This window comes from Nocardioides hankookensis (assembly GCF_042658885.1).
Classification (GTDB): Bacteria; Actinomycetota; Actinomycetes; order Propionibacteriales; family Nocardioidaceae; genus Nocardioides; species Nocardioides hankookensis.
Map to the genome: position 1 here is coordinate 110,748 of NZ_JBHSRJ010000005.1, position 110,944 is coordinate 221,691.

General features: G+C 72.2%; 111 protein-coding genes, 1 tRNA gene and 1 riboswitch (2 of these 113 only partly in view). Of the genes, 70 read left to right on the plus strand and 42 right to left on the minus strand.

The window, feature by feature from the left end; translation table 11 throughout:
• Positions 1-616, plus strand: partial view of a protealysin inhibitor emfourin gene (locus tag ACFPYL_RS15010; protein ID WP_379155782.1) — the end only. The gene continues 674 nt to the left of window position 1, outside the view; only the last 616 of its 1,290 coding nucleotides appear in the window; its start codon lies beyond the left edge, outside the window; the stop codon is at positions 614-616.
• Between the two features lie 63 nt (positions 617-679).
• On the opposite strand, the gene ACFPYL_RS15015 is transcribed toward ACFPYL_RS15010, so the two are convergent.
• Both ACFPYL_RS15015 and ACFPYL_RS15020 read right to left on the minus strand, forming a co-directional pair.
• Complete coding sequence (locus ACFPYL_RS15015) at positions 680-1,369, minus strand: aspartate/glutamate racemase family protein (protein WP_379155783.1); 690 nt, start codon at positions 1,367-1,369, stop codon at positions 680-682.
• Positions 1,370-1,490: 121 nt separating this feature from the next.
• Entirely contained in the window at positions 1,491-2,237 is a 747-nt protein-coding gene (locus tag ACFPYL_RS15020) for an SDR family NAD(P)-dependent oxidoreductase (RefSeq protein WP_379155786.1), read from the minus strand.
• A gap of 65 nt (positions 2,238-2,302) precedes the next feature.
• Here ACFPYL_RS15020 and ACFPYL_RS15025 point away from each other — a divergent pair, with 65 nt between their 5' ends.
• The 3 genes from ACFPYL_RS15025 to ACFPYL_RS15035 all read left to right on the plus strand — a co-directional run bounded on the left by ACFPYL_RS15025 (position 2,303) and on the right by ACFPYL_RS15035 (position 4,482).
• Positions 2,303-2,632 (plus strand): hypothetical protein, encoded by a 330-nt coding sequence (locus ACFPYL_RS15025; protein WP_379155788.1) that lies wholly within the window; start codon positions 2,303-2,305, stop codon positions 2,630-2,632.
• Between the two features lie 99 nt (positions 2,633-2,731).
• Positions 2,732-3,967, plus strand: coding sequence for a D-inositol-3-phosphate glycosyltransferase (gene mshA, locus ACFPYL_RS15030; protein WP_449289719.1), 1,236 nt, complete (start codon positions 2,732-2,734; stop codon positions 3,965-3,967).
• Positions 3,964-4,482, plus strand: a complete 519-nt coding sequence (locus tag ACFPYL_RS15035; protein ID WP_379155790.1) for a type III secretion system chaperone family protein — start codon at positions 3,964-3,966, stop codon at positions 4,480-4,482. Before mshA ends, ACFPYL_RS15035 begins: the two co-directional genes overlap by 4 nt.
• On the opposite strand, the gene ACFPYL_RS15040 is transcribed toward ACFPYL_RS15035, so the two are convergent.
• From ACFPYL_RS15040 to ACFPYL_RS15055, 4 genes are all read right to left on the minus strand, one after another.
• On the minus strand, positions 4,447-4,800 hold the full coding sequence (locus ACFPYL_RS15040; protein WP_379155793.1) for a DUF1304 domain-containing protein: 354 nt from the start codon (positions 4,798-4,800) through the stop codon (positions 4,447-4,449). The two genes, ACFPYL_RS15035 and ACFPYL_RS15040, sit on opposite strands and share 36 nt — an antisense overlap.
• Before the next feature lie 18 nt (positions 4,801-4,818).
• A complete protein-coding gene (locus tag ACFPYL_RS15045) occupies positions 4,819-5,760 on the minus strand; it encodes a DMT family transporter (protein WP_379155795.1) in 942 nt (313 codons plus the stop codon).
• Between the two features lie 89 nt (positions 5,761-5,849).
• Complete coding sequence (locus ACFPYL_RS15050) at positions 5,850-6,527, minus strand: response regulator transcription factor (RefSeq protein WP_056151442.1); 678 nt, start codon at positions 6,525-6,527, stop codon at positions 5,850-5,852.
• Positions 6,524-7,672: a sensor histidine kinase gene (locus ACFPYL_RS15055; protein WP_379155799.1), complete on the minus strand. Its 1,149-nt coding sequence runs from the start codon at positions 7,670-7,672 to the stop codon at positions 6,524-6,526. The genes ACFPYL_RS15050 and ACFPYL_RS15055 overlap by 4 nt, the downstream gene beginning before the upstream one ends.
• Before the next feature lie 121 nt (positions 7,673-7,793).
• Here ACFPYL_RS15055 and phoU point away from each other — a divergent pair, with 121 nt between their 5' ends.
• Positions 7,794-8,450: a phosphate signaling complex protein PhoU gene (gene phoU, locus ACFPYL_RS15060; RefSeq protein WP_379155802.1), complete on the plus strand. Its 657-nt coding sequence runs from the start codon at positions 7,794-7,796 to the stop codon at positions 8,448-8,450.
• Positions 8,451-8,544: 94 nt separating this feature from the next.
• On the opposite strand, the gene ACFPYL_RS15065 is transcribed toward phoU, so the two are convergent.
• The 3 genes from ACFPYL_RS15065 to ACFPYL_RS15075 all read right to left on the minus strand — a co-directional run bounded on the left by ACFPYL_RS15065 (position 8,545) and on the right by ACFPYL_RS15075 (position 10,797).
• Complete coding sequence (locus tag ACFPYL_RS15065) at positions 8,545-9,288, minus strand: phosphoglyceromutase (protein WP_379155805.1); 744 nt, start codon at positions 9,286-9,288, stop codon at positions 8,545-8,547.
• Complete coding sequence (locus ACFPYL_RS15070) at positions 9,288-9,830, minus strand: hypothetical protein (protein WP_379155808.1); 543 nt, start codon at positions 9,828-9,830, stop codon at positions 9,288-9,290. The genes ACFPYL_RS15065 and ACFPYL_RS15070 overlap by 1 nt, the downstream gene beginning before the upstream one ends.
• 76 nt (positions 9,831-9,906) lie before the next feature.
• Positions 9,907-10,797, minus strand: a complete 891-nt coding sequence (locus ACFPYL_RS15075; RefSeq protein ID WP_379155810.1) for a UbiA family prenyltransferase — start codon at positions 10,795-10,797, stop codon at positions 9,907-9,909.
• Between the two features lie 223 nt (positions 10,798-11,020).
• On the opposite strand from ACFPYL_RS15075, the gene ACFPYL_RS15080 reads away from it, so the two are divergent.
• Positions 11,021-11,506 (plus strand): CarD family transcriptional regulator, encoded by a 486-nt coding sequence (locus tag ACFPYL_RS15080; protein WP_056151458.1) that lies wholly within the window; start codon positions 11,021-11,023, stop codon positions 11,504-11,506.
• A 62-nt stretch (positions 11,507-11,568) separates the two neighbouring features.
• Positions 11,569-12,120, plus strand: a complete 552-nt coding sequence (locus tag ACFPYL_RS15085) for a 2-C-methyl-D-erythritol 4-phosphate cytidylyltransferase (protein WP_379155813.1) — start codon at positions 11,569-11,571, stop codon at positions 12,118-12,120.
• Here the strand turns inward: ACFPYL_RS15085 and ACFPYL_RS15090 are convergent.
• Complete coding sequence (locus ACFPYL_RS15090; protein WP_379155816.1) at positions 12,107-12,778, minus strand: IspD/TarI family cytidylyltransferase; 672 nt, start codon at positions 12,776-12,778, stop codon at positions 12,107-12,109. The genes ACFPYL_RS15085 and ACFPYL_RS15090 overlap by 14 nt on opposite strands.
• A gap of 145 nt (positions 12,779-12,923) precedes the next feature.
• Between ACFPYL_RS15090 and nirD the strand changes: the two genes are divergently transcribed.
• Positions 12,924-13,289, plus strand: a complete 366-nt coding sequence (gene nirD / locus ACFPYL_RS15095) for a nitrite reductase small subunit NirD (protein ID WP_379155820.1) — start codon at positions 12,924-12,926, stop codon at positions 13,287-13,289.
• Here the strand turns inward: nirD and ispF are convergent, their stop codons facing one another.
• On the minus strand, positions 13,290-13,763 hold the full coding sequence (gene ispF, locus ACFPYL_RS15100) for a 2-C-methyl-D-erythritol 2,4-cyclodiphosphate synthase (RefSeq protein ID WP_379155824.1): 474 nt from the start codon (positions 13,761-13,763) through the stop codon (positions 13,290-13,292).
• 32 nt (positions 13,764-13,795) lie between these two features.
• Between ispF and ACFPYL_RS15105 the strand changes: the two genes are divergently transcribed.
• The 12 genes from ACFPYL_RS15105 to ACFPYL_RS15160 all read left to right on the plus strand — a co-directional run bounded on the left by ACFPYL_RS15105 (position 13,796) and on the right by ACFPYL_RS15160 (position 28,899).
• Positions 13,796-15,367, plus strand: a complete 1,572-nt coding sequence (locus ACFPYL_RS15105; RefSeq protein WP_379155827.1) for a molybdopterin-dependent oxidoreductase — start codon at positions 13,796-13,798, stop codon at positions 15,365-15,367.
• Positions 15,360-16,091, plus strand: a complete 732-nt coding sequence (locus ACFPYL_RS15110; RefSeq protein ID WP_379155830.1) for an SDR family oxidoreductase — start codon at positions 15,360-15,362, stop codon at positions 16,089-16,091. Before ACFPYL_RS15105 ends, ACFPYL_RS15110 begins: the two co-directional genes overlap by 8 nt.
• Before the next feature lie 40 nt (positions 16,092-16,131).
• On the plus strand, positions 16,132-17,523 hold the full coding sequence (cysS, locus tag ACFPYL_RS15115) for a cysteine--tRNA ligase (protein WP_379155833.1): 1,392 nt from the start codon (positions 16,132-16,134) through the stop codon (positions 17,521-17,523).
• A gap of 63 nt (positions 17,524-17,586) precedes the next feature.
• Positions 17,587-18,534, plus strand: a complete 948-nt coding sequence (gene rlmB, locus ACFPYL_RS15120) for a 23S rRNA (guanosine(2251)-2'-O)-methyltransferase RlmB (RefSeq protein WP_379155836.1) — start codon at positions 17,587-17,589, stop codon at positions 18,532-18,534.
• Between the two features lie 71 nt (positions 18,535-18,605).
• Positions 18,606-20,036, plus strand: coding sequence for a metallophosphoesterase (locus ACFPYL_RS15125; protein WP_379155839.1), 1,431 nt, complete (start codon positions 18,606-18,608; stop codon positions 20,034-20,036).
• 42 nt (positions 20,037-20,078) lie between these two features.
• The gene (locus ACFPYL_RS15130) at positions 20,079-21,548 is read left to right on the plus strand and encodes an ABC transporter substrate-binding protein (RefSeq protein WP_379155842.1); all 1,470 of its coding nucleotides are present in this window, start codon (positions 20,079-20,081) and stop codon (positions 21,546-21,548) included.
• Positions 21,549-21,641: 93 nt separating this feature from the next.
• On the plus strand, positions 21,642-23,126 hold the full coding sequence (locus ACFPYL_RS15135) for an ABC transporter substrate-binding protein (protein ID WP_379155845.1): 1,485 nt from the start codon (positions 21,642-21,644) through the stop codon (positions 23,124-23,126).
• 1 nt (position 23,127) lies between these two features.
• On the plus strand, positions 23,128-25,113 hold the full coding sequence (locus ACFPYL_RS15140; RefSeq protein WP_379155848.1) for an ABC transporter permease: 1,986 nt from the start codon (positions 23,128-23,130) through the stop codon (positions 25,111-25,113).
• Positions 25,094-25,867 (plus strand): ABC transporter ATP-binding protein, encoded by a 774-nt coding sequence (locus ACFPYL_RS15145; RefSeq protein ID WP_379155851.1) that lies wholly within the window; start codon positions 25,094-25,096, stop codon positions 25,865-25,867. Before ACFPYL_RS15140 ends, ACFPYL_RS15145 begins: the two co-directional genes overlap by 20 nt.
• A gap of 76 nt (positions 25,868-25,943) precedes the next feature.
• Positions 25,944-26,651 (plus strand): ABC transporter ATP-binding protein, encoded by a 708-nt coding sequence (locus ACFPYL_RS15150; protein ID WP_056151491.1) that lies wholly within the window; start codon positions 25,944-25,946, stop codon positions 26,649-26,651.
• A complete protein-coding gene (locus ACFPYL_RS15155; RefSeq protein WP_379155854.1) occupies positions 26,648-28,330 on the plus strand; it encodes a choice-of-anchor P family protein in 1,683 nt (560 codons plus the stop codon). Before ACFPYL_RS15150 ends, ACFPYL_RS15155 begins: the two co-directional genes overlap by 4 nt.
• Positions 28,330-28,899: a hypothetical protein gene (locus ACFPYL_RS15160; protein WP_379155857.1), complete on the plus strand. Its 570-nt coding sequence runs from the start codon at positions 28,330-28,332 to the stop codon at positions 28,897-28,899. Before ACFPYL_RS15155 ends, ACFPYL_RS15160 begins: the two co-directional genes overlap by 1 nt.
• Positions 28,900-28,961: 62 nt before the next feature.
• On the opposite strand, the gene ACFPYL_RS15165 is transcribed toward ACFPYL_RS15160, so the two are convergent.
• From ACFPYL_RS15165 to ACFPYL_RS15180, 4 genes are read right to left on the minus strand one after another with little or no spacing between them, the layout of a single operon-like run.
• A complete protein-coding gene (locus ACFPYL_RS15165) occupies positions 28,962-30,170 on the minus strand; it encodes a DUF4032 domain-containing protein (protein WP_379155860.1) in 1,209 nt (402 codons plus the stop codon).
• Positions 30,171-30,179: 9 nt separating this feature from the next.
• Positions 30,180-32,027 (minus strand): glycoside hydrolase family 13 protein, encoded by a 1,848-nt coding sequence (locus ACFPYL_RS15170; RefSeq protein WP_379155863.1) that lies wholly within the window; start codon positions 32,025-32,027, stop codon positions 30,180-30,182.
• Entirely contained in the window at positions 32,024-32,473 is a 450-nt protein-coding gene (soxR, locus tag ACFPYL_RS15175; protein ID WP_379155866.1) for a redox-sensitive transcriptional activator SoxR, read from the minus strand. The genes ACFPYL_RS15170 and soxR overlap by 4 nt, the downstream gene beginning before the upstream one ends.
• 38 nt (positions 32,474-32,511) lie before the next feature.
• Positions 32,512-33,099: a hypothetical protein gene (locus ACFPYL_RS15180; RefSeq protein ID WP_379155869.1), complete on the minus strand. Its 588-nt coding sequence runs from the start codon at positions 33,097-33,099 to the stop codon at positions 32,512-32,514.
• A 124-nt stretch (positions 33,100-33,223) separates the two neighbouring features.
• Here ACFPYL_RS15180 and ACFPYL_RS15185 point away from each other — a divergent pair, with 124 nt between their 5' ends.
• The 3 genes from ACFPYL_RS15185 (at position 33,224) to ACFPYL_RS15195 (ending at position 35,524) form a co-directional block, all read left to right on the plus strand.
• The gene (locus ACFPYL_RS15185; protein WP_379155871.1) at positions 33,224-34,609 is read left to right on the plus strand and encodes a helix-turn-helix transcriptional regulator; all 1,386 of its coding nucleotides are present in this window, start codon (positions 33,224-33,226) and stop codon (positions 34,607-34,609) included.
• Between the two features lie 33 nt (positions 34,610-34,642).
• Positions 34,643-35,368 (plus strand): SDR family NAD(P)-dependent oxidoreductase, encoded by a 726-nt coding sequence (locus ACFPYL_RS15190; protein WP_379155874.1) that lies wholly within the window; start codon positions 34,643-34,645, stop codon positions 35,366-35,368.
• 83 nt (positions 35,369-35,451) lie between these two features.
• Positions 35,452-35,524 (plus strand) — tRNA-Thr (locus ACFPYL_RS15195).
• Position 35,525: 1 nt separating this feature from the next.
• Here ACFPYL_RS15195 and pdxY read toward each other — a convergent pair.
• The gene (gene pdxY, locus ACFPYL_RS15200) at positions 35,526-36,377 is read right to left on the minus strand and encodes a pyridoxal kinase PdxY (protein ID WP_379155876.1); all 852 of its coding nucleotides are present in this window, start codon (positions 36,375-36,377) and stop codon (positions 35,526-35,528) included.
• Between the two features lie 99 nt (positions 36,378-36,476).
• Here pdxY and ACFPYL_RS15205 point away from each other — a divergent pair, with 99 nt between their 5' ends.
• From ACFPYL_RS15205 to ACFPYL_RS15215, 3 genes are all read left to right on the plus strand, one after another.
• Positions 36,477-38,105 (plus strand): GMC family oxidoreductase, encoded by a 1,629-nt coding sequence (locus ACFPYL_RS15205; RefSeq protein WP_379155879.1) that lies wholly within the window; start codon positions 36,477-36,479, stop codon positions 38,103-38,105.
• A gap of 14 nt (positions 38,106-38,119) precedes the next feature.
• Positions 38,120-39,679, plus strand: coding sequence for a succinic semialdehyde dehydrogenase (locus ACFPYL_RS15210; protein ID WP_379155882.1), 1,560 nt, complete (start codon positions 38,120-38,122; stop codon positions 39,677-39,679).
• 140 nt (positions 39,680-39,819) lie between these two features.
• The gene (locus ACFPYL_RS15215; RefSeq protein ID WP_379156851.1) at positions 39,820-40,773 is read left to right on the plus strand and encodes an aldo/keto reductase; all 954 of its coding nucleotides are present in this window, start codon (positions 39,820-39,822) and stop codon (positions 40,771-40,773) included.
• A gap of 65 nt (positions 40,774-40,838) precedes the next feature.
• Here the strand turns inward: ACFPYL_RS15215 and ACFPYL_RS15220 are convergent, their stop codons facing one another.
• Genes ACFPYL_RS15220 through ACFPYL_RS15235 form a run of 4 tightly spaced genes read right to left on the minus strand, consistent with a single transcriptional unit; the run spans position 40,839 to position 44,858 of the window.
• Positions 40,839-41,615 (minus strand): dioxygenase family protein, encoded by a 777-nt coding sequence (locus ACFPYL_RS15220; protein ID WP_379155885.1) that lies wholly within the window; start codon positions 41,613-41,615, stop codon positions 40,839-40,841.
• 9 nt (positions 41,616-41,624) lie between these two features.
• Positions 41,625-42,281, minus strand: a complete 657-nt coding sequence (locus ACFPYL_RS15225) for a uracil-DNA glycosylase (RefSeq protein WP_379156854.1) — start codon at positions 42,279-42,281, stop codon at positions 41,625-41,627.
• A 46-nt stretch (positions 42,282-42,327) separates the two neighbouring features.
• A complete protein-coding gene (locus ACFPYL_RS15230) occupies positions 42,328-43,365 on the minus strand; it encodes a hypothetical protein (RefSeq protein WP_379155888.1) in 1,038 nt (345 codons plus the stop codon).
• On the minus strand, positions 43,362-44,858 hold the full coding sequence (locus ACFPYL_RS15235; RefSeq protein ID WP_379155891.1) for a flavin monoamine oxidase family protein: 1,497 nt from the start codon (positions 44,856-44,858) through the stop codon (positions 43,362-43,364). The genes ACFPYL_RS15230 and ACFPYL_RS15235 overlap by 4 nt, the downstream gene beginning before the upstream one ends.
• Before the next feature lie 73 nt (positions 44,859-44,931).
• Between ACFPYL_RS15235 and ACFPYL_RS15240 the strand changes: the two genes are divergently transcribed.
• Positions 44,932-45,576, plus strand: coding sequence for a class II aldolase/adducin family protein (locus ACFPYL_RS15240; RefSeq protein WP_379155894.1), 645 nt, complete (start codon positions 44,932-44,934; stop codon positions 45,574-45,576).
• A 1-nt stretch (position 45,577) separates the two neighbouring features.
• Complete coding sequence (locus ACFPYL_RS15245) at positions 45,578-46,504, plus strand: carbohydrate kinase family protein (protein WP_379156857.1); 927 nt, start codon at positions 45,578-45,580, stop codon at positions 46,502-46,504.
• A 103-nt stretch (positions 46,505-46,607) separates the two neighbouring features.
• Here ACFPYL_RS15245 and ACFPYL_RS15250 read toward each other — a convergent pair whose 3' ends face one another.
• The 5 genes from ACFPYL_RS15250 to ACFPYL_RS15270 are packed head-to-tail and all read right to left on the minus strand — an operon-like array spanning position 46,608 to position 52,476.
• Positions 46,608-48,041, minus strand: a complete 1,434-nt coding sequence (locus tag ACFPYL_RS15250) for a pyridoxal phosphate-dependent decarboxylase family protein (RefSeq protein WP_379155896.1) — start codon at positions 48,039-48,041, stop codon at positions 46,608-46,610.
• Positions 48,038-49,381 (minus strand): MFS transporter, encoded by a 1,344-nt coding sequence (locus ACFPYL_RS15255; RefSeq protein WP_379155899.1) that lies wholly within the window; start codon positions 49,379-49,381, stop codon positions 48,038-48,040. Before ACFPYL_RS15255 ends, ACFPYL_RS15250 begins: the two co-directional genes overlap by 4 nt.
• 18 nt (positions 49,382-49,399) lie before the next feature.
• Positions 49,400-50,503: an alpha/beta fold hydrolase gene (locus ACFPYL_RS15260; RefSeq protein WP_379155902.1), complete on the minus strand. Its 1,104-nt coding sequence runs from the start codon at positions 50,501-50,503 to the stop codon at positions 49,400-49,402.
• 52 nt (positions 50,504-50,555) lie between these two features.
• A complete protein-coding gene (locus ACFPYL_RS15265; protein WP_379155905.1) occupies positions 50,556-52,001 on the minus strand; it encodes an alpha,alpha-trehalose-phosphate synthase (UDP-forming) in 1,446 nt (481 codons plus the stop codon).
• Positions 52,002-52,029: 28 nt separating this feature from the next.
• Complete coding sequence (locus ACFPYL_RS15270) at positions 52,030-52,476, minus strand: nuclear transport factor 2 family protein (protein ID WP_379155907.1); 447 nt, start codon at positions 52,474-52,476, stop codon at positions 52,030-52,032.
• Between the two features lie 22 nt (positions 52,477-52,498).
• On the opposite strand from ACFPYL_RS15270, the gene ACFPYL_RS15275 reads away from it, so the two are divergent.
• From ACFPYL_RS15275 to ACFPYL_RS15285, 3 genes are all read left to right on the plus strand, one after another.
• The gene (locus ACFPYL_RS15275; RefSeq protein ID WP_379155909.1) at positions 52,499-53,668 is read left to right on the plus strand and encodes a sulfotransferase family protein; all 1,170 of its coding nucleotides are present in this window, start codon (positions 52,499-52,501) and stop codon (positions 53,666-53,668) included.
• Between the two features lie 87 nt (positions 53,669-53,755).
• Entirely contained in the window at positions 53,756-54,937 is a 1,182-nt protein-coding gene (locus ACFPYL_RS15280) for a glycosyltransferase 87 family protein (protein WP_379155911.1), read from the plus strand.
• A gap of 28 nt (positions 54,938-54,965) precedes the next feature.
• On the plus strand, positions 54,966-55,778 hold the full coding sequence (locus tag ACFPYL_RS15285; RefSeq protein WP_379156860.1) for a pseudouridine synthase: 813 nt from the start codon (positions 54,966-54,968) through the stop codon (positions 55,776-55,778).
• On the opposite strand, the gene ACFPYL_RS15290 is transcribed toward ACFPYL_RS15285, so the two are convergent.
• A complete protein-coding gene (locus ACFPYL_RS15290; protein ID WP_379155912.1) occupies positions 55,775-56,335 on the minus strand; it encodes a TetR/AcrR family transcriptional regulator in 561 nt (186 codons plus the stop codon). The genes ACFPYL_RS15285 and ACFPYL_RS15290 overlap by 4 nt on opposite strands.
• 40 nt (positions 56,336-56,375) lie before the next feature.
• Here ACFPYL_RS15290 and ACFPYL_RS15295 point away from each other — a divergent pair, with 40 nt between their 5' ends.
• The 5 genes from ACFPYL_RS15295 to ACFPYL_RS15315 all read left to right on the plus strand — a co-directional run bounded on the left by ACFPYL_RS15295 (position 56,376) and on the right by ACFPYL_RS15315 (position 61,345).
• Positions 56,376-57,605, plus strand: coding sequence for a hypothetical protein (locus ACFPYL_RS15295; RefSeq protein WP_379155914.1), 1,230 nt, complete (start codon positions 56,376-56,378; stop codon positions 57,603-57,605).
• Positions 57,602-58,420, plus strand: a complete 819-nt coding sequence (locus ACFPYL_RS15300; protein ID WP_379155916.1) for an oxidoreductase — start codon at positions 57,602-57,604, stop codon at positions 58,418-58,420. Before ACFPYL_RS15295 ends, ACFPYL_RS15300 begins: the two co-directional genes overlap by 4 nt.
• The gene (locus ACFPYL_RS15305) at positions 58,417-59,310 is read left to right on the plus strand and encodes an oxidoreductase (RefSeq protein ID WP_379155918.1); all 894 of its coding nucleotides are present in this window, start codon (positions 58,417-58,419) and stop codon (positions 59,308-59,310) included. Before ACFPYL_RS15300 ends, ACFPYL_RS15305 begins: the two co-directional genes overlap by 4 nt.
• A gap of 78 nt (positions 59,311-59,388) precedes the next feature.
• The gene (locus tag ACFPYL_RS15310) at positions 59,389-60,690 is read left to right on the plus strand and encodes a sensor histidine kinase (protein ID WP_379155920.1); all 1,302 of its coding nucleotides are present in this window, start codon (positions 59,389-59,391) and stop codon (positions 60,688-60,690) included.
• A gap of 10 nt (positions 60,691-60,700) precedes the next feature.
• Positions 60,701-61,345 carry a LuxR C-terminal-related transcriptional regulator gene (locus ACFPYL_RS15315; RefSeq protein WP_379155923.1) on the plus strand — a complete coding sequence of 215 codons (645 nt, stop codon included), beginning with the start codon at positions 60,701-60,703 and terminating at the stop codon, positions 61,343-61,345.
• On the opposite strand, the gene ACFPYL_RS15320 is transcribed toward ACFPYL_RS15315, so the two are convergent.
• Positions 61,332-62,351: a Gfo/Idh/MocA family protein gene (locus tag ACFPYL_RS15320; RefSeq protein ID WP_379155926.1), complete on the minus strand. Its 1,020-nt coding sequence runs from the start codon at positions 62,349-62,351 to the stop codon at positions 61,332-61,334. The genes ACFPYL_RS15315 and ACFPYL_RS15320 overlap by 14 nt on opposite strands.
• A gap of 76 nt (positions 62,352-62,427) precedes the next feature.
• Between ACFPYL_RS15320 and ACFPYL_RS15325 the strand changes: the two genes are divergently transcribed.
• The 6 genes from ACFPYL_RS15325 (at position 62,428) to ACFPYL_RS15350 (ending at position 68,440) form a co-directional block, all read left to right on the plus strand.
• Positions 62,428-62,724 (plus strand): DUF3263 domain-containing protein, encoded by a 297-nt coding sequence (locus ACFPYL_RS15325; protein ID WP_379155928.1) that lies wholly within the window; start codon positions 62,428-62,430, stop codon positions 62,722-62,724.
• A 1-nt stretch (position 62,725) separates the two neighbouring features.
• On the plus strand, positions 62,726-63,226 hold the full coding sequence (locus tag ACFPYL_RS15330; RefSeq protein ID WP_379155931.1) for a LytR C-terminal domain-containing protein: 501 nt from the start codon (positions 62,726-62,728) through the stop codon (positions 63,224-63,226).
• Positions 63,227-63,300: 74 nt separating this feature from the next.
• On the plus strand, positions 63,301-64,143 hold the full coding sequence (gene otsB, locus ACFPYL_RS15335; RefSeq protein WP_379155934.1) for a trehalose-phosphatase: 843 nt from the start codon (positions 63,301-63,303) through the stop codon (positions 64,141-64,143).
• 171 nt (positions 64,144-64,314) lie between these two features.
• Complete coding sequence (gene lon, locus ACFPYL_RS15340) at positions 64,315-66,630, plus strand: endopeptidase La (RefSeq protein ID WP_379155936.1); 2,316 nt, start codon at positions 64,315-64,317, stop codon at positions 66,628-66,630.
• A gap of 93 nt (positions 66,631-66,723) precedes the next feature.
• A riboswitch (SAM riboswitch) is annotated at positions 66,724-66,869 on the plus strand.
• A gap of 10 nt (positions 66,870-66,879) precedes the next feature.
• Complete coding sequence (thrC, locus tag ACFPYL_RS15345; protein WP_379155939.1) at positions 66,880-68,145, plus strand: threonine synthase; 1,266 nt, start codon at positions 66,880-66,882, stop codon at positions 68,143-68,145.
• 19 nt (positions 68,146-68,164) lie between these two features.
• Positions 68,165-68,440: a MoaD/ThiS family protein gene (locus ACFPYL_RS15350; RefSeq protein WP_379155942.1), complete on the plus strand. Its 276-nt coding sequence runs from the start codon at positions 68,165-68,167 to the stop codon at positions 68,438-68,440.
• Positions 68,441-68,443: 3 nt separating this feature from the next.
• Here the strand turns inward: ACFPYL_RS15350 and ACFPYL_RS15355 are convergent, their stop codons facing one another.
• Genes ACFPYL_RS15355 through ACFPYL_RS15365 form a run of 3 tightly spaced genes read right to left on the minus strand, consistent with a single transcriptional unit; the run spans position 68,444 to position 70,349 of the window.
• Positions 68,444-69,595: an RNA polymerase sigma factor gene (locus tag ACFPYL_RS15355; RefSeq protein WP_379155945.1), complete on the minus strand. Its 1,152-nt coding sequence runs from the start codon at positions 69,593-69,595 to the stop codon at positions 68,444-68,446.
• A 38-nt stretch (positions 69,596-69,633) separates the two neighbouring features.
• The gene (locus tag ACFPYL_RS15360; protein ID WP_379155948.1) at positions 69,634-69,984 is read right to left on the minus strand and encodes a YciI family protein; all 351 of its coding nucleotides are present in this window, start codon (positions 69,982-69,984) and stop codon (positions 69,634-69,636) included.
• On the minus strand, positions 69,981-70,349 hold the full coding sequence (locus ACFPYL_RS15365) for a YciI family protein (RefSeq protein ID WP_379155951.1): 369 nt from the start codon (positions 70,347-70,349) through the stop codon (positions 69,981-69,983). Before ACFPYL_RS15365 ends, ACFPYL_RS15360 begins: the two co-directional genes overlap by 4 nt.
• A 316-nt stretch (positions 70,350-70,665) precedes the next feature.
• Between ACFPYL_RS15365 and ACFPYL_RS15370 the strand changes: the two genes are divergently transcribed.
• From ACFPYL_RS15370 to ACFPYL_RS15465, 20 genes are all read left to right on the plus strand, one after another.
• Positions 70,666-71,685 carry a LacI family DNA-binding transcriptional regulator gene (locus ACFPYL_RS15370; protein WP_379155952.1) on the plus strand — a complete coding sequence of 340 codons (1,020 nt, stop codon included), beginning with the start codon at positions 70,666-70,668 and terminating at the stop codon, positions 71,683-71,685.
• Positions 71,686-71,702: 17 nt separating this feature from the next.
• Positions 71,703-72,560 (plus strand): ATP-grasp domain-containing protein, encoded by an 858-nt coding sequence (locus ACFPYL_RS15375; RefSeq protein ID WP_379155955.1) that lies wholly within the window; start codon positions 71,703-71,705, stop codon positions 72,558-72,560.
• Positions 72,561-72,601: 41 nt separating this feature from the next.
• Entirely contained in the window at positions 72,602-73,105 is a 504-nt protein-coding gene (locus ACFPYL_RS15380) for a SigE family RNA polymerase sigma factor (RefSeq protein WP_379155958.1), read from the plus strand.
• Positions 73,102-74,265 carry a hypothetical protein gene (locus ACFPYL_RS15385; RefSeq protein WP_379155961.1) on the plus strand — a complete coding sequence of 388 codons (1,164 nt, stop codon included), beginning with the start codon at positions 73,102-73,104 and terminating at the stop codon, positions 74,263-74,265. Before ACFPYL_RS15380 ends, ACFPYL_RS15385 begins: the two co-directional genes overlap by 4 nt.
• A 195-nt stretch (positions 74,266-74,460) precedes the next feature.
• The gene (gene groL / locus ACFPYL_RS15390; protein ID WP_379155964.1) at positions 74,461-76,089 is read left to right on the plus strand and encodes a chaperonin GroEL; all 1,629 of its coding nucleotides are present in this window, start codon (positions 74,461-74,463) and stop codon (positions 76,087-76,089) included.
• Between the two features lie 209 nt (positions 76,090-76,298).
• A complete protein-coding gene (locus ACFPYL_RS15395; RefSeq protein ID WP_379155966.1) occupies positions 76,299-76,823 on the plus strand; it encodes an RNA polymerase sigma factor in 525 nt (174 codons plus the stop codon).
• Positions 76,820-77,458 carry a hypothetical protein gene (locus tag ACFPYL_RS15400; protein ID WP_379155969.1) on the plus strand — a complete coding sequence of 213 codons (639 nt, stop codon included), beginning with the start codon at positions 76,820-76,822 and terminating at the stop codon, positions 77,456-77,458. The genes ACFPYL_RS15395 and ACFPYL_RS15400 overlap by 4 nt, the downstream gene beginning before the upstream one ends.
• 13 nt (positions 77,459-77,471) lie before the next feature.
• Positions 77,472-78,023 (plus strand): nucleotidyltransferase family protein, encoded by a 552-nt coding sequence (locus tag ACFPYL_RS15405; RefSeq protein WP_379155972.1) that lies wholly within the window; start codon positions 77,472-77,474, stop codon positions 78,021-78,023.
• The gene (locus tag ACFPYL_RS15410) at positions 78,020-78,874 is read left to right on the plus strand and encodes an endonuclease/exonuclease/phosphatase family protein (RefSeq protein ID WP_379155975.1); all 855 of its coding nucleotides are present in this window, start codon (positions 78,020-78,022) and stop codon (positions 78,872-78,874) included. Before ACFPYL_RS15405 ends, ACFPYL_RS15410 begins: the two co-directional genes overlap by 4 nt.
• Before the next feature lie 9 nt (positions 78,875-78,883).
• Complete coding sequence (locus tag ACFPYL_RS15415) at positions 78,884-79,756, plus strand: AAA family ATPase (RefSeq protein ID WP_379155978.1); 873 nt, start codon at positions 78,884-78,886, stop codon at positions 79,754-79,756.
• A 3-nt stretch (positions 79,757-79,759) separates the two neighbouring features.
• Complete coding sequence (locus ACFPYL_RS15420) at positions 79,760-80,875, plus strand: vWA domain-containing protein (protein WP_379155981.1); 1,116 nt, start codon at positions 79,760-79,762, stop codon at positions 80,873-80,875.
• Positions 80,868-81,995: an XdhC family protein gene (locus ACFPYL_RS15425; RefSeq protein WP_379155984.1), complete on the plus strand. Its 1,128-nt coding sequence runs from the start codon at positions 80,868-80,870 to the stop codon at positions 81,993-81,995. Before ACFPYL_RS15420 ends, ACFPYL_RS15425 begins: the two co-directional genes overlap by 8 nt.
• Positions 81,996-81,998: 3 nt before the next feature.
• On the plus strand, positions 81,999-83,036 hold the full coding sequence (locus tag ACFPYL_RS15430) for an alpha/beta hydrolase family protein (protein ID WP_379155987.1): 1,038 nt from the start codon (positions 81,999-82,001) through the stop codon (positions 83,034-83,036).
• A gap of 34 nt (positions 83,037-83,070) precedes the next feature.
• Complete coding sequence (locus ACFPYL_RS15435; RefSeq protein WP_379155990.1) at positions 83,071-84,303, plus strand: transcriptional regulator; 1,233 nt, start codon at positions 83,071-83,073, stop codon at positions 84,301-84,303.
• A gap of 24 nt (positions 84,304-84,327) precedes the next feature.
• Positions 84,328-85,080, plus strand: a complete 753-nt coding sequence (locus ACFPYL_RS15440; protein ID WP_379155992.1) for a GNAT family N-acetyltransferase — start codon at positions 84,328-84,330, stop codon at positions 85,078-85,080.
• 37 nt (positions 85,081-85,117) lie between these two features.
• Positions 85,118-86,470, plus strand: coding sequence for an FAD/NAD(P)-binding protein (locus ACFPYL_RS15445; RefSeq protein ID WP_379155995.1), 1,353 nt, complete (start codon positions 85,118-85,120; stop codon positions 86,468-86,470).
• Positions 86,471-86,509: 39 nt separating this feature from the next.
• Positions 86,510-86,980: a (2Fe-2S)-binding protein gene (locus ACFPYL_RS15450; RefSeq protein ID WP_379155997.1), complete on the plus strand. Its 471-nt coding sequence runs from the start codon at positions 86,510-86,512 to the stop codon at positions 86,978-86,980.
• Positions 86,977-89,472 (plus strand): xanthine dehydrogenase family protein molybdopterin-binding subunit, encoded by a 2,496-nt coding sequence (locus ACFPYL_RS15455; RefSeq protein WP_379156000.1) that lies wholly within the window; start codon positions 86,977-86,979, stop codon positions 89,470-89,472. Before ACFPYL_RS15450 ends, ACFPYL_RS15455 begins: the two co-directional genes overlap by 4 nt.
• A complete protein-coding gene (locus ACFPYL_RS15460) occupies positions 89,469-90,323 on the plus strand; it encodes an FAD binding domain-containing protein (RefSeq protein WP_379156002.1) in 855 nt (284 codons plus the stop codon). The genes ACFPYL_RS15455 and ACFPYL_RS15460 overlap by 4 nt, the downstream gene beginning before the upstream one ends.
• Complete coding sequence (locus ACFPYL_RS15465; RefSeq protein ID WP_379156005.1) at positions 90,323-91,003, plus strand: SRPBCC family protein; 681 nt, start codon at positions 90,323-90,325, stop codon at positions 91,001-91,003. The genes ACFPYL_RS15460 and ACFPYL_RS15465 overlap by 1 nt, the downstream gene beginning before the upstream one ends.
• A gap of 280 nt (positions 91,004-91,283) precedes the next feature.
• Here the strand turns inward: ACFPYL_RS15465 and ACFPYL_RS15470 are convergent, their stop codons facing one another.
• The gene (locus tag ACFPYL_RS15470; protein ID WP_379156008.1) at positions 91,284-92,627 is read right to left on the minus strand and encodes an MFS transporter; all 1,344 of its coding nucleotides are present in this window, start codon (positions 92,625-92,627) and stop codon (positions 91,284-91,286) included.
• An 81-nt stretch (positions 92,628-92,708) separates the two neighbouring features.
• On the opposite strand from ACFPYL_RS15470, the gene ACFPYL_RS15475 reads away from it, so the two are divergent.
• Together ACFPYL_RS15475 and ACFPYL_RS15480 are read left to right on the plus strand one after the other, a co-directional pair.
• The gene (locus ACFPYL_RS15475) at positions 92,709-94,469 is read left to right on the plus strand and encodes a DUF2207 domain-containing protein (RefSeq protein ID WP_379156011.1); all 1,761 of its coding nucleotides are present in this window, start codon (positions 92,709-92,711) and stop codon (positions 94,467-94,469) included.
• Positions 94,470-94,523: 54 nt separating this feature from the next.
• Positions 94,524-95,087, plus strand: a complete 564-nt coding sequence (locus ACFPYL_RS15480) for a LemA family protein (RefSeq protein WP_379156014.1) — start codon at positions 94,524-94,526, stop codon at positions 95,085-95,087.
• A 126-nt stretch (positions 95,088-95,213) separates the two neighbouring features.
• Here ACFPYL_RS15480 and ACFPYL_RS15485 read toward each other — a convergent pair whose 3' ends face one another.
• A complete protein-coding gene (locus tag ACFPYL_RS15485; protein WP_379156017.1) occupies positions 95,214-96,077 on the minus strand; it encodes an aldo/keto reductase in 864 nt (287 codons plus the stop codon).
• 77 nt (positions 96,078-96,154) lie between these two features.
• Here ACFPYL_RS15485 and ACFPYL_RS15490 point away from each other — a divergent pair, with 77 nt between their 5' ends.
• Positions 96,155-97,360, plus strand: a complete 1,206-nt coding sequence (locus tag ACFPYL_RS15490; protein ID WP_379156019.1) for an MFS transporter — start codon at positions 96,155-96,157, stop codon at positions 97,358-97,360.
• Between the two features lie 9 nt (positions 97,361-97,369).
• On the opposite strand, the gene gndA is transcribed toward ACFPYL_RS15490, so the two are convergent.
• From gndA to ACFPYL_RS15510, 4 genes are all read right to left on the minus strand, one after another.
• Positions 97,370-98,806 carry an NADP-dependent phosphogluconate dehydrogenase gene (gndA, locus tag ACFPYL_RS15495; RefSeq protein ID WP_379156022.1) on the minus strand — a complete coding sequence of 479 codons (1,437 nt, stop codon included), beginning with the start codon at positions 98,804-98,806 and terminating at the stop codon, positions 97,370-97,372.
• 309 nt (positions 98,807-99,115) lie between these two features.
• Positions 99,116-99,730, minus strand: coding sequence for an alpha-ketoglutarate-dependent dioxygenase AlkB (locus tag ACFPYL_RS15500; RefSeq protein ID WP_379156025.1), 615 nt, complete (start codon positions 99,728-99,730; stop codon positions 99,116-99,118).
• Positions 99,731-99,769: 39 nt separating this feature from the next.
• Positions 99,770-102,310, minus strand: a complete 2,541-nt coding sequence (locus tag ACFPYL_RS15505) for an ABC transporter permease (RefSeq protein WP_379156028.1) — start codon at positions 102,308-102,310, stop codon at positions 99,770-99,772.
• A gap of 10 nt (positions 102,311-102,320) precedes the next feature.
• Positions 102,321-103,097 carry an ABC transporter ATP-binding protein gene (locus tag ACFPYL_RS15510; protein ID WP_379156031.1) on the minus strand — a complete coding sequence of 259 codons (777 nt, stop codon included), beginning with the start codon at positions 103,095-103,097 and terminating at the stop codon, positions 102,321-102,323.
• 216 nt (positions 103,098-103,313) lie between these two features.
• Between ACFPYL_RS15510 and ACFPYL_RS15515 the strand changes: the two genes are divergently transcribed.
• Entirely contained in the window at positions 103,314-103,973 is a 660-nt protein-coding gene (locus ACFPYL_RS15515; RefSeq protein ID WP_379156862.1) for a GntR family transcriptional regulator, read from the plus strand.
• 3 nt (positions 103,974-103,976) lie between these two features.
• Here ACFPYL_RS15515 and ACFPYL_RS15520 read toward each other — a convergent pair whose 3' ends face one another.
• Together ACFPYL_RS15520 and ACFPYL_RS15525 are read right to left on the minus strand one after the other, a co-directional pair.
• Positions 103,977-104,402: a hypothetical protein gene (locus tag ACFPYL_RS15520; protein ID WP_379156034.1), complete on the minus strand. Its 426-nt coding sequence runs from the start codon at positions 104,400-104,402 to the stop codon at positions 103,977-103,979.
• Between the two features lie 38 nt (positions 104,403-104,440).
• Positions 104,441-104,791: a hypothetical protein gene (locus tag ACFPYL_RS15525; protein ID WP_056151716.1), complete on the minus strand. Its 351-nt coding sequence runs from the start codon at positions 104,789-104,791 to the stop codon at positions 104,441-104,443.
• A 73-nt stretch (positions 104,792-104,864) separates the two neighbouring features.
• On the opposite strand from ACFPYL_RS15525, the gene ACFPYL_RS15530 reads away from it, so the two are divergent.
• Positions 104,865-105,572 (plus strand): copper homeostasis protein CutC, encoded by a 708-nt coding sequence (locus ACFPYL_RS15530; RefSeq protein ID WP_379156037.1) that lies wholly within the window; start codon positions 104,865-104,867, stop codon positions 105,570-105,572.
• Between the two features lie 10 nt (positions 105,573-105,582).
• Positions 105,583-105,843, plus strand: a complete 261-nt coding sequence (locus ACFPYL_RS15535; protein WP_379156040.1) for a DUF4031 domain-containing protein — start codon at positions 105,583-105,585, stop codon at positions 105,841-105,843.
• 46 nt (positions 105,844-105,889) lie between these two features.
• Here ACFPYL_RS15535 and ACFPYL_RS15540 read toward each other — a convergent pair whose 3' ends face one another.
• Both ACFPYL_RS15540 and ACFPYL_RS15545 read right to left on the minus strand, forming a co-directional pair.
• Positions 105,890-107,188: an 8-oxoguanine deaminase gene (locus ACFPYL_RS15540; RefSeq protein ID WP_379156043.1), complete on the minus strand. Its 1,299-nt coding sequence runs from the start codon at positions 107,186-107,188 to the stop codon at positions 105,890-105,892.
• Between the two features lie 36 nt (positions 107,189-107,224).
• Positions 107,225-107,824: an HD domain-containing protein gene (locus tag ACFPYL_RS15545; protein WP_379156046.1), complete on the minus strand. Its 600-nt coding sequence runs from the start codon at positions 107,822-107,824 to the stop codon at positions 107,225-107,227.
• Positions 107,825-107,906: 82 nt separating this feature from the next.
• On the opposite strand from ACFPYL_RS15545, the gene ACFPYL_RS15550 reads away from it, so the two are divergent.
• Positions 107,907-108,281 carry a nuclear transport factor 2 family protein gene (locus ACFPYL_RS15550; RefSeq protein WP_379156049.1) on the plus strand — a complete coding sequence of 125 codons (375 nt, stop codon included), beginning with the start codon at positions 107,907-107,909 and terminating at the stop codon, positions 108,279-108,281.
• Here ACFPYL_RS15550 and ACFPYL_RS15555 read toward each other — a convergent pair.
• Positions 108,274-109,527, minus strand: a complete 1,254-nt coding sequence (locus ACFPYL_RS15555; protein WP_379156051.1) for a carboxypeptidase regulatory-like domain-containing protein — start codon at positions 109,525-109,527, stop codon at positions 108,274-108,276. The two genes, ACFPYL_RS15550 and ACFPYL_RS15555, sit on opposite strands and share 8 nt — an antisense overlap.
• A 56-nt stretch (positions 109,528-109,583) precedes the next feature.
• Entirely contained in the window at positions 109,584-110,432 is an 849-nt protein-coding gene (locus tag ACFPYL_RS15560; RefSeq protein ID WP_379156054.1) for an oxygenase MpaB family protein, read from the minus strand.
• Between the two features lie 51 nt (positions 110,433-110,483).
• Here ACFPYL_RS15560 and ACFPYL_RS15565 point away from each other — a divergent pair, with 51 nt between their 5' ends.
• A protein-coding gene (locus ACFPYL_RS15565; protein ID WP_379156057.1) for an alpha/beta hydrolase crosses the window boundary here: on the plus strand, positions 110,484-110,944 show its 5' portion. It continues 1,138 nt past the right edge of the window; 461 of the gene's 1,599 nt are visible here — the first part of the coding sequence; the start codon lies at positions 110,484-110,486; the stop codon falls past the right edge of the window.

The following is a 110,944-nucleotide window of genomic DNA, read 5'->3' on the forward strand; positions in this document are numbered from 1 at the left end:
CCCGGCGCTGGGCCGTGACCCGCAGGTCGGGCACCTCGACGACTACGTGTCGACGTCCGAGGACAACGGTGGCGTGCACCTCAACTCCGGGATCCCCAACCGGGCCTTCCAGCTCGCCGCCGTCGCGATCGGCGGCTCGACGTGGGAGGGCGCGGGCCGAGTCTGGTACGCCGCGCTGACCGGCGGCGGCGTCGGTCCGCAGTCGGACTTCGCCGCGTTCGCGGGCGCCACGGTGGCCGCGGCCGGGGCACACGCGGACGCGGTCGGCACCGCCTGGGAGACGGTCGGGGTGACGCCGGGCGCCGTGACGCCTTCGGCACCCGTGCCGGCGAGTGCCGCTCGGCGGGTCACCGTGCGGCGTACCGGCGGCTTCGCCGGCCTGCGCGCCAGCGGCGAGCTCGACCTCGACGGCGACGACCCGCGCGCCCCGGAGGTCGCCTCCCTGGTCGACCGGGTCGACCTCGGCTCGCTCGCGGGCGGCACCCCGCAACCCGACCGGTTCGTCTACGACTTCGACCTCTGCGGCGACCGCGCCAGGCTCCCCGAGCAGCACCTCACCCCCGACCTGCGCCGCCTCGCCGACCTCGTCCTGGCCCCCGCGGAGGGTAGTCCCTGACGGAATGGTTCGCCGGGAGCGTTCCCGAGGGCAGAAACGTCGGGGACTACCCCGACGGGTCGGTCAGGCGAGGGCGCGATCCAGGGCCGCGGCGACGTGCAGGGTGGTGGCCGGGAGGACCGGGATGTCGGCGTCGGCCTGGTGGACCAGCAGCTCGAGCTCGGTGCAGCCGAGGATGACCCCGCCGGCGCCCGCGTCCCAGAGCTCGTCGATGAGGCCGACGACCGTACGCCGGGAGCCGTCCAGCACCTTGCCGTGCACGAGCTCGTCGTAGATGACGCGGTTGAGGGTCTCGTGGTGCGCGGAGTCGGGGACCACGACGTCCAAGCCGTGCGAGGCGATCCGGTCGGTGAAGAAGGAGCGGGACATCGCGAACGTCGTCCCGAGGAACCCGACCGACTCGAGGCCCTTCGCCTGGCACTCCGCGGCGACCACGTCGGCGAGGTGGAGCAGCGGGATGCCGACCGCGTCGGCGACCTGGTCGGCGACCCGGTGGAAGGTGGTCGTGCAGAGCAGGAGGAAGTCCGCCCCGCCCGCCTCGACCCCGCGGGCGGCGCCGGACAGGATCTCGGCGACCTCGTCCCACCGCTCCTGCTCCTGCAGCGCCGTCACCTCGGCGAAGTCGACCGAGCTCATCACGGTCCTGGCCGACGACAGCCCGCCGACGCGGGACTCGACGCCCCGGTTGAGCTCCTGGTAGTAGACCGCGCTGCTCTCCCAGCTGAGGCCCCCGACGAGTCCGATCGTCTGCATGGGCGTCAGTGTGTCAGAAGGTCGTGGGTCTGCTGGATGGGTCTCGACACGCCCGTCGCGAGCTCGCTGCGCTCGCTCGCGGGGCTCGCTCGACCTCCTCCGCGTCAGTCCTTCGCTGCGCTCAGGACTGGCGGTGGACCTTGTGCTGCGCCGCCTGCGCCCGCGGACGGATCACCAGCTCGTCGATGTTCACGTGCGCCGGGCGGGTCACCATCCAGGTGATCGCCTCGGCGATGTCGTCGGCGACCAGCGGCTCGGCTACGCCGGCGTACACGGCGTCCGCCTTGGCCTGGTCGCCCTCGAAGCGCACCAGGGCGAACTCGTCGGTCTTCACCATCCCGGGCGCGATCTCCATGACCCGCACCGGCTGGTCCCACAGCTCCAGGCGCAGCGTCTCGGTGACGACCTGGGTGCCGTGCTTGGCCGCGGTGTAGCCGCCCCCGCCCTCGTAGGCGATCCGACCCGCGGTCGAGCCGACGTTGAGGATCGCGCCGGCGCCGGTCGCGACCAGGGCCGGCAGCAGGGCCCGGGTGACCTGCATCAGCCCGATCACGTTCACCTCGTACATCTGGCGCCACTCGTCGCTGACGGCCGCCGACACCGGGGAGGCGCCGAACGCACCACCCGCGTTGTTGACCAGGACGTCGAGCCGCTCGCCGACCGCGGCGGCCAGGGCCGCGACGGACTCCTCGGAGGTGACGTCGCAGGCGACCGCCGTACCCCCGATCTCCTCGGCCAGGGCCTCGATCCGGTCGACCCGGCGAGCGGCGCAGAAGACGTGGTAGCCGGCCGCGGCGAGGTGGCGGGCGGTGGCTGCGCCGATGCCGCTGCTGGCGCCGGTCACGACGGCGGTGGGGGAGGAGGTCATGGATTCATTGTCGAGGATCGGGGTAGGGAACCTTGCTGGAGGTCCGCGGACGAAGAGGAGTGGGCATGCGTGCAGCGATGGCCGGGGCGGCTGTCCTGGGTGGACTGTGCTGGGTGGTCGCGCTCTGGGTCGGCCTGCTGTCCGCGGTCGGCGCCGTCCTCCTCGCCGTCGCCGCCGTCGGCGCCGGCGCGGGGCTGGTCAGCCGGGGCGCCACGTGGCTGCGGGTGCTGGTCGGGATCTGCTTCCTCGGCTTCGTCGGGTCCGTCCTCCAGGTGCTGCGCCAGGGCGCCGACGACCAGGCCGTGCTGGCCGTGGCCGGTGCGGCCGCGCTGGCGGCCGGGGTCGTCGTGCTGGTACGTCGCCCGGCTGTCTCGCGGGGCACCCACGCCGCGTGAGACGCGGGAATCAACTGCCGACCGTTCGTGTTCCCTCTGGTTGGACCAGTTCCCGAGCGAAGACCCGAGGTGCCTGTGGAGCAGATGCGGCGCGTGGCGATGGTGAGTCTCCACACCTCCCCGCTCGACCAGCCGGGCACCGGCGACGCCGGCGGCATGAACGTGTACGTCGTCGAGCTCGCCCGCCAGATGGCCGCCCAGGGCATCGAGGTCGACATCTTCACCCGCGCGACGAGCTCCACCCTGGAGCCGGTCGTGCCCGTCAGCGACGGCGTCCAGGTGCGCCACATCCACGCCGGCCCGTTCGAGGGCCTCGGCAAGGCCGAGCTGCCCGGCCAGCTCTGCGTGTTCGCCCGCGAGGTGCTCCGCGCCGAGGCCTCGCAGCCGCTCGGCCACTACGACGTCGTGCACTCCCACTACTGGCTCTCCGGCCAGGTCGGCGCGCTGGCCCGCGACCGCTGGGGCGTGCCGCTCGTGCACTCGATGCACACGATGGCGAAGGTCAAGAACGCCGCGCTCGCGGAGGGCGACACCCCCGAGCCGGCCGCCCGGATCATCGGCGAGGAGCAGGTGGTCGAGGCCGCCGACATGCTGATCGCCAACACCGACCTCGAGGCCCACCAGCTGGTCGACCTGTACGACGCCGACCCGGCCCGCGTCGAGGTGGTCCACCCGGGCGTCGACCTCGACGTGTTCCGCCCCTACGACCGGGCCGAGGTGCGCGCCGAGCTCGGCCTTCCGGCCGACGCGGCGGTGCTGGTCTTCGCAGGCCGGATCCAGCCGCTCAAGGCCCCGGACGTGCTGCTGCGCGCGGTCGCCGAGCTGCTGGTGCAGCAGCCGGACCTGCGCTCCCGCCTCGTCGTCCCGGTCGTCGGTGGCCCGTCCGGCAGCGGCCTCGAGCACCCCGAGTCGCTCGCCCAGCTCTCCTCCGAGCTCGGCCTCGACGACGTCGTCCGCTTCGTGCCGCCGGTCGCCCAGCGCGACCTCGCCCGCTGGTGCGCGGCCGCCACCCTGGTCGCCGTACCGTCCTACAACGAGTCGTTCGGCCTGGTCGCCGCCGAGGCGCAGGCGACCGGCACCCCCGTCGTCGCCGCGGCCGTCGGCGGCCTGACCACCGTCGTGCGCGACGGCCGCAGCGGGCTCCTCGTCGACGGCCACGAACCGCGGGACTGGGCCGCCGCCCTGCGCCGCGTCATCGAGGACGACGCGCTCCGGCTGCGCCTCGAGGGCGGCGCGCTCGAGCAGGCCCGGCGCTTCTCCTGGGAGCGCACCGCCGAGCGCACCCTCGACGTCTACCTCCGCGCGCGGGCCGAGATGGCACAGTCGTTGGCATGAGCTCCGACCCGAAGCAGGTCATCCGCGACCACCTCGACGCCGCCGAGGTCGAGTACGACGAGGCCGCCGACGGCGTCTTCTCGTTCTCCCTGCCCGGCGAGAAGAAGCTCCAGACCGCGGTCCGTCTCGACGTCGGCGCGCACGCCCTCGGCATCCACGCCTTCGTGTGCCGCAAGCCCGACGAGGAGCACGAGCGGGTCTACCGCTGGCTGCTCGAGCGCAACCTGCGGATGTACGGCGTCGCCTTCGCCCTCGACCGGCTCGGCGACATCTACCTCGACGGCCGACTGCCGCTCGAGGCGGTGACGCCCGACGAGCTCGACCGGCTGCTCGGCTCGGTGCTGACCTACGCCGACGAGTCGTTCAACACCATCCTGGAGCTCGGCTTCGAGAGCTCGATCCGCAAGGAGTGGGAGTGGCGCAAGCTGCGCGGGGAGCCCACCAAGAACCTCGAGGCGTTCCGCGGCTGGCTCGAGGACTCACCAGCCGACCAGGACGGCGACCAGGGCGAGTAGCGCCGGCACCGCCTGGACGACCAGGATCCGACGGCTGACCGTGGCGGCGCCATACACGCCCGCGACGATCACGCAGCCCAGGAAGAACACGGCGACGTCGTACCGCTCACCGATCAGCGACCACACGAGGCCCGCGACCAGGAAGCCGTTGTAGAGGCCCTGGTTGGCGGCCAGCACCTTGCTGGCCTCGGCGAACTCCGGCGTGTTGCCGAACGTCGTGAGCCCGAGCGGCTTGGTCCACAGGAACATCTCGAGGACCAGGAAGTAGAGGTGCAGCGCGGCGACCAGGCCGACGAGTACGTAGGCGACGACGTCCATGCCCGCAGCATGACGCACTCAGGCGGGCGGCGAGACCTCTTCCGCGATGGTGCGTGGCTTGCGGCGGGCCACGGCGACGCCGACCAGGGCGAGCACGCCCCCGACGTACGCCATCGCGGGCGGCGCCTCGTCGAGGAGCACCACGCCCATCACGATCGTGATCGGGGGCACCAGGTAGGTCGTGATGGCCAGGCTGCTGGCGCTCATGTGCTGGAGGGCGAAGGCGTACGTCGTGAACGCGATCGCCGTCGGGAAGACGCCGAGGTAGACCACCCACAGCACCGACGACGTCGGGGCGTCGCCGGCCTGGTCGACGAGCTGGCCGATGAACGGCAGGCACGCGATCGCGCCGATCGTGCAGGCCAGCCAGGTCACGTGGATCGCGGGCAGCTTGGCGACGAGCGGCTTCTGGAGGATCAGGCTGATCGAGTAGACGACGGCGGAGACGAGGCACAGCGCGACGCCGAGCACGTCGTGGTCGCTGGACTCCGAGGACGACAGGCTGATCAGCCCGACGCCGGTGAAGGCGAGGGCGAGCCCGAGGCCGATGTAGACCGTGAACCGCTCGTCGAGGAAGATCGCGGCCAGCACGGCGACGAGCACCGGGGAGACCTGGATCAGCATCGCGGCGGTGCCGGCGTCGACCCGGCGCTCGCCGGCGTTGAGAGCCACGTTGTAGACGCCGAACCACAGGACGCCGATGGTGACCAGCGAGACCCACTGCCGTCCGGTCGGACGGGGAAGCCCGTGGCTCGCCAGCGCCACCACGCCGAGGCAGAGCGCGCCGACCAAGGTCCGACCCAGCGAGAGGGCGCCCGGCGAGAAGTCCTCGCCGAGGTGCCGGATCGCGACGAAGGCCGACGCCCAGAGCACCAGCGTCACGCCGACGGCCGTCACCGGCACCCAGCTCGGCGGGCTCTCGGCCTCGGGAACGGCCACCGGCGTCGTCGTACTGGTCACCGGCCCAGACTAGGGACGCGGACCGACACCCGACATGCGGTTTTCGGACGCCGTTGCGCGATCCGCTGCCAGACCTCGCGGAGGTCGGGTCAGAGATCCAGCTTGTAACCCAGCCCGCGGACCGTGACGAGGTACTTCGGCTCGCCCGGGTCGGGTTCGATCTTGGCCCGCAGCCGCTTCACGTGGACGTCCAGCGTCTTGGTGTCACCGACGTAGTCGGAGCCCCAGACCCGGTCGATCAGCTGGCCGCGGGTGAGCACCCGGCCGGGGTTGCGCAGGAACATCTCGAGGAGCTCGAACTCCTTGAGCGGCAGCCGCTGCGCGGAGCCGTCGACGGTCACGACGTGACGCTCGACGTCCATCCGCACCGGGCCGGCCTCGAGGGTCGCCGGCGCCAGGTCGGGCTCCTGGCCGCGACGCAGCACGGCGCGGATCCGGGCGACCAGCTCGCGGGGCGAGTAGGGCTTGGTGACGTAGTCGTCGGCGCCCAGCTCGAGCCCGACCACCTTGTCGACCTCGTCGTCCTTCGCGCTGACCATGATCACGGGCACGCTGGAGGTCTGCCGGATCTGCCGGCACACCTCGGTGCCGGGGATGCCGGGCAGCATCAGGTCGAGCAGCACGATGTCGGCGCCGTTGCGGTCGAACTCCACCAGCGCGGAGTTGCCGTCCGCCGCGATCGCGACCTCGAAGCCTTCCTTGCGGAGCATGTAGGCGAGCGCCTCGCTGTAGCTCTCTTCGTCCTCTACGACGAGTACGCGGGTCACCGGTATTCCTCCTGGCTCTCCCTGGTGGAGAGATAGCGGGGGAGCGTCAACGTGAACGTAGACCCTTGCCCCTCGACTGACCACACGTTGACGTCCCCGCCGTGCGAGGCCGCCACGTGCTTGACGATGGACAGGCCGAGGCCGGTGCCACCGGTGGAGCGGTGCCGGGCCGGGTCGACCCGGTAGAACCGCTCGAAGATCCGGTCGATCTCCTCGTTCGGGATCCCGATGCCCTGGTCCACCACGGAGATCGACACGTTGTGCTCGTCGGCCTTGGTCGAGACCAGCACGGTCGAGCCGGACTCCGAGTACGACACCGCGTTGGCCACCAGGTTGGCGACCGCCGCGGTGACCAGCTCGGTGTTGCCGAGCACCTCGACGCCCTTGGCGCCGCTGGTGACGACGTCGATGTGCTTGGTCACCGCGTCGATCGCGCTGGTGTCGACCGCGATGTCGATCGCGGCGTCGATGGAGACCGGGATCGGGGCCTCCAGGGGGTCGTCACCCTGGAGGCGGGACAGCTCGATGACCTGCTGCACGAGCCGCGAGAGCCGCTCGCTCTCGATGAGCATCCGCGAGGAGAAGCGCTTCACGGCCTCGGGGTCGTCGGCCGCGTCGTTGACGGCCTCGGCGAGCAGCCGGATGGCGCCGACCGGGGTCTTGAGCTCGTGGCTGACGTTGCCGACGAAGTCGCGGCGTACGGCCTCGACGCGGCGCTCGCGGGTGCGGTCCTCGACGAGGGCCAGCACCAGCCGGGCGCCCAGCGGCGCGACCCGCGCGGTCACGTGCCGCGACGGCACGCCCGGGCGGGCCATCACCAGCTCGGTCTCGCGGATCTGCCCGTCGCGGCGGACCTGCTGGACCAGCGTCGCGAGCTCGGGCGAGACCAGCTCCTGGCCGCGGACCAGGCCCATGGAGTACGCCGGGGCGGACGCCTTCAGCACGGTGTCGCTGTCGTCGACGACGACGGCGCTGCTCTTCAGCACGGAGAGGACGGTGGCGACCCCGGGAGGTACGACGGGCTCCTCGGTCGCGACCGCCGTACCGTGCTGCTGACGGTCGCTGACGTGCCACGCCAGCACCGCGCCGCCCGCGACGACGGCACCGATGAGCGCGGCGAGAAACGCCTGCGTCGTCGCATCCACAGGTGAATCGTACGAGGGAAATTCAGCAGGCGTTCTCCCGCGGAGCCAGGGCTTCCGAACGTTCATCCCTCGTTCACGTCACAACCCCGGCTGGACACCTACGATGCATAGGGTCTGTGCCATGCGAGAGGCATTCCACGAACAGCTCGACGGCATCTTCCAGGACCTCGCTGCGATCTGCAGCGAAGTAGAGACCGCCGTCCGGCTCGCGACCGAGGCGCTGCTCAGCGGCGACGCCGACATCGCGCAGCAGGTGATCAGCGCGGACGTCGAGATCGACCGGTCCCGCGAGCGGGTCGAGGACTCCGCGTTCCTGCTGCTCTCGCTCCAGCAGCCGGTCGCCAGCGACCTGCGCACGGTCGTCGCGGCCCTGCGGATGGTCAGCGAGCTCGAGCGGATGGGCGACCTCTCCGTGCACGTCGCCAAGATCGCCCGGCTGCGCGTCCCCAACCTGGCCGTGCCCGGCGAGATCCAGCCGATCATCGAGCGGATGGCCGCGGTCGCCGAGGACATGGTCTGCCGGGTCTCCAAGATCATCACCGACCGCAACGTCGACGACGCCCTCGCCCTCGTGCACGCCGACGAGGAGATGGACCAGCTGCGCCGGGCGAGCTTCGCCGAGCTGCTCTCCGCGGACTGGAGCCACGGCGTCGAGGCCGCGGTCGACGTGGCCCTGCTGGGTCGCTACTACGAGCGGATCGCCGACCACGCCGTCTCGGTCGCCAACCGCGTCGTCTTCGTCGTCACCGGCGAGAACCCGCGCTCGGTCGACTCCTGAGCTGCCTGCCGGCTGGCGGGATAGCCAGACACGAAACGGCCCCTGCCGGGCATCCGGAGGGGCCGTTTCGTGTCTGGCTATGTCAACGAGCGGCTCAGCGGCCCTGATTGGCGACGGCGGCTGCGGCCTCGGCGGCGGCCTCCGGGTCCAGGTAGCGACCGCCTGCGACGGTGGGCGTCAGGTCCTCGTCGAGCTCGTAGACCAGCGGCATGCCGGTCGGGATGTTGAGCGCGGCGATGTCCTCGTCGCTGATGCCGTCGAGGTGCTTCACCAGGGCCCGCAGGCTGTTGCCGTGGGCGGCGACCAGCACCGTCTTCCCGGCGCGCAGGTCGGGCACGATGTCGGACTCCCAGTAGGGCAGGAAGCGCGCGATGACGTCCTTGAGGCACTCGGTGCGCGGCATGTCGGCCCCGAGGTCGGCGTAGCGGACGTCGCCGGCCTGCGACCACTCGTCGGCGTCGTCGATCGGCGGCGGGGGTACGTCGAAGGAGCGCCGCCAGAGCATGAACTGCTCCTCGCCGTACTCGTCCAGGGTCTCCTTCTTGTTCTTGCCCTGGAGGGCGCCGTAGTGGCGCTCGTTGAGGCGCCAGGAGCGGCGCACCGGGATCCAGTGCCGGTCGGCCCCGTCGAGGGCCGTGGCGGCGGTGTTGATCGCGCGCCGCAGCAGCGAGGTGTGCACGACGTCGGGCAGCACGCCGGCCTCACGCAGCAGCTCGCCCGCGTGCACACCCTCGGCGCGGCCCTTGTCGTTGAGCGGGACGTCGACCCAGCCGGTGAAGAGGTTCTTGGCGTTCCACTCGCTCTCGCCGTGGCGGAGCAGGACGAGGGTGTAGGTCATCAGTGCTCGGCCTCGGTGGGCTCGGGCTCGCAGTCCGCAGGCGGCGTGCCCGTCTCCGCGGTCGCGTCCAAGCCGGAGTACTCGTAGCAGTCGGCGACCGACGGCAGGTCCACCGTCGCGGTGGAGCCGTCGCCGAAGGTGAACTCCAGCGTCAGGAAGTCGCCGGTCACGAAGTCGCCCTCGATGGTGACCGGGGTGTCGGCGTCGGCCAGGTTGACCAGGCCGCCCGCCGGGATCTCGATCGGGTCGAAGTCGCCGACGGTGAGGTCGGAGGTGTCGCCCGCGCCGGCGATGGCGGTGACCGAGGCGTCGTCGTCCTCGCTGTTGTTGGAGAACGACGTGATCAGCGTGCCGGAGCCGTCCTCGGCGCTGACGACGACCGCGCCCAGCACGTCGACCTTCGAGTCCTGGTGGTTCGTCCCGGCGCCCGGCGTGTAGGGCCGGTCGGTGGCGTAGTCGAAGCCGCAGGAGGCGAGCACCGGGGCGGCGAGCAGGAGCGCTCCCGCGGCGGTGAGCAGGCGAGCGGAACGGCGAAGCTGCATCTTCAGAGCCTTCACTGTGGCGACGACAGGGTGCGAGGTCAGCCTAGCGGTCGGGCGCCGGCGCCCGTGACCCGCTCTACTGACTCAGGCCGACGGTGTTGCCGACCAGCAGCAGCCCGACCAGGGCGAGCCCGGTCCAGGCGAGCGAGACGACCAGCAGCCGGGTCGCCCCGATCTTCAGCGCGACGCGCAGCGGCAGGTGCCGGAAGCCGTTCTCGTGGTCGACCACCAGGCCCGGCAGGGCGCACAGGAAGTGCACGCCGACGCCGAGCGCGGCGGCCAGCGCGACCATCGCCGTCGCGGGCGGGTTGCCGGTCGCCTGGCCTCCCCAGCCGCCGTACGACAGGAAGGCCGGGAGGAGGGCGTACGACGCCGCCCAGGTCACCCAGGAGAGCCAGCTCTTGCGCAGGATCAGGTTCCCCAGCAGGCCGATGCCCACCGAGGCGAGGTAGAGGCAGCCGGCGGTCACGCCGTTCGAGACCGCGAGCGGGACCAGGAGCAGGACGCCGCAGCCGAGCGCGAACCAGGTGGTGCCCGGGTCCAGGTAGCCGTCGGCGATCGGCTTGCCGCTCGGCAGGTGCTGGGCGTCGCGGCGCCGGTCCACGAGGTCGTTGTGCCAGCCGAGCACGGCCTGGCCGACGAGCACCGTCACCAGCACCAGCCCGACCTCGCGCCCGGGCCGGCCGGCGATCGCGGCGGCGACGGCCATGCCGGCGCCGGTGAGGGCCGCCTGGCGCGGGTGGGAGGCCCGCAGCAGCAGGACCGGGGTGGTGTGCGCGAGCGTGCGCCGCCGCTCGCGGCCGGTGGCGACCGGGGCGGGGGCAGGAGCCGGCTCGGCAGTCGGCTCAGGCGTGGGCTCGGGAGCCGGCTCGGTGGGCGCGGACTCGGTGGCGGTGGCGGTGGAACCGGTCCCAGCGGCGTTCTCTTCGGCCGGTTCCGTGCTCCGTCGGCGCAGGCGGGGCGACATACCTCGCAGTATCGACCAGGCGTCGCGTGGGTATGCCTCTTCCGGGCCCGCTTCTGTCCACGGAATGTCCCGAGGAGGGTCGCCGGGCCCGTCCGCGGAGGGTCGGCCACCACACCCGACGCGGTTCTGTCAAGCCCGGATTGTGCCCCTGACCTGCACAAACGATGTCAGGTCCTCAGGGAGGGCGTGTTAGAATCCTCACCTAGGAAGGGGTACCTCACATATGACTTTCACCGTCGGCGAAACGGTTGTTTACCCGAATCACGGGGCCGCGATCATCGAGGACATCGAGATGCGGACCATCAAGGGAGAGGACCGGGAGTACCTCGTACTACGGATTGTCGCCCAGCAGGACCTGGTGGTGCGAGTACCCGCCTGCAACCTCGACCTGGTCGGGGTCCGGGACGTCGTGGACAAGGACGGGCTCGACCGGGTGTTCGACATCCTGCGGGCCGCGCACGTCGAGGAGCCGACCAACTGGTCGCGTCGCTACAAGGCGAACCTCGAGAAGCTGCACAGCGGTGACGTGATGAAGGTGTCGGAGGTCGTCCGCGACCTGTGGCGCCGCGAGCGTGACCGCGGCCTGTCGGCAGGCGAGAAGCGGATGCTCGCCAAGGCTCGCCAGATCCTGGTGTCGGAGCTGGCGCTCGCCGAGCACACGAACGAGGACAAGGCCGAGGCCCTCCTCGACGAGGTCCTCGCCTCCTGATCCGTACGTCGAGCCCCCGGACCCCACGGTCCGGGGGCTCGACGCATTTGTAGGGTCGGCACGTGGACGACGAGGTGGAGCCCGCGCTCGGGGCCGTGATCGACGACGACCGGGGACATCTGCCCTACGCGCTGATCCACGGTGAGTCCCTCGTCGCCGCGGCGTCCTGGGCGCTGGGCGAGGCGGGAGTGACTCCGGTCGACCTGGGGACGACGTGGGAGGGGCTCGTCGACTCCGGGGAGCCGTTCGTGCTGCACGACCCGCTCTGCCCGATGACCCCGCCGGCGTTCATCGCCGACTGCCTCGCACGCGCCGTCGAGCGGGGTTGCGTGGTCGTCGGGGTCCGGCCCGTGACCGACACGGTGAAGGTCGTCGACGACGGCGTGGTCGGCGAGACGCTCGACCGGGACGGGCTGGTGGCCGTCGCGTCGCCCGTCGTGCTCCCTCCGGGTGTGGTCGCGGCCCTCGACGGGCTGCCGAGCACCGACTTCGTGGCGCTGGTCGACGCCCTGCGGCGGCGCTACCCGGTCGAGCTGGTCGAGGCGCCACCGGCCGCGCGCCGGGTCGGCTCGACCGAGGACCTGCGCGTGCTCGAGGCCCTCACGCAAGCCTGAGCGCCAGGACCAGGTCCTCGGGGAAGGTGATCTTGAGGTTGGCGGGGGTGCTCGGGACCGCGGCGACCGGGAGGTCGGTGTAGCGCGCCCAGCACGCAGCGGTGTCGGTGCCCTCGAAGCCGTCGGCCGCAGCTGCGGCGTACGCCGCGACCAGGTCGCGGGCCCGGAAGGCCTGCGGGGTCTGCACGCCGTCGAGCTCGGCAGGCAGCGCGCGGCCGTCGCGGGACAGCAGGCCGGGCAGGCGGACCACCGGGATCGCTCCACCCTGCTCGCGCGCGGCCACGATCGTGGCCGCGAAGAGCTCCGGGCCGGCGAGCGGTCGGGCGCCGTCGTGGATCGCGACGACGTCGATCTCGCCGGACCCGATCGCCGGGGCGAGTGCCTCGAGCGCCGCGGCCTCCGAGGCGTGCCGGGTGGCTCCGCCCTCGACCAGGCCGACCTCGGCCTCGCCCAGGTGCGGCTGCAGCGCGGCGGCCACGACCTCCTGCTCGCCCGCGCGGACCACCACGAGGACGCGGGCCACGTCGTCCAGGGCGCCGGCGTCGCGGACCGACCAGGCCAGCACCGGCCGGTCGCCGAGCGGCAGCAGCACCTTGTTGGACCCGGCCCCGACGCGCGACCCGGTCCCGGCGGCGAGGATCACGACGGCGGCGGGCACCCGCGGAGTCTACGGAGCCGGACGGGTGCCAGGAACGGCAAGTGTTTTCACGGCTGTTACATGGCGAAACAGGTGCTTGACGCGCCGCGCCTAGGTTCGACGGACCACGAGGCCCAAGAAGGGTGCCCGGGAAGGGGTCATCGCGATGACGTCTGCCGCCGACCAGCGCGCGGAGGAGTGGCAGCCGGTCTGCCGCATCGTCGAGCTCGCGGTCGAGCGCGGTGCCACGGCGCTGGTGCACGGCCAGGCCATCGCGATCTTCCGGACCCAGGACGACGAGGTCTACGCGCTCGGCAACCACGACCCGTTCGCCAAGGCATCCGTGCTCGCGAAGGGCATCGTCGGCACCCGCGAGGGCGTGCCGTTCGTCGCGTCGCCCGCGCACAAGCACGCCTTCGACCTGCGCAGCGGTCGCTGTCTCGACGACCAGCACGTCTCGGTGCCGGCGTACGACGTCCGCGTGATCGAGGGCGTCGTGCTGGTCGGCCACCGCAAGACCGACGCTGCGTAGCTAGACGACCAGCGCGGTCGCGATCGCCGCGACGCCCTCTCCGCGCCCGGTGAGCCCGAGGCCGTCGGTGGTGGTGGCCGAGACCGACACCGGCGCGCCGATCGCCGCCGACAGGGCCGCCTCGGCCTCGGCGCGACGCGGACCCAGCTTGGGTCGGTTGCCGATCACCTGGATCGCGACGTTGCCGATCTCGAAGCCGGCCGCGCGCACCCGGGCGGCGGTCTCGGCCAGCAGGGCCGCGCCCGAGGCGCCCGCCCACTGCGGCTCCGCCGTACCGAAGTTCGATCCGAGGTCGCCGAGCCCGGCGGCCGAGAGCAGCGCGTCGCACGCGGCGTGGGCCGCGACGTCGGCGTCGGAGTGACCGTCGAGGCCCTGCGCCTCGTCGGGCCACGACAGTCCGGCGAGGTGGAGCGGGACGCCGTCGACGAGCCGGTGTACGTCGGTGCCGATGCCGACCCTGGGGAGTTGCTGCACACGAGGATCATGCCCTGCGACAGAATCACGGGGTGAGGAGCTTCCGCGGCAGCTGGTCGGCGGCCGGCCTGGTGGCCGGCTTCGCCGGGCTCGCCGCGAGCTATTTCGTCGCGATGGTGCTGACGACACGGGACTCGCCGGTCGCCGCCGTCGCCGAGCTGGTGACCCGCCTGACGCCGGGGCCGCTGGTCGAACGGGCGATCCGGATCCTCGGTCACCACGACAAGCAGTTCCTGCTGCTGATGATCCTGGTCATCACCGGCCTGCTCTTCGCGTGGGCGGGCCGGCTCGCCCGCCGGTCGTGGTGGGCGCCGGCGATCGTGTTCGCGGTGCTCGGCGTCGTGGGCGGTACGGCGGTCTCCCTGCAGCGCGGCTCCGGGGCGATCGACATCCTGCCGATCGCGGTCGGCTTCGCGACCTGGCTGGTGTGCCTGTCGCTCCTGACCGACCCGCTGCGCCGCCACGAGCGCGCGCTCGCCGAGGGGCCGGACCCCGAGGCGGCACCGGAGGCGCCGCACCCGGCCGACCACACCCGGCGTACGTTCCTGATCCGCGCCGGCATCATCGTCGCCAGCACCACCGTGGTCGGCACCGTGGGACGCGTCGTGGGCCGCGGGCGGCGTCACGTCGAGGAGGCCCGCCGCCTGCTCCGGCTCCCTGGCGTCACGGAGCCCCAGCTGCCCGACGGGGTCCGTGTCGGGCTGGACGGCGTGACGCCGTGGGCCACGCCGGCCGGCGACTTCTACCGGATCGACACGGCGTTCGTCGTCCCCACCATCGAGCCGTCCGACTGGCAGCTGCGCATCCACGGCATGGTCGACCGCGAGGTGGTGCTGACCTACCAGCAGCTGATCGACCGGCAGGTCACCGAGGGCTGGATCACCCTCAACTGCGTCTCCAACCCCGTCGGCGGCGACCTGATCGGCAACGCCTGGTGGAGCGGCGTGCGGATCGCCGACCTCCTCGAGCTGGCGGGGGTGCAGCCGGGCGCCGATGCCGTGCTGCAGACCTCGGACGACGGCTGGACGTGCGGAACCCCGCTCGAGGCACTCACCGACGACCGCAACGCCATGCTCGCGATCGCGATGAACGGCCGGCCGCTGCCGATCGACCACGGCTTCCCCGTGCGGACGATCGTGCCCGGCCTCTACGGCTACGTCTCCGCGTGCAAGTGGGTGGTCGAGATGAAGGTGACGCGGTTCGCCGACATCAGCGCCTACTGGACCGACCGGGGCTGGGGCGAGCGTGGCCCGGTCAAGATGGCGTCGCGCATCGACGTGCCCGAGGACGGTGGGGACATCCCCGCGAGCGGTGGCCGCGTCGGCGGCGTGGCGTGGTCGCAGCACACCGGCATCTCGGCGGTCGAGGTCGCGGTCGACGGCGGCGCCTGGCAGCGCGCCGAGATCGGGGGCGTCCCGAACGTCGACACCTGGGTGCAGTGGGCAGCCACGATCGACTCCGAGCCCGGTCACCACCGGCTCGCGGTCCGCGCGATCGACCGCAACGGCGTCGTGCAGACGAGCACGGTCCAGGACGTCCTGCCGGACGGGGCGACCGGCCACGACATGATCAGCTTCAACGCCCAGGAGGCGACCGATGGGTGACTTCACGGACCGCCCGGGCGTCGCACTGGTGGTCGGCGGCAGCGGCGGCCTCGGCCGCGCGATCGCCGAGCTCTTGCGCGAGCGCGGGTCCGCCGTCGCCGTCACGCACCGCAGCAACCCGGTCGGTGACTCGCACCAGCTGGACCTCGGTGCGCCGACGGTCGCCGCCGATGCCGCCCGCGTCGTCGAGGACGTGGCGGCGCGGGGCGGCCTGCACACGCTCGTGTACGCCGCCGGCCCGCACGTGCCGATGACGCACCTCTCCGCGGTGGAGCCGGGCGCGATGGCGGCCCAGCTCGCGGCCGACGCGGCCGGCTTCTTCGCCGTCGTCGCGCCCGCGCTGCCGCACCTGCGGGAGATCCAGGGCTCGATCGTCGCCGTCACCACCGCAGCGACCACCCGCTTCCCGGTGCGTGACGGCTTGTCGTCGGCACCCAAGGCGGCGGTCGAGGCGATGGTGCGGGCGCTGGCGGCCGAGGAGGGGCGGTACGGCGTACGCGTCAACGCGGTCGGCCCCGGCATGCTGACCGACGGGATGGCGGCCCGGCTCATCGACTCAGGCGAGCTCTCCGAGGACGCGCTGGCGATCACCCGTCGCAACATCCCGCTGCGTCGCTTCGGGACCGCGCAGGACATCGCCGAGGCCGTCTGCTTCCTCGCCTCCGACCGGGCCGGCTTCGTCTCCGGCCAGAAGCTCGACGTCGACGGTGGCTACGGGGTCTGACGATGCGGGCCGCGTGCGGCCCGATCCCTAGACTGGGCGGGTGACGTTCAGGCTCTATGACACTGCGACCCGCGAAGTCCGGGACTTCGTTCCCCTCGAGGAGGGGAAGGCGGGTCTCTACGTGTGCGGTCTGACGGTCCAGTCGGAGCCGCACGTCGGGCACGTCCGCTCGGCCGTCAACTTCGACGTGCTCCAGCGCTGGCTGCGCCAGCTCGGGTACGACGTCAGCTTCATCCGCAACGTCACCGACATCGACGACAAGATCCTCACCAAGGCCGAGGCCCAGGGCCGGCCGTGGTACTCCCACGCCGCGATCATGAAGCGCGAGCTCGACAAGGCGTACGCAGCCCTCAACGTCGCGCCGCCGACGTACGAGCCCGCGGCCACCGGCCACATCCCCGAGATGCTCGAGCTCATCGAGATGCTGATCGCCAAGGGGCACGCGTACGCCGCGGGCGACGGCTCGGGCGACGTCTACTTCGACGTGCGGTCCTGGCCGCAGTACGGCGAGCTGACCCACCAGCGGATCGACGACATGGAGGCCGCGGAGGACGCCGATCCGCGCGGCAAGCGGGACCCGCGCGACTTCGCGCTCTGGAAGGGCTGGAAGAAGGAGTCCGAGCCGGAGACCGCGTCGTGGCCGAGCCCGTGGGGCCGCGGTCGCCCGGGCTGGCACATCGAGTGCTCGGCGATGGCGGGCAAGTACCTCGGCGCGGCCTTCGACATCCACGGTGGCGGCGTCGACCTGCGCTTCCCGCACCACGAGAACGAGCAGGCCCAGTCGCGCGCGGCCGGTCACCCGTTCGCGTCGTACTGGATGCACAACGCCTGGATCACCACCGCCGGCGAGAAGATGAGCAAGTCGCTCGGGAACACGCTCTCCATCCCGTCCGTGCTGGAGCGGGTCCGGGGCATCGAGCTGCGCTTCTACATCGTGAGCGCCCACTACCGCAGCCACGTCGAGTTCAGCTTCGAGGCGCTGGACGAGGCGGCGGTCGGCTTCCGTCGCATCGAGAGCTTCCTCGAGCGCGCGGGCGACGTCGTGGCCGGCGAGCTCCCGGAGGCCTTCGTCGCCGCCATGGACGACGACCTCGGTACGCCGGCCGCGGTCGCCGTGCTCTTCGACGTGGTCCGTGACGGCAACCGTGCCGACGACCCGACCGTGCAGGCCGGCCAGGTGCTGGCGATGCTCGACGTGCTCGGCCTCGACCCCGCCGATCCCGCGTGGGGTCCGGGATCCAGCAACGACCAGCAGCTGGTCGAGGCCGTGGACGTGCTCGTCCGCGGGCTGCTCGATCAGCGCACCCAGGCGCGTGCGGACAAGGACTTCGCCGCCGCCGACGCGATCCGCGACCAGATCAAGGCCGCCGGCATCGCGATCACGGACACCCCCGACGGCCCGACGTGGGCACTGGAAGCAGGCACGAAGTAATGGCTGGGATTTCGAGACAGGCGCAGAGCGCCTTCCTCAATCACCGAGAGCAAGGGCACTGACGTGGCAGGCAATTCGCAGCGCAAGGGCTCGGTCAAGAAGTCGGGCAAGGGCAACCCCACCGCCGGCTCCGGTGGGCGCGTGAAGCGCGGCCTGGAGGGTCGTGGCCCGACGCCGAAGGCGAAGGACCGTGAGTACCACAAGGCGCACAAGGCCTCGAAGCGTGCCGAGAAGGCGGCCCCCGCCCGCCCGAAGCGGCGTACCTCCGGCGACGCCGAGTGGATCATCGGCCGCAACCCCGTGGTCGAGTCGCTGCGCGAGGGCGTGCCGGTCAACGCGCTCTACGTCGCCGAGGGCGCCGAGCGCGACGGCCGGCTGCGCGAGGCGTTCCAGCTCGCGGCCGACCGGGGCATCAAGCTGCTCGAGGTCACCCGCAACGAGATGGACCGGATGGTCGGTGCCGGCGTCCACCAGGGCCTCGCCGCGCGGATCCCGGCGTACGAGTACGCGCACGCCGACGACCTCCTGGACGCGGCCGCGGTGAACGCCGAGAAGCCGCTGATCGTCGCGGTCGACCACGTCACCGACCCGCGCAACCTCGGGGCGATCATCCGCAGCGCGGCCGGTTTCGGCGCGCACGGCGTCGTGATCCCCGAGCGCCGCGCGGCCGGGATGACCGCCGCCGCCTGGAAGACCAGCGCCGGTGCGGCTGCACGCATCCCGGTCGCCCAGACCGTCAACCTCACGCGTCAGCTGAAGGCCTACCAGGAGGCGGGCTGCATGGTCGTCGGTCTCGCGGCCGACGGCGACGTCACCCTGCCCGAGTTCGACCTCGGGGACGGGCCGCTCGTGCTCGTCGTCGGCGCGGAGGGCGACGGGCTCTCGCGCCTGGTGGCCGAGACCTGCGACCAGCTCCTCTCGATCCCGATGGCCAACCAGCTGGAGTCGCTCAACGCCGGTGTGGCCGCGTCGGTGGCGCTCTACGCGATCTCCGAGGCTCGGCGCCCCTGACCCTGCGGCGAGCGGTCACGGCTTCGGCGTACGTCGGGGCCTGGCTGGCCTGCGCGCTCGTGGTGACGGCGGTGCTCTTCCTCACCGGCAGTCGCTCGATCGAGCTCGCCAGCCACGACGCCGTCGTGCGCCCGAACCTCAGCGGCGACGCCGTGCTCCTGACCGGACCCGTGCTCCCCGACGTCCGGCTCCCGAGCTCAGGACCGGTCGGCGTCGACATCCGGCTCGACAAGACCGACGCGGGCTCCACGGGCGAGCTCGCGCGTCGCTACGCCTACATCGCCAGCCAGCCCGAGGGCCAGATCGCCAAGGTGACCGACGCCGTCGAGGACCTGCTCCTCGACGCCGCCCTGCGCGGCGCGGTGCTGGGCCTGGTCCCGATCGGCGTCTGGGTGCTCGTCGGGCACCGGCGTCGGCGTGACCTCGCGTCGCGCGTGCACCTGCCACAGGTGCTGATCGGTGTGGGGGTCGTCGTCGTGCTGGGCGTCGCGCTGCTGCAACCGTGGAGCCGGGACGAGCCGTCCGACGACGACCTCGACTGGGTCGCGCTGCAGACCTTCCTCGGGCCGGAGGTGCCGCTGCCCGAGGGCCTCGAGGACGTCGAGGTCCGCGGCGACGTGACGACCGCGCAGACCCGGCGCCTGGTCGAGAGCGCCGTCGACACCTACGACAAGAGCAAGGTCTTCTACGCCACCGCCGCCGAGCAGGCCGCGACCCTCGACCTGCGCCAGCCCGAGGACGGCGACACCGTGGTCGCCTTCGTCTCCGACCGGCACGACAACATCGGCATGGACCCGGTCGCGCGCGCGGTGGCCGACGCCGCAGGCGCGAGCGCCGTGTACGACGGCGGCGACGACACCTCCAACGGCAAGAGCTGGGAGGCGTTCTCGCTCGACTCGGTGTCGCAGGCCTTCGACGGGCTCGACCGCTGGGCGGTCGCGGGCAACCACGACCACGGGACGTTCGTGCACGACTACCTGGACAGCCACGGCTGGACCATGGTCGACGGCGAGGTGATCCCCGGGCCCGGTGGCACCACGCTGCTCGGTGTCGACGACCCGCGCTCGAGCGGGCTCGGGTCGTGGCGCGACGAGACGGGCCTGAGCTTCGACGAGGTCGAGCAGCGGCTGGCCGACGCGGCGTGCGACAGCGAGGAGCGGGTCACCACGATGCTGGTGCACGACGCCAACCTGGGCCGCGAGGCGCTCGCCCGCGGCTGCGTCGACCTCGTCCTCGGCGGTCACCTGCACGTCCGGTCGGGCCCGACCGAGGTGCTCGGGCCGGACGGCGAGGTCGGCTACACCTACACGACCGGGACGACCGGAGGCGCGGCGTACGCCATCGCGCTCGGCAGCAAGCCACGCCGGGACGCCGACGTCAGCCTGGTGACCTACCGGGACGGACGGCCCGCCGGCATCCAGTGGGTCACGCTCCAGCCGAACGGCGTCTTCCAGGTCGGCGACTACGTCACGCTGACCTACCCGGAGGCGGCTGCGGGCTGAGTGGCGCGCGTCACCTCGGTGTGTGCCGGTCGTTAGGTGGGCGTGCTTCCGTCACGTACCGCCCTCTCCGTGTGCTGCGTCCTGCTCGCCACCCTGCTCGCGGCCTGCGGCTCCCGCATCGACCCGAACACCGTCGCGGGCGCCGCCGGCACCGGCGCCAGCGGCGCGGGCGGTGCCGCCGTCCCGGGGACCGCGACCGGACCCGACGGCAGCGTCCCGGCTGCCGGTGGTGGCGGCGCGGCCACCGGCGGCGGCTCCGGAGCGGGCACGTCGACGGCCGGTGGCGGGTCGACGGCCTCGGGCTCGGGAGGCGGGTCGGGGGACGCGCCGAAGGGCACCGGGGACAACGCGGCGACCGGCGGGGCGAAGGCCGGCAGCTGCGACGGCTTCAAGAACCAGACCGGCATCACCGACTCGACGATCACGATCGGCAACGCGTCCGACATCAGCGGGCCGGTGCCCGGGCTCTTCGAGTCCGCGCCGGAGGCGGTGCGGGCGTACGTCGCCTACTTCAACGCCACCACCGACCTGTGCGGCCGCAAGCTCGCCCTGGCGTCGTACGACAGCCGCACCGACGCGGCCGCCGACCAGCAGGCCTACGTGAAGGGCTGCGACGAGGCCTTCGCGATGATCGGCTCGATGTCGGCCTTCGACTCCGGCGGTGCCTCGACCGCCCAGTCCTGCGGCCTGCCGGACATCCGCACCGCCGCGACCACCGCTGACCGGCTCGCCTGCACGACCTGCTTCGCGGCCGAGGCCGCGAACTCGCACGAGTTCCAGAACGCCGTGCCCGACTTCGTCCTGAAGGGGTACGGCGACGCCGGGCAGCACGCCGCGATGCTCTACATCAACGCGGGCGCAGCGGCCGAGAACGGCAAGTCGCAGGCGGCCGCGATGGAGAAGCGCGGGATGCACTTCGACTACGTGCAGGGCATCGACATCTCGGAGTTCAACTACGCGCCGTACGTCCAGCAGATGAAGGACAAGGGCGTCGAGTACGTCCAGATCATCGGCTCCACCGCCCAGTTCACCCGGCTCGCCGAGGCGATGAAGCAACAGGGCTTCAAGCCCAAGGTCTTCATGATCGACCCGACCGCCTACAACCCCGACTTCGTCAGCAGCGGCGGCGACGCCGTCGACGGGACGACGGTCTTCATCAACTTCACGCCCTTCGAGGAGGCCGGCTCCAACAAGGAGCTCCAGCTCTACCTGAGCTGGCTCCAGCAGGTGAAGCCCGGTGCGACGCCGTCCTTCTTCGGTCTCTTCGCCTGGTCGGCCGCCCGGCTCTTCGTCGAGCAGGCCACCAAGCTCGGCGGCAAGCTCAGCCGGAGCGCGTTGGTGTCGAGCCTCCAAGGCGTCGGCGACTGGACCTCGAACGGGATGCACGCACCCCAGCCGGTGGGGCCCAAGCACGCCTCGCCGTGCTGGCGGTTCCTCCAGCTCCAGAGCGGCACGTGGACCCCGGTCGGCGGCACGAAGTACCGCTGCAGCGGTACGACGACGGTGGGCTGAGCGATGCGCCGGCGGCTCGGGTGTGGGCCGCGTCACCTTTCCCCGGCCACCTCGTTGAGAGGTGGAACGTGTTCTGATTCCGGGAGGGTTTCGGTGTCCAGGCTGTCTCCGCTGCGTGCGATCGCGATCGCTGCGCTCTGTCTGACCGTGTGTCTCGGTCTGGCGGCGTGCGGCTCCCAGCTCACACCGGAGACCGTCGCCCAGGTCAACGGCACCACGACCGGCGGCGCCGGCGGCGCCACCGGCACCAGCGACGGGACGGTGCCCGGCGACAGCAGCGTGCCCGGGTCGAGCGACGCGGGTGGTGCCGCGGCCGCTGGCGGCGGCTCGACCGGCTCCACGACCGGGGGCAGCGGCGGCTCCGCCGCGAGCGGGGATGCGCCTGCCGGGGACGCGGCCCAGGGCACCGGCGCCAACGCGGCGACCGGCGGCAAGAAGGCCGGGAGCTGCGACGGCTTCAAGAACCAGACCGGCATCACCGACAAGACCATCACCCTCGCCAACGTCGCCGACATCTCGGGCCCGGTGCCCGGCATCTTCGAGTCGGCCCAGCAGGCGACCCGTGCCTACGCGGCGTACTTCAACTCCACCAACGACATCTGCGGCCGCAAGCTCGACGTCGAGCTGCTCGACAGCCGTGCCGATGCCGGCGCGGACCAGCAGGCGTACACGAAGGCGTGCGACGACGCGTTCGCCGCCGTCGGGTCGATGGGGGCCTTCGACTCCGGCGGTGCGGGCGCGGCGCAGTCGTGCGCGCTCCCCGACATCCGGAGCACGACGACGACCCCCGAGCGCCGCGACTGCACGACCTGCTTCGCCGCGCAGTCGGTCGACCCCGGCCTGGTCAACCCGGCGATGCCGAAGTACTTCCTGCAGAAGGACAAGGACGCCACCCAGCACGCGGCGGTGCTCTACATCAACGCGGGTGCGGCCGCGGTCAACGCCCAGTCCTTCCGCAACGCCTACACGCGGGCCGGCTGGAAGGTCGACTACTTCCAGGGCATCGACGTCTCGGAGTTCAACTACGCGCCGTACGTCCAGCAGCTGAAGGACAAGGGCATCAAGCTCGTCACCTACACGGGTCCCTACCAGAACACCGTGAAGCTCCTCGAGGCCATGCAGCAGCAGGGCTACAAGCCCGACGCGTTCGTGCAGGACTCCACGATCTACGACGCCAACTTCGTCGAGCAGGCGGGCTCCAACGGCAACGGCGTCTACGCCTGGTCCTCGACCAAGATGTTCGACGACTACAGCGTCAAGGAGATGCAGCTCTACCGCGCCTGGCTGGACCAGGTGAAGCCCGGTGCGGTCCCCAACTACTTCGGGCTCTACGCCTGGTCGGCCGCGCGGCTCTTCGTCGAGCAGGCCACCCAGCTGGGCGGCAAGCTCACGCGTGCCTCGCTGGTCGCGGCGCTGAAGGGCGTCAAGGACTGGACCGGCAACGGGCTGCACGTCCCGCAGCAGGTCGGCGCGAAGACCACGGCCAACTGCGGCTCCGTGCTGCAGCTCAACGACGGCAAGTGGAAGCAGGTGTCGTCAGGCACCTACCTCTGCGGCCCGCTCCTGAACGGGAACTGACATGGGCACGATCATCTCGTTCACGATCCTCGGACTCTTCACGGGCGCGGCGTACGCGATCGCGGCCTCGGGCCTGGTCCTGACCTACACGACGACGCGGGTGTTCAACATCGCGCACGGCGCCTTCGGCATGGTCATGGCCTTCACGTTCTGGGACTTCAGCCAGCGCCAGGGGATGCCGACCTGGCTGGCCCTGGTCCTGGTGCTCGGCGTGGTCGCCCCCGGCACCGGCTGGTTCGTCCAGCGGTTCATCACCCGCGGCCTCGGCGAGGGACCGGTCAGCGTCTCGCTCGTCGTCACCGTCGGCCTGTTCGTCGGCCTGATCGGCCTGGCGCAGTACATCTGGCCGCCCGAGCCGCGCACGGTGCCGCCGTTCCTGCCCGACAAGGGCGTGCAGATCGGCGACACCTACGTCACGGCCCACCAGATCATCACGATCGCCCTGTCGGCCGTCGTCGCGGGGCTGCTCTACCTGCTGCTCAACCGGACCCGGATCGGCACGGCCATGCGTGCCTCGGTCGACAACCCGGTGCTGCTCCGACTCTTCGGCGGCAACCCGGACCGGGTCGCCTCGCTGTCCTGGGCGATCGGCATCTCTCTCGCGGCGCTGGCGGGCATCCTGCTGACGCCGGTGATCGGGCTGTCGTACTTCGACCTCACGCTGCTGGTCATCAACGCGTACGCCGCGGCGATGCTCGGCCGGCTCTCCAGCCTCCCGCTCACCTTCGTCGGCGCGATGGGGCTCGGCATCCTGCAGTCCTTCGCGGTCGCCTACCTGCCCACCGAGGGCTTCCTGTCCGGCCTGCGGGCCGTGGTGCCGGCGCTCTTCCTCTTCGTCGTGATCATCGCGATGCCCCAGGCCCAGCTGCGGATCGGGCAGGTCAAGGGCATCGTCTCCGCCCCGCTGCCGTCGATGCCGCGGGCCCTGGTCTGCGGCGCCGCGCTGCTCGGCTTCGTGGCCGTGCTCGCGACGGCGATGTCGGACGCCAACCTGCTGCTGGTCGGCACCGCCGCGACGTACGCGATGGTGATGCTCTCGCTGGTGCTGCTGACCGGGTACGGCGGCCACGTCTCGCTCGCGCAGTTCACCTTCGCGGGGGTCGGCGCGCTGGCCTACGCCAAGCTCGACGAGCCCAACCTCTACGGCCTGGTGATGTCGGCGCTGATCGCGGCCGCCGTCGGCGCCCTGGTCGCGCTGCCGGTGTTGCGGCTGACCGGTCTCTACCTGGCGCTGTCCACCCTCGCCTTCGGCGTGCTGATGGACAAGCTGGTCTTCCAGGCCGACTTCGCCTTCGGCTTCAACGGCACGCTGCAGGCCGACCGGCTCTCCCTGCTCGGCACGTCGGTCTCGTCGACCTCGGGCTACGTGGTCGTGATGGCGGCGTTCTTCGTGCTGATGGCGCTCGGGCTGCTGGTGCTGCGCCGCGGCGTGCTCGGCCGGCTGCTGATCGCGATGCGCGACAGCCCGGCCGCGTGCGGCACCCTCGGCCTGGACCTGCGCTGGTTCCGCGTCGGGCTCTTCGGGGTCTCTGCGGGCATGGCCGGTCTCGCCGGCGCGCTCTTCGCCGGGCTGCGCGGCACGATCGGCGCCGCCGACTTCCAGCTCTTCAACAGCCTCCCGCTGCTGCTGCTCGCCGTGGTCTTCGGCGTCACCTCGGTGACCGGTGCCGCGCTCGGCGGCGTCGGGCTGATGCTGTTGCCGGTGCTGCAGAGCTCGCGTCCCGAGCTCGCCGGCCTGGTGTTCGCGATCCTCGGCTTCGGAGCGGTCGCCCTCGGCCGGGACCCGAACGGTCTCGCCAACCTGCTCTTCGGCCTCGGTCGCCGGCTCGACCGCCGCTTCGGCGACCTGGTGCGCCGCGCCGTACCCGTGCTGCCGCTGCCGGCCAGTCGTGCCGACACCTCGACCGACACCGAGATCCCGCTGATGGAAGACCTCAAGGAACCGCAGAAGGAGGAGGTGGGCGTCCATGCCGCTGCTCGAGGTTGACGACGTCGTCGTCCAGTTCGGTGGTGTGACCGCGGTCGACCACGCGAGCTTCGTCGCCGAGGCGGGCCGGGTCACCGGCCTCATCGGCCCGAACGGTGCCGGCAAGACCACCTGCTTCAACGTGATCACCGGCCTCCAGAAGCCCAACCGCGGCCGGGTCCGCTTCGACGGCCGCGACATCACCCGCCTGTCCGTGCCGCGCCGGTCCCGGCGCGGCATGGCCCGCACCTTCCAGCGGCTCGAGGCCTTCGGGTCGTTGTCGGTGCGGGAGAACGTCCGGGTCGCCCGCGACATCCACCGGGGGATCGCCGGGCTGGTGCGCCCGGCGAGCGCCGACGTCGACGGCCTGCTCGAGCGGGTCGGCATCGCGGCGTACGCCGACGAGCGCGCCGACTCGATCCCGACCGGCACCGCGCGGCTCCTCGAGCTGGCCCGCTGCCTGGCCTGCGACCCGCAGCTGCTCCTGCTCGACGAGCCCTCGTCGGGCCTCGACGAGCAGGAGACCGACGCCTTCGGGCTGCTCCTCGCGCGGCTCGCCGCCGAGGGGCGCGCGATCGTGATGGTCGAGCACGACATGGACCTGGTGATGTCGGTCTGCGACGAGATCCACGTCCTCGACTTCGGCCGCGTGATCGCCTCCGACGCCCCCGGCGCGATCCGCGCCAACCCCGATGTGCAGCGGGCCTACCTCGGCTACTCCGACGTCGACGAGGCCGAGGCGCTCGGCGAGCAGACGATGGAGATGGTCCTGTGAGCGAGCGCAGCGAGCGAACCATCCAAGGGAGCGTGTGTGGTGCCTCATGCGCGCACGGAGCGAAGCGAGTGCGTGCATGAGTGTCCCCATCCTGGAGGTCGTCGACCTGCACGCGGCGTACGGCCGCATCGAGGTGCTGCGCGGCGTCGACCTGCGGGTGCCGAAGGGCGCGGTGATGGCGCTGCTCGGCCCCAACGGCGCCGGCAAGTCCACCCTCGTCAAGGTCATCAGCGGGCAGAAGGGCGCGACCTCCGGCGACATCCACCTCGGCGGCGTCCACGTCCAGGACACCTCGCCCGAGGAGCTCGCCCGCCTCGGCCTGTGCACGATCCCCGAGGGCCGGTCGGTCTTCCCCAACCTCAGCGTCGAGGAGAACCTCACGCTGATGTCGTACGCCGGGGTCGCCACCGAGGCGGTCCTCGACACGGCGTACTCCTACTTCCCGCGGCTGCACCAGCGCCGCCACCAGCTGGCCGGCACGATGTCGGGCGGCGAGCAGCAGATGTTGGCGATGTCGCGGGCGCTCGCGTCCGACCCGGCGCTGCTGCTGCTCGACGAGCTGTCGATGGGGCTCGCCCCGCTCATCGTCGACGAGCTCTACGACACGGTCGCGCAGATCGCGGAGAGCGGGGTGTCGATCCTCTGCATCGAGCAGTTCGCGCGGACGGCGCTGCGGGTCTCCGACTACGCGGCCGTGATGACCGGCGGGCGGATCGTCGCCACCGGGGAACCCGCAGAAGTCATGGACACGATGTCCGACGTCATCCTCGGAGGTGCGGCATGAGCCGTTCGCGAATCCTGGTCCCGCTCGCCGCCGCCGCCGTCGTCGGGGCGATGCTCCCGATCTCGCCCGGCCTGATGTCGAGCAGCGTGGCCGCCGACAAGCCAGCGTTCAGCGGCTACAGCGCCGACGCCTGGGCGGCGCCGGTGAAGATCGAGCTCTACGAGCCGACCATCCCGATCCCCGCCGACCCGCAGCTCGAGGTCGAGCTCGCCTACTCCACGGTCGAGTCAGACTCCGGCAGCTCGCAGGCGCGGGCCAGCTGGCTGTGGCCGGGCGACCCGGTGGGCGAGGGCGCGAAGACCTTCGTGACCCAGCTGGGCCTGCCCGAGCAGCTCGGTGAGGCCGGCTACCCGGTGCAGGTCAACGCGGCCCAGCCGAGCGGCGAGTCCGCCCAGGCCGACGAACCCTTCCCCGGCACGGTGATGCGCACCAGCGCGACCGACCACAAGACCCTTGCCCAAGTGGGCTACTCGCCGGACAGTACCGTCGGCGACGGCTCGACCGACGACGGCGAGGGACAGGGCGGGGGCGAAGGTACGCCCGGCGTCCCCGCCCTGCCGGGCCTCCCGGCCCTGCCCGGTGTCCCCGCAGCCGTCGGCCCGGACGCGCTCCAGCAGTTCGGGCAGGCGATCACGGGTGCCGTCACCGGTGCCGTGACGGGGGCACTCACCGGACAGCCCGCGCAGGCGAACGCCGCGGAGGACTCGCCGGCCACCCCCGGCCTGCCGCCCGAGCTGGCCGCGCTCGTCGACGTCGACGGCTACACCTCCTCGAGCCAGACGGTCTCGACCGACGGCAAGGTCGTGAGCACGGCGCGGTCCGCCCTCGGCGACGTGTCGCTCCTCGGCGGCCTGATCGAGCTCGACGGCCTGGTCGTCACCAGCACCAGCTCCAGCGACGGCAAGACCGGTGCCCCGGCGGGCAAGGCCCGTCTCGGCGGCATCACCATCGCCGGGCAGGAGTTCTCCTTCGGCCCTGACGGTTTCGTGGCCGCCGGGCAGAGCGGGGCGATCCCCGGTCTGCCGGACCAGGCGGCGAAGGCCCTCGACCAGCTCGGCATCCGGCTCGTGCTCCCGAAGCCCGAGCTGGTGCGCCAGCAGGACAAGGCGACCAGCGACCTCGCCGGGCTGCGCGTGGAGATCGAGACCGGCGTGCTGAAGCGCCAGCTCGACGCACTGCCGCTCGGTGACCTCGTCGACGCCGTACCCGACGAGGCGGGCCAGCTGAAGAGCCTGCTCCAGGCGGCCGTCGGCCTGTCGCCCAAGATCGTGCTCGACCTCGGCAACGCCGGCACGTCCGTCGACACCGTGCAGGCTCTCGAGTTCCCGACGACCGACATCCCCGACAACGACCCGAGCGGTGGCGGTGCGCCCGCCGGCGGGTCCGGAGGCGGCGCGGGGACCGGTGCCTCCACCGGCAGCGTCCCGGCTGCCTCGGGTCCTGCCGCGGGCTCCGACGCTCCCTCGGCCGCGACCGACGACCTCGACGACGCAGCCCTGGCCGGCTCGGGCCTGCCGCCGCTCTACTCGATCCCCGGCGCGATCCTCGTCGGTGGTCTCGCCCTCGGTGCCCTCGGCGGCACCTGGCTGCGCCGGGCCGGCGTGCTCGCCCTCGGCGGCGCCGGATCCTGCTCCCACGGCCTCGACCGGGGCCTGCCCGACCTGCGAAAGGCACGCTGATGACCACGATGGACGCACCCGGCCCGACGCCGGCCCCGGCCCCCGCCCAGCGGCTCTCGATCGGGCTGCCCCGCGCGTCCGGCGAGGCCAGCTCCGGTGCCGCGCCGATGAAGAACAACCACTACCAGCTCCTCCAGCTGGTGCTCTTCTGGGCCGGTGCGATCCTGCTGCCGCTCGGGCTCGTGGTCATCGTGCTGGGCTGGTACGGCGCCGCGAACACGCCGTACCAGTACGACCAGCTCTCCTACCTGGTCTCCGGCGGCCTGCTCGGGCTCGGGCTGACCTTCGCCGGCGGCTTCCTCTACTTCGGGGCCTGGCTGGCGCGGATCGCCGCGGACAACCGGGAGTCGGCGAAGCGGCTGGCCGACACGCTGCTGGTGCTGGCCGACGTGACCTCGCGCGCGGCCGCCAACAGCGACACCCTCGACGTCTCCGGGCTGCCGGTCACCGCCGGTGACGGCACGACGATGCACCGCCGCGACTGCGCGCTGATCGCGCACCGCGCCGACCTGCACCCCGTCGGCGAGGACAACGGTCACCTGACCCAGTGCCGGGTGTGCCGTCCCTGAGGTGGTTTCGAGGCTCGCTTCGCTCGCACCTCAACCACCGGCGCCGCTGCGGCGATGACCGGCTACTCCTCCTCGGTCGTGACCTTCTCGTCGGGCTTCTCCCTCAGCACCGTGTCGATGTAGTCGCGCGCGGTCTCGAGCAGGTCGACCGCGTGCCCGGCCCGCTCGGAGAGGTACCACCGGTGCACGAGGATCTCGTGGAAGATCTCGGCCGGCTCCAGCTTGCCGCGCGCCTCGGCCGGGATCATCGCGAGGATGGGCTCGTAGGTCTGGTTGAGCCACTTCGCTGCGACCAGGGAGCGGTCCTCGCGGCCGAGGTCGAAGTGGGCGGTGAACGCCGCGATGTCGTTGAGCATCCGGCGCGCCTGCGCGTCCTCGACGTGCAGCCCGGTGAGGGCCTGCAGCTCGCGCTGGTGGTGGCCGAGCTCGACGACCTTGGGCTGGATCCGGATCTTCTCGCCGTCCCAGTCGGTGACGATGTCGAGCTCGTCGACGTCGAAGCCCAGGTCGTTGAGACGCTCCACGCGCTGCTCGATCCGCCACATCTCGTGCGTGGCGAACTCCTCGGCCCCGGTGAGCTCGGACCAGAGGGCGTCGTACCGTTCGCGCAGCATCTCGACGATGTCGAGCGCCTGCACCTCGTGGTCCAGCGAGTCGCTGGCCTGGAGGTCGAGCAGCTCGGCGAAGACGTTCTCGGTGGCGACGGTGAGGTCGTGCTCGCGCAGTCGCGTCGACAGGTGCGACTTGAGCTCGCCGGTCTCGGCGTCGACGAGGTACGCCGCGAAGCCGCCCGCGTCGCGCCGGAAGAGCACGTTGGAGAGCGACACGTCGCCCCAGTAGAAGTCGGCGAGGTGCAGCCGGACCAGCAGCACCACCATCGCGTCGACCAGTGACGGCAGGTTGTCGGCGGTGAGGCCGTGCGAGAAGAGCGAGCGGTAGGGGAGCGAGAACTGGAGGTGCTGCGTGAGCAGCGCCGCCGGCAGCTCCTCGCCGTGCTCGTCGACCCGCCCGGTCACGACGCCCTGGGCGAGCACGGCCGGGAGGCCCATCCGCTGCAGGTCGCGCAGCATCCGGTACTCGCGGAACGCGATGTCCTCGACCGTCTCCTTGACGGCGTACGTCGCGTCCCCGAGCCGGATGATCCGCACCACGTGACGCGAGAGCCCGCGGGGGAGCGGCACGACGTGCTCGGTCCACTCCTCCAGCGGTGTCGACCACGGCAGCCCCAGCAGGGCCGGGTCCGGGCGGTTCGCCACGATGCGCAGCGCCATGCCTCGACCCTAGAGCCTCCAGACCGCGAACGACGGTCCGTCGCTCGCGGGCAGCGTGACGGCGCCGTCGGTCTCCACGAGGTCGCCGTCGGCACCGGTGCTCAGCAACAGCATGCCGTCGCCGAACCCGAGCGGGCCGGCGTCGAGGGTGATCGCCGGGCCTGCCGTACGACGCGCGGCGACCAGCACCGAGCCCGCCGGGTGCTCGCGGAGGTAGACGAGTGCGTCGTCGTCGACGTGCGCCCAGCGCAGGCCGCCGCGGCGCAGGGCCTCGTGGTCGCGACGCAGCCGCGCCAGCCCGGCGTACGCCGCAAGCGTGTCGTCGTCCCAACCGGCCGGGTCGGCCCACGGGAAGGGGCGCCTGGCGTCCTCGCCGTTGACGCCCTCGAGCCCGATCTCGTCGCCGGCGAAGAGCATGGGGACGCCGGGCATCGTGAACTGGAGCCCGGCGGCGACCCGGTGCACGGCACCCGATCCGGTGAGCGTGCGGATCCGGGCGCTGTCGTGGGAGCCGAGGATGTTCCACGAGCAGGTGGTGGCCCGCCAGCCGTAGCGGCCCTGCCACTCGCGCACGCTCCGGACGAGCGCGTCGGCCGGGCGGCGCGGCACCGGCACCGGGCGTCCGAAGGCACGCGCGGGCGAGTCCGGGTCGCGCAGCCACGACCAGACCGGCCAGGAGAAGCCGGAGTAGTTCATGGTCCCGTGCCAGCCGTCTCCGTCGACGTCGCTCGAGGCGTCGTGGTTGTGCTCGCCGATCACGAACGCGTCGGCGCGCTCGGCCTCCGCCGTACGACGGACCAGCCGGGCGACCTCGTGGTTGACGTCGACCGCGCCGAGGCGGCCGGTCATGTTGGCGACGTCGACCCGCCAGCCGTCGAGGTCGTACGGCGGCCGCAGCCATCGCGCGACGACCGACTCGGGGCCGTCGACCATGGCCGCCCGCAGCGCCGGGTCGTCGTGGTTGAGCTTGGGGAGGGTGCCGTGGCCCATCCAGCACTCGTAGGAGCCGTCGGGCAGGAAGTAGTAGAACGACCGGGCCGGCGCGCCCTCGACGTCGCGGGCCGCGACGAACCACTCGTGGGTGTCGCCGGTGTGGTTGGTCGTCAGGTCGCCGAGGATCCGCCAGCCGCGCTCGTGCACGGCGGTCGCGAGCCGGACGTACGCCGCGTCGCCGCCGAGCAGCGGGTCGACCTCCTCGAAGGTCGAGGCGTTGTAGCGGTGGTTGCTCTCGCCCGGGAAGACGGGCGTCGTGTAGACGACGCTGACCCCGAGGTCGGCGAGGTGGTCGAGGTGCTCGGTGACGCCGTCCAGGTCGCCGCCGAAGAACTGGAGCGGCGTGCGCGGGTCGAAGCCCTCGAAGACGACCTCGTCCTCCCAGTCCGCCGGCACGGCCCAGGCCGGCGTCTCCCGCTCGACGGCCGCCGCCGAGCGCGCGAACCGGTCCGGGAAGATCTGGTAGACGACCGCGTCCCGCGCCCAGTCCGGCGGCGCGTGGTGGGAGCTGAGCCGGAAGTCGAACGCGTCGGGCGGGTCGTGGTCGACCACCCCGACGGCACTCAGCCAGCGCTGGGCTCGGTCGACTTCTGCGGCGGGGGCATGCAGCAGGAAGCGGTAGTTCGTGACCGGGTTGTGCACCGGCAGCGTGCCCTCCCACCACACGGCGTGCTCGTCGCGCGCGCTCTCCGTGCAGGGGTGGTACGTCGGTTCCGAGTCGTACGTCGTGCGCACCCAGACCTGCTCCACCGGGTCGGCGGGGTCGGTGCGCAGGCGGACCGTCACCGTCGAGCCCGGTGCGGGTGCCTCGTCGGAGACGTACATCGGGGAGCCGTCGTGGTGCGGCTCGTGGAGGAGCGTCATCGGCGTGCCTTCCGCTGGGGCTCGAGGAAGACCGCACCGGGTCCCCACTGGGCGGCGGTGTCGTCGGGGTTGGTGAGGGCGCAGGTCTTGAGGCTCAGGCACCCGCAGCCGATGCAGCCGTCGAGCCGGTCGCGGAGTCGCTCGATGCGTTCGATCTGCTCGTCGAGGCGCGGGCGCCAGGCCTTGCTGAGTCGGTGCCAGTCCGACTTCGTGGGTGCCCGGCCGTCGGGCAGCGTCGCCAGCGCCTCGCCGATCTCCTCGAGGCTGAGCCCGACGCGCTGCGCCGTACGGATGAACGCGACGCGGCGCAGCGTGGACTGCTCGTAGCGGCGCTGGTTGCCCGTCGTGCGCACCGACGCGATCAGCCCCTTGGACTCGTAGAAGCGGATCGCCGAGGTCGCCACCCCGGCCCGCTCGGCGAGGTGGCCGATCGTCAGCTGCGTCATGCGCCCAGCCTCGCGGGAGTTCAACCATCCTTCAAGTTCTAGCCCGAAGTCGTCCGGGTGCCGGACAGTGCCAGGCTGCCCAGTGCGACGGTCAGGACGACGTTGGTGGCCACCGCGAGCGCGGCGATGTTGCCGATGTGGGCGACGGGCCAGGCCGCCGCCGCGAGCAGGACCAGGGTGGCCTGCCAGTGCCGCTCGAGTCGCCGGAGGGTGAACGCCACGACGGCCAGCGAGAGCGGGAAGCACAGCCCCAGCGGCTTGATCAGGGTCGCCGCGCCGGAGCGGTCGACCAGGGCGACGTCGCCGTACGACGTGTGGATCGTGTCGAAGCCGTACGCGACGTTGCCGGCCATCCCGAGGACGGCCGTGAGCACCAGGAGCGCGCGGAGCCACGATGTCGGCGCGGTCCAGGACGCGACCCGCAGGACGACCAGGCCGTAGACGATCGCGCCGAGCACGTGGAGCACGCCGGCGCCGGCGTCGTCCCAGCCGCGGACGGCGTACGTCGTGTCGGCGGCGAGGTAGAGGAGAGGACCGACGACGAGCGAGCCCGTCAGGAGCCGTTCGGTCGGAGTGGAGGCTCTGGTCGGAGTGGAGGTGATGGTCGCGGGGCTGGCGGGCGGCATGCGGCGTCCTTTGCTCGGAGGGATGTCCACCCTCCGGCCGGCGCCGCTCCGCGCACTACAGGGTTGTCCCTGGATCTGGCTCTCTCCGCGGACCGGGACCGCCGAGTCGTGACACGATGACGCCGTGGTCGGCGAGGTCCGCGCGCTCTTGACGATGCTGCTGGTCAGCGCTGTCGTCGCGATGGTCGCGATCGGATCGGCTCAGGGTCTGTGGCTGCCGAACGCGCACAACGGGCTGCTCGCCCTGGCGTTCGCACTGGTCGGTACCTACGTGCTCTTCCAGCGGCCAGGTCATCGGGAGGGTCGGCTGTTCCTGGCGACCGGCGTCGTCGAGGGTGTCGTCTACCTCGGGCGCCAGCTCGCCCACTCCGGCGGGGTGGACGGCCAGGTGTGGTGGACCTGGCTCGGGGTCTGGCCGCTCGCGGTCGGACTCGGCCTGACCACGATGTCGGTCGTGTGCTTCCCCGACGGTCGCCTGCCCTCGCCTGCGTGGCGCTGGCCGATGGCGGTGGCCCTCGGCCTGCTCGGCGGGTGCGCCCTGGTGTCGGCCCTCTGGCCGGTCGAGTACTCCGCAGCCGGAGTCACGAGCGCGGCGCCCTTCGCGCTGCCCGGCGTCTCGGTGGCCACGGTCTGGCAGGTGCTCGCGCACCCCGTCTACGCAGGGGTCCAGGTGCTCTGGGTCGCGGCGATCGCCGACCGTTGGCGGCGCTCTGGACCGGTCGTCCGGCTCCAGCTGGGCTGGCTGCTCGCCGCCAGTGTGCTCTCGGTGGTCGCCCTGCTCGGTGGGCTGCTCGTCCAGGGGTCACCCCGTGCCGGGCTGCTGGCGGTCGCGCTCATGCCGGTGGCGGCGGGTTGGGCGATCGTGCACGGGCAGCAGGTCGCGACGTACCGCGCACTGAGCTGGATGTCTCGCCGCGGTCCCGGCGCGGAGTCGTTGCCTGCCGGGATGGCTCGGGCGCTCGGCCAGGGCATGGACGCCCGGTCGGCCGTGGTCTGGATGGGATCCGCGGACGACCTGCGGGCTGTCGGCGTCTGGCCCGAGGTCGACGCGGACATCGCTCCGACCACAGCCGGCGACCTGGCCGCCCGGCCCGGGACAGAGGCTCGCGTCGTCGTCCGGGACGTAGCCACGATCGGGGCTGTCAGCATCGAGCGCGACCCGCGGTCGTCGTCACTGTCGCCGCCGGGCCTGCTCGACGACCTCGCCGCCCAGGCCGCGATCGTGATCGAGCAGACGGGCCTGGTCGAGGTGCTCGCCGGCTACCGGCGGGATGGGCGGGTCGACAACCTGACGCCGCGCGAGCACGAGGTGCTCGAGCTGATGGCCCGCGGCCTGTCGAACGCCGCCATCTGCGCCGAGCTGCACCTGAGCGTGAAGACGGTGGAGCCGGCCGTGAGTGCGATCTTCGCCAAGCTCGGGCTGCAGGCCGACGGCGGCAGCAACCGCCGGGTGCTGGCGGTCCTCGCGTACCTGCGCAGTCGGTCGGACGTGACCGATCCAGCCGTCTAGAACAAGTTCTAATTTCGGTGTAGCGTCCGGCCCGTGACTGACTCCACTCCCCGCGTCGTGGTCATCACCGGCGCCGCCTCCGGCATCGGCTACGCGACAGCCGAGCTGTTCCGCGACCTCGGCGACACGGTCTTCGGCCTCGACATCAACCCGACCGTGCCCGACGGCGTGACGTACGTCGAGTGCAACGTGGGCAGCAAGGCTGCCGTCGACGCGGCGATCGAGGTCTGCGCCGCCGGTGGCCGCATCGACGTGCTGGCCAACGTCGCGGGCATCGTGCAGTTCGGCCGCATCGAGACGGTCACCGAGGACGAGTGGGACCGCGTGCACGCGGTCGACCTCAAGGGTCCGTTCTTCCTGATCCAGGCCGCGCTCCCGCACATCCGCGCCGCCAAGGGCAACATCGTCAACGTCTCGTCGGTCGCCGGCAATGCGCCGCAGCCCTACGCCACGGCGTACGCCGCCGCGAAGGGTGGCCTCACCCAGTTCACCAAGGCGCTGGCACTGGAGCTCTCGCCCGAGGGCATCCGCGTCAACGTGATCTGCCCCGGCACCGTGGACACCCCGATCGTCGAGCAGGTCTTCCACAAGCTCACCGACGACCTGAACACCCGCGTCGCCGACCGGCTGATGATGATGCTGCCCGGCGGCGCCATCAAGCCGTCCGAGATCGGCGAGACCATCGTCTGGCTCGCGTCGCCGGCCGCCCGGATGATCACCGGCGCCGTGATCGCCCACGACGGCGGCATGAGCGGCTGATCCGTCAGGCATCGAGTCGTGATGCTGTGCGTGCGCCAGAGCGCTCGCTGGGCAGCACGACCCCTCAACTAGCATGTGCGCGCGCCGCGTTAGCTCAGCTGGTAGAGCATCCGTCTTGTAAACGGAAGGTCGTCGGTTCGATCCCGTCACGCGGCTCTCAGCGCAGCCGGCGTACGTCGAACGTCATCGGCGGCTCGGCGATGGCGTCCTGGGCGGCGACCAGCTGGATCTCGCGGGTGCCGGCGGCGATGGTCTTCTCGAGGATGCCGAAGACCGAGGACGTCGTCCGGGCGAGCGCCTCGGCCGCCGACCCGGTCGTGCGCAGGTGCGCCAGGTAGAGGGCTGCGGTGACGTCGCCGCAGCCGTTGGGCGTGATCGGCAGGAGCGGGGTCTCGACGGCCCAGGCGCCGTCGTCGGACACGGCGATGACGTCGAGGCGGCCCTCGGGCACGTCACCGTGCAGGACGCTGGTGACGAGCACGTCGCGCGGGCCGCGCGAGCGTACGGCGTCCACCGCGTCGAGGATCTCCTCGAGGGTGGTCGTGGTGCGGCCGGCGAGGAAGTCCAGCTCGAAGTGGTTGGGCGTGATGATGTCGGCGGCCGGGACGACGGTGTCGCGCATGAACTCGGGGATCCCGGGCCGGACGAACATCCCGCGCCCGACGTCGCCCATCACCGGGTCGCAGCAGTAGACCGCGTCCGGGTTGAGCTCCTTCACCTTCGCGACGGCATCCAGGATGATCGCGCCGACCGCCGGGTCGCCCTGGTAGCCGGACAGCACCGCGTCGGCCTCGCCGAGCACGCCCCGGTCCTCGATCCCGGCGATCACGTCGCGCACGTCGTCGGGGGCGAGCAGGGGACCGCGCCAGGCGCCGTACCCGGTGTGGTTGGAGAAGTGCACGGTGATCACCGGCCAGACCTCGTGACCGAGCCGCTGGAGCGGGAAGACCGCGGCGGAGTTGCCGACGTGGCCGTAGGCGACCGAGGACTGGATGGACAGGATCTTCACGCGACGATCCTCCCGAGGGTCGGCCTGTACGAGCAAACTAGAACAAGTTACAGTTGCCGGGTTCAGGACATTCTCTCGGTATGTGAGTTGAGGTAGCCCGTGGCGCGCAAGCCGTCGTACAGGAACGAAGCCGACTACGTCGTGGTGGGCTCCGGCAGCTCCGGGGCGGCGATCGCGGGCCGGCTGGCGCAGTCAGGCGCGAGCGTGATCGTGCTGGAGGCGGGCAAGAGCGACGAGCAGTACCTGGTGAAGAAGCCCGGCATGATCGGGCCGATGCACTCCGTGCCGCAGATCAAGGCGCGCGTGGACTGGGGCCTCTACTCCAGCCCGCAGAAGCACATGCTCGACCGCAAGATGCCGGTCCCGCGCGGCAAGGTCGTCGGCGGCTCGAGCTCGATCAACGGCATGGTCTACGTGCGCGGCAACCGCGCCAACTACGACTCCTGGGCCGCCGAGGGCAACACCGGCTGGGGTGCCGACGACGTCAACGCGGCGTACCGCCGGATGGAGGACTTCGAGGACGGCGCCAACGACTACCGCGGCGCGGGCGGTCCGATCCGGGTGACCCGCAACAAGGCGCCGCAGGAGGGTTCGCTCCAGTTCATCCAGGCCGCGTCCGACACGCTGGGCGTCCCGGTCCTCGACGACTACAACGCGGAGTCGCAGGAGGGCGTCAGCCGGATGCAGCAGAACGCCGCGGACGGCCTGCGCTACAGCGCGTCCCGCGGCTACCTCCACCACCTCGACGTCCCGACCCTCCAGCTCCAGTCGGAGGTGCTCGCCCGCAAGGTCGTGATCGAGAACGGCCGCGCCACCGGCGTCGAGGTCACCGACAAGGACGGCACGCGGCGCACCGTCCGGGCCGGCAAGGAGGTCATCCTCTCGGCCGGCTTCGTCGGCTCCGCCCAGCTGCTGATGCTGTCCGGCGTCGGCCACGCGCAGCACCTGCGCGACCACGGGATCGACGTGCTGGCCGACCTCCCGGTCGGCGACAACCTGCACGACCACCTCTTCCACGCGCTGACCTTCAACGTGACGACCTCGAAGATGCGCGGCAATGCGTTCTTCTTCGGCAAGGGCGTGATGAAGGAGGCGCTGCGGCCGGGCACGACCTTCATGGCCAACTCGGTCTTCGAGGCGGTCGCCTTCCTGCGTACGTCGCAGGCGACCGACGTACCCGACCTGCAGCTGCACCTGCTGCCGTGGTCCTACGTCTCGCCCAACCAGGACGAGCCGATCCAGCACAAGGTCGACCCGCGGCCCAGCCTGACCCTGCTCTCGACGCTGATCTACCCGAAGAGCCGCGGCACGCTGCGGCTGGCGTCGTCGAACCCGACGGTCTCGCCGCTGATCGACTTCCAGTACCTCTCCGACCCGGCCGACCTCGAGGTGCTCGCCGAGGGCTCGGAGATGGTGCGGCAGGTCATGGCCGGCAGCGCGTTCGGCGGTGCGGTCAAGGAGGAGATCCACCCGGGTGCGTCGCTCACGGGGCAGCCGCTGCGCGACGCGATCCTCAACCGGGCGACGTCGGTCTACCACGGCGTGGGCACCTGCCGGATGGGCGTCGACGAGCTCGCCGTCGTCACGCCGGACCTCAAGGTCCGCGGCATCGAGGGCCTCCGGGTCTGCGATGCCTCGGTGATGCCGTCGATCACCGGCGGCAACACCAATGCACCCGCCATCATGATCGGTGAGCGCGGCGCCGACTTCGTCCTCGGCAGAGCCTGAGAAGGGGCAACGACATGACACTGCAGCGACCCGCATCCCTGACCGACGACTTCCTGCGCGGCCTGGTCGCCCGGGTCCCGTCCAGCGACGGCGGCACCTGGAAGCTGACCGAGGTCTACACCGGTGAGCTGCTCGTCGAGCTGCCGCAGTCGACCCCTGCCGACATCGAGCAGGCCTTCGTCACCGCCCGCGCGGCGCAGGTCGAGTGGGCGAAGCGACCGCTCAAGCAGCGGCTCGAGGTGTTCAAGCGCGCGCACACGCTCTTCCTCGACCGCGCCCAGACCACCACCGACCTGATCCAGGCCGAGAGCGGCAAGAACCGGCGGATGGCGATCGAGGAGACCTGTGACCCGCCGATGGTGATGAGCCACTACCTCAAGCGGGCGCCGAAGCTGCTCGCACCGGTGAAGCGCGGTGGCCCGGTGCCGTTCCTGACCACGTCGACCGAGATCCGTCAGCCCAAGGGCGTCGTCGGGATCATCGCGCCGTGGAACTTCCCGTTCGCGACCGGCATCTCGGACTCGATCTCGGCGCTGATGGCCGGCAACGCGATCGTCCTCAAGCCCGACAACAAGACCGCGCTCTCGCCGCTGTACGGCGTCCAGCTGCTCGAGGAGGCCGGGCTGCCGAAGGGCCTGTTCCAGGTCATCTGCGGCGAGGGTCCCGATGTCGGCCCGACCCTGATCGACAACGCCAACTACGTCATGTTCACCGGCTCGACGGCGACCGGCCGGGTCATCGGCGAGCGCGCCGGACGCAACCTGATCGGCTGCTGCCTCGAGCTCGGCGGCAAGAACCCGATGATCGTGCTCGACGACGCCGACCTCGACGACGTGGTCCAGGGCGCGATCTTCGGCGCCTTCGGCAACACCGGCCAGATCTGCATGCACATCGAGCGGATGTACCTGCCGGAGTCGCGGTACGCCGAGTTCCGTGATGCCTTCGTGAAGGCGACCGAGGCGCTGAGCATCGGCGCGGCGTACGACTTCGGCCCCGACATGGGGTCGCTCGTCTCGCCGGACCACATGGAGCGGGTGAAGTCCCACGTCGACGACGCGGTCGCCAAGGGCGCCACGGTGCTGACGGGTGGGAAGCCGCGGCCCGACCTCGGGCCGGCGTTCTTCGAGCCGACGATCCTCGAGGGCGTCACGAAGGACATGCTCGCCGGCGTCACCGAGACGTTCGGTCCGGTCGTCGCGCTGCACTCCTACCGCACCGTCGACGAGGCGGTCGAGCTCGCCAACGACACGGACTACGGGCTGAACGCCTCGGTGTGGGGCGGCGACGTCGCCACCGCCTGCCAGGTCGGCAAGCGCCTCGAGTCGGGCAACGTCAACGTCAACGACATCCTGGCGACGGCGTTCGCGTCCAAGGGCACGCCGTCCGGTGGCGTCAAGCAGTCGGGCGTCGGCGCGCGCCACGGCGACCAGGGCATCCTCAAGTACACCGACGTGCAGCAGCTCGCCGTGCTCAAGAAGCAGGTGATGGGCGCGCGGCCCGGCCAGGACTACGACGAGTACGTCAAGGGGATGATCGGCGGCCTCAAGATGATGCGGAAGACCGGCATCCGCTAGATCGCTGCCGCCGGCGCCGCGTCGGCGGTGAGTAGGCAACCGCTTCGTCTCCGGGCCGTGCCGACTTCGGTTGCCGGCTCACCGCTGGCCGCCCGTCACTGGGTGTGACGCGCCGACGTACTGTCGCAGTCGTGACTGAGATGACCTACCGCCCGCTGGGCGACTCGGGACTGATGGTGAGCGCGGTCGGCATCGGCTGCAACGCGTTCGGACGGCGGGTGGACCTGGACGGCGTACGCGAGATCCTGGGCGCCGCACGGGACACCGGCGTGACGCTGCTCGACACCGCGGACATCTACGGCGCGCCTCCGGGCGCCTCGGAGGAGCTGCTGGGGCAGGCGCTGACCGGGCAGCGCGACGAGTTCGTGCTGGCGACGAAGTTCGGCATGGACATGCAGGGCGCCAACGGCAACGACTTCGGCGCGCGGGCGTCGCGTCGCTACGTGCGCCGCGCGGTCGAGGCATCGCTGAAGCGGCTGCAGACCGACCACATCGACCTCTACCAGCTCCACGAGCCCGACGGCGTGACGCCGATCGAGGAGACACTGTCGGCGCTGACCGACCTGGTCCGTGAGGGCAAGGTGCGCTACGTCGGCTGCTCGAACTTCGACGGCTGGCAGGTCGCCGACGCGGCGTGGACCGCGCAGACCGCCGGGCTCGAGGGCTTCGTCTCGGTGCAGAACCGCTACTCGCTGCTCGACCGCACCGTCGAGGCCGAGGTGACCCCCGCGTGCGAGGCGTTCGGCCTCGGCATCCTGCCGTTCTTCCCGCTGGAGTACGGCCTGCTCACCGGCAAGTACCGCCGCGGCGAGGGTGCGCCCACCGGCTCACGAGCCGACCTCGACCCCTCCCGGGCCGGCTGGCTGAAGACTGCCGACTGGGACCGGATCGAGGCCGTCGAGAAGTACGCCGAGGCGCGTGGGCTCGCCGTGCTGGACGTCGCGATCGCGGGCCTGGCCGCGCAGCCTGCCGTCGCGTCGGTGATCTCCGGAGCGACCTCCGGCGCGCAGGTATGGACGAACGCCGAGGCGCTGCGCTGGGTGCCGACGCCCGAGGACCTGGTCGAGCTCGACGAGATCACCAGACTCGACTGACCAGGACCCCGGACTCGGGTGACCAGAGGTCCCGACTCGGGTGACCAGAAGTCCCGACTCGGCGGTCAGGCAACTTGGAGCGACCGCTTCGAGAGGCCCATCCAGAAGCCGTCGATGACCTGGAGGCCGGGCTGCTCGGGATCGGTGGCGGCACCGAGGGTGACGAACAGCGGGGTGTAGTGCTCGACCGTCGGGTGCGCGTAGGGCATGCCGGGGGCGTGGGTGCGGTAGCGGGTGAGCTCGTCGACGTCGCCGCGGAGCAGCGCCTCGCCGGCCCAGGCGTCGAAGTCCGTCGACCAGCCGGGGGCGTCCGCGTCGATCCGGAACTCCTTCAGGAACGGCAGCCCGTGGGTGAGGAAGCCGGAGCCGACGATCAGCACGCCCTCGTCACGCAGCGGCCGGAGCCGCTCGCCCAGCGCCATCAGGCGCACCGGGTCGTGGGTGGGCAGCGACATCTGGAGCACGGGGATGTCGGCCTCGGGGTACATCAGCTTCAGCGGCACCCAGGCGCCGTGGTCGAGGCCGCGGCTCGCGTGCTGGTGCACCGGCTCGGACGACGGCATCATCGCGGCGATCCGCTGCGCGAGCGCCGTCGCGTCGGGCGTCTCGTAGGTCATCCGGTAGTACTTCGGGTCGAAGCCGCCGAAGTCGTAGACGAGCGGGGCGCCGCTCGCGGAGAGCATGACCGGGGCCGACTCCCAGTGCGCGCTGACGATCAGGATCGCCTTCGGCCGTGGCAGGTCCTGCGCCCACGAGGCCAGCTGCGACGACCACAACGGGTCGTCGAGCAGCGGCGGGGCGCCGTGGCCGATGTAGAGCGCGGGCATCCGAAGATCGTTCACATTTCAACTTTACCCCGTCGGCAGCCGCCAGTCCACCTCCTCGCCGCCCTGCTCGACGAGCAGCGCGTTGACGGAGCTGAACGGCTTCGAGCCGAAGAAGCCGCGGTACGCCGACAGCGGTGACGGGTGCGCGGACTCGACGACCGGGACCGGGTCGAGCAGGGGCTTGAGCTTGCGGGCGTCGGAGCCCCACAGGATCGCGGTGCACGGACCGCCACGTGCGGCCAGGACCGTGATCGCGCGCTCGGTGATCGGCTCCCGGCCCTTGCCGCGATGGCTGTTGGACGCGCCGGGCTGCACGGTGAGCGACCTGTTGAGCAGCATCACGCCCTGGTCGGCCCAGGCGGTCAGGTCGCCGTGCCGCGGCGGCATGATGCCGAGGTCGTCGCGCAGCTCGGTGTAGATGTTGACCAGGCTCGGCGGCAGCGGCCACACGTCGCGGCGCACGGCGAAGCTGAGCCCGATCGGGTGCTGGGGGTTGGGGTAGGGGTCCTGCCCGACGACGAGCACCCGGACGTCGGCGAGCGGTCGCTGGAAGGCTCGGAAGACCGCGTCGCCGCTGGGCTGGTAGCCGCGCCCCGCGGCGTTCTCCTCGCGCAGGAAGCGGCCCATCGCGGCGACCTGGTCGTCGACCGGAGCCAGCGCCTCCGCCCAGTCCTCGGCCATCAGGCCCTTGTCCACCAGTCCCGCGAGAGCGCTCACGGCAGCGAGGCTATCGGGGCAGAAGCGCGTCCTTCGGCAGGTACGGCGCGCGCCCGCGCTCGCCGACGTAGACCTCGAGGATCGCCTGGTGGGTGGCGTCCCCGGCGATCGCGGACTGGTTGGCGACCAGCACCCGCTTGCCCAGGAACGTCGCGCTGCACGGGGTGTCGAAGGGGACGGGGGAGCCGTTGTCGCCGGTCACCGCCGTGCCGAAGCGACGCACCTCGGTGCCGGTGGCGGTCAACTCGACGAGCTGGTTCGCGAGGCCGGCGAGGGCGACGTACACGTGCCCGGACTCGCCGATCCCGAAGCCGTCGGGCAGGTCGCCGGGCTGCGAGGTCCACAGCGTCGTCAGGGTGCCCGGGCGTCCGGCCCTGCCGATCGGCAGCCGGTAGAGGTGGCCGTTGGTCGGCAGCGCGGCCGCGTCGGACGCGGTCTGCTGGGTGATCAGCAGGTCGCGCTTGCCGGGGCGGTAGCGGATGCCCGTCGTACCGAACTCGACCGCACCGGTGAGCGCCGGCGAGGTGAACCAGCGCCGCGGCTTCGACGCGCCGTGCGGCAGCCGCCAGATGACGCCGGCGGCGTAGTCGGTGACGAAGAGCGCGCCATGCGGCCCCCACGTCGCGTAGTTGGGCACGGACCCCTCGGGGAAGCGAGCGACCCGGTGGAAGCGGCCGGTGCGGGTGTCGAGCGTGAGGACCGAGGACGTCGAGGTCTCGAGGAGGACCAGCTTGCCGTCGCGGGTCTGGTTCGCGACCTGCACACCGTGGTCGGCGTCCAGCACCTGGCCCGGGACCGTCCACGAGCGCAGCAGCGTCCCGTCGGCGGTCCACTCGAAGACCTTGGACCGCGCGGTGCTGCCCGCGTCGACGTAGGTCCCGGAGTAGACGCGGCCGTTGGTGTGCACGTGGACGTACGCCGGGAAACCGGGCGACGGCACGAGCGAGAAGACGGTCGTGGTGCCCTTCGTCGGTGCCGCGGCGGGCGCCGGCGCCCACGCCGACACCGCGATGACCACGGCGGTGAGGAGGACGAGGAGCCGCCTCATCGCAGCAGGTCGCCGATCTCGGTCGCGGCCCGCTCGCCGGAGCGCACGGCGCCGTCCATGTAGCCGCTCCAGTACGTCGACGTCTCGGTGCCGGCCCAGTGCACGCGACCGAACGGTCGGCGGATCGCGGACCCGAACTGGGTCAGCGTGCCGGGCGCGTGGACGGCGGTCGGGCCGCCACGGGTCCAGCGCTCCTTGGTCCAGTCGTGCTCGACGTACTCGATCGGGTGCAGCGCCTGCTCGCCGAACATCGCGGCGAAGCCCTCGAGCACGGCCTGGCGACGCTTGGCCTTCGACATCGGCCCGTAGGTGCGCCAGGTCGCTCCACCGACGAAGGCCAGCAGCACGCCGGGGGTGCCGTCCTTCGGCGAGTTGTCGAAGACGGCACGAGCGGCTCCGGAATCGTTGATGCCGAAGCCGTTGAGGCCGGCATCGCGCCAGAAGGGCCGCCGGTAGACGGCGTCGCACTTCATCAGCTGGCCCATGTCCATGTGCCGCAGCAGCTGGAGCCGGCGGGTCGGGAGCTGGGGGTACCAGTCGATGTCGAGCACCAGGGGCGGCGGGCACGCCACGACCGCCCGGCGGGCGCGGACCGTCCCGCGTGCGGTGTGCACGACGACGCGGTGGTCGCGCTGCTCGATCCGGCGCACGGGTGCGTCCAGCGCGACGATGTCGCCGAGCTTGCGGGCCAGCCGGATCGGGACCAGCTGCGAGCCGCCGACGAAGCGGCTCTCCTGGGCGCCGTTCGCGGTGTCGGAGTTGCGGGAGAAGGTGCCGACGTTGGTCTCGTTGCCCGAGCACGCGACGTACCAGAGCGTGAAGAGCAGGGAGAGCTCGTCGGGGTCGGCGCCGAAGCCCGGCTGGGTCCAGGACTTGATCAGGTTGCCGATCCCGTCGGCGTTGACGGCGTTGCGGCGGATGAACTCACCGAGGCTCATCGCGTCCCACTCGGCGGCGCTCGGGTGCGACCACGGCGCGGAGACGTCGATCGTCGAGGCCATCTGGTCGATGCGGGTGAGCAGCACGGCGGCGTCGGGGAGGATCGTCGGGTCCGGCGGGACGGTGCCGGAGTACTCCATCCGGCCCGTCAGCGACGAGATGTAGACGCTGCTGCCGTCGTTGTACTCCGTGAAGGTCTTGACCTTCAGCTCCTTGGCCAGCCGCAGGATGTGGTCCTGCGTCGGGCCGACGAACGCGCCGCCGGACTCGATGGTCTCGCCGCCGCTCCGCTTCGACAGGTGGTGGTTGAGGACCCGGCCGCCGACCCGGTCGCGTGCCTCGACGACGAGGACGTCGAGGCCGCGTCGCGCGAGCTTGCGAGCGGCCACCAGGCCGGAGATGCCACCGCCGACCACCACGACGTCGACGTCGCGCGGGAGCGATCCCTGGCGCGAGCCCGCGGCCACGGCATCGTGCAGGCCGGACGTCGCGGTCAGACCGGCAGCGGCGGTGGTGCCCAGCAGCAGCCGCCGGGACAGCATCGGTGTCGTCATGCCGGGGCCAACGACGCGCGCCCGCCCGAGGTAACGCGTCCGGACGGTGAGGTTGGGCACTAGGGTCTGCGACGTGACACGCGCAGCAGTGGCCGACGCGGCGCGGGCCCTGGCCGCCGAGGGCCTCTTCATCGGTACGGCGGGCAACGTGTCGGTCCGCGAGGGCGACCGGGTCGCCGTGACCGGCACCGGTGTCGTGCTGGGTCGCTGCACGGAGCCCGACGTGACGGTCGTGTCGCTCGACGGCACCGTGCTCGAGGGCGACCTGGTGCCGACCTCGGAGCTCGACCTGCACCTCGGCATCTACGCCGACACCGACGCGGCGGCGGTCGTGCACACGCACGCGCCGTACTCGACCGCGGTGGCCTGCGTCCTCGACGAGCTGCCGGTGCTGCACTACCAGCACCTGGCGCTGGGCGGGGCGACTCGCGTGGCGCCGTACGCGACCTTCGGCACGCCGGACCTGGCGACACACGTCCGCGCGGCACTGGCCGGCCGGCACGCGGCACTGATGGCCAACCACGGGTCGGTCGCCATCGGGTCCAGCCTCGACAAGGCCGTCGAGCACGCGCTGCTGCTGGAGTGGCTGGCCACCCTCCACCACCGCGCGAGCGCGCTCGGGGCGCCCCGCGTCCTCACCGAGGACGAGCAGGCCGACGTGATCGCCCAGGCGATCAGCCGCAACTACGGAACCCAGCAGGAGAACCCCCGTGACTGACATGAAGATCGCCGCCGTCGGCGTCCACGTCCTCGACACCCACGTCATCGGCATCGAGTCGATCCCGGAGGGCTCCGACGGCCAGCTGGTCGAGACGATCCGGATGTCGCCGGCCGGCACCGCCGGAGGCACGGCGGTCGTGCTCAGCCGGCTGGGTGCCGAGGTGTCGTCGTACGGCGCCGTCGGCACCGACCCGATCGGGAGCGTGCTGGTGGGGCTGCTCGGCGCCGAGGGCATCGACGTCTCCGGGCTGGTCCGCAAGGACGAGCACCAGACCTCCGCGTCGGTGATCCCCGTGCGGCCCAACGGCGACCGGCCGGCGTGGCACTGCATCGGCGCCAACGGGGCCTTCACCCTCGACGACCTGCCGCTCCCGTCGCTGGAGGGGATCACGCACCTGCACCTGGGCGGGCCGGAGTTCCTCGGTGGCGAGGCCGCGGGCCAGCTGCTCGCGCACGGCCGCTCGATCGGCGCGGTCACCTCGCTCGACATCCTCGCCCCGGGCGACCCGGACATGCTGGCGTGGATCGCCGACGCGCTGCCGCACACCGACTACCTGCTGCCCAACGACGAGCAGGTGCTGGGCTTCACCGGCGCCGGCTCGCTCGTCGAGGGCGCCCAGGCGCTGGTCGCCGCCGGCGTCGGCTGCGTGGCCGTCACCCAAGGTGCGAAGGGCGCGCTGGTCGTGACGGCCGACGAGGTGATCGAGGTGCCGGCGTACGTCGTGGACGTCGTCGACACCACCGGCTGCGGTGACGCGTTCTCGGCCGGCTTCCTGCGCGGCCTCTCGCTCGGCCGCGACCTCCGGGGTGCCGCCGAGCTGGGCTGCGCGACCGCCGCCCAGGTGGCCGGCGGCCTCAGCACCGACGCCGGCTCGTACGACCTCGCGAAGGTCGAGGCGTTCGCGGGGTCGGCCGAGCGTCGCTAGGAGAGTTTCATCGGCCGACCGATGAAACTCACGCCTGGACGATGAAACTTTGTCGTCCCAGCAGGAGAAACGTCGGCCGACCGATGAAACTCCCGCCGCGGCCTCAGCGGTTCGGCCGAGCCAGGCGATCCAGGAAGGCCACCAGCAGCGCCTCGCGCATCGCGGGCGAGGCGAGGTCGAGCATCGCGTTGACCTCGGCCATCCGGTCGGGCAGCGCGAGGCCCTCGCCACCACCCACGAGGCCGGAGGCGGCGAGCAGGCCGTCGAAGTCGTCGTCGGAGAGCGTGGCCGGGTCGAGGGTCTCGATGAACGCCGCGACGCCCGGGTCGACGCCGACCGGACCGACCGCCACCGCGGCCGCGACGGACTCGGCCAGCGCGGCGAGGAACTCGTCGACGTGGGCGAGGGTGGCGGCGCTGACGGAGAGGTGGACGTTGGGCGGCTGGCCGGCGTACGACATCTGGGGCTGGACGTACCACTCCCGGGTCGCCATCTCGTCGCAGATCGTGAACGCGTCGCAGGTGTCGTCGGTGACGAATGCGACGAGCGTCGAGTCGGGTACGGCGACCAGGGTCAGCTCGGGGATGGCCGCGACGCCGGCGACGATCCGGTCGACGGCCTCGAACACCTCGCGGGTCAGCCGCTCGTAGCCCGCGTCGCCCAGCGACTGGACGACGGCCCAGGCGCCGGCGAGCGGACCGCCCGACTTGGTCGACTGGATGGTCGAGTTGAGCATCGTGTAGCCCGGCCAGTCGGCGTGCGCGAAGTACTGCGGGCGTCGGTGCGCCGGCGAGCGGTGCATCAGGACCGAGGTGCCCTTGGGGGCGTAGGCGTACTTGTGGGTGTCGACCGAGATCGAGGTGACCCCGTCGACGGCGAAGGTCCACGGCGGCACGTCGCGACCGATCCGGGCCGCGAACGGCAGCACCCACCCGCCGATGCAGGCGTCGACGTGGCAGCGGATCCCGCGGGCGGCCGCTGCCGGCGCGACCTCGGTGACGGGGTCGATGACGCCGTGCGCGTACGACGGCGCGGAGACGACCACCAGCACGGTCCGGTCGGGGTCCTCGTCGACGGCGGCCAGCATCGCGGCCGCGTCGGCGCGGAAGTCGGGGCCGACCGGGACCACGACCGCCTCGACGCCGAAGTAGTGCGCGGCCTTGAGGAACGCCGCGTGCACCGTCGACGCGACGACCATCCGCGGCCGCTCGACGTCGGGCCGGCTGTCGCGGGCGCCCTGCACGGCCAGCAGGCACGACTCCGTGCCGCCGGACGTCACGGTCCCGACGGCGTCGGCGGGCGCGTCCAGGAGGTCGGCCGTGTAGCCGACCAGGTCGTTCTCCATCTGCAGCAGGCTCGGGAACGCCGTGGGGTCGAGGCCGTTGGAGCCGGCGTACGCCGCGACCGCCTCGCGCCCGATCCGGTCCACGTCGGGCAGTCCGGAGTCGTAGACGTAGGCGAGGGTCCGGCCGCCGTGGACGGGCAGGTCGGCGGTCTGCATCTCGCGGAGGCGAGCAAGGGCGTCGTCGTCGGTCATGCCGAGACGATCTCATCCGCGGTGCCATCGACTGACGGGGCGTCGAGCGAGTACCTCCGCAACCACCACAGGCTCGCGATGATCAGCACCGCCGGCAGGATCGAGAAGCCGAGCGTGATCGCCGTGAGCGCCGAGTCGGGCTGCGCGACGTCGCCGTCGGTCGAGGACTCGTAGCCGCCGATCGCGAGCACCAGCGCGAAGGCGGCCGGGCCCAGCGCGAGGCCGAGGGTCTCGCCCGCGGTCCAGACGCCGGTGTAGACGCCCGCCCGGTTGGAACCGGTACGCCGGGCGTCCACCGCGGCCGCGTCGGGCAGCATCGCCATCGGGAAGACCTGGCAGCCGGCGTACCCGACACCGACGAGCACGACGGCGAGGTAGACGAGGCCGATCGGAGCCGACTGCGCGGTCACCGCCAGCAGCGCGCCGCAGGCGAGGATCACCGAGCTGGCGACGTACCCGCGCTTCTTGCCGACGCGGGTGCCGATCGCCGACCAGGCAGGGGTGAGCAGCAGCGCAGGGCCGACGAAGCAGACGAAGAGGATGGTGGCGGCGCCGTCCTTGCCAAGCACGTCGGAGGCCAGGTAGTCGACGCCGGCGAGCATGCACCCGGTCGCGAGCGCCTGGATCACGAAGCACGTGAGCAGCCAGCGGAAGTCGCGCGCCTCGGCCACGATCCGCAGCTGGTCGCGCAGGCTGCCGGCGCCCGGCTGCGGTGCGGCGACGGGCGCCCGCCGGGTGCCGACGTAGGCGCCGATGGTGCCGATCGCGATGATCAACGCCATCACCAGGCCCATCACGCGGTAGCCGTCGCGGCCGCCGACCGCGTCGCGGATCGCGGGAGCGGTCGCGCCGGCGAGCATGATCGTGAACGCCAGGATCGCGACCCGCCACGTCATCAGCCGCGTGCGCTCGTCGTACGACGACGTCATCTCGGCGGGCATGGCGACGTACGGCACCTGGAAGAAGGCGTACGCCGTCGCGCAGGCCAGGAACGCGACGAGCACCCACAGCGCCTCGAGGCCGGTCGCCATGTCGGGTGCCGCGAAGAGCAGCGCGAAGGCGACCGCGAGCGCCACGCCGGCCCGCAGCAGCCACGGACGCCGCGGGCCGCGGGCGTCGACGGTCCGGTCGCTGATCCGCCCGGCGATCGGGTTCAGGACGACGTCCCAGGCCTTCGGGACGAACACGATGAAGCCGGCCAGGATCGCGGCGATGCCGAGGCTGTCGGTCAGGTAGGGCAGGAGCATCAGGCCCGGGACGGTGCCGAATGCGCCGGTGGCGACGGAGCCCGAGCCGTAGCCCACCCGGACGCTTCTCGGGAGGGTGTCGGTGGCTGGCATGCCCGGACCCTAGCCGGGTCAGCGGTTGAGCGCGCGCGATCCTGCGGAGGTGTGCCGGCGGCGGGGATTGGTACCGATTGTCCCGGACGGCTCCTCGGCGTCGTCCCACTGCTCGAACCACTCGTCGAGCACCGGCCAGGTGCCGGTGCGGGCACCGCGCCCGGTGAGCAGCCCGAGGTGGCCGCCGGGGACGATCTCGAACCGGACCTCCCGCGTGCCGGTGAGCAGGGGCACGGCCGCGCCGACGGCGGCGACGGGTGCGATCGTGTCGGCGGCGCCGGCGACCAGCAGCGTCGGCGCGGTGACCGACTCGAGCTCGTCCGTGCTGTCGGTGGCGAACCGGTGCAGCAGTCGACCGAACGCGCGTCCGCGGTACGGCGAGGTCGCGGACGCCAGCCGGTCCACGGCCTCGAGCTGCGCCAGCCAGTCGGCGTCGTCGAGGTGGGTCGTCACGGCGGCCGGCCGGGTCACCAGGTGCTGGACGGCGTCGAGCCCGAACGCCCAGCGCACCGCGGGCGCGCTGCCGACCACGCGGGAGGCCACGCCCACCGGCCCGGTCCAGTCGGTGGCGCTGATCAGCGGTCGCACGGGCGCGAGCATCGGCACGGCCGTCACGTCGACCGGCGTGCCCAGCGCGGACACCGAGGCGATCGGCAGGTCGACGTAGCGCGCCGCGGCGTGCAGCGCGAAGGTGCCGCCGAGGCTCCAGCCCACCACGTGCACCGGTCGGCCACCGGCGTGCTCCGACGCGGCCCGCACCGCCGCCGGCAGCACCTCGGCGACCCAGGGATCGATCGTCACGTCGGGGTCGCGGACGTCGACCGGCTCCAGCTCCACGACGTACGCCGGCCGACCGCCCGCGACCAGGTGCTCGACCAGCGAGCAGCCGCGGCGCAGGTCGAAGCAGCCGTCCGGGACCGCGATCGGTGGGACCAGCAGCACGGGCTGACCGCGTCGCGCGACGGCCGGGTCCGGCTCGAGGAGGTGGACGCGGTGCCGCTCGCCCTCCGCGACCACGCGGCGGGGCATCGGCCGCAGGTCGGCGATCCCGCCGCGGCGCACCCGGTGCAGGACGTTGGCCGCGGCCGACAGCACCTGGTCGGGCTTCGGCACGAGGTCCATGTCTCGACGCTACCCGGCGGCGTCCGGGTGGCTACCCCAGCCCGGGCGCGGGTCAGCCGCGCTTGGCCGGGCGCACGCTCTTGCCGTGCGCCTTTCCCAGCGAGCCGAGCTCGGCGAGGAAGCTGTCGGCCCAGGCTGCGACGTCGTGCTCCATCACCTGCTTGCGCATGGCCTTCATCCGCCGGGTGACGTCGCGCGGTTCGGCGCGGCAGGCGTCGAGGAGGGCGGACTTCATGCCGTTGATGTCGTAGGGGTTGATCTGCCAGGCCTGGCGCAGCTCCTCGGCGGCGCCGGCGAACTCCGAGAGCACCAGTGCGCCGTCGTTGTCGAAGCGGCAGGCGACGTACTCCTTCGCGACCAGGTTCATGCCGTCGCGGAACGGCGTGACGACCATGACGTCGGCGGCCCGGTAGAGCGCCGCCATCTCCTCGCGGGGGAAGGACGCATGCAGGTAGCTGATGGCCGGCGAGCCGATCCGGCCCAGGTCGCCGTTGATCCGGCCGACGAGACGGTCGATGTCGTCGCGCAGGATGCGGTACTGCTCGACCTGCTCGCGCGAGGGCGTCGCCACCTGGACGAAGACGGCCTCGCCGACGTCGAGCTCGCCGTCCTCGATCAGCTCGGCGAAGGCACGCAGCCGGGCGTAGATGCCCTTCGTGTAGTCGAGCCGGTCGACGCCGAGGAAGACCTTCTGCGGGTTGCCGAGCTGCTCGCGGATCTCCACCGCGCGCTCCTCGACCTGCTCCGAGCGAGCCAGCTCCTCGAAGCCGGCCGAGTCGATGGAGATCGGGAACGCCGCCGCCTTCACGGTGCGGCCGTCGGGCAGGTAGACGAGGTCGCGGTGGGTCTTGTGACCGACCCGCTGGCGGACCAGGCGGACGAAGTTCTGCGCGGCGCCGCTGAGCTGGAAGCCGACCAGGTCCGCGCCCAGCAGGCCCTCGAGGATCTGCCGACGCCACGGGAGCTGCTGGAAGAGCTCGGTCGGCGGGAAGGGGATGTGCAGGAAGAAGCCGATCCGCAGGTCCGGGCGCAGCTCGCGCAGCATCTGCGGCACCAGCTGCATCTGGTAGTCCTGCACCCACACGGTCGCGCCCTCGGCGGCCTCCTCGGCCGCCCGCTCGGCGAAGCGGCGGTTGACCGCCGAGTAGGAGTTCCACCACTCCCGGTGGAACTCCGGCTTCGCGACCACGTCGTGGTAGAGCGGCCAGAGGGTCGCGTTGGAGAACCCCTCGTAGTGGTCCTCGACCTCGTCGGCGGTCATCGCCATCGGGACCAGGTTCATCCCCTCGTCCTCGAACGGCTCGAGCTCGTCCTCGGTCTCGGTGCCGCCCGGCCAGCCGATCCAGGTGCCCTGGTTGGCCCGCAGGATCGGCTCGATCGCCGTCACCAGGCCGCCGGGGGACTGCCGCCAGCCCTGGGTCCCGTCGGGCAGCGTGACCCGGTCCACGGGCAGCCTGTTCGCCACGATGACCAGGTCAGCCGAGCCAGAAGAAGCCACGTCGCCACCCTAGTGGCGTGGCCAACTCCTAGAACTTCAGGTGCTGGCTCAGGTCGCCGGTCTGGTCGACGAACATGGTGCGGCTGTCGAACCACCACACGTCGTCGATCCGGTGGAACGTGTCGTGGTAGTGCCCGGTGATGATGACCTGCAGCGGCAGCACGTCGGTCGCCTGCGTGACGAGGTAGCTCGTGCGGGCGGTCGCGGTGCCGGCCGCCTCGTCGACGGTGATCCGGGCGTTCGTCGTCAGGTGCTTGGTCTTCGGCGTCCCGGTGTCCTCGTAGATCCGGGTGGCCATGCCGTAGAGGCGGCGTACGCCGTCGCGCCCCTCGAACACCGTCTCCGGCGGGCCGTCCTCCTGGCCGAGGATGCGGCCGTGGGTGAAGAGCTCGGCCACACCGTCGAGGTCGCCGGCGTCGATGCGCTCGGCGTACTCGTAGAGGAGGTTCTCGATGTCGCGCGCGCTGTCGGCCACCGCGACAGCATAGGTTCGCGCCATGCCTGGAGGGTGGGATCTGCCGAGCGTGCTCGCCGACGCGCGCCGCAAGGAGGGGCTCGACGACCTCGGTCCCGGTCCGTTCGAGGAGCCGCTCGGCGTGCTCCTCGACGCGTACGCCGGCGCGGGGCTCAACGAGATGGGCGCGCACCTGCTGCGTGGCGGCGTCGTGCACAGCCTGCGGATGCGGCTGCGGGCGCAGGAGTGGTTCCGCCGCCACCCCGAGATCGCGGACGAGCAGGTCGTCGACCCGGTCGTCGTGGTCGGCATGATGCGCAGCGGCACGACCCTGCTGCAACGGCTGCTCGCCGCGGACGCCCGCTTCCGCTGTGCCCGGGGCTGGGAGGTCGTCGAGGTGGCGCCGCCGCTCGACCTCGACTGGGACGCCGAGGACCCGCGCATCGCCCAGGCCCTGGCGCGCGAGGAGCAGTCACGCCAGTGGGTGCCCGACCTCTACGCGATCCACCCGATGTACGCACTCGAGGCCGAGGAGGAGATCGTCTTCCTCGCCGACGCGTTCCTCTCGCACGTGCCCGAGTCGGGCGCACACGTGCCGGCGTACCGCTCCTGGATCGACACCCAGGACTTCGCCCCGGCGTACGACCACCTCCACCGGATGCTCCAGCTGCTCCAGTGGCAGCAGAAGCGGCGTGGGCTCGATGCCCCGAGGGAGGCAGGGCGGTGGGTGCTCAAGACCCCGGCCCACCTCGGCTACCTCGACGACCTCCGCGCGCGGTTCCCCGGGCTGCACGTCGTGCACCTGCACCGCGACCCGGTCGAGACGATCGCGTCCGGCGCGAGCCTCAACGCCACCCTGCACGCGATGCACGCCGACACCGTCGACCTGCACCGGATCGGTGCGGAGTGGATCGAGCGGATGGGTTGGACGAACGACCGGGCCCTCGCCACCCGTGCCGCGTGGGGTGAGGACCCGGTCGTGACCGACCTGGAGTTCGCGGACGCCGTCGCCGACCCGGTCGGCCAGGTGGCCCGGGTGTACGACGCGGTCGGGCTCGACCTCACCAACGACGCCGAGGCGGCGATGCGCGACTGGCTGCAGCGGCGACCGCGCGAGACGGGACGCCCCGACTACACGCCGGAGACCTACGGGCTCACCGCCGAGCAGATCCGCGAGCGCTTCTCCGGTGGTGGTGTCGAGGCTCAGCGCTAGCGCGCCTCACACCTCAACCACCACCTGCGGGACACCCCACGTTCACGGACGGCTGCAACGATCCGCGTCGCCCGGACATGAGGAGACATGAGGTCGTTTCGGGGTGCCCCGCTGCTCGCCGCACTGTCCCTGGTGGTGTGGCTGGTCGTCGTGCTCGCCCTGGTGCAGCCGACCTTCGTCGACATCCGGGTCTACCGCGCCGAGGGGCGGGCGCTGCTCGACGGGCTGGACCTCTACGGCCCGCTCGCCGGCATCACCAGCGTCAACACGTACCCGCCGTTCGCCGCCCTCGTCTTCGTGCCGACCGCGTGGGCCTCGCTCGCGACGGTGAAGGCGGCGTCGGTCGTCGTCAACCTGGTCCTGCTCGTCGTCGTCGCGCGGCTGTCGCTCCGCCTGGTCGGCGGGCCGGTCACGGCGACGGCCACCCTGCTCCTCGCGGCCGTCGCGCTGTGGAGCGAGCCGGTCACCACGACGTTGCTCTACGGACAGGTCAACCTCGCGCTGCTGGCTCTGGTGCTCTGGGACGCGACCCGCCCACCGGAGTCGCGGCTGCGCGGGATCGGGTTCGGGCTCGCGGCCGCGATCAAGGTGACGCCCGCACTGCTGGTGGTCTACCTCGCGCTGACCGGTCGGGTGCGGGCCGCGGCTGTCGCGACGGCGACTTTCGGGGCGACGCTCGTGCTCACCGCCCTCGTCGATGTGCACGCCACCTGGGCCTACTGGACCGGCCACCTCTTCGACGTCGGCCGCATGGGCCGGCTCGAGAACTCCGTCAACCAGTCCCTGCGCGGCTGGCTGGTCCGGGCGCACCACGCGCGCGACGTACCGCCAGCCGAGCTGCTGCTCGTGCTCCTCGTCCTGGTCGCCGGTCTCGCCTGTGCCGTGGTGGCCCACCGTCGTCTCGGCGACGCCTGGGGGCTGCCGGCCGCCGCGGTGACCGGCCTGCTCGTCTCGCCGATCTCGTGGAGCCACCACTGGGTGTGGTGCGTGCCGGTCCTGGCGCTGCTGTGGTGCCAGGCCCGGGTGTGGGTGCTGCCGATGCTGCTCGTCTTCTGGTCGTACGCCGTGTGGCTGGTGCCGCACGGCGACGGGGTCGAGCTGCACCTGAGCGCGCCGGAGGTGGCGGCCTCGGGGTGGTACGTCGTCCTCGGACTCGGCTTCCTCGTGCTCAGCATCTTCAAGGGCAGCGCCGTAGCCTCGGCCCGTGCCGCCCCGCTCGCCGTTGCCGACCCGCCACGGGTTGAGCGCCGCGTGGGTGCGCACGCCTGACCGGGACCGGGCCGGGTCCTGGACGACGATGGGGTCCTGGCTGCGCGAACGGCTCGGGCCGCGCGTCGACGTCGAGCGGCTGCTGGTCGAGGAGCGGTTCGTCTACGACGACCTGCGGGCGGTGCGCGAGGACGATCCCTATGTCCTGCACACGTTCGTCTGGTTCCACCGCGACCTGCCCGACGAGGTCGAGGTGCCGGGCGACCTGCCGGTGGTGCACCGCGACGAGCGGCTCGTCGTGGTCGACAAGCCGGCGTTCCTCTCCACGATCCCGCGCGGCGAGCACGTCCTCCAGAGCGTCGTCGTCCGGATGCGGGCCGAGCTCGGCCTGCCCGAGCTGTCGTCGCTGCACCGCCTCGACCGGGTGACGTCGGGGGTGCTGATGCTGGCGACCGAGCGTCGGTGGCGGGCGCCGTACCAGGTGCTCTTCGAGCGCGGCGAGGTGCGCAAGACCTACCGTGCGTTGGCGCCGTGGCACCCCGACCTCACCTTCCCGGTCACGGTCCGCAACCACATCGCCAAGGAGCGCGGGGCCTGGCGGGCCGAGGTGGTGCCGGGTGCGCCGGTCAACGCCGAGACCGAGATCGACGTCGAGTCGCGCGTCGGCGACCTCGCGGTCTACCGCCTGCTCCCGCGCACCGGCCGCACCCACCAGCTCCGGCTGCACCTCCACGGCCTCGGCATCCCGATCGTCGACGACCCGCTCTACCCCGAGGTCCTCGACGTCGCCCTCGACGACTTCAGTCGGCCCCTCCAGCTGCTCGCGAGCGAGCTGGCGTTCACCGACCCGGTCGACGGCACGGAGCGCCGCTTCGTGAGCGGGCGAAGCTTCCCTCTCTAGAGGGCAGGGCGGACCTGCTCCATTGCCTGCTGCGTGAGCGCGCCGAGGCGTCGTACGTCGTGGGGGCCGGCCGCCTCCGTCCACACGGCCAGCGCGGCGAACACCGCGCCCGCCAGCACCTCGGCACGCACGGCCGCGTCCAGGTCGCCGGCTCCGCGCTCGCGCAGGATCACGCGGAGCTCGGCGGCCATCGCGCCCTGCCGATCGCGGAAGACCCGCTCGATCCGCGCGGGGCTGAGCAGCTCGGTGCGGAGTCGGGCGATCTCGGCCAGCAGCTGCGGGTCGGTGGGAGCGGAGCCCAGGGCGACCAGGACGGAGCGCACCAGGTCCTCGTCGGCGGGACGCTCGCGCATCGCGGCCGCGAACCACGCGACCCGGTCGGCCACATCGCCGAAGAGCACCTCGTCCTTGGTCGCGAAGTGACGGTAGAACGTCCGCTCGGTGACGCCGACCTCGGCCGCAATCGCCGGGACGCTGGCCGACTCGAACCCGTCGGCGACGAAGTGCCGCAGCGCGACCTCGCGCAAGGCATTGCGCGTCCGCTCGGACTTCGACATGCTGGCCATTATGTCAGAACTGACATTTTCCGGGAACCCGGTGGCGACCGACGAGCAGCACGCCCACGAGCTGGCCGCGCTGGCGCTGGTCGAGCACCCGACCGTGCGTGCGGCCTACCGCGACGTCGCCGAGACCTGGCTCGGCCGGGCGAAGGCGTCCGACGCGATGCGCGAGCGCTTCGAGGCGGCGTACGAGGAGGTGATGTTCTCCGCGGCGGTCTGGTCCTCGAACCAGGACCCGCTGCGGCCGAAGGTCACCACGATCACCCGGCTCGAGCACGAGGTCGACGGTCGTCGGATCCCCGGTACCCGGTGGGGGATCGACAACCCCGACACCGTCTACCGGGTCGTCCCCGTCTCCGGCGACGAGCGCTACGTCATCCGCGGCCGCGTCGGCGAGCACCGGATGACCGAGAACTACTTCACGCTCTGGGACGCCCACATGGGCACCGTCGACGTGCTCGACGGCCGCCGGATGCACGTCGAGGACGACGGGTCCTTCACGATCACCGTCGACTCCTCGCCGGCCGATGGCCGGCCCAACCACGTGCAGTCGTCACCGGCCGCGCACGAGCTCTACGTCCGCGACGTCCTGCTGGACTGGGGTCGCGACGACCCGAACGCGTTCACCATCGAGCGGCTCGGCGGTCCGCCGGCCACGCCCGCGCTCTCGCTCGACGAGCAGGCCGAGGCGACCGCCCGGATGATGGCGCACTTCGCGAACTTCACCGGCAAGCTCAGCCACGGCATGTACAAGGCCCCCGAGAATCACTTCTCGCTCGCCTGGTCGGCCGACCACACCGGCGCGATGCGCCACCAGGTGTACGTCGCCGGGCGGTTCGTGCTCGCGCCGGACGAGGCCTTCGTGGTCGACGTCAGCGACGGGGGAGCGGAGTACTTCACCGTCCCGCTCTCCAACATCTGGGGCACCACGCTCGACGTGCTCGACCGCACGGGCAGCCTCAACAAGGCGCAGTCGCTGGCCAACGAGGACGGCACCTACACCTACCTCGTCGCCGCGCAGGACCCCGGCGTGCACAACTGGGTCGACACCGACGGCCTGCTGGAGGGGATCCTCACGCTGCGGATGGCGGAGTTCCCCGACGGCGGCGCGCGGCCGGACCTGTCGGCGCGCGGCCGGGTGGTCAAGCTCGACCGGCTCGACGCCGAGCTGCCGGACGTCCCGCGCGTGACGCCCGACGAGCGTGCGGACCAGCTCGCCGCACGCCGGACGGCGTACCTCCGTCGCCTTCCGGAGGTGACCTCATGAGCCGCTGGCTGGTCACGGGCTGCTCGACCGGCCTCGGCCGCGAGATCGCCGTCGCCGCGCTGGACGCCGGTCACCAGGTCGTAGTGACGGCGCGCAGGGTGGCGGACATCGAGGACCTGGCGGGGCGCGACGGCGCGATCGCGGTACCCCTCGACGTCACCGACCGCGCGCAGATCGACGCGGCCGTCGCTGCGGCGTACGACGCATTCGGGGGCATCGACGTGCTGGTCAACAACGCCGGCTACGGCTACCTCTCGGCGGTCGAGGAGGGCGACGATGCCGAGGTGCGCCGCCTCTTCGACACCAACTACTTCGGCGTCGTCGACACCCTCAAGGCGGTGCTCCCGGGCATGCGCGCGCAGGGCAGCGGCCACGTCGTCAACATCTCCTCCATGACCGGCCTGGTCGCCAACCCGCCCAACGCCTACTACTCGTCCACGAAGTTCGCCCTCGAGGCGCTGACCGAGGCGCTGGCCAAGGAGGTCGGCCCGCTCGGCATCAAGGTCACCGCGATCGAGCCGGGCGCGTTCCGCACCGACTGGGCGAAGCGCTCGATGCACGAGGCGTCCGCGCCGATCGAGGCGTACGCCGCCGACGTCGGGGCCCGCAAGGAGCTGATCCGGGCGTTCGCCGACCACCTGCCGGGCGACCCGCGCAAGGTCGGGGAGGCCGTCGTCATGGTCGCCGCGCTCGACGACCCGCCGCTGCGGCTGCTGCTCGGCCGCGACGTGCTCCAGGCCGCCCGCGCCAAGCTCGCCGAGATGAGCGCCTCGATCGACGAGTGGGAGCAGGTCACGGTGGGGACGGACCTGTGACCGGCCTGCCGACCGCCGCCGACGTGCTCGACGGCATCGACCTGACCGGGCGGACCGCGCTGGTCACCGGTGGCTACTCGGGCATCGGCGTCGAGGTCGTGCGCGCGCTGGCCGGTGCCGGCGCCCACGTGCTCGCCCCGGCCCGCCGGCCCGGCAAGGCCGCGGAGGCGCTGGCCGGCGTCGCGGGCGTCGAGATCGGCGAGCTCGACCTCGCCGACCAGGACAGCGTCGCGGCGTACGCCGACCAGGTGCTGGTCACCGGCCGTCCGCTCGACCTGGTGATCGGCAACGCGGGGGTGATGGCCTGCCCGGAGACCCGGGTGGGCGACGGGTGGGAGCTCCAGCTCGCGACCAACCACCTGGGCCACTACGCACTGGTCAACCGCGTGTGGCCAGCGGTCGCCGAGGGCGGCCGCGTCGTCAGCGTCTCGTCGACCGGCCACCACCTCTCGGACATCCGGTGGGACGACCCGTGGTTCGCGACCGGCTACGACAAGTGGCTTGCCTACGGGCAGTCCAAGACGGCCAACGTGCTCTTCGCCGTGCACCTCGACCGGCTGGCGCGCGACCGGGTGCGGGCGTTCTCGCTGCACCCGGGCGCGATCATCACCCCGCTCGGTCGGCACCTGGTGGCCGAGGACCTCGAGGACGTCGAGATCCCGGACTTCCGCTCCCCGGAGCAGGGTGCGGCGACGGCGGTCTGGGCGGCGACCTCGCCGGCGCTCGACGGCCGGGGCGGTCTCTACCTGGAGGACTGCGGGGTCGCCGAGGTGGTCCCGCCCGGGCCGCAGACGACGTCCGGCGTGAAGGACTACGCGGTCGACCCGGCGGCGGCCGCCCGGCTCTGGGCGTGGTCGGCCGAGGTCACCGGCGTCGACGCCTTCGCCTGAGGGAGTCGGGCTGGCCCGACACCAGGTGTCGGGCTGGCAGGATCGCGGGGGAGTGCCGTGATTCCTAGCGTTGAACCCATGACGGAGACCCTGACCTTGTCCACCGCGATGCCCGCCCCGACGCCGGCGGCGACGCGTCCCCACGGCGTACGCCGGGTGCTCTACGAGAGTGCCTACTGCCTGTCCGCGTTCCCGATCGCGCTGGTCGCGTTCGTCGTCGTGATCGTCGACCTGTCGCTGGGCCTCGCGCTCGCGATCTTCATCGGCGGCATCCTGCTGATCTCGGTCGGCATCATGGTCGCCCGCGGGTTCGCCCGGTTCGAGCGGATCCGGCTGCGCGGCATGCTCGGGCGCGAGGCGCCGACGCCGCACTACGTCTGCGCGCCGTCGGGTGCCGGCTTCTGGCGCCGGTCGCTGACCCCGCTCAAGGACGCGCAGTCCTGGCTCGACGTCGTCTGGGCCCTGGTCGGCCTGGTCACCGGGACGTTCGCGTTCGGCGTCACCCTCGTGTGGTGGGTGGCGGCGGGGACCGGCCTCACGTACTGGTTCTGGCAGCACTGGGTCCCGGCCGGCGACGACGAGGAGGGCCTGGCCTCGCTGCTCGGGTTCGGCACCGGTCGGACCCCGGAGAGCCTGGCCAACCTGGCGCTCGGCGCGATCCTCCTGTTCACGCTGCCGTTCGCCGTCCGGCTCGTCACGACGATCCACGCCAGCCTGGCCTGGGTGCTGCTGAGCAGCCGGGCCGACCTCCAGCACGAGGTGGCGCGCGTCGAGGACAGCCGGGACGCGGCCCGGGTCGCGGAGGCCGAGTCGATGCGCCGCCTCGAGCGCGACATCCACGACGGCCCCCAGCAGCGGCTGGTCCGGCTGACCATGGACCTCGGTCGCGCCAAGAAGCAGGTCGCCGAGGACCCCGAGCGGGCCGCCGCGACCATCGACGACGCGTTGACCCAGGCCCGCGAGACGGTGGCGGAGCTGCGCTCGCTGAGCCGCGGCATCGCCCCACCGCTGCTGGTCGACCGCGGCCTGGCGGCGGCGCTGGAGGAGATGCTGGCGCAGAGCCCGGTCCCGGTCGAGTCGCGCATCGACGTACCGACCCAGCTGCCGCCGCACGTCGAGACCGCCGTCTACTTCGTGGTCGCGGAGTCGCTGACCAACGTCGCCAAGCACGCCGCTGCGGCGGCGGTCACGGTGTCGGTCGTGGCGGGTGAGCGCGAGGTCGAGGTGCGGGTCGAGGACGACGGCGTCGGTGGCGCCCACCCGGCCAAGGGGCTGGGCCTCGCCGGTCTGCGGCAGCGGCTCGCCGCCGTCGACGGCACCCTGGAGATCAGCTCCCCGGAGTGGCACGGCACCGTCGTGGACGCGAGGATCCCCCTGTGAGGACAGCACTGTGAGGGTTGTCGTCGCGGACGACTCGCTGCTGCTGCGCGAGGGGCTCCAGCTGCTGCTCGTCGAGGCCGGCCACGAGGTGGTCGGCTCGGTGGCGGACGGGCCGTCCTTCGTCTCGGCGGTGCTGGCCGAGCGACCCGACCTCGGCATCGTCGACGTGCGGATGCCGCCCAGCCACACCGACGAGGGGCTCCGGGCCGCCGTCGACGTACGGCGCACCTGGCCGGAGGCGCGGCTGCTGGTGCTCTCGCAGTACGTCGAGGTGTCCTACGCCGACGACCTGCTCGCCACCGGCGACGGCGGCGTCGGCTACCTCCTCAAGGACCGGGTCAGCGACCTCGACGACTTCCTCGGCGCCGTGCAGACGGTCGCGGCGGGTGGCACCGTGCTCGACCCGATGGTCGTGCGCCAGCTGATGGGGCGGCACCGCGACCCCCTCGCCGACCTGACGCCGCGCGAGCGCGAGGTGCTCTCGCTGATGGCCGAGGGCCGGTCCAACGCGGCCATCGCCGACGCGCTGTCGGTGTCGCTCGGCGGCGTCGAGAAGCACACGCAGCGGATCTTCGCGAAGCTCGGGCTCTCGCCCGACGACGACGCCGCGCACCGCCGGGTCTCGGCGGTCCTTCAGTTCCTCAGGGGAAGCTGACGCCGACCTGCGCCCGCAGGTCGTCCATCTGCCGCAGCAGCGTCAGCGTCTGCGCGTGCGGCACCAGCGGGCTCTCGCGCAGCCCGGCGCGCAGGCAGCGGCCGACCTCGGCGATCTCGTTGCCGTAGCCCTGGCCGATCACCGGCTCCTCGCCGAGCACCTCGACCGGCTCGCCGGGCTCGACGACCCAGCTGCCCGGCCCCTCGACGTACGGCGTGAAGACGGCCTTGCTCGGGTGGTGGAAGTCGTCGAAGTGGATCCGCCCCTGGTCGGTCGCGATCTCGGCGCGCCGCGACGAGTACGACGTCATCGAGGCGGTCAGCGTCGCGAGCGCACCAGTGGGGTAGCGGCCGACGACCGCGACGTCGAGGTCGATCCCGCGGTCGGAGAGGTCGGCGGTCGCGGTCAGCTGCTCGGCCTCACCGAGCAGGAGGTGGGCGATCGTGAGGGGGTAGATGCCCATGTCCAGCAGGGCGGACGCGCCCAGCGCCGGGTCGAGCATCCGGTCGTCCGGGCCGGCGTCGACGCGGAAGCCGAGCTCCGCGTGCAGGTGCCGCGGCCGCCCGAACTCGCCCGCCGCCAGCCGGGTCCGCAGCTCGCGGATCACCGGGTGGCAGGCCGTCCACATGGCCTCCATCAGGAACCGGTCGTGCTCGCCGGCCAGCCGCACCATCTCCTCGGCGTCGGCCGTGTCGAGGGTGACCGGCTTCTCGCAGAGCACGTGCTTGCCGGCCTCGAAGCAGAGCCGCGCGTTGTCGAGGTGGAAGGCATGTGGCGTCGCGACGTAGATGACGTCGACGTCCGGGTCGGCCACCAGCTCCTCGTAGGAGCCGTACGGCACTCCTCCGTGCTCGGCCGCGAACGCCTCCGCGCTCTCGAGCCGGCGCGACCCGACCGCGACGAGGCGGGCGTCCGGGACCCGGGCGAGGTCACGGGCGAAGGTCTGGGCGATCTTGCCGGTCGCCAGGATGCCCCAGCGGATGTCGCCGTCGATGTGGTCAGCCATGGGCCCGACCCTACTGAGCACGACTCGCCGCCCGGGCGAATCACATCGATGTGGTTCGACACCTATAGTGAGTGATATGGATGCCGTGAACTCACTTCCCGGCGACGCCGGCGAGGCGACGTCGCTCCTCAGCGACCGCGACCGCGACATCCTCGAGTTCGAGCGGCAGTGGTGGAAGTACGCCGGCGCCAAGGAGACCGCGGTGCGCGAGCAGTTCGACATGTCGTCGACGCGCTACTACCAGGTCCTCAACGCCCTGATCGACCGTCCCGAGGCGCTCGAGGCCGACCCGCTGCTGGTCCGCCGCCTGCGCCGGCTGCGGGCGGCCCGCCAGCGGCAGCGCTCCGCGCGACGACTCGGCTTCGAGGTCTGAGATGGCCCGCAACCAGAGGGGGGCGGTCTTCCCGTCCCCGGTCGTGATCCTCAGCGTCCTCGCGGTGGCGATGGCCGGCGTCGCGTTCGTCGCGACCCGCGGCTCGGAGCCGACCGAGCGCGAGGTCACCACGGTGGTCAAGGAGCAGCAGCCGAGCCCCTCGGGTGACGGAGCACCGTCCGCGACGTACAGCCCGAGCGCGAAGCCCAAGCCGAAGCCGGTCGTCCAGCGCGACAAGGTCTACGTCGAGGTCTACAACAACTCCGGCATCACCGGGCTCGCGGGCCAGGTCGCCGACCAGGCCGCCGACATCGGGTGGAAGGTCGTCGGGTCGGACAACTGGTACGGCACCATCCCGGGCACGACCGTCTACTACCCGCAGAAGCTCAAGGCCGCGGCGAAGAAGCTGGCGCTCGACCTGGGCATCCAGCGCACCGCGCCCGCCGTCGACCCGATGCGGCGCGACCGGCTGACGCTGATCCTGACCGAGCCGCTGGGCTGACCGCGGACTGAGCGGTTCGCCACATTTCGGTGACCGGTCGTCCGCGCCCGGCGCCGTGATGGTTGGGTGGAGCCATGGAGTTCACCTCCACCGACGGGGAGCGGCGCTACGCCGAGCTGGTGCGTGTGGCGAGCCGGGCCGTGGTCGGCCTGGACTTCGACGGCACGCTGTCACCGATCGTCGACGACCCCGAGCGGGCGCACATCCACGACGACGCGCCCGACGTGCTGCTCGACCTGGCCCGTGAGGTGGGCGCGGTCGCGGTGATCACCGGCCGCCCGGCGCGTCAGGTGCTCGACCTCGGCGGTCTCGAGGAGGTCGGCGAGGCGCTGGCGAACGCCGACGCCGACCTCTACGTCTTCGGCCAGTACGGCAACGAGCGCTGGTCCTCCCACCAGCGCCGGATCATGTCGCCGCGGCCGCCGCGCGGCCTCGCGTCGTTCGAGCGCGAGCTGACCGGCGTGCTGCGGCGCGCGGACGCCGCCGACGCCTGGGTCGAGGACAAGGGTCTCGCCGTCGCCGTCCACACCCGTCGGCTCCCCGATGCCGACGCCGCCTTCCAGCGGCTGCTGCCGCTGATCCGCGACCTGGCGAGCAACCACGACCTGATCACCGAGCCCGGCCGCAACGTGATCGAGGTGCGCTCGTCGGGCATGCACAAGGGGCTCGCCGTACGCACCCTCGTCGACGAGCTCGACGCCGGAGGCTTCCTCTTCGCGGGCGACGACCTCGGCGACATGGAGGCCTTCGAGGCGGTCGCCGAGCTGCGCGAGGCCGGCATGCCCACCCTCCTGGTCTGCTCCGCCTCGTCCGAGGAGAGCGCGCTCGTCCCGCTCTCCGACGTGGTCGTCAAGGGCCCCGACGGCGTCCTCGACCTGCTGCGCCAGCTCACCGCCGACGCGCGAATTTCGGGATAGCCAGCAACAATCCGGCCCTTTCACGCCGCTCTGAAGGGCCGAAACGTAGCTGGCTACCCCGGCGTGTTCGCCCAGAGTGAACTGGAGCCCCTCTCCGGAACACCGCGCCGCTCCCGGAAGTTGAGTCGCTATCACTCAATCTTCCAGAGCTTCGAGAGGGAGGGCGTTCGCATGACCGCCACCAGGCTTCCCGTTCTGTTCGTCTCCGACCTCGTCGTGCTGCCCGGGATGGTCGTCCCGCTCGCGCTCGACGAGTCCTCCCAGGCCGCCATCGACGCGGCCCGGGCGGGTTCCGACAACCAGGTCCTCGTCGCCCCGCGGCTCGAGGACCGCTACGCGTCGTACGGCGTGATCGCGACCGTCGACCGTGTCGGCCGCTTCAGCGGCGGCAGCCCCGCCGCCGTGCTCAAGGCCGGCAGCCGCGGCCGGATCGGCTCCGGCGTCACCGGCCCCGGCGCGGCCCTGTGGGTCGAGGTCGAGCCGGTCGAGGACGTCGTCACCGACCACGCCACGGAGCTGGCCGAGGAGTACAAGCGGCTCGTCGTCGCCGTGCTGCAGCGTCGCGAGGCGTGGCAGATCATCGACCAGGTGCACCAGATGTCCGACCCGAGCGCGATCGCGGACGCGGCCGGCTACGCGCCGTACCTCTCCGACGACCGCAAGCGCGAGCTCCTGGAGAACCCCGACCTCGAGTCGCGGCTCGAGACGCTCATCGCCTGGACCCGCGACCACCTCGCCGAGTCCGAGCTCACCGACAAGATCGGCGAGGACGTCCGCGAGGGCATGGAGAAGCAGCAGCGCGAGTACCTCCTGCGCCAGCAGCTCGCCGCCATCCGCAAGGAGCTCGGCGAGGGCGAGCCCGAGGGTGCTGAGGACTACCGCACCCGCGTCGAGTCCGCCGACCTGCCCGAGGCGGTCCGCGAGGCCGCGCTCAAGGAGGTCGACAAGCTCGAGCGCTCCAGCGAGCAGAACCCCGAGGCCGCCTGGATCCGGACCTGGCTCGACACCGTGCTCGAGCTGCCGTGGGGCGTCACGACCGAGGACGTCAACGACGTCGCGGCCGCGCGCGCCATCCTCGACGCCGACCACCACGGCCTCGACGAGGTCAAGGAGCGGATCGTCGAGTACCTCGCCGTGCGCGCCCGCCGCGCCGAGCGCGGCCTGCAGGTCGTCGGCGGCCGTGGCTCCGGCGCGGTGGTGCTGCTCGCCGGACCTCCCGGCGTCGGCAAGACCTCGCTCGGCGAGTCCGTCGCGCGCTCGCTCGGCCGCAAGTTCGTCCGGGTCGCCCTCGGCGGCGTGCGCGACGAGGCCGAGATCCGCGGGCACCGGCGCACGTACGTCGGCGCGCTGCCCGGCCGGATCGTGCGGGCCATCAAGGAGTCCGGCTCGATGAACCCGGTCGTGCTGCTCGACGAGGTCGACAAGGTCGGCAGCGACTACCGGGGCGACCCGGCTGCGGCCCTGCTCGAGGTGCTCGACCCGGCGCAGAACCACACGTTCCGCGACCACTACCTCGAGCTCGACCTGGACCTCTCCGACGTGCTCTTCATCGCCACCGCCAACGTGGTCGAGCAGATCCCGTCGGCGCTGCTGGACCGGATGGAGCTGGTGACCCTCGACGGCTACACCGAGGACGACAAGGTCGCCATCGCCCGCGACTTCCTGCTCCCGCGCCAGCTGGAGCGGGCCGCCCTGACCGCCGACGAGGTGAGCGTCACCGACGCCGCCCTGCGTGAGATGGCCGCCAACTACACCCGCGAGGCCGGCGTACGCCAGATGGAGCGCCTGCTCGCCAAGGCGCTGCGCAAGGCGGCGACCCGGCTGGCGACCGGCGCGACCGACGTCGACGTCGACGTGGCCGACCTCAAGGACCTGGTCGGGCGCCCGCGGTTCACCCCGGAGGCGCACGAGCGTACGTCGGTCCCCGGCGTCGCGACCGGCCTCGCCGTGACCGGCCTCGGCGGCGACGTCCTCTTCATCGAGGCGTCCGCGTCGGAGGGCAAGGCGGGTCTCACGCTGACCGGTCAGCTCGGCGACGTGATGAAGGAGTCGGCGCAGATCGCGCTGTCCTTCGTCCGGGCGCACGCGGCTGACCTCGGCGTGGAGCCGTCGTTCTTCGAGAAGGCGATCCACGTGCACGTGCCGGCCGGCGCGACGCCCAAGGACGGACCGTCCGCGGGCATCACCATGGTCACGGCGCTGACGTCGCTGGCCACCGGCCGTCCGGTGCGCTCCGAGGTCGGCATGACCGGCGAGGTCACCCTCAACGGCCGGGTGCTGCCGATCGGCGGGCTCAAGCAGAAGCTGCTCGCCGCCCAGCGCAACGGCCTGACCGAGGTGTTCGTGCCGCAGCGCAACGAGCCCGACCTGGACGACGTGCCCGCCGACGTCCTGGAGGCGCTCACCGTCAACGTCGTGGGTGATGTCATGGACGTCGTCCGCGGTGCGCTCGAGCCGGCAGTGGAGGCGGCCACCGCCGCAGCCTGACCCGACCGACGACGTACGCCGTCCGTCTCGCTCATGTCCCACATCTCGGAACCGATGTGCACATGGTGAGACGGGCGGCGTACTGTCCTTCTCAGCTCATCAAGAGGGACAGAGGGATACGGCCCTGTGAAGTCCCGGCAACCGCCGCGAGCCTCCGCCGCCCGGAACATCGGGATGCGGTTCGCGGAGACGGTGCCAATTCCGTCCGGCGCGACCGTCGCAGCCGGAGAAGATGAGAAGGAGGCCTTCATGAGCGCTGTAGTAGCAGAAAAGACCACCCTGCGGGCGGGCGCGTTCGGCAACGCGACCCACCTCGCCTGTCGCGAGTGCGGCCACCAGGTCGACCTCGGCCCCTTCTACGCCTGTCCGGAGTGCTTCGGGCCGCTGGAGGTCGCCTACGAGTTCGGCGAGGTCACCCGCGAGCAGATCGAGGCCGGACCCGCCAACATCTGGCGCTACCAGGCGCTGCTCCCGGTGCCCACCGACATCCAGGAGAGCCCCAACACCGAGCCCGGCTTCACCCGGCTGCTCAAGGCCGACAACCTCGCCGCCGAGCTGGGCATCGCGAACCTCTGGGTGAAGGACGACTCGACCAACCCCACCAACTCGTTCAAGGACCGGGTCGTGGCGTGCGCGCTCAGCGCCGCCCGCGAGCTCGGCGCGAAGGTCTTCGCCTGCCCCTCGACCGGCAACCTCGCGAACGCCGTGGCCGCCGCCGGCGCCCGGGCCGGGATCAAGACCGTGGTCTTCATCCCGAGCAACCTGGAGCAGCCGAAGCAGGTCAACTCCGCCGTCTTCACCGAGTCGCTGGTCGCCGTCAACGGCAACTACGACGACGTCAACAAGCTCGCCTCCGAGATCGCGGGCGAGGAGGACGGCTGGGCGTTCGTCAACGTCAACGTCCGCCCGTTCTACGCCGAGGGCTCCAAGACCCTGGGCTTCGAGATCGCCGAGCAGCTCGGCTGGCGGCTGCCCGACCAGATCGTCATCCCGGTCGCCTCCGGCTCGCAGCTGACGAAGGTGCACAAGGCCTTCCAGGAGCTGATCAAGCTCGGCCTCGTCGAGGACAAGCCCTACCGCGTCTTCGGTGCCCAGGCCGCCGGCTGCTCGCCGGTCTCGGTCGCCTACAAGGCGGGCGTCGACGCGATCCGTCCGGTCAAGCCCGACACGATCGCCAAGAGCCTGGCCATCGGGAACCCCGCCGACGGCATCTACGTCCTCGACATCTGCCGCGAGACCGGCGGTGCCGTCGAGGACGTGACCGACGACGAGGTGCGCGACGGCATCGTGCTGCTGGCCCGCACCGAGGGCATCTTCACCGAGACCGCCGGCGGCACGACCGTCGCCGTCCTGAAGAAGCTCACCGAGTCGGGCCAGCTCGACACGTCGCTCGAGACCGTCGTCATCAACACCGGCCACGGCCTGAAGACCCTCGACGCGGTCTCCGGCTCGGTCGGCCCCGCCGCGACCATCGAACCGTCGTACGCCGCCTTCGCCGCCACCGGCATCGCCTGATCGAGGAGAGTCCCAGCACATGAGCGTGTCCGTCCGGATCCCGACCATCCTGCGCACCTACACCGGGGGCGACTCCGAGGTCAGCGCCAACGGCGCGACCCTGGCCGAGGTGCTCGACGACCTCGACGGGAGCTTCAGCGGCATCAAGGGCCGGATCCTCGACGAGTCGGGCGCACTGCGGCGCTTCGTGAACGTGTACGTCGACAACGACGACGTGCGCTTCCTCGACAACCTGGACACCCCCACCCCCGACGGCACCCAGATCTCGGTCATCCCGGCCGTCGCGGGAGGCTGAGCGTCACAGCTGCGATCGGCGCTCGATGAGGTGGGCGCGCTCGGCGAGGTTGCCGCAGCGCCCGATGGCCTCGTCGTACGCCGTGCGGGCGTCGTCGAGGCGACCCAGCCGGGAGAGCAGCTCGGCGCGGGTGGCGGGCAGCCGGTGGCTGGGGAGCGTCAGTCCGTCCAGCACCTCGAGCCCGGCCGCCGGGCCGGACGCCTCGGCGACGGCCACCGCGCGGTTGAGCCGCACGACCGGTGAGCCGGTGAGCGCCTCGAGCTCCTCGTAGCGCAGCACGATCCGGTCCCACGCCGTCGCGGCCGACGACGGTGCGACGGCGTGCTCGGCGGCGATCAGCGCCTGGAGCAGGTACGGCGAGGCGGGCCGGTCGACGAGCGGCCGCAGGAGCTCGACGGCCTCGGTGATGTCGGCGAGGTGCCAGCGCGAGCGATCCTGGTCGGGGAGCAGCACGAGCTGCCCGTCGACGGCCCGGGCGTCGCGCCGCGAGTGCTGCAAGAGCATCAGTGCGAGCAGGGAGTCGACCTCGACATCGGCGTACGGGATCACCGAGCGCAGCACCCGCACCAGCCGGATCGCCTCGCCGGCGACGTCGGAGCGCAGCACGTCGGAGCCCGAGCCGGGCGCGTAGCCCGTCGTGAACGCCAGGTAGGCGACGCCGGTGACCGTCGCGACCCGGGGTGCCAGGTCGGACGGGATCGTGAACGACTCCCCGGCCAGCCGCTTGCGGGCCCGGGTCAGCCGCGCGGCCATGGTCGGCGTGGGGACCAGGAAGAGGCGGGCGATGTCCTCGGTCGGCACGCCGAGGACCAGCCGCAGCGTGAGCGCCGCCGCCGACTCCGGTGCCAGCGACGGGTGCGCGCAGAGCAGCACGAGTCGCAGCCGCTCGTCCTGGACGGGCTCGCCGGCATCGGCCATGAACGCCTGCGCCTCCTCCTGGACGGTCGCCTCGACGGCGAGCAGCGGCAGCTTCCGGGCCGCCACCGCCTCCGAGCGCAGCCGGTCGACGACCCGGCGCCGCGCCGCGGTGAGCAACCACGCCGGTGGGTTGTCCGGTACGACGTCCCACGTGCGCGCCGCCGCCTCGAACGCGTCGGCCAGGCCGTCCTCGGCGAGGTCGAGGCGTCGGAACTGGGCGACGAGCAGCGCCAGCAACCGGCCCCACTCGTCGCGCAGCAGCGACTCGAGCGGGCTCAGACCTCGACCTCGAGCGTCGGGCGGACCTCGATCGTGTACTCCGGCGGCAGCAGCCGCGCCGCCTCCAGGGCATCGTCGAAGGTCGGCAGGTCGATGAGGTAGAAGCCGCCCAGCTGCTCGACGGTCTCGGCGTACGGGCCGTCGGTGACGGCCCGCTCCGGGCCGGGTCGCACCGTGCGCGCCGTCTCCGGCTCGTGGAGCGCGTCCCCGGCCAGGATCGACCCACGCTCACGCACCATCGCCGAGAAGGCGCGGTAGGCCGCGAACGCCCGCTCGCGCTCGGCCTCGTCGGCCCGGTCCCACCTGGCGAAGTGGTCGGGCTCGGTCAGCAGCACCAGGAACCTCATCCGGTCGGCCCCTCCGCGTCGCCGACCGCGGCCCGGACCTCGACGGCACCCTCGGCGTCGGCCAGGATGCCGACCACCTCGAGCAGGTCGTCCAGGTCGTCGGTGTCGACGACGTAGTAGCCGGTGAGCTGCTCGACGGTCTCGGCGTACGGCCCGTCGGTCACCACGACCCCGTCGGAGCCGCGGCGCACGACCCGGGCCTCGCGCGAGTGCGTGAGCTCGGCCCCGCCGGTGATGGTGTGGCCGCGCTCGCCGAGCACCCGGGCGAACTCCCCGTGCTTGGCGTACGTGGCGGCCCGCTGCTCCTCGGACGCGGACTCCCAGGTGTCCTCGTTGCCCGGCAGCAGGACGACATATGTGCTCATGGCGGTTCCTCTCGTGGTCCCCGAGGGGGTGCGGTCGAGTCTGGCACCGAGATGACGCGCGGCGGCGAGGCAAATCGACAGCAGGTGCTTGACACGCCCGGGAGCAGGCAGCACAGTGGGAAGTGGGAACGCTCCCACACGCCACCGACTGACGAGGGGTGGACCGCGCGATGGCCTCGGAACGACGTGGTGGGAGTGCCCGGCCCGAGCGGCGGTTCGCGGCCGGGCCCCGTCGTGCGGCGGGCCCGGGACTCCTCGACGTCCCGGGCCTGCCGTTCGCCCTCCACGCCTCGGGGCGGCTCGGCATACTGACGCCATGAGCCGACCCCCACGCACCCGCCCGACCCTCGAGGAGGTGGCGGCGAAGGCCGGCGTCGGACGCGGTACGGCGTCCCGGGTCATCAACGGCGGCGAGAAGGTCTCCGAGCGGGCCCGCCTCGCGGTCGAGGAGGCGATCGCCGAGCTCGGCTACGTCCCCAACGCCGCCGCCCGGGCGCTCGTGACCCGGCGCACCGACACGATCGCGCTGGTCATCGCCGAGTCGGAGGAGCGGGTCTTCGGCGAGCCGTTCTTCGCCGGCATCGTCCGAGGCATCGGCTCGGCGCTCGCCGCCGCCGACCGGCAGCTGGTGCTGCTGCTCGCGCAGGCCTCGCAGCGTCGCGGCGCCCTCGACGACTACCTCACCCGCCAGCACGTCGACGGCGTGCTGCTGCTCTCGCTCCACGACGACGACCAGCTCCCCGAGCGGATCCGCGCCCACGGCGTCCCGGTCGTCGTCGGTGGTCGGCGCGAGGGCGTCAGCAGCGACTTCGTCGACGTCGACAACCTCCAGGGCGCCCGGCTCGCCGTCCAGCACCTCGCCGGCCTCGGCCGGCGCCACATCGCCACCATCGCCGGACCGGCCGACATGGTCGCCGGTCACTCGCGCTTCGAGGGGTACGTCGCGGCGCTCACCGCCGCCGACCTCCCGATCGACGACCGGCTGGTCGCCCGCGGCGACTTCACCCAGCAGAGCGGCGCCGACGCGATGCGCGCCCTGCTCGCGAGCGGCGCCGCGGTCGACGGCGTCTTCTGCGCCAACGACCTGATGGCCGTCGGGGCGCTCCAGACCCTGCGCGACGCCGGGCGCCGGGTGCCCGACGACGTCGCGGTCGTCGGGTTCGACGACGCGCCGATCGGGCTCTCGACGACCCCGCCGCTGACCACCGTGCACCAGTCGCCCGAGCAGATGGGTCGCGAGATGGTGGCCATGCTGCTCGAGGCGACCGGGGCGCCCGGCGTGCCCCAGCCCGGCCTGATGCTGCCGACCCACCTCGTCGTCCGCGGAAGTGCGTGACCACCTACCCTCGCCCCATGACCGACCGGCCCCTCGTCCTGCTCGTCACCTGCACCGGCATGGACGACGGCGAGCCGGGCCACGCCGCTCTCGACGCGGCGCTGGATGCGCGGGGCGTGGACGCGCGCTGGGTCCGTTGGGACGACGAGTCGGTCGACTTCTCGGGTGCGGCCCTGGTCGCGGTCCGCTCGACCTGGGACTACGACGCTCGGGTGGGGGAGTTCCTCGGCTGGGCCTCGGGCGTCGGGCCGACCCTGCTCAACGGCTACCGCGTCTTCAGCTGGAACGTCGACAAGCGCTACCTCCTCGACCTGCTCGACGCCGGCCTGCCGGTGGTGCCGACCCGCGCGGCGGACACGGTGGCCGACGTACGACGGCTCTCGGCCGAGCACGGCATCGCGGTGGTCAAGCCCCGGGTCGGCGCCGGTGGTCGCGGTCTCGAGATCGTGCGTGACGCAGCCGGGTGGGAGCCGCAGGCCGGGCACGACGGCCCGTGGGTCGTGCAGCCGCTCGTCGAGTCGATCCACCACGACGGCGAGATGTCGGTCTTCGTGATCGGCGGCCACGCCGTCAGCCAGGTCGACAAGCTGCCGAGCACGACCGACATCCGCGTGCACGAGCAGTTCGGCGGGTCGTCGCGGCCGGTGCCGCTGCGGCCCGACACGGTGGAGCTCGCCACGGAGGCGATCGCGGCCGTCGCGGGACTGCTCGGCCAGGAGATCGTCTACGGACGGGTCGACATGATGCGGCACCAGGGCCGGCTCGTCGTGAGCGAGGTCGAGCTCACCGAGCCGGGTCTCTACCTCGACGTCATGCCCGAGAACGCCGTCCCCTTCGCCGACATGGTCGTGGAGCACCTGAACCGGCAGCGCTGAGTCCCAACCTTTCCGGGGCCGGTCGCGTTCATGATGGCGTGATGCCGGACGAGGACGGGTTCCGTCGCTGGGCGGAGGAGCGCCAGCTGGCGCTGCTGCGCACGGCGGTGCTGCTCACCGGCGACCGGCAGCGCGCGGAGGACCTCGTCCAGGAGGCACTCACCCAGGTGGCGCTGCGCTGGCGGCGGCTCGCCGACGAGCACCCGGACGCCTACGCCCGCCAGGTGATCGTGCGCCGCAACATCTCGTGGTGGCGCAAGCACCGACGCGAGGTCGTGGCCGACGTGCCCGACCTCGGCGCGAGCACCGGGGCCGAGGCGTCCGCGGACCGGCGGATGCTGCTCGACCTGGCGCTGGACCGGCTCAGCCCACGGCAGCGCGCGACCGTCGTGCTGCGCTACTACGACGACCTGTCCGAGCGCGAGACCGCCGACGTCCTCGGCGTCAGCGTCGGCACCGTCAAGAGCCAGACCCACGTCGCCCTGCGCCGGCTGCGCGAGGCGTCGCCCGAGCTCGCCGACCTGTTGGGAGAGGACTCCAGATGAGTGACCAGGAGCTGCGCGACCTGCTGCACGACCGCGTCGACGACCTCACGCCGGTCGACCTCGCCCCCGGCGCGTGGGCCGGCGCCGTACGCCGCCGCCGGGTGCGTCGCTCGCTCGCCGCCGGCGGCGTGGTCCTGGCCGTCGTCGTCCTGGCCGTCGCCGTCGACCTGGTGCACCTGTCGGACCGGGACCAGAGCGAGCCGATGCCCGCATCGCCAGGGCCGTCCGTCTCGCCGTCCGCGACCGCCGCACCGGTCGGAGCCGATGCCACCTACCAGGGGCTGCCGGTCTGGTGGAGCCCCGACCTGGACGAGGAGCTCGACCTGCCCTGGATCGACCGCTCGCCGCTGCCGCGGGACCTCGACCTCACCGCCGACATGCCCGGCCTCGCCGACGAGCCGATCGACCGCGCAGTAGCGGCGTACGGGCTGGACCACCAGGTCGTGCTCGTCGCCGCCGACGGGACACCGCGCCGACTCCCGGTCGACCTCGACCAGCCCGAGACCGACGAGGACGGCTACGAGGTGTCGCCGTACGGCCCGTCGATGCTGTCGCCGGACGGCCGCCACCTCGTGTTCCCGCAGGCCGGCAGCCTCGCGCTCTACGACCTCGCCCGCCGGGCGTGGAGCTCGATCGACGTCGGGTCGGCACGCACGGCGTACGTCACCTGGGTCGGCGACGACCAGCTCCTGCTGCCGTCGCGGCCCGAGCAGTCGGGTCCGATCCTCGACGTCCGCGGGGAGCAGGTGGGCAGCGGCCAGAAGCCGAGCATCCGGGTGTTCCAGATCCAGGAGTCGATGCAGAACGCCTACGGCCCGGCGCGCACCGGTCCGGGCAACGTCCTGTCGGCCCAGAGCTGGGGGATGGGGCCGGGCATCCCGGTGCGGGACCCGTCGGCGTACTACAGCTCGCCTGCGCACCTCGTCGTCACCGGCGGCCCCCAGGGCGCCAACGTGCTGGCGTTCATGACCGGCATGGACGACGAACGGTGGATGGACGCACCCCCGGTCGCCGGCTGGCTGGACGCCGACACGGTCGTCTACGAGTCGGTCGCCGGGGACCGGGACCTGTTGATCGGCTGGGACGTCGGCACCCACACGTTCCGGCGGGTGTCGTCGGTGACGCCGGGGTGGGCCTCGAGCTTCGCGCGGCTGGCCTGACTTCTTGCACTCGCCGGGGGCGAGTGCTAAACATGACGCTGGCACTCTCGTGATGAGAGTGACAACTCCGGATCGGTGCCAGTTGAGGCCCTCCGCGCCGGCGAGAAAGGGTTCGCCGGGTCAGCAGGGTCGTCCGTCGCGGGCAACCCATCGAGCCGGATCCCCGAACTCTAAGCGTGAGGAATCGCAGGAGTTATGCCCAAGCTGATTGCTTTCAACGAGGAGGCCCGGCGCGGTCTCGAGCGTGGCATGAACACGCTCGCCGACGCCGTCAAGGTCACCCTCGGTCCCAAGGGCCGCAACGTCGTGCTCGAGAAGAAGTGGGGCGCCCCCACGATCACCAACGATGGTGTGTCCATCGCCAAGGAGATCGAGCTCGAGGACCCGTACGAGAAGATCGGTGCCGAGCTCGTCAAGGAGGTCGCCAAGAAGACCGACGACGTCGCCGGCGACGGTACGACGACCGCCACGGTCCTCGCCCAGGCGATGGTCCGCGAGGGTCTGCGCAACGTGGCCGCGGGTGCGAACCCGATGGGCCTCAAGCGTGGCATCGAGGCCGCTGTCGCCGCCGTGTCGGAGCAGCTCTCCAACATGGCGATCGACATCGAGACCAAGGAGCAGATCGCCGCGACCGCGTCGATCTCCGCCGCTGACACCACGGTCGGCGAGATCATCGCCGAGGCGATGGACAAGGTCGGCAAGGAAGGCGTCATCACCGTCGAGGAGTCGAACACGTTCGGCCTCGACCTCGAGCTCACCGAGGGCATGCGGTTCGACAAGGGCTACATCTCGGCCTACTTCGTCACCGACCCCGAGCGGATGGAGACGGTCCTCGAGGACCCGTACATCCTGATCGCCAACCAGAAGATCTCGAACGTCAAGGACCTGCTGCCCCTCCTCGAGAAGGTCATGCAGTCCGGCAAGCCGCTGCTGATCCTCGCCGAGGACACCGACGGTGAGGCGCTGTCGACCCTGGTCGTCAACAAGATCCGTGGCACGTTCAAGTCCGTCGCCGTCAAGGCCCCGGGCTTCGGCGACCGCCGCAAGGCCATGCTGCAGGACATCGCGATCCTGACCGGCGGCCAGGTCATCTCGGAGGAGGTCGGCCTCAAGCTCGAGTCGACCGGCATCGAGCTGCTCGGCCAGGCCCGCAAGGTCGTCATCACCAAGGACGAGACCACCATCGTCGAGGGTGCCGGCGACGCCGACCAGATCGCCGGTCGGGTCAACCAGATCCGTGCCGAGATCGAGAAGTCGGACTCCGACTACGACCGCGAGAAGCTGCAGGAGCGCCTGGCCAAGCTGGCCGGCGGCGTCGCGGTCATCAAGGTCGGCGCGGCCACCGAGGTCGAGCTCAAGGAGCGCAAGCACCGCATCGAGGACGCCGTTCGCAACGCGAAGGCGGCCGTCGAGGAGGGCATCGTCGCCGGTGGCGGCGTGGCGCTCGTGCAGGCTGCCGCCACCGCGTTCGACAAGCTCGAGCTCTCGGGTGACGAGGCCACCGGCGCGAACATCGTGCGCTTCGCCTCCGACGCCCCGCTCAAGCAGATCGCGGTCAACGCCGGCCTCGAGGGCGGCGTCGTGGCGGAGAAGGTGCGCAACCTGACTCCCGGTCACGGCCTGAACGCCGCTTCCGGCGAGTACGTCGACATGATCGCCTCCGGCATCATCGACCCCGCCAAGGTGACCCGCAGCGCGCTGCAGAACGCCGCCTCCATCGCGGCGCTCTTCCTCACCACCGAGGCCGTCGTGGCCGACAAGCCGGAGAAGGCGGCGCCCATGGGCGGCGACCCGACCGGTGGCATGGGCGGCATGGACTTTTAGCACCCCTTGTCCGGGCAGGGCCGAGCTCGCTCGGCCTGCCCGGACAACGCCAGGTGCAAGGTTGAGGAGCGTCGGCTCGGGCCGGACGAAGTCCGGAACGAGCGACGCGTCTCGAAACCGAGTCGCTTGCCCAGCACAGCATCCCGAACGGCCCCGGTCCTCACGGACCGGGGCCGTTCGGCCATTTCCGGATGTGTGAGGGTGGAGGCGTGGACGAGAGTCGCCGGGAGCGCTTCGAGCGGGTCGCGCCGGGCCTGGTCGAGCCGCTGCGGCGCTTCCTCGCCCGACGTACCGACGCCGCGACCGCCGACGACGTGCTCGCCGAGACCCTGCTGGTGTGCTGGCGCCGGGTCGAGGAGCTGCCCGACGAGCCGCTGCCCTGGGCGTACGCCGTCGCCCGCAACTGCCTGCGCAACGCCGAGCGCGCCGCCCGGCGCCAGGAGCGGGTCGCTGCCCGGCTGGCCGCCGAGCCGGCGGACCCCGGCCCGCCGGGGCCGCCCGAGGACACCGCGCTGGACGACGCGCTCGCCCGGCTGCGGCCCGACGACGCGGAGCTGCTGCGCCTGTGGGCCTGGGAGCAGCTGACGCCGGCCGAGATCGCGACCGTCCTCGACATCACCGCCAACGCCGCGAGCATCCGGCTGCACCGGGCCCGCGAGAAGCTGAAGGACCAGCTGCGAAAGATCGGGGCCGCAGCCGGACATGACGGGTCGAGAGAGGGGAGAAGGCCATGACGGACACGCACGACGACGAGCTGAGAGCTCGCCTGCGCGCGTCCGACCCGGCCGGATCCCTCCCGCCGGCCGCCCCGCACGAGGTGGCCCGACTCCTGGAGGACGTCATGGCCACCGAGCTCACCACCGAGAACCGCGAGACCGGCACCCACGACCGCGGCCCGCTGACCTGGCTGGTGGCCGCAGCCGCCGTGGTCGTCATCGCGGGCGTCGGGTTCCTCGGGGTCCGGGCCCTCACCGGCAACGACGACGCCGTGCCGCCCACGGGCGGCAGCCAGGTGCCGGCGACGGTCACCCGGCTCGACGTCCCCGCGACCGGAGGAGAGGCCAAGTGCGCGGTGCCGAGTGCCGAGCTGCTGGCCGGCGCTGACGTCGCGTTCGACGGCGTCGTCACCGGCATCGCGGGCGACCAGGTCACCCTCGAGCCCTCCCACTGGTACGCCGGGCTGCCGACCGACACGGTCGTCGTGACCGCGCCGAGCGAGCAGATGCAGCAGGTGGCCTCCGGGGTCGAGTTCCGCAAGGGTGATCGTTACCTGGTGTCCGCCAGCTCCGGGACGGTCTCCCTGTGCGGCTTCTCGGCGCCGTACAGCGACGAGCTCGCGGCGATCTACGGAGAGGCGTTCCCCACCTGATATGCATGGAGCGATGCACGGACTGCTGCTCGCTGCCGGGGCCGGCAGCCGGATGGGGATGCCGAAGGCCCTCGTGCGCGCCGACGACGGCGAGCCCTGGCTGGTCCGCGGCGTCCGCGCGCTGACCGACGGCGGGTGCACCCGGGTGACCGTGGTGCTGGGCGCCTCCGCCGACGAGGCGCTCCCGCTGCTCGAGGGCTCGGGCGCCACCGGCATCGTCGTCGCCGAGTGGGCCGACGGCATGTCCGCCTCCCTGCGGGCCGGGCTGGCGGGCCTCACCGTCAGCGACTCCGACGCCGTGGTCGTCACGCTCGTCGATCTGCCCGACGTCGGCGCCGACGTCGTACGCCGCCTCCTCGACCCGACCCCGGACCGCGCGACCCTGCGGCGCGCCTCGTACGACGGGCAGGTCGGCCACCCGGTCGTCCTCGGCCGCGACCACTGGGTCGCGGTCGCCGACGAGACGAGTGGCGACCGGGGAGCGCGGGGCTACCTGGCCACCCACGACGTCGAGGTCGTCGAGTGCGGCGACCTCGCGACCGGAAGGGACGTGGACTCCCGGTGAGACGGACCGCCGTCATCCTCGCGCTGCTCCTCCTGGCCGTCGGCCTGCTGGCGACGCCGGCGACCGCCGCCCCGGACGACACGGTGCGCGTCGGCAGCTTCAACATCGACCGTGGCCGCGGCTTCACGGCCTGGCGGCGCGCGGCCGCGCAGCTGCAGCGGACGGTCGACGTGGCCGGCATGCAGGAGGTGACCAGCGTCGCGAAGCGCCGCTACCTGCTGCGGGGCCGCTGGGAGGCCTACGGCACGACGCCCGGCCCGGACGAGAACCCGGTGATCTGGGACGGCACCGTCTTCCGCAAGGTCGGCGCGCAGGCCGTGCGGATCGCAGGCAAGCAGGGTCGCCTCCCCGCGGCGTACGCGACCGTGGTCCGGCTGGTCCACCGCGCCTCGGGTGAGCGGTACTCCGTCCTCAACGTGCACCTCGTGTACGGCGCGGTCGCGAACGGTCGACCGGTCCCCGGGCAGGCCGCGCGCTACCGCTACTACGTCGCCGAGGTGCGCGGGCTGGCCCGGGTGGTCGCCCTGGAGCAGCGCCGCGCAGGCACCCGGGTGCTCGTCGTCGGCGACTTCAACGACGACCACGTGGGCGACCGCGAGGTGCGCAACGCGAACCTGCCCGTGGTGCGCCTCGGCGCCCGGGGGCTGGTCTCCGCGTGGGACAGCGTCGAGGACCTGCCCGAGGACGGCGGCACCAGCACGGTCGGTGCCGGCTACATCGACAACGTCTGGTCCGAGCAGGACGCACTGTCGGTGCGCACCCTCGCGGTGTCCGGCGGGCAGCACCACCCCGTGATCGCGACGTACGACGTGGCTCCCGACCCAACCGCGGTCCAACGACCCGCTGGGTAGCCTTGCTGCATGGAGCCGTCGAACCCCGGTGATGTCGCCGCACGACTAGGCGCCACCGGCTACCTGTGCGACGACGCGCTCGCGACGGTGACCTACCTGGCGCTGCGGATGCAGCGCCCGCTGCTGCTGGAGGGCGAGCCCGGCACCGGCAAGACCGCGCTCGCCGAGGCGATCGCCGAGTCGCTCGGCCTGCCGCTGGTCCGGCTGCAGTGCTACGAGGGCATCGACGCCACGCAGGCCCTCTACGACTGGGACTTCCCGCGCCAGATCCTGCACCTGCGCGCGCTCGAGGCCGCCGGCTCCACCGCGGTCGAGGAGGCCGAGAAGAGCCTGTACGACGCACGCTTCCTGCTCGCCCGGCCGGTGCTCCAGGCGCTCCAGGAGAGCCCGGCCGTGCTGCTGGTCGACGAGGTCGACCGGGCCGACGACGAGTTCGAGGCGTTCCTGCTCGAGGTGCTGTCGACCTACCAGGTCTCGATCCCCGAGCTCGGCACCGTGCGCGCGGCCACCCCGCCGATCGTGGTGCTCACGTCCAACCGCACCCGCGAGCTGCACGACGCGCTGAAGCGGCGCTGCCTCTACCACTGGATCGACCACCCCGGGCTGGAGCGCGAGGTCGAGATCGTCCGCTCGCGGGCGCCCGAGGTCGCGGCCGCGCTCGGCCGGCAGGTGGTCTCCGTCGTCCAGGAGCTGCGCGGTCGCGACGACCTCCAGAAGCCGCCGGGCGTCGCGGAGACGCTCGACTGGGCGCGCGCCCTGCACTACCTCGGCACCGCCGAGATCGACCTCGTCTCGGCGTCGGCGACGCTGGGCGCTCTGGTGAAGTACCGCGAGGACGCCGACCGGGTGCGGCACGCGCTGGACCAGATGCTGCGGGCGTGACGGATGGACCGCGGAGGCGACGAGATCCTGCTGGGCTTCGCCCGCGCGCTGCGCACGGCCGGCGTGCCGGTGACGCAGGACCGGGCGCACGGGTTCCTGACGGCGACCGCCACGCTCGGCCTCGACGACCAGCGGGCGACGTACCTCGCCGGCCGCGCGACCCTGTGCGGCGGGCCGGACGACCTCGAGCGCTACGACCAGGTCTTCACGGCGTACTTCGACGGCCGCGACGGGCTGCCCCGCCCCCGGCCGGCGCAGGCGGGGGTGCCCGGCTTCTCCGGTCTCCCCGACAGCGACGCGTCGGGCGCCGGTGAGGCAGACGCCGACGAGGAGGTCGTGCGCGCCCGGGCGAGCGATGCGGAGGTGCTGCGGCACCGCGACGTCGCGACCCTGTCGGCCGCCGAGAAGCGCCGGCTGTCCGGCATGTTCGCGACGCTCCAGCCGAGGCCGCCGGTCCGCCGTACGGCCCGTCACCGGCGCTGGCACCGCGGCCAGGTCGACGCCTCGCGGACGCTGCGCGCGTCGCTGCGTCGGATGGGGGAGCCGGGCGAGATCGCCTGGCGGCGGCGCGGCGTGCGGCCGCGGCGGGTGGTGCTGCTGGTCGACGTGTCCGGCTCGATGAGCGGGTACGCCGACGCGCTGCTGCGCCTCGCGCACCGGTTCACCCAGGTGGGGCGCGGGAGCGGCGGCGTCGTCGAGACGTTCACCGTCGGCACCCGGCTCACCCACCTCACCCGGGCGATGCGGATCGGCGACCCCGAGCGGGCGCTGGTCGCCGCCGGCGAGACCGTGCCCGACTGGTCGGGCGGCACCCGGCTCGGCGAGACGCTGCGCTTCTTCCTGGACCGGTGGGGCCAGCGTGGGGTGGCCCGCGGGGCGGTGGTCGTCGTCTTCAGCGACGGCTGGGAACGCGGCGACCCGACGCTCCTCGGCGAGCAGATGGCCCGGCTCCAGCGGGTCGCGCACCGCGTCGTGTGGGTCAACCCGCACCGGGGCAAGTCCGGCTACGAGCCCGTGCAGCAGGGCGTCGTCGCCGCGCTGCCGCACTGCGACGACTTCGTCGCCGGCCACTCGCTGGCGACCTTCGCCGAGCTGTCGGAGGTGATCTCGCGTGCGTGACGTGCTGCCCGAGCTGCTGGCCTGGTGGCGGTCCGGCGCGACCGTCGGCGTCGGCACGGTCGTCGCGACCTTCCAGTCCGCGCCCCGCCCGCCCGGCGCCTCCATGCTGGTGGGCCCCGACGGCACCGCCGTCGGCTCGGTCTCCGGCGGCTGCGTCGAGGGGGCCGTCTACGACCTGGCGGAGTCGGTCGTCGGGTCCGGTGAGCCGGTCCTCCAGCGCTACGGCGTCTCCGACGACGACGCCTTCGCCGTCGGCCTGACCTGCGGCGGCATCCTCGACGTGTACGTCGAGAAGGTCAGCCGGGAGACCTTCCCCGAGCTCGAGCAGGTCGCCGCCGACATCGAGGTCGGCCGCCCGGTCGCCCTCGCCACCGTCATCGAGCACCCCGACCCGGCCTGGCTGGGCCGCCGCCTCGTCGTACGCCCGGACCAGCCGGCCACCGGGTCGATCGGCTCGACGCGCGCCGACGACGCCGTCCACGACGACGCGCTCGGGCTGCTGGCGTCGGGGTCGAACGCGACGTTGAGCTACGGACCGGACGGCGAGCGCCGCGGCGAGGGCATGCGGGTGTTCGTGTGGGCGTTCGCGCCGAAGCCGCGGATGCTGGTCTTCGGGGCGATCGACTTCGCCGCCGCGGTCGCGCGGGTCGGCAGCTTCCTCGGCTACCACGTCACCGTGTGCGACGCCCGGCCCGTCTTCGCGACGCACAGCAGGTTCCCCGAGGCCGACGAGGTCGTCGTGGACTGGCCGCACCGCTTCCTGGAGGCCGAGGCCGACGCGGGCCGGATCGACGGCCGCACGGTGATCGCGGTGCTGACCCACGACCCGAAGTTCGACGTACCCCTGCTCGAGGTGGCGCTGCGGCTGCCCGAGGTCGCGTACGTCGGGGCGATGGGCTCTCGCCGCACCCACGACGACCGGCTCACCCGGCTGCGTGAGGCCGGCATCGACGACAAGGAGCTCGAGCGGCTCTCCAGCCCGATCGGCCTCGACCTCGGCGCTCGCACCCCGGAGGAGACCGCGATCAGCATCGCCGCCGAGATCGTCGCCAGGCGTTGGGGCGGCAGCGGTGAGCGCCTCGGCGTCCGGGACGGCCGGATCCACCGCGACCTGGGCTGAGCGGTGCGGAAGCGGGCGAGCATCGCAGCTGTCGCGGCGCTGCTGCTCGCGGGCTGTACGTCGGACCCGGCCGGTCCCGCGCCGACCACGAGCAGTCCTCCGGTCTCGACGCCCTCCTCGGGCCCCACCCAACCCCCCACCCCCGCCGAGCAGGGCGAGAGCCTGCCACCGCGCACCGACACCCCGTCGCTGGCCAACCTGATGCGCGCGGACTTCGACGGGCGCGGGCTGCGGGTGCTCCGCACCGAGACGCGCACCGACGCCTACACCCGCCAGCAGGTCACCTACCGCAGCAACGGCACGCTCGTCTCCGGGGTGCTGCTCCGGCCGCACGGCCGCGGGCCCTTCCCCGCGGTCGTCCTCAACCACGGCTACATCGGGCCGTCGGCGTACGTCACCGGCCAGGGCATGGCGCGCGAGCAGGACTGGCTGGCGCGCGCCGGGTTCGTGGTGCTGCACACCGACTACCGCGGCCACGCCGCCGGCGACCCGGCCGGCGACCGGGAGCGCGAGCTCCGGCTCGCCTACACCCGCGACAGCATCAACGCCGTGCTGGCGCTCGAGAAGCTGGCGTACGTCGACGCCGACAAGACCGCGATGGTGGGCCGGTCGATGGGTGGCGGGGTCACCCTCAACGCGCTGGTCGCCGCGCCCGGCCTGGTCGATGCCGCGGTGGTCTACGCGAGCGTCAGCTCGCGCTTCCTCGACAACCTGCAGCACTTCACCGAGCCCAACCGGCCCGGCGCCGTCGACGACCTCTACGCCGAGTACGGCACGCCGCGGCAGGCGCCGGCGTTCTACCGCGGGCTGTCGTCACGCACCTACTTCGACCGCATCACCGAGCCGGTGCTGATCCACCACGGCACCGCCGACGCCACCTGCCCGCCGCGCTGGTCGCGCACCACCCAGCGCCTGCTCGAGCGCGCCGGCGTCGACAGCACGCTGGTCGAGTACCCCGGCGAGGACCACGCCTTCTACGCACGCTGGCAGGACTCGATCGTCCGCACCGTGCGCTTCCTCCGCCGCCACCTCGACGTGTGACCCGCGTCACGATCCCGGTGCTACCTTCGACCGCATGGCACGCAGCGAGCTCCAGGCACGCAGGCTGGAGTCGGTCCGCGCGTGGACGTCGTTCGTCGAGCGTGGCGACGACGCGGTCGACGTCGTCCGCCCGGAGATCCTGACCAGCTGGACCCGCTCGGAGGCGGCGATCGCCCCCGACGTCACCCAGGCGCCGCTGGCCGACGAGGCCGAGACCGCCGCGTCCTGGCAGGGCTCGCCGCTCCAGACCGCCGTCGAGCGCGTCGAGGCCGAGCTCCGGCGTACGGCGGAGGACGGTGACCTCGTCATCGCCGTCACCGACGCGCAGACCCGCATCCTCTGGACGTACGGCGGCCGGGTGATGCGCCGCAAGGCGGAGACCGTCAACTTCGTGCCCGGCGGTCGCTGGGACGACGAGTCCGTCGGCACCAACGCGCTCGACCTGGCCAACCGGACCGGCGCCCCCGAGATGGTCTTCAGCGCCGAGCACTACGCGTCGATCGTGCACAACTGGGTGTGCTGGGCCGCCCCGGTCCACGACCCCGTCACCGGCGCGAAGCTGGGCGTCATCGACCTCTCGACGTCGTGGGACCGCACCCACCCGATCGGCCTCGCCACCGCCCGGGTGATGGCCCGGCTGATCGAGACCGCGATGCCGCTCTCGCACCAGTACGCCGTGCTCGACCAGCTCGACGAGGCGTCCGAGCCGGGCCTGGTGATGCGGCTGCTCGGCACCGCCGAGACCTGGCTCGACGGGCAGCGGCTGCTGCTCAACCGGCGCCAGACCGAGGTGCTCGCGCTGCTCGCGATGCATCCCGAGGGGCTGTCGCTGGAGCACCTCCACGCGCTCGTCTACGGCGACCAGGCGGTCACCACCTCGACCCTCAAGGCCGAGGTCTCGCACCTGCGCTCCGCGCTCGGCGGCCAGCTCGCGTCGCGCCCCTACCGGCTGACGATGCCGGTCTCGACCGACGTCGACCTCGTCCTCACCCTCCTGCGCCGCGGCCGGGTCGCCGCCGCCGTCGACGCGTACGGCGGCGACCTCCTCCCCGGCACCAACTCGCCCGCCCTCGCGGAGCTGGCCGAGCTGGTCGCGGTCGCGGTCCGGGAGGCGCTGCTCGCCGACCCCGACCCGGACGCCGTGCTGCGCTACGGCGAGCTCGCGCCGTACGACACCGAGGTCGTGGAGGTCTGCCTGAACCGCCTCCCGCACGGCCACCCCGCCGTACCCTTGCTGAAGGGACGGCTCGCCGCGGCCGAGCGCTGATCGCCCGACGCCGAGGGGGAGACGATGGACGACGTCGTGCGCGTGCGCGCCGACATGGGTGCCGTGATGGCGACCATGGCCGGCCGGATCGGGGCCGTCGCCGACGCGGGACGCGACTGGTGGGTCGGCCTCACCGGAGGCGTCGCCCCCGACCTGAACCTGGTGCTGCTCGCGACCGCCGACCCGGTGGTCCTCGACGGCACGCTCACGATCCTCGACGAGGCGGGCCTGGACGCGTTGGTGTTCCTGGCCGGTCCCGGCCGCGAGCTCGGGAGCCGCTTGGCCTCGCCGTGGGTCGGTGTCGGCGCCGCGCCGGTGATGACACGCGACCTCACCTCCGGCCCGGTCGACGTCGTCGACCCGCGCGTGCGCCAGGCCGGGCCAGCGGACGCCGACGTGCTCGCCGCGCTGATCGCCGAGGCGTTCTCGCTGACGGCCGACGACACGGCGCTGATGGCTGCGGGTGCCGTGCCCGGTGGGGTCGTCCGGGGCTGGCTGCTCGAGGACGGCGGCGAGGCGGTCTGCGCGCTGATCTCGGGGCACGTCGACGACGGCGTCTCGATCTGGGCGATGTCGACCCCGACGCGCTTCGCCCGGCGCGGCTACGGCCGGGCCCTGCTCGCCAGCGTGCTGGCGCACGCGCGTGCCGACGGCGCCCGAGTCGGGATGCTCGGCGCGACCCCCGCCGGCCTGCCGCTCTACGAGGCCACCGGGTGGCGGACCGTCGACGAGTGGGAGCTCTTCACCAACGCCGAGTCGGCGCAGTTCGGCCACTGATGCACACTTAATTGCAGTTGTTCTCTAGACTTACCGCATGGTTGTCACCGACCGAGCACCCGTCCACGCCGGAGCCGACGCCCGCAGCGACCGCATCGCGATCATCGGCGGCGGCGCCAGTGGGGTGCTCACGGCACTCCAGCTGCTGTCGACCTCGACCGACTCCGCGCTCCGCGTGACGGTCCACGAGGCGACCGGCGTTCTGGGTCGCGGCATCGCCTACTGCACCTCCGACCCGCGCCACCTGCTCAACGTGCGCGCGCGACACATGAGCGCGTACGCCGACGTGCCGTCCGACCTCCTCGACTGGGCGCGCCGGGCCGGCCGCGACCCCGACCCGCTGGGCTTCCTGCCGCGGATGGAGTACTCGGCGTACCTCCAGGACACGCTCGCCGACGTCGCCGACCACCGCCTGACGATCAGCGCCGGTCGGGTCGACGACGTGGTGCCGGTCGGCGACGGGTTCGAGCTGCGCACCCGCGACCGGGTGGCGACGGCCGACACCGTGGTGCTCGCCTACGGCAACCAGGCCCCGCAGCCTCTCGTCGTCGACGGAGCCGACCTCGGCGCGCTGCCCGGCTACCTCCCGAACCCCTGGGACCTCGGCGCGATCCGCGCCCTGCCGGACGACGCCGACGTGGTCGTCGTCGGCACCAGCCTGACCGCGATCGACACGGTGATCACACTGCTGGCGGACTCGCCGCACCGGCGCGCCGTCATGGTCAGCCGGCACGGGCTGCTCCCGCACGCCCACATCGAGCAGCAGTCGACGGCCTGGGTCAGCAAGGTGCCCGCGGGCCCGCTGACCGCCGACGGCATCGCCGCGTTCGTGCGCAGCCAGGTCGGGGCGGCGCGCTCGCACGGCGTCGACTGGCGCAACGTGGTCGACGGGCTGCGGCCCGCGACCCAGTCCATCTGGGCCCGCCTCGACCTCGACGAGCGGCGGCGGTTCCTCGCGACGTACGTCCGCGACTGGGAGGTGCGCCGGCACCGGATGGCGCCCGAGGTCGCCGACCGGATCGCCGGCTACCGCCAGGACGGGCGGCTGAACGTCGCGGACGGAGGTCTCGCCGGTGTGGACCTCGACCGGGCCGACGCCGTGGTCAACTGCACCGGACCGCTCACCGACATCTCGCGCACCGACGACCCGCTGCTCCAGGCACTCCAGCGCCGCGGCCTGGTGGCGCCGGACCCGCTGCGGCTCGGCCTCGACTCCACGCCGTCGGGCCAGGTCGTCGGCGCGGACGGCGTACCCGTCCCCGGCCTGTACGCCGTCGGCCCGCCCCGCAAGGGCACCCTCTGGGAGTCGACCGCGATCCCGGAGATCCGCACCCAGGCGGCGGAGGTCGCGCGGCTCGTGCTCGGGCGGACTGCACCGGCCACCGTCTGACCAACCCGCGGCCAACCCTGCGCGCCTAGCGTGCGCAGCATGACCCGGATCACACTCACCGTCGACGGAGCGAGCGTCTCCGACGACGTCGAACCCCGCATGCTGCTCGTGCAGTACCTCCGCGAGCGGCTCGGCAAGACCGGCACCGTCATCGGCTGCGACACCAGCAACTGCGGCGCGTGCACCGTCCACCTCGACGGCACGAGCGTGAAGTCGTGCAACGTGCTCGCCGTCCAGGCCGACGGCGGGGAGGTCACCACGATCGAGGGCCTCTCCCAGAACGGCGAGCTGCACCCCGTGCAGGAGGCCTTCCGCGAGTGCCACGGCCTCCAGTGCGGCTTCTGCACGCCGGGGATGATCATGCAGAGCGTCGACCTGCTCAGCACCAACCCGAAGCCCTCCGAGGAGGAGATCCGGCTCGGGCTGGAGGGCAACCTCTGCCGCTGCACCGGCTACCACAACATCGTCAAGGCGGTTCAGCACGCGTCAGGTCAGGGGGCGACGTCATGACGGTCACCGACGAGCGCCCGTCCGACGCCATCGAGCACGAGATCGGTCGCGACCGGCGCCGCAAGGAGGACCAGCGGCTGATCACCGGTCGCACCCGCTGGACCGACAACATCGTGCTGCCGGGGATGCTGCACCTCGCGATGGTGCGCAGCCCGTTCGCGCACGCGACCATCACCAGCATCGACACCTCGGCCGCGAAGGCCGCGACCAACGTCGTCGACGTGCTGAGCGGTGCCGACTTCGGGGAGGAGCTCGGCGCGATCATCAACGCCTGGCCGATCACGCCCGACCAGGTCACGCCGCCGCACTCGCCGATGCCGGCCGACCGGGTCGCCTTCGCGGGCGAGATCGTGGCCGTGGTCGTCGCCCGCAGCGCCGCGGAGGCGCGCGACGCGGCCGAGCTCGTCGAGGTGGAGTACGACGAGCTGCCCGCCGCCCTCGACCTCAAGAAGTCGGCCGCGGACGAGGTCATCGCGCACCCCGACCTCGGCACCAACAAGTCCGCGCTGTGGGTCTTCGACTCCAGCGAGGCCGGCACCGGTGGCAACGTCGAGGACGCGATCGCGAAGGCCCGCACCGACGGCATCGTGATCGAGCGGGAGTACCGCCAGCAGCGGCTGATCCCGGCATTCATGGAGCCGCGCAGCGTCGTCGTCGACCCGACCGGTGAGCAGTACACGATGTGGTCGGCGACCCAGATCCCGCACATCGTCCGCTTCGCGCTGGCCGCGACCACCGGCGTACCGGAGTCGAAGATCCGCGTCATCGCCCCCGACGTCGGCGGCGGGTTCGGCGGCAAGCTCCAGGTGACCCCGGAGGAGTGGATCGCCTGGGCGGTGGGTCGCCGGCTCGGCAAGCCGGTGAAGTACACCGAGACCCGCTCCGAGTCGCTGATGAGCGCCCACCACGGCCGCGACCAGTGGCAGAAGCTGACGCTGTCGGCCGAGAAGGACGGCACCGTCACCGGGCTCAAGGTCGAGCTGCTCGCCGACCTGGGCGCGTACGTCGCCATCGTCGGCGGAGGCGTGCCGGTGCTCGGCGCCTTCATGTTCAACGCGATCTACAAGTTCCCGGCCTACCACTTCGCCGTCCAGACGGTGCTGACCAACAAGGCTTGGACCGACGCCTACCGCGGCGCCGGCCGGCCCGAGGCGACGTACGCCATCGAGCGGCTGATGTCGGAGCTGGCCGCCGAGGTCGGCGTCGACCCGCTCGAGATCCGCGAGAAGAACTGGATCAAGCACGAGGAGTTCCCGTTCACCACGGTCGCCGGGCTCGAGTACGACTCCGGCAACTACGAGGCCGCGACCGCCAAGGCCAAGGAGATGTTCGGGTACGACGAGCTGCGGGCCGAGCAGATGGCACGAAGGGCGTCGGGCGACACCGTGCAGCTCGGGATCGGCATCTCGACGTTCACCGAGATGTGCGGCCTGGCCCCGAGCCGGGTCCTCGGCCAGCTCGACTACGGGGCCGGCGGCTGGGAGCACGCGAGCGTGCGGATGCTGGCCACCGGCAAGGTCGAGGTGGTCACCGGCGCCTCGGCGCACGGACAGGGTCACGAGACGGCGTTCAGCCAGATCGTGGCCGACCGGCTCGGCGTCGCGTTCGAGGACGTCGAGATCCTGCACGGCGACACCGCGATCTCGCACAAGGGGCTGGACACCTACGGATCGAGGTCGTTGGTCGTCGGCGGTGAGGCGCTGGTCAAGGCGGCCGACAAGGTGATCGAGAAGGCGAAGCCGATCGCCGCCCACCTGCTCGAGGCGTCGGTCGGCGACCTCGAGTTCTCCGGTGGCCGGTTCTCGGTGCGCGGCACCGACCAGGGGATGGCGATCGGCGAGATCGCGACCGCGGTCTTCGCCGCGCACAACCTGCCGGACGGCGTCGAGCCGAGCATCGACTCGGAGGCGACGTACGACCCCGTCAACTTCAACTACCCGCACGGCACCCACCTCTGCGCGATGGAGGTGGACACCGAGACGGGCGCGGTGAAGATGCGCAAGTACGTCTGCGTCGACGACATCGGCAACATCGTCAACCCGCTCATCGTCTCCGGGCAGGTGCACGGCGGGCTGGTGCAGGGGATCGCCCAGGCGCTGTGGGAGGAGGCGGTGTACGACGACGCCGGGACGCTGGTCTCCGGGTCGTTCGTGGACTACCTGCTGCCGACGGCCGCCGACACGATCAGCTTCGACGTCGAGCACACCACGACGCCGGCGCTGACCAACACGCTCGGCACCAAGGGCGTCGGCGAGGCCGGCACCATCGCCTCGACACCGGCGGTCGTCAACGCGGTCGTCGACGCCGTACGCCACCTCGGCGTGAGCGACATCCAGATGCCGTGCACGCCCGAGCGGGTGTGGCGCGCGATCAACGGGCCCGGGTCCGGCGGCTCGACCGAGGGGGCGGCGATGCCCCACTTCGAAGCGGGTGGTGCCGCTGGCAACCAGGAGATGCCCGGGCCGTCCTCCACGGAAGGAGCTGGCGCGTGATCCCCGCAGCGTTCGACTACGTGGCGCCGACCTCGGTCGAGGACGCCCTGGCGGCCCTCGCGCAGTACGGCGACGACGCCAAGATCATCGCCGGTGGGCAGAGCCTGCTGCCGGTGCTGCGGATGCGGCTCAACGCACCCGAGTGGATCATCGACCTGGGCAAGATCGAGTCGTTGCGCGGCATCCGCGACGACGGCGACGCGATCGTGGTCGGCGCGATGACGCCGCACGCCGTGGTCGGGTCCGACCCGCTCGTGGCCGAGCACGCCGCGCTGATCGCCCAGGCGGTCGAGCACCTGGCCGACGCGCAGGTGCGGCACCGCGGCACGTTCGGCGGCGCGCTCGCGCACGCCGACCCCGCCGGCGATCTCGGGGCGCCGGCGCTGGCGCTGGGGGCGGAGTTCGTGATCGCCGGGTCCGGTGGCAGCCGGACCGTGGCGGCCGACGACTTCTTCGTCGACCTCTTCGAGACCGCGATCGGCGAGGACGAGATCCTCACCGAGGTCCGGATCCCGAAGCGGACCGGCTGGGGCGCGACGTACGAGAAGTTCGTGCGGGTCGCCCACCAGTGGCCGATCGTCGCCGTCGCGGCCACCGTGCGCGTCGACGGTGGCACGATCGCCGAGGCTCGGATCGGGCTGACCAACATGGGATCGACGCCGCTGCGCGCCCGGGCCGTGGAGGACGCGCTCGCCGGGCAGCCGGCGACCGCGGACGCCGTACGCGCGGCTGCCGAGCACGCCACCGACGGCACCAACCCGCCCTCCGACCTGAACGGGGACGCCGACTACCGGCGCCACCTCGCCACGGTGCTGACCCGACGGGCGGTCCTGGCGGCGGCTGGGGCCTGATGGACCTCACGCACCGCTTCACCGTCCCCACCTCGGTCGACGAGACCTGGGCGCACTTCCAGGACATCGCGTCCGTGGCCGAGTGCTTTCCCGGGGCGACCGTGACCGAGGCCGACGGCGACAGCTTCGCCGGCTCGGTGAAGGTCAAGCTCGGCCCGATCGCGCTCGTCTACAACGGTGCGGGGACCTTCGTGGAGAAGGACGAGGCGGCGCACCGCTTCCTCGTCGACGCGAAGGGCCGCGACAAGCGCGGCAACGGTACGGCGGGCGCGAAGGTCACGCTCACCATGACCGACGCCGACGGCGGCGGGACCGACGTCGAGGTCGTCACCGACCTCGCGATCACCGGGAAGCCCGCGCAGTTCGGTCGCGGGGTCATGCAAGACGTCTCGGACAAGCTGCTCGGGCAGTTCGTGGAGTGCCTGGAGCAACGTCTGAGTGCGGAGTCCACGGGGGCCTCGCAAGCGACGGCTCCCGGGTCCGAGCAGGCGACCGAGGCGGAACCCGAGACCGCCTCGGTCGCCACCCCACCGCCCACCGCCCCACAGCCGGCCCGCCAGGACGACGCGCTCGACCTCGGCAGCGCGGTGCTGCCGGTGCTCGCGAAGACCTACTGGAAGCCGGTGGTCGGCGTGGTGGTCGTGGCCGGCATCGTCATCTGGTGGGTCGCCAGCCGCTGAGCGTCACGCGGGCTGGTGGTTTCGAGGCTCGCTCCGCTCGCACCTCAACCACCGGCCTCGGTGGTTGAGGTGCGAGGCGCGCTAGCGCCGAGCCTCGAAACCACCACCGGGCGACGTCACTCCAGGGTGCTGGTGCGGGTCTTCGGCGTCGGCTCCGGTACGGCGTCGGGGTCGGCGACGAGCTCAGGCTCGGCGCTCCGCTCGCACCTGAACCACCGGCCTCGGTGGTTGAGGTGCGAGGCGCGCTAGCGCCGAGCCTCGAAACCACCACCGGGCGACGTCACTCCAGGGTGCTGGTGCGGGTCTTCGGCGTCGGCTCCGGTACGGCGTCGGGGTCGGCGACGAGCTCAGGCTCGCGGACGCCGTTGACGCCCGGCGGCAGCTGCGGCTCGAGGCGCACGACCGCCAGCACGCCGAGCAGGAGGCAGCCGACGACGAGCGTGCCGATGTAGACGCTGTCGAGGTGGTGGCCGATCAGGAAGCCCGCGATCGGCGGCGCGATGATCTGCGCCAGCTGGAAGGCCGCCGAGCTGGCCGCGTTGTAGCGGCCGCGCAGGTGGTCGGGCGCCAGGTCGTTGACCAGGGCCGGGACCGTCGGCTGGAGGAGCGTCTCGCCGAACGCGAAGACGGAGGCGCACGCGGCGACCAGCATCGTCGCGCCCCAGGTGCCCGAGACCAGCCCGGTCGCGCCGAGCAGCAGCCACGACACCGCCCACACCGCGCCCATCACCGCGATGATCCGGGTCCGCCGCCGCGCCTCGATCCGCTGCAGGACGACCAGCTGGAGCAGCACGATCACCAGGGTGTTGGCGGCGAACGCGAAGCCGAGTCCGCGCGTCGAGATCTCGCCCACCGAGCGGGCGTAGGCCGGCATGCCGGCGTTGAGCTGCGAGTAGCCGACGTACGACGACACGAAGCTGAGCAGCAGCATGGACGCGACCGCGGGCCGGCGTACGACGTCGAGGTAGCTGACCTTCGCGGCCGAGCCGTCCCCGTGGTGCTCGACGCGGCCGGCGACGTGGCGCAGCGGCACCAGCATCAGGAAGAGCGCGGGGAGGTAGCTCGCGGCGTCGCCGAGGTAGATCGCCTGGAAGGTCGGCAGGTGGTCGACCCGCACGAACGCGCCGGCGACCAGGCCGCCGATGCCGATGCCGAGGTTGAGCAGGGTGAAGTTGACGCCGAAGTAGCGCTGCCGCAGCTCGGAGGGGATGACGGCCGCGATGAACGCCTGGAAGCCCGGCCACGACACCCCGAACGCGACACCGCTCATCAGCAGGGCGACCGCTGCGAGCGCCTGCGTCGAGGCGAACGCGAGCGTCACGTTGCCGATCACCTGGAGGACGAGCGCGCCGACCAGGATGCGGCGCGCACCCCACCGGTCGATCGCCGCACCGCCCGGCCCGACCACGAGGAAGCCGACCAGCGGCGGCAGCGCGAGCAGCAGACCGGCGTCGCCGAGCGCGAAGCCGCGGACCTCGTGGAGGTAGACGATGTTGAACGGCAGGACCAGACCAGTGCCGATGAACTCGAACACGACCACCGAGAGCAGGAGCTTGCCCTCACGGGGCAGGTCGTGCCAGAACGAGCGGAGCGTGAGGGGGCTGGGGCTGGTGGGGCTGGACATCGTGGAACGAGTGTTTCAGGGCACGCCGACAGTCGGCGAATCCTTATTCGCCGACCTTCACGACGCCCTAGGCTCCGCAGCATGAAGCGCATCGTGGGCTACACGATCGGCCTCGCCGTCGTGGTCCTGGTCCTGATGATCCCGGCGGCCCTGTACGGGTTCTCGACCGACGACGAGGGCCCGAGCGACTACGACGAGACCACGATCACGTCGTACGACGCGGACTTCGACGTCGCCGACAACGGGGACATGGACGTGGTCGAGACGCTGACGGTGAACTTCCCGTACAGCGGCAAGCACGGCATCTTCCGCTTCTGGGACATCGACGACATCAACGCCCCCAGCTCTCGCCGGATCCCGCACGACGTCACCGTGACGATGGACGGCGACGACGTGCCGTTCGAGATGTCGCGCCAGGAGGGTGGGAAGTACCGGGTCGCCAAGATCGGCGACGCCGGCTCGACGGTCGAGCCGGGCGACCACGTCTACGAGATCTCCTACCGCATCAACGGCGTGCTCGAGCCCGGCACCAACGGCTCGCGGACGCAGTTCTACTGGAACCTGATCCCGGCCGGCTGGGCCCAGGAGATCACCGCCGCCGACCTGACCGTCCACCTGCCCGCCGACGCCGAGCGGGTCCAGTGCGCGGTCGGGGACGACACCCGCGCCTGCACGGTCGACGGCGAGGGCACGCAGACGCTCCACGTCACCGCCGCCGACCTCCCGTCCCGGACGGGCGTCACCGTCAAGACCGGCCTGGACATGGAGACGCCTCCCGCGGGCGACGTGCTGCCGTGGCCGAAGTCGTTCGACGTCGTCTTCGGGCAGAGCGTCGCCGGCCTGGCCGTGGTGCTCGCCCTGTCGTTCCTCGCCGGGCTCCTCGGCCTGTTCCTGAGCCGGCGCGCCTCCGAGCGCGACCCCGGGTTCCCACTGATGTACGCCCCGCCCGAGGGCGTCGGGCCGGCGCAGGCGGCGTACCTGGTCACCGAGCAGGTCGACGACGAGCAGTACGTCGCGACGCTGCTCTACGCCGCAGAGAAGGGTGCGATCGACCTCGACCGCACCGAGGACTCGTGGACGATCACCGACAAGCAGGGGGTGGCCGGCTGGGCGGGGCTCGACCCGGTCACGTCGGGCGTCGCGCACATCCTCGGCGGCGAGCACGCGTCGTTCGTCGCGTCGCGGAGCAGCGTCTCGGCGGGCGAGCGGCTCAAGGACGAGATCGCGACCTTCGAGCAGAGCACCAAGTCCTGGGCGTCCGCCAACGGGCTGATGACGCGCAGCGGCTTCGGCGGCCTGGGCGGGTTCGTGGTCGGCGCCTGCTTCCTGGCGGTGATCCTCACCGTCTTCGTCAACCCGTTCAACATGACGTTCCTGACGCTGATCGTCGGAGCGTTCGGGGTCTTCGCCGCCGGCCTCGCGGCCCCCGGTGCCGGCACCCGGCGCACCAAGGCCGGGCGCGAGCTCTGGTCGCGCGCCGGTGGCTTCCGGCGGATCCTGTCGACGCCGTCGGCCCAGGACCGGTTCGACTTCTCGGGCCGCCAGGAGCTGTACACGGCCTACATCCCGTGGGCGGTCGCCTTCGGCTGTGCGGACGAGTGGGCCGAGAAGTACCGCACCGAGATGGGCAGCGAGCCGCCCGTCCCGTCGTACTTCGGGCACGCGTACGCCGGTGCGTACGCCGGGTCGGCGATCTCGTCGATGGTGTCCGACTTCAACTCGACCGTGAGCTCCGCGATCTCGTCGTACGAAGCCACCCAGAAGTCCTCGTCGTCCTCGGGCGGCGGGGGCGGCTTCTCGGGCGGCGGCGGTGGTGGCGGCGGTGGCGGCGGCTCGTGGTGACCCCGATACTTGCTCCACTCCCGTGACCTGCACCCCATGAACTGAGGAGTTCACATGCTCATCGCCATCATCGTCGTCGTGGTGCTGGTCGCCATCGTCGGCTTCGTCATCGTGGGCTTCAACAAGCTCCGTACGACGGACATCGGCGCCCAGGAGGCGCTCGGCGGCATCGACGTCCAGCTCACCCGGCGCGCCGACCTGATCCCCAACCTGGTCGAGACGGTCAAGGGGTACGCCGCGCACGAGAAGGGCGTCTTCGAGGAGGTCACCCGGGCCCGCGCGGCGGTGACCGCCGCCGCGAAGGGCGACGACGTCCCGGCCAAGGCCGCCGCCGACCAGGCGCTCGGCCAGGCGCTCGTGAAGGTCAACGCCGTGGCCGAGGCCTACCCGGACCTCAAGGCGAACACGAACTTCCTGGAGCTGCAGAAGCAGCTGGCCGACACGGAGAACCAGATCTCCTTCGCCCGCCAGTACTACAACGACGCCGTCGCGACGCTCAACAAGCTGACCCAGACGATCCCGTGGATGTTCCTCACCGGCATCGCCAACGTGCACAAGCGCGACTTCTACGACGCCCCCGAGGGCCAGGACGTCGCCCCCACCGTCAGCTTCGAGTAGCGCTCGGACCGAGCCTGCGAGGTCCGAGAGCCCGCTACCAGGTCGAGTAGCGACGCGACCGACGTAGGAGGTCGCGAGGAGCGTATCGAGACCCAGCACGGGTCTCGATACGCTCGCTGGCGCTCGCTACTCGACCAACGAGGAGAGCGCCTCGAACTCGTCGTCGGTGAGCTCGATGCCGGCGGCGGCGGTGTTGGACTCGAGGTGCCCGACGCTCGACGTGCCGGGGATCGGCAGCATCACCGGGGAGCGGCGCAGCAGCCATGCCAGCGCGAGCTGGGACGGGGTTGCGTCGTGGCGCTTCGCGGCCTCGGCCAGCGGGCCGTCCTCCTTGGACAGCTCACCGGTCGCGAGCGGGAACCACGGGATGAAGCCGATGCCCTCCGCCTCGCAGTAGTCCAGGACGTCCTCGGAGCTGCGGTTGCCGAGGTTGTAGAGGTTCTGCACGGTGGTGATCTCGGCGACCTCACGGGCCGCCTTGATCTCGTCGACGCTCACCTCGGACAGGCCGATGTGGCGGACCTTGCCCTCGTCCTGGAGCGCCTTGAACTCGCCGACCTGGTCCTCCAGCGGGTAGTTCTTGTCGATCCGGTGCAGCTGGTAGAGGTCGATCGTCTCGACGCCGAGCCGGCGCAGCGAGAGCTCCGCCTGCTGGCGGAGGTACGGCGGGTAGCCGAGCTGCGTCCAGATGCCGGGACCCTGCCGGGTGAGGCCGGACTTGGTGGCGATGACGACGTCGTCGCCGTACGGGTGCAGCGCGTCCTTGAGCAGCTGCTCGGCGGTCTCGGGCCCGTAGGAGTCGGCGGTGTCGAAGAAGGTGATGCCGAGCTCGACGCTGCGGCGCAGCACGGCCATGGCGGTGTCGTGGTCCTTGGCCGGTCCCCACACGCCCTCGCCGGGCAGCTGCATGGTGCCGTAGCCGAGGCGGACGACCGGGAGGTCGCCACCGATCTGGAAGGTTCCTGAGCTGACTGCGATCTTGTCGGTCATGTCCGACCCAACCGGTCCGGGGCGGTCCGCATTCCGTGTGATGGGATGGCGACCCATCACCGGCGACAGGAGATGTCGTGGCGGACGCGTCGTTCAGCCGCTACTGGCTGGCGGCGACGATCAGCTCGTTCGGCACCGCGGTCACGACGGTCGCGCTGCCGGTGCTGGTGATCCAGGAGCTGGACGCGTCGTCGATCTCGGTCGGGGTCGTCAACGCCGCGCAGTTCCTCCCGTACGCCGTCCTCGGACTCGTCGCCGGGGTGTACGCCGATCGCTGGCGGCGGCAGCGGCTGCTCGTGTGGAGCAGTGTGGGACGGGCCGCGACGCTGGGGGCGGTTCCGGTGCTGTGGGCGTTCGACGACCTGGAGGTGTGGACGCTGGTCGTGCTGCTGCTGGCGTTCGGTGCGTTCTCGGTGTTCGCCTTCGCAGCGACGCAGTCGTTGTTGCCGCGACTGGTCCCGCGCGACCGGCTCGTCCCGGCGAATGCCCGGCTCGACCAGAGTGACGCCGCGGCGCAGACACTCGGCCCGGCGCTGGGTGGAGGCCTGGTCGGGCTGCTCGGTGCACCCGTCGCCATCGCCGTCGATGCCGTCAGCTATCTCGTCGACGCCGTGCTCAACGCCGGGCTCCGGGTCGACGAGCCAGCCGCGCACCCGTCCGTGGAGCGGCACCTGGGGCGAGAGATCCGCGAGGGGTTGAGCTGGACCTACCGGCACCCCACGCTGGCTCCGTTGGCGGTGTCGACCCACGTCTGGTTCGTCGCCAACGCCGCAGGTTTCACGGCTCTGACACTGGTGGCGCTGCGCGTGATGGGCCTGTCGGCGCTCGCGTTCGGGCTCCTGGTGGCCGCCGGTGGGATCGCCGGTCTCGTCGGCGCCACGATCGCGCCGGCCGTCGGACGCCGGCTCGGCACCGGGCGTGCGATCCTCGCCACGCGATCGGTCCACCCGGTCGGCTGGATCCTGGTAGCGCTCGCACCGGCTCAGGACGCTGGGCCGGCGCTCCTCGGTGCGGCGCTGGTGCTCCAGGGGCTGGCCATGGGCATCGAGAACGCCAACGACACCGGCTACTGGCAGACCGTCACCCCGGACAGGCTGCTCGGGCGGGCCAACGCCACCAGGCGCTCGGTGAACCGCTCGGCCGGAGCGCTCGGCGCCGTGCTCGGCGGGGTCGCCCTGAGCTCGTTCGGCGAGCAGCAGGTCCTGGTGGGTGTGGCGGCGTTGTCCGCGGCGTCGGCGATGATCGTGGGCTGGTCCCGCGTCCGGGCAGTGCGGATGTCCTGACCGGCCCTGTCAGGCCTCGGACTCGGACAGGTCGTCAGCCCAGGCCGTGTGGAACGTGCCCTCGCGGTCGACCCGGGCGTAGGTGTGCGCGCCGAAGTTGTCGCGCAGCGCCTGGATCAGCGCGGCCGGTAGGTGCTCGCGGCGCAGGCCGTCGAAGTAGGCGAGCGACGACGAGAACGCCGGCGTCGGGACGCCCGCGCCGACCGCCGTCGCCACCACCCGGCGCCACGCGGACTCGCCGTCGCGGACGGCGTCGGCGAAGTACGGCGCGGTCAGCAGCGTCGTGAGATCCGGCTCGTCGGCGTACGCCTCCTTGATCCGGTCGAGGAACTGCGCGCGGATGATGCAGCCTCCGCGCCAGATCGTCGCCATCGCGCCGGGGTCCACGTCCCAGTCGTGCTCGTCGCTGCCGGCCGCGACCTGGTCGAAGCCCTGCGCGTAGGCGACCACCTTCGACGCGTAGAGGGCGGCCCGGACGTCGTCGACGAAAGCGTCCCGGTCGTCGAGCGGGGTGCCCTCGGGGTCGGTGGCGAAGACCGTCCGGGCGGCGGACCGCTGCTCGGTGTGACCGGAGAGGCTGCGGGCGAAGGTGGCCTCGGCGATGCCGGTGACGGGTACGCCGAGGTCGAGCGCGCTCTGCACCGTCCAGCGGCCGGTGCCCTTCTGCTCGGCCGCGTCCTGGACGACGTCGACGAACGGCCTCCCGGTCTCGGCGTCGGTGTGCTCGAGGACGACGGCGGTGATCTCGATCAGGAAGGACTCCAGGTCGCCGTCGTTCCAGTCGCGGAAGACCGCGGCGATCTCGGCCGGCTCGAGCCCGGCGACGTTGCGCAGCAGGTCGTAGGACTCGGCGATGAGCTGCATGTCGGCGTACTCGATGCCGTTGTGGACCATCTTCACGAAGTGGCCGGCGGCGTCCGGCCCGACGTGGGTGCAGCACGGCGTGCCGTCGACCTCGGCGGCGATCGACTCGAGCACCGGGCCCAGTCGCTCGTAGGCCTCGTCGGATCCGCCGACCATGATGGACGGACCGTTGAGCGCGCCCTCCTCGCCGCCCGAGACGCCCATGCCCACGAAGTGCAGGCCCCTCTCCTGGAGCGCCTGCTCGCGGCGCAGGGTGTCGGTGAAGTGGGCGTTGCCGCCGTCGACGACGATGTCGCCCTCGTCGAGCAGCGGCACCAGCTCGTCGATCACCGCGTCGGTCGGCTCACCGGCCTTCACCATGATCACGATGGCGCGGGGTCGCTCGATGCTGGCGACGAACTCCTCCATCGACTCGGACGCCACGAAGTCGCCCTCGTCGCCGAACTCGTCGACCAGTGCGGTGGTCCTCGCGGTGGTGCGGTTGTGCACCGCGATGGTGTGCCCGTGCCGCGCGATGTTGCGGGCCAGGTTGCGCCCCATCACCGCCAGCCCGGTCAGTCCGATCGTCGCCTCTGCAGCCATGCCTCCACCCAAGCGCGGCGCTCCAAACGCGGGCCGTCCCGTCGCGGGTCGAGTAGCGAGCGCCACTCGTTGGTCGAGTAGCGAGCGCCACTCGTTGGTCGAGTAGCGAGCGCCACTCGTTGGTCGAGTAGCGAGCGCCACTCGTTGGTCGAGTAGCGAGCGCCACTCGTTGGTCGAGTAGCGAGCGCCAGCGAGCGTATCGAGACCCGGCGAGGTCTCGATACGCTCCCCGCGACCTCCTTCGTCGGTCGCGTCGCTACTCGACCTGGCTGCTGGGTCTCCGCCTTCGCCAGCTCAGGCGGAGGCAGCTCAGAACACGTTGAGCGGACGGAACTGCACGGAGACGCGCGGGCCGGCGTGCGCGACCTTGGGTACGGCGTGCTCCCACGTGCGCTGGCAGGAGCCGCCCATCACGAGCAGGTCGCCGTGGCCCATCTCGAGCGAGATCGACGGGCCGCCGAGCCGCGGCCGCAGCGCCAGCCGGCGGGGGTCGCCGAGCGAGACGATCGCGACCATCGTGTCCTGGGTCTTCCCGCGACCGATCGTGTCGCCGTGCCAGGCGACGCTGTCGCGCCCGTCGCGGTAGTAGCAGCACCCCGCCGTCACGAACGGCTCACCCAGCTCGGGGCGGTAGTGCGCCGACAGCGCGCCACGCGCCCGGGCCAGGGCCGGGTGGGGGAGCGGGTCGCCCGCGCCGTACATGCTCAGCAGTCGGGGGACGTCGACCTCGCGGTCGTACATCTGGCGCCGCTCCGCGTGCCACGGCACGTCGCGCACCATCGTCGCGAACACCTCGTCGGCCTCGGGCAGCCAGGCCGGACACACGTCGACCCAGGCGCCGCGGGTGAGCTGCCGGCGCTCGAGGCGGTCGAAGGTCGGCGCCTCGACGTCCGCCGTCCCGAAGAGCGAGCCCTGGAAGTCCATGGCGAGAGCATACGCCCGGATCGAACAGATGTTCGAGATCTACTCGGTGGCGATCGCCGTCAGCACGTTGAGACGCGAGGCCCGGACGGCCGGCAGGATGGCGGCGAGCACACCGACCACGACCGCGATCACGAGGAACACCAGCAGCTGGCCCAGGGGCAGCCCCAGGCTGGTCAGGTCGTCCTTCAGCGCCTGCCGCAGCAGCACGCCGATCACCAGGCCGAGCGCCATGCCGAGCACGGCGCCGAGCACCGCGATCGCGACCGACTCCAGGGTGATCATCCGCCGCAGCCGCCTCCGGCTCATGCCGATCGCGCGCAGCAGCCCGATCTCCCGGGTGCGCTCGATCACCGAGAGCCCCAATGTGTTCACGATGCCGATCACCGCGATCACGATCGCCAGCGCGAGCAGGCCGTAGATCATGTAGAGCAGCTGGTTGACCTGGTCGCGGATCGACTCCGCGAACTCCTGCTTGTCGTAGACGGCGACGATCGGGGTCGACGCCACGGCCTCGTCCATCGCCGTGCCGACTGCGACCGGGTCGGCGCCGGGCTCGAGCATGATGCTGAGGCTGGTGTCCTGACGGGGCACGCCGGCATCGGCGAGCAGGTCGAGCGGGATGCTCACGTCGCCGGTCGTCTCACTGCCCTCGATGATGCCGGCGACCTCGAGGTCCAGCGCCTTGCCGGCGAGGAACGTGAGCTTCAGCGGCGAGCCGACCTTCAGGTCGTGGTCCTCGGCGAAACCCGTGCTCACCAGCGCCTCGTTGCCCTCCAGGTCCTGGTGGCCGTCGACGACGTCCAAGTCGTAGATGTCGCTGAAGGCTTCGTCGTTGGCGGTGACGAGGACGGTCGAGTCGCCGAGCTGGGCGCCGGTCCACTGCTGACGGCTCACGGTCGCGACGCCGTCGACGTCGGCGAGGCTGTCGCCGACCGAGGTCGAGAACGGGACGAAGTTGGTGCTCTGCACCAGGAAGTCGGAGGTGAACTCCTCATCCACGACGTCGTCGACCGATGCGTTGAGCGACGTCGCCAGCACGCCGATGCAGGAGACCAGTGCGAGTCCGATCATCAGTGCTGACGCCGTCGCGCCGGTACGCCGAGGGTCGCGCAGCGCGTTCTCGCCGGCCAGCCGGCCGGTGGTGCCGAAGAGCCGGCCGAACAGGCCGCGGCACAGGACCAGGACCGGGCGGCCGATCACGGAGCTGATCCCGGCGGCGGTCAGGATCCAGATCGCGGCGGCGATGCCGATCCACAGTGAGTCGGGGCCCGGACCGCCGACGAGGCCGACCACGGCGAACCCGACGCCGATGGCCATCAGGACGCTGCCGATGATCGTGCGGCGCCGCAGCGACTCCCGCACGGGCGCCGCGTCGGCGCGCATGGCCGCGACCGGTGCGACCTTCCCGGCACGTCGGGCCGGCAGGAAGGCGGCGACCAGGGTCACGCCGACGCCGACGGCGTAGCTGATGACCACCGACTGCACGTCGAGAGTGAGGGCGTCGCTGGCGATGTCGAGACCGACCGCCCGGAACAGCGCGGCCAGCCCGCGTGCCAGCAGCCAGCCGATCCCGATGCCGACGGTGGCGGCCAGCGCCGCCATGACCAGCGCTTCGAGCAGCACCGACTGCGTCACCTGGCGACGGGAGGCTCCGAGCGCGCGCAGCAGTGCCAGCTCGCGGCTGCGCTGCGCCACGAGGATCGTGAACGTGTTGACGATGATGAAGCCACCGACGATCACGGCGATGATCGCGAAGACCAGCAGGAACGTCGAGATCACGTCGAGGAACTGACCGACGGCGTCCTGCGACTCCTCCGCCACCTGGTCGCCGGTGACCGCCTCGAAGCCGCCCGGCGCGACCTTCGCGGCAGCCGCGGCCAGCGCCTTCTGGGAGACGCCGTCGGCCGCTGTCAGGGAGACCTGGTTGAAGGCGTCCGCCCCGTCGAGGAAGAGGTCCTGTGCGCCCTCCGTGCTGAACACGAGCAGGGTCGCGCCCGCCGTGCCACCACCGTTGAACTCGGCCGTGCCGACCAGCGTCGCCGTGCGCTTGGACTCGCCGAACGGCGCGAGCAGCTTCACCTCGTCGCCGAGCGAGTAGTCGCCGTGGTCGGCGGCCGCGTCGTCGAGGACGATCTCGTCGGGCGTGGTGGGCCAGTGACCGCTGGTCAGCCCCATGGGCGGCTCGCCGGCCATGTTCGGGCCGCCGGTGTGGTTGAACGCGAGGGTGGGTGCGCCGGTGCCGCCGACGAGCGTGCCGTCGGAGGCGAGCAGGCTCATCCCGACGCCGTTCACGTCACCGTCCGCGCGGGCGACCTCGGGCAGTGCCGCGAGCTCGTCGACCACCTCGGGGGAGATCGTCTGCGTGGTCGTCGCGGCGCCGGCGTCGAATGACGAGGTCTGCTCGGGGCGCACGATGCCGTCGGGCGTGGAGCTGTAGATGATGCTGTCGAACGTCGACGACAGGCCGTTGCTGAAGACGAGGACGCCCGAGAGGAACGCCACGCCCAGCACGATCGCCAGGCCGCTCATCACCAGTCGCACCTTGCGGGCGAACAGGTTGCGCAGGGTCAGCTTGAGCACGCCGTACCCCTCAAGCGCCGGTCGCGCGAGCGGCGGCGAGGTCCTGCAACCGGGTCATGTGCTCCAGGATCTGCTCGCGCTGCGGGTCGTGGATCTCGTCGACCACGAGGCCGTCGGCGAGGAAGACGACACGGTCGCAGTACGACGCGGCGACCGCGTCGTGGGTGACCATCACGACCGTCTGGCCGAAGTCGTCCACGCTGCGCCGCAGGAACGAGAGCACCTCGGCCCCGGAGGTGCTGTCGAGGTTGCCGGTGGGCTCGTCGGCGAAGACGATCGACGGCTTGCTGGCCAGCGCACGCGCACAGGCCACGCGCTGCTGCTGCCCGCCGGACAGCTCCGTCGGCCGGTGGCCCAGCCGGTCGCGCAGCCCGACGGCGTCGATCACGGTGTCGAGCCACTCCTGGTCGGGCTTGCGTCCGGCCAGGTTGAGCGGGAGCAGGATGTTCTCCGACGCGGTCAGCGTCGGGATCAGGTTGAACGCCTGGAAGACGAACCCGATCTGCTCGCGGCGCAGCGCCGTGAGGTCCTTGTCCTTGAGCCGGCCCAGGTCGGTCCCGCCCACCTCGACCGTGCCCGAGGAGGGCGTGTCGAGAGCGGCCATGCAGTGCATCAGGGTCGACTTGCCGGAGCCGGACGGCCCCATGATCGCCGTGAACCGGCCGGCCTCGAGGTCGAGGGTGACTCCGGCCAGGGCGTGCACAGCGGAGTCGCCGGCGCCGTACGTCTTGCGCAGGTCGACGGCGCGCGCGGCCGGAGCGGCCGTGGGGTGCGAGGGGCTCGTCATGGCATCAGCCTGCCGGACTCGACCGACGTCCGCTATCAGGGACCACCCTGAGCAGGTCTCTCACAATTGCGACGGAATGAGCCCGTATAACACAGGACACCACCAGTTCCTGCGGAACCAAGGACGGGACCGCATTTCACTGCCTACAGTTCAGCCGTGGACGAGTTGCTGGTGTCAGAGGGACGTGCTCTCAAGCACGTGCAGGTGCGTGAGTACGTGCGCTCTCTCGTCACGGGGGCGGCACCCGGTTCACCTGCACCATCGGAACGTGAGCTGGTGCATCGGTTCGGGGTCGCCCGCATGACGGTGAGACAAGCGATGGATGCGCTCGTGGTCGAAGGACTGCTGGAGCGCATTCCCGGACGGGGCACCTTCGTGGCCCGTCCCCGACGGATGGCGAGCCGCCTGACGAGCTACACCGAGGAGATGTCGCGCCGTGGCCTGCTGGCCGAGTCGCAGACGCTCCTCGCCAGGCGCGAGCAGGCCGGACCCGGTGTGGCCCGGGCCCTCAACGTCAGCGAGGGCGACGCGGTGATCCACTGGCGCCGCCTGCGCCGCGCGGACGGGCAGCCGATGTGCATCGAGGACGCCTACCTCAACGAGGTGCTGATCCCCGGCTTCCTGCAGAGCGGGATGCCGACCAGCCTGTACGACGCCCTCGAGGCGCGCGGCCTGCGACCGACCTGGGCCGAGGACTCGATCAACGCCGACGTCGCGAACGACGAGGAGGCCGAGCACCTCGAGCTCGCCGCCGGCGCCTCGGTGCTCCGGCACTCGCGTCGCGGTCTCGCGGGCGAGAAGGTCGTCGAGGTGTCGCGCACGGTCTACCGCGCCGACCGCTTCACGATGTGGCTCCAGGTCGGCGCAGAGGGGTGAGTGTCACCGACGGGTGACGCGGATCCGGTAGGTGACCTGGTGGGCCGGGTGGTGTCCCCCGTCCGTCACGAACTCGACGGTGAGAGACCATCGGCCGGCCACCTGGAGCCGAGGACCGACGACGGTGGCGACCTCGCCGTCGTAGCTCGCGCTGCGACGCCAGGTCCGCCCGCCGTCAGGGTCCCGGTAGACGACCATGATGCTCCCGGTCAGCCGCGCGCTACCTTGCTGCTTGACGGTGACCTGGGTCTGCGGGCGATGACCGACGACCATCCGCGTGGTCGATCCCGTCACGCGCAGGGCGGCGGGCGGGCCTTCGCAGTCGGCGACGTACTGGCTACACCCGCCGGCCGACGCGATCGAGCTCGTGGCCGCGAGGCCGGTGAGCCCGAGCAGCAGGGCAGTGAGGGTGAGCAGCAGTCGGCGCATGGCGCCGATTGTCGTCGTACGACGGTCCGGGTGTCCGGTTAACGACCCAGGTCGCCGAGGGGGGCGACCACGTCGCCGCTCTCCTCGCACACCCACACCGGGTCGGGGCCGCCGAGGTCGGGCTGGATGTAGAGCGCGTGCAGGGGTGCGTCGTCGCCGCAGCCGGAGCACAGCGGCCAGCGGCCGACGGACTCGAAGAGCGCGTCCTGGACGTCCTGGGCGACCAGGCCGGCGATGTACTGAGCACCTTCGGGCCACTGCTCGGCCCACCACTTGCGTTGCGCGACCGCATCCTCGAGAGCCGAGACCGCCTCGGCCGTCGCCCGGCCGCGGGCCTGCAGGTCAGCGAGCACCCGAGCGCGCGCGTCGAACAGCAGGGCGTTGTCCATCCCCCCATCATGCCCCCGCACCGAAGCGGCGGGCCTCCCGCAGCGGATCGCCCGGCCGCCGTACCCTGGCCGCATGGGCGACGGGCTCCTCGAGGTGACCGTCCTCGACCCGCGTGACGTCGCAGGCGCGGAGGAGGGCGGTGCCGACCGCCTGCTCGTACGCAGCGCGGACGGGCTCTCGCCCGAGCCCACCCTCGTCTCCGCGGTCTGCCACGAGACCGACCTGCCGGTGCACGTGGTGCTGCGGCTCAACGACACCTGGACGACGACCGGCGGCGAGCTGACCCGGCTCGCGGGACTGGGTGAGGACTACCTCGGCTCCGGCGCCGTCGGCCTGTCCTTCGGCTTCCTGGACGGCGACCTCGAGGTCGACACCGAGGTGTGCGCCTACCTGTCCGGCCTGCTCCCCGGCGTCCCGTGGATCTTCGGTCGCGCCGTCGACGACACCCTCGACCCGCGTCGCTCCTGGCGGCGGCTGCTCGACCTGCCCGGCCTGGAGGGGGTCCGCTCGGCGGGGTCGCCGCGAGGTCTCGAGGTCGGGTTCGACGACCTGATCGAGACGGCCGCCGACCCGCTCGTCGCCCGGCTGCTGCTGCCCGGCGGCGGCCTGCTCGCCGAGCACGTGCCGTGGTTCGTGCGCGCGGACGTCCGCCAGTTCCACCTGGGCCGACAGGTGCGTCCCGGTGGGTCGCTCAAGGCGTACGTCGACGCCGGCCACGTCCGCTCGTGGAGGCTGCTGGTCGACGACGCGCTCGAGCGGGCGGTGCGCTCCGCCGGATGACCGGGCACGGATGATCCTCATCGACCCACCGCTGGTGCCCTCCCGCGGCCGGCTGTGGTCCCACCTGGCGAGCGACACGTCGTACGACGAGCTGCACGCCTTCGCCCGCACCCTCGACATCCCCGAGCGCGGCTTCGACCGCGACCACTACGACGTACCGTCCGAGTGGTACGACGCCGTGGTCGCCGCCGGCGCCGTACCGGTCAGCTCCCGCGAGCTCGTCGCCCGCCTGGTCGCGTCCGGCCTGCGGCGCCGGAAGCGTAGTCCCTGACGGAATGGTCCGATTCCGGACCTCAGGGGCACCAGAACGTCAGGGACTACCCCGACGGCCAGAGCCGCCGAGCCCGCTGAACCAGGTCCCGGCGGAGGTCGGTGAGGTCGGCTCCGACGAGGTGGCCGTCGCGGACGACGTGCTCGCCGTCCACGAGCACGTGGCGAGCGCGGCGCTCCGGCCCGAGCACGAGCGCGGCGAGGGGATCGAGCACGTCGAGCACGTCGTCACCCGGCCAGACGACGAGGTCCGCCTTCAGGCCGACCGCGAGGGTGCCGACGTCCGAGCGACCGAGGCACGCGGCGCCGCCGGCCGTCGCCAGCTCGAGCGCGTCGGCGGGGGAGAGCGCGGCGGGGTCGAGCGTGCGCTGCCGGGCCAGGTAGAGCGCCTGCCGCATCTCGGGCTGCAGGGTCCCGACCTCGTTGGACGCGACCCCGTCGACCCCTAGCCCGACCGGTGCGCCGGCATCCACGAGGTCGCGGACCCGTGCGATCCCCGCGCCCAGGCGAGAGTTGGACGACGGGCAGTGGGCGATCCCGGTCCGGGTGGCCCCCAGTCGCGCCACCTCCCCGTCGGAGAAGTGGATCCCGTGCGCCACCCACACGTCCGGCGCGATCCAGCCGAGCTCGTCGAGCACCTCCATGGGGCGTCGGCCGAACCGGGCGATGCTGTCGCGTTCCTCGTCGAGCGTCTCGGCGAGGTGGGTGTGCAGGCGCAGCCCCAACGAGCGTGCCAGCGACGCCGACTCCGTCATCAGCCGCGTCGAGACGCTGAAGGGGCTGCACGGCGCCACGGTCACGACCACGCGGTTGCCGTCGTGCAGCCGGTCGTGGACCGCGACCGTCGAGGCCAGGATCGAGTCGACGTCCTCGACGACGGAGTCCGGCGGCAGCCCGCCCGCCGATGCGCCGAGGTCCATCGACCCCCGCGCGAGGTGCACGCGTACGCCGATCCGACGGGCTGCGGAGGCGATCGCGTCGAACACCGAGTCGTCGCCGCCCGGCACCAGGTAGTGGTGGTCGGCGGCGGTCGTGCACCCCGACAGCGCCAGCTCGGCGAGCGCCACCGCGCTCGCTGCCTCGACGTCTTCGGGCGTCAGCCGCGCCCACACCGGGTAGAGCGTCGTCAGCCAGCCGAAGAGCCCGTCGTCGACCGCCCACCCCCGCGTCAGCCACTGGTAGAAGTGGTGGTGGGTGTTGACCAGCCCGGCGGTCAGGATGTCGCCGGAGCAGTCGACGACCTCGTCGCCGTCCCGGGGCGGCACCGAGCCGACCGCCACGATCACGCCGTCCTCGACCGCGACGTCACCGGGCCAGCGGGCACCCCTCAGAACCACTCTCGTCATGCGCCCGGACGCTAGCCACCCGCCATGTCGCCGGCGTTACGGCGCCAGCTCCGCGAGCTCCCGCTCGACGTTCGCGCGGGCGTCGGCCTCCCAGGCGTCGCGGGCGTACGCCGTGTGGAAGAGGTGTGGCTTGGCGAGCAGCTCGCGCAGGATCGCGGCCCGGCCGGCGGCGAAGGCGTCGTCGGGCACCGCGGCGTACTCCTCGCGGACCGACGCGGCGTACTCGGCGTACCGCTCGGCCGGCGCCGCCAGGATCGCCAGGTCGGCGTCGGAGAGTGCGCAGCCGTTGGCGTCGTCGTCGGCGGGCTGGTGGTGCTCGGTGACCAGCACCAGACGGACCACCTCGTCGACGACCGCCTGGTCGACCAGGGTCGGCAACGCCTCCGCCGCCCAGGCCGCCGAGCGCTTCTCGGCGTCGGGCTGCGCGTCGTACACGCTGTCGTGGAACCACGCGGCCAGCAGCACCGCCATCCGGTCGAACTCCACCCCGTGCGCCGTCAGCTCGTGGATCCGCTCCAGCACCTCCGCGAGGTGCTCGCCGTCGTGGTAGCGCCGGTCCGGGTGGTCGTACGACGCCACCAGCTGCGCGCCGAGGGGACGGGCTCCGGGCAACGGCCAGGCGAGGAGGAGGTCCACGCGGTGCATTCAAGACCCCCAGGCCTGTGACGCGCTAGCGTGTCGAACCCCAGGAACGTGTTCTAGGTCGAGGAGACAAGCCATGCCCGCCAGTCCGGACCGCATCCGCCAGGTCGTCGACGACTACGTCCGCCTCGTCGGCACCGGCACGGCCGACGAGATCGTCGCGCTGTACGCCGCGGATGCCACCGTCGAGGACCCGGTCGGGTCCGACGTGCGCACCGGCCACGCCGCCATCCGGGAGTTCTACGCCGGCCTCGAGGGGCTCAAGCAGGACACCCGCCTCATCACCGCGCGGGTCGCCGGCGGCGAGGTGGCGTTCGTCTTCGAGATCGTCACGCACGCGGGCGAGAAGACCTACACGCTGGCGCCGCTCGACGCGATGACCTTCGACGACGACGGCCTGATCACCACGATGCGCGCCTACTGGGGCGACACCGACATGGTGGTCAGCTGACGAGGCAGCGGTCGGGCTGGCCCTCCGCGGTCGACCGCGGCAGCGTGACCTGACCGACCGCCGTCTGCCTGCCCGTGGTCAGGGCGACCGGCGCCTTCGACCCGGTCGTGAACATGCACCACTGCTGACCCTGGCCGTACGAGTCCGCCCCGTTCTGCGGGGTGACCACGATGCTCATGCCCGAGCGGGTCGTCAGCGGGCCCGACAGGGTGAAGTTGCCGTTCGCGTTGGTGGTCGTGCTGGCCAGCAGGTCGCCGGTCGAGGTCCGCAGGTCGACCTTCACGTCGGCGATGCCGCGGGGATCGACGTCGGTCTGTGCGTTGTCGACCACCGTGCCCGTGACCCAGCCGCCGCGCTTGGTCAGCCGGACGCTGCCGAAGGCCATCTTGTTGCTGTGCACGTTGGCCTTCTGCACCGAGAGCGTCGCCGGCAGCCACACCCCGGCGCCCTCGAACTTCAGCTGGTACCTGCCCGGGTAGAGGCCGCGGAAGACGGCGGTGCCGTTCTTCGCGGTCGCCGTCCACCACTGGCCGGTCGCCTTGCTCCTGACCGTGACCGGGGACTTGGTGGTCATCCGGCCGTCCGGCGTGAAGAGGTAGACGGTCATGCTGCCGGCGCGCTTGGTGAGCCGCACGGCGATGTTCCTGCCCTTGCCGGGCTTCACCGCCCCGGCCCACGCGCTCTTGTTGACCCACGTCTTCTGCTTGTCCCAGCCGAACACGGAGTACTTGCCCTGCGGCAGGCCCCCGATGGCGAACTGGCCCTTGGCGTTGGCCGTGGTCTCGAACGAGTTCTGCTGCCGGTTCGCGGCGACGAGCCGCGCGCCCCGGGCGGGCTTGCCCTGCCCGTTGACGACGGTGCCGGTGACGAAGGCGCCCTTGCGCATCTTCACGTTGTGGTTCGACAGGGCGTTGGCCCGGACCGTGACCTTGATGTCGGTCGGGGCGAACTTGCTGATGTCGTACGCCGGCCGCTGGTCCACGAACTGGAGGTGGTAGGTGCCGGGGCTGAGCCAGATGGAGTAGCCGCCGCCGTTGACCTTCTTGGCGCCGAGGTACTTCCAGTTCTGGTCGAACCACAGCATCTTCATCTGCGGGCAGGCGCCCGAGCAGCCGATGTTCCCGTTCGCGAGGCCCTTGTCGGAGGCGGCGCCGGCACTACCGGCGGGTCCGACGACGAGCAGCAGAGATCCGAGAAGTGTCAGCACGGCGACGACGGCGGCGCGGGTCCAACGGGAAGGGAGCATGCTTCTAGCGTAAGTCCGCCCCCTTGAGGTCCCCCAAAGATCGCCTCAGGCTTCGCTCAAGACGGGTGAGCCGGCTCACGAGGGGTCATCGCCCACCGGATCGTGCCGGTCGCGACCCCGCCCAGCGCCCGCACCACGGTGCGCTCCGACACCGGGAACCACGGCAGCCGGAGCGGACGCCGGGTCCACCGGGGCATCAGGCCGACCGCCGCCGCCGCGATCACGGCGTACGGCGCGCGCGCCGGCAGCGGCAGTGGCGGGCGCACCAGCAGGTAGCCGACGGTGGCCCGGGCCTCCGGGGTGCTGTGCAGCTCCGGGCGGTACGCCGCGAGCGTGGCCGCCAGCTCCGCCTCCGTGGTCGGGGGGTCGACGACACCGAGGCGACGGGCGACCTCGGCGGTCTGCGCGACGTACTCGTCGCGCTCGGCGCCGGTCAGCGGGTCGCGCCCGTAGACGGTGTGCGCCCGCAGGAAGCTGTCGACCTCGGCGACGTGCACCCACGCGAGCAGGTGCGGGTCGGAGGCGGCGTACGCCGTGCCGTCGGGCATCGTGCCGACGATCCGCTCGTGGATGGTGCGGACCGCGGCGACCGCCTGGGCGGCGTCGTCGGCCGTCCCGAAGGTCGTGACCGCGATGAAGCGGCTCGTGCGGGCGAGCCGGCCCCACGCGTCGTGGCGGTAGTCGGAGTGCTCTGCCACGCCGCGCATCGCGGCGGGGTGCAGGGTCTGCAGCAGGAGCGCACGCAGCCCGCCGATGAACATCGACGCGTCGCCGTGCACGCGGGTGATCGGGCTGCCCGGCTCGAACCACCGCGGTCCGGGTCGGCCGTGGATCCGCTGCGCGTGCCGAGCACCGTCGGGTCCGGCCACCCGCAGGAAGAGCTGCTGGCCGATCCGATCTCGCACTATCGGGAGAACGCTTGCCACAACACGACCTTACGGAGTCTGATCTACCCCATGCTCTCGAAGAAGGTGGCGGCCGCGGTCGCCGGGATCCTGACCGCCGGACTCGCTGCCGTGGTGCCGCTGAGCGCACCTGCTGCGGTGGGGGAGTCGCCGGTGGCGGCAGCCGCCCAGCAGGCGCCCGCCATCAGCTGGGGTCGCTGCAAGGACCCGGACCTGCGCAAGGCGAAGGCCCAGTGCGGCACCCTCGTGGTGCCGCTCGACCACGCCGACCCGACCGGCCCCACCGTCTCCCTGGCCGTCTCGCGGGTCCTGCACACCCGCGGCCCGTTCCGCGGCGCCGTCTTCACCAACCCGGGCGGCCCCGGCAGCGACGGCACCTGGCTCGCGCCGTACGGCAAGTACGTGCCGCGCAAGATCGGCCTGACCTACGACTGGTACGGCGTGGACCCGCGCGGCACCGGAGCCAGCCGCCCGCTGCTGACCTGCGACAAGTCGTACTTCGGCTGGGACCG

Coding starts and splice junctions, on each gene's coding strand:
- ACFPYL_RS15015 (WP_379155783.1), bottom strand. CDS start 1,369: ATGCAGACGATCGGACTCGTCGGGGGCCTCAGCTGGGAGAGCAGCGCG.
- ACFPYL_RS15020 (WP_379155786.1), bottom strand. CDS start 2,237: ATGACCTCCTCCCCCACCGCCGTCGTGACCGGCGCCAGCAGCGGCATC.
- ACFPYL_RS15025 (WP_379155788.1), top strand. CDS start 2,303: ATGCGTGCAGCGATGGCCGGGGCGGCTGTCCTGGGTGGACTGTGCTGG.
- mshA (WP_449289719.1), top strand. CDS start 2,732: ATGGTGAGTCTCCACACCTCCCCGCTCGACCAGCCGGGCACCGGCGAC.
- ACFPYL_RS15035 (WP_379155790.1), top strand. CDS start 3,964: ATGAGCTCCGACCCGAAGCAGGTCATCCGCGACCACCTCGACGCCGCC.
- ACFPYL_RS15040 (WP_379155793.1), bottom strand. CDS start 4,800: ATGGACGTCGTCGCCTACGTACTCGTCGGCCTGGTCGCCGCGCTGCAC.
- phoU (WP_379155802.1), top strand. CDS start 7,794: ATGCGAGAGGCATTCCACGAACAGCTCGACGGCATCTTCCAGGACCTC.
- ACFPYL_RS15065 (WP_379155805.1), bottom strand. CDS start 9,288: ATGACCTACACCCTCGTCCTGCTCCGCCACGGCGAGAGCGAGTGGAAC.
- ACFPYL_RS15070 (WP_379155808.1), bottom strand. CDS start 9,830: ATGCAGCTTCGCCGTTCCGCTCGCCTGCTCACCGCCGCGGGAGCGCTC.
- ACFPYL_RS15075 (WP_379155810.1), bottom strand. CDS start 10,797: ATGTCGCCCCGCCTGCGCCGACGGAGCACGGAACCGGCCGAAGAGAAC.
- ACFPYL_RS15080 (WP_056151458.1), top strand. CDS start 11,021: ATGACTTTCACCGTCGGCGAAACGGTTGTTTACCCGAATCACGGGGCC.
- nirD (WP_379155820.1), top strand. CDS start 12,924: ATGACGTCTGCCGCCGACCAGCGCGCGGAGGAGTGGCAGCCGGTCTGC.
- ACFPYL_RS15110 (WP_379155830.1), top strand. CDS start 15,360: ATGGGTGACTTCACGGACCGCCCGGGCGTCGCACTGGTGGTCGGCGGC.
- ACFPYL_RS15140 (WP_379155848.1), top strand. CDS start 23,128: ATGGGCACGATCATCTCGTTCACGATCCTCGGACTCTTCACGGGCGCG.
- ACFPYL_RS15145 (WP_379155851.1), top strand. CDS start 25,094: ATGCCGCTGCTCGAGGTTGACGACGTCGTCGTCCAGTTCGGTGGTGTG.
- ACFPYL_RS15150 (WP_056151491.1), top strand. CDS start 25,944: ATGAGTGTCCCCATCCTGGAGGTCGTCGACCTGCACGCGGCGTACGGC.
- ACFPYL_RS15155 (WP_379155854.1), top strand. CDS start 26,648: ATGAGCCGTTCGCGAATCCTGGTCCCGCTCGCCGCCGCCGCCGTCGTC.
- ACFPYL_RS15160 (WP_379155857.1), top strand. CDS start 28,330: ATGACCACGATGGACGCACCCGGCCCGACGCCGGCCCCGGCCCCCGCC.
- ACFPYL_RS15165 (WP_379155860.1), bottom strand. CDS start 30,170: ATGGCGCTGCGCATCGTGGCGAACCGCCCGGACCCGGCCCTGCTGGGG.
- ACFPYL_RS15170 (WP_379155863.1), bottom strand. CDS start 32,027: ATGACGCTCCTCCACGAGCCGCACCACGACGGCTCCCCGATGTACGTC.
- soxR (WP_379155866.1), bottom strand. CDS start 32,473: ATGACGCAGCTGACGATCGGCCACCTCGCCGAGCGGGCCGGGGTGGCG.
- ACFPYL_RS15180 (WP_379155869.1), bottom strand. CDS start 33,099: ATGCCGCCCGCCAGCCCCGCGACCATCACCTCCACTCCGACCAGAGCC.
- ACFPYL_RS15210 (WP_379155882.1), top strand. CDS start 38,120: ATGACACTGCAGCGACCCGCATCCCTGACCGACGACTTCCTGCGCGGC.
- ACFPYL_RS15215 (WP_379156851.1), top strand. CDS start 39,820: ATGACCTACCGCCCGCTGGGCGACTCGGGACTGATGGTGAGCGCGGTC.
- ACFPYL_RS15225 (WP_379156854.1), bottom strand. CDS start 42,281: ATGGCCGAGGACTGGGCGGAGGCGCTGGCTCCGGTCGACGACCAGGTC.
- ACFPYL_RS15230 (WP_379155888.1), bottom strand. CDS start 43,365: ATGAGGCGGCTCCTCGTCCTCCTCACCGCCGTGGTCATCGCGGTGTCG.
- ACFPYL_RS15235 (WP_379155891.1), bottom strand. CDS start 44,858: ATGACGACACCGATGCTGTCCCGGCGGCTGCTGCTGGGCACCACCGCC.
- ACFPYL_RS15245 (WP_379156857.1), top strand. CDS start 45,578: ATGAAGATCGCCGCCGTCGGCGTCCACGTCCTCGACACCCACGTCATC.
- ACFPYL_RS15250 (WP_379155896.1), bottom strand. CDS start 48,041: ATGACCGACGACGACGCCCTTGCTCGCCTCCGCGAGATGCAGACCGCC.
- ACFPYL_RS15255 (WP_379155899.1), bottom strand. CDS start 49,381: ATGCCAGCCACCGACACCCTCCCGAGAAGCGTCCGGGTGGGCTACGGC.
- ACFPYL_RS15260 (WP_379155902.1), bottom strand. CDS start 50,503: ATGGACCTCGTGCCGAAGCCCGACCAGGTGCTGTCGGCCGCGGCCAAC.
- ACFPYL_RS15275 (WP_379155909.1), top strand. CDS start 52,499: ATGCCTGGAGGGTGGGATCTGCCGAGCGTGCTCGCCGACGCGCGCCGC.
- ACFPYL_RS15280 (WP_379155911.1), top strand. CDS start 53,756: ATGAGGTCGTTTCGGGGTGCCCCGCTGCTCGCCGCACTGTCCCTGGTG.
- ACFPYL_RS15285 (WP_379156860.1), top strand. CDS start 54,966: ATGGGGTCCTGGCTGCGCGAACGGCTCGGGCCGCGCGTCGACGTCGAG.
- ACFPYL_RS15290 (WP_379155912.1), bottom strand. CDS start 56,335: ATGTCGAAGTCCGAGCGGACGCGCAATGCCTTGCGCGAGGTCGCGCTG.
- ACFPYL_RS15300 (WP_379155916.1), top strand. CDS start 57,602: ATGAGCCGCTGGCTGGTCACGGGCTGCTCGACCGGCCTCGGCCGCGAG.
- ACFPYL_RS15310 (WP_379155920.1), top strand. CDS start 59,389: ATGACGGAGACCCTGACCTTGTCCACCGCGATGCCCGCCCCGACGCCG.
- ACFPYL_RS15320 (WP_379155926.1), bottom strand. CDS start 62,351: ATGGCTGACCACATCGACGGCGACATCCGCTGGGGCATCCTGGCGACC.
- ACFPYL_RS15325 (WP_379155928.1), top strand. CDS start 62,428: ATGGATGCCGTGAACTCACTTCCCGGCGACGCCGGCGAGGCGACGTCG.
- ACFPYL_RS15330 (WP_379155931.1), top strand. CDS start 62,726: ATGGCCCGCAACCAGAGGGGGGCGGTCTTCCCGTCCCCGGTCGTGATC.
- otsB (WP_379155934.1), top strand. CDS start 63,301: ATGGAGTTCACCTCCACCGACGGGGAGCGGCGCTACGCCGAGCTGGTG.
- lon (WP_379155936.1), top strand. CDS start 64,315: ATGACCGCCACCAGGCTTCCCGTTCTGTTCGTCTCCGACCTCGTCGTG.
- thrC (WP_379155939.1), top strand. CDS start 66,880: ATGAGCGCTGTAGTAGCAGAAAAGACCACCCTGCGGGCGGGCGCGTTC.
- ACFPYL_RS15350 (WP_379155942.1), top strand. CDS start 68,165: ATGAGCGTGTCCGTCCGGATCCCGACCATCCTGCGCACCTACACCGGG.
- ACFPYL_RS15360 (WP_379155948.1), bottom strand. CDS start 69,984: ATGAGGTTCCTGGTGCTGCTGACCGAGCCCGACCACTTCGCCAGGTGG.
- ACFPYL_RS15365 (WP_379155951.1), bottom strand. CDS start 70,349: ATGAGCACATATGTCGTCCTGCTGCCGGGCAACGAGGACACCTGGGAG.
- ACFPYL_RS15370 (WP_379155952.1), top strand. CDS start 70,666: ATGAGCCGACCCCCACGCACCCGCCCGACCCTCGAGGAGGTGGCGGCG.
- ACFPYL_RS15375 (WP_379155955.1), top strand. CDS start 71,703: ATGACCGACCGGCCCCTCGTCCTGCTCGTCACCTGCACCGGCATGGAC.
- ACFPYL_RS15380 (WP_379155958.1), top strand. CDS start 72,602: ATGCCGGACGAGGACGGGTTCCGTCGCTGGGCGGAGGAGCGCCAGCTG.
- ACFPYL_RS15385 (WP_379155961.1), top strand. CDS start 73,102: ATGAGTGACCAGGAGCTGCGCGACCTGCTGCACGACCGCGTCGACGAC.
- groL (WP_379155964.1), top strand. CDS start 74,461: ATGCCCAAGCTGATTGCTTTCAACGAGGAGGCCCGGCGCGGTCTCGAG.
- ACFPYL_RS15400 (WP_379155969.1), top strand. CDS start 76,820: ATGACGGACACGCACGACGACGAGCTGAGAGCTCGCCTGCGCGCGTCC.
- ACFPYL_RS15405 (WP_379155972.1), top strand. CDS start 77,472: ATGCACGGACTGCTGCTCGCTGCCGGGGCCGGCAGCCGGATGGGGATG.
- ACFPYL_RS15415 (WP_379155978.1), top strand. CDS start 78,884: ATGGAGCCGTCGAACCCCGGTGATGTCGCCGCACGACTAGGCGCCACC.
- ACFPYL_RS15420 (WP_379155981.1), top strand. CDS start 79,760: ATGGACCGCGGAGGCGACGAGATCCTGCTGGGCTTCGCCCGCGCGCTG.
- ACFPYL_RS15435 (WP_379155990.1), top strand. CDS start 83,071: ATGGCACGCAGCGAGCTCCAGGCACGCAGGCTGGAGTCGGTCCGCGCG.
- ACFPYL_RS15440 (WP_379155992.1), top strand. CDS start 84,328: ATGGACGACGTCGTGCGCGTGCGCGCCGACATGGGTGCCGTGATGGCG.
- ACFPYL_RS15445 (WP_379155995.1), top strand. CDS start 85,118: ATGGTTGTCACCGACCGAGCACCCGTCCACGCCGGAGCCGACGCCCGC.
- ACFPYL_RS15450 (WP_379155997.1), top strand. CDS start 86,510: ATGACCCGGATCACACTCACCGTCGACGGAGCGAGCGTCTCCGACGAC.
- ACFPYL_RS15455 (WP_379156000.1), top strand. CDS start 86,977: ATGACGGTCACCGACGAGCGCCCGTCCGACGCCATCGAGCACGAGATC.
- ACFPYL_RS15465 (WP_379156005.1), top strand. CDS start 90,323: ATGGACCTCACGCACCGCTTCACCGTCCCCACCTCGGTCGACGAGACC.
- ACFPYL_RS15470 (WP_379156008.1), bottom strand. CDS start 92,627: ATGTCCAGCCCCACCAGCCCCAGCCCCCTCACGCTCCGCTCGTTCTGG.
- ACFPYL_RS15475 (WP_379156011.1), top strand. CDS start 92,709: ATGAAGCGCATCGTGGGCTACACGATCGGCCTCGCCGTCGTGGTCCTG.
- ACFPYL_RS15480 (WP_379156014.1), top strand. CDS start 94,524: ATGCTCATCGCCATCATCGTCGTCGTGGTGCTGGTCGCCATCGTCGGC.
- ACFPYL_RS15485 (WP_379156017.1), bottom strand. CDS start 96,077: ATGACCGACAAGATCGCAGTCAGCTCAGGAACCTTCCAGATCGGTGGC.
- gndA (WP_379156022.1), bottom strand. CDS start 98,806: ATGGCTGCAGAGGCGACGATCGGACTGACCGGGCTGGCGGTGATGGGG.
- ACFPYL_RS15500 (WP_379156025.1), bottom strand. CDS start 99,730: ATGGACTTCCAGGGCTCGCTCTTCGGGACGGCGGACGTCGAGGCGCCG.
- ACFPYL_RS15510 (WP_379156031.1), bottom strand. CDS start 103,097: ATGACGAGCCCCTCGCACCCCACGGCCGCTCCGGCCGCGCGCGCCGTC.
- ACFPYL_RS15520 (WP_379156034.1), bottom strand. CDS start 104,402: ATGCGCCGACTGCTGCTCACCCTCACTGCCCTGCTGCTCGGGCTCACC.
- ACFPYL_RS15525 (WP_056151716.1), bottom strand. CDS start 104,791: ATGGACAACGCCCTGCTGTTCGACGCGCGCGCTCGGGTGCTCGCTGAC.
- ACFPYL_RS15530 (WP_379156037.1), top strand. CDS start 104,865: ATGGGCGACGGGCTCCTCGAGGTGACCGTCCTCGACCCGCGTGACGTC.
- ACFPYL_RS15535 (WP_379156040.1), top strand. CDS start 105,583: ATGATCCTCATCGACCCACCGCTGGTGCCCTCCCGCGGCCGGCTGTGG.
- ACFPYL_RS15540 (WP_379156043.1), bottom strand. CDS start 107,188: ATGACGAGAGTGGTTCTGAGGGGTGCCCGCTGGCCCGGTGACGTCGCG.
- ACFPYL_RS15550 (WP_379156049.1), top strand. CDS start 107,907: ATGCCCGCCAGTCCGGACCGCATCCGCCAGGTCGTCGACGACTACGTC.
- ACFPYL_RS15555 (WP_379156051.1), bottom strand. CDS start 109,527: ATGCTCCCTTCCCGTTGGACCCGCGCCGCCGTCGTCGCCGTGCTGACA.